Genomic DNA, 112,788 nt, shown 5'->3' with positions numbered 1-112,788 from the left:
CTCGAACGGCAGATGCACGAGGCCGCCGAGGAGATGGAGTACGAGAAGGCCGCCCGGCTGCGCGACGACATAGGGGCCCTGCGCCGGGCCATGGAGAAGAACGCCGTCGTCCTCGCCGACGCCACCGACGCCGACCTGATCGCGGTCGCCGAGGACGAGCTGGAAGCGGCGGTGCAGATCTTCCACGTACGCGGCGGCCGGGTCCGCGGCCAGCGCGGCTGGGTCACCGACAAGGTCGAGGCCGTGGACACCGCCGGGCTCGTCGAGCACGCCCTCCAGCAGCTCTACGGAGAGGAGAAGGGCGAGGCCGTCCCCAAGGAGGTGCTGGTCCCGGCACTGCCGGAGGACACCCCGGCGCTGAGCGAGTGGCTGGCCGCCCGCCGCGGGTCGGGCGTGAGCCTGCGCATCCCGCAGCGCGGGGACAAGAAGTCCCTCATGGAGACCGTGCACCGCAACGCGCAGCAGTCCCTCGCCCTGCACAAGACCAAGCGCGCCAGCGACCTCACCACCCGCTCCCGGGCCCTGGAGGAGATCGCCGAGGCCCTGGAGCTGGACGGCGCACCGCTGCGCATCGAGTGCTTCGACATCTCCCACCTCCAGGGCGACGACGTGGTCGCCTCGATGGTGGTCTTCGAGGACGGCCTCGCCCGCAAGAGCGAGTACCGGCGCTTCCAGATCAAGACCTTCGAGGGCCAGGACGACGTCCGCTCCATGCACGAGGTGGTGTCCCGGCGCTTCCGCCGCTACCTCCAGGAGAAGCTCAAGACGGGGGAGTGGTCCCCCGAGGACGGCGACCCGCTGCCCGAGGAGGACGACGGCCGCCCCCGCCGGTTCGCGTACCCGCCCCAGCTCGTCGTCGTCGACGGCGGGCAGCCCCAGGTGGCCGCCGCGAAGCGGGCCCTGGAGGAGCTCGGGATCGACGACGTGGCGGTCTGCGGTCTGGCCAAGCGGCTGGAGGAGGTCTGGCTGCCCGGTGAGGACGACCCCGTCGTGCTGCCCCGCACCAGCGAGGGGCTCTACCTGCTCCAGCGGGTGCGTGACGAAGCCCACCGGTTCGCCATCCAGTACCAGCGCAACAAGCGCGGCAAGCGCTTGAAATCGGGCCCCCTCGACGAGGTTCCCGGCCTCGGCGAGAGCCGCCGGCAGGCCCTCATCAAGCACTTCGGTTCGGTGAAGAAGCTGAGACAGGCGACAATCGACCAGATCTGCGAGGTCCCGGGCATAGGACGCAAGACGGCCGAGACCGTGGCCGCGGCACTCGCCCAGGCTCCCCCGGCCGGTCCTGCCGTCAATACGGCGACAGGAGAGATCATGGAGGACGAGACACCCGCGCCTGCGGGAGCAGCGTCCGAACGGGGGACCGAGCAATGACCGAGCACGAGACCGCGCAGACCACGCCTGACCACGCGAACGACAACACGCACGACAACACGCACGACAACACGCAAGAGAACGCGCACGACGGAGACGGAGCACAGGTGAGTACGGGCACGACAGTGGAGCCCGGCGACAACGCCGAGGCGGCCATCCCGGAACTGGTGATCATTTCCGGGATGTCCGGGGCCGGCCGCAGTACCGCGGCCAAGTGTCTGGAGGACCTCGGCTGGTTCGTCGTCGACAACCTCCCGCCGGCGCTGATCCCCACCATGGTGGAGCTCGGCGCCCGCTCGCAGGGCAACGTGGCGCGCATCGCCGTCGTCGTCGACGTCCGGGGCCGCCAGTTCTTCGACGCCCTGCGCGAGTCCCTGGCCGACCTGGAGTCCCGCGGGGTCACCCGGCGCATCGTCTTCCTGGAGTCCTCCGACGACGCGCTGGTCCGCCGCTTCGAGTCGGTCCGCCGCCCGCACCCCCTCCAGGGCGACGGCCGCATCGTCGACGGCATCGCCGCCGAGCGGGACCTGCTGCGCGAGCTGCGCGGCGACGCCGACCTGGTCATCGACACCTCCAGCCTCAACGTCCACGAGCTGCGCGCGAAGATGGACGCCCAGTTCGCCGGGGACGAGGAGCCCGAGCTGCGGGCCACCGTCATGTCCTTCGGCTACAAGTACGGCCTCCCCGTCGACGCCGACCTCGTCGTCGACTGCCGCTTCATCCCCAACCCGCACTGGGTCCCGGAGCTGCGCCCCTTCACCGGGCTCAACGAGGAGGTGTCCGGCTACGTCTTCAGCCAGCCCGGCGCCAAGGAGTTCCTCGACCGCTACACCGAGCTGCTCCAGCTCATCGCCACCGGCTACCGCCGCGAGGGCAAGCGGTACGTGACCATCGCGGTCGGCTGCACCGGCGGCAAGCACCGCAGCGTGGCCATGTCCGAGAAGGTCGCCGCCCGCCTCGCCTCCGAGGGAGTCGAGACCGTCGTCGTCCACCGGGACATGGGGCGCGAGTGACCGGACGGACCCTGCGGCTGCGCCGGCTGCGCCGCCTCACCCCCACCCGGGGCGAGGACGGCGTGGCCGTGCGCACCGGCCGCCGCGGCGCGGCGGCCGACAAGGTCGCCGCGCCCAAGGTCGTCGCCCTCGGCGGCGGCATGGGCCTGTCGGCCTCCCTCGCGGCCCTGCGCCGGATCACCGGCGAGCTCACCGCGGTGGTCACCGTCGCCGACGACGGCGGCTCCAGCGGCCGGCTCCGCGAGGAGCTCGGCGTGCTGCCCCCCGGCGACCTGCGCAAGGCGCTGGCCGCGCTGTGCGGGGACGACGACTGGGGGCAGACCTGGGCCCGCGTCATCCAGCACCGCTTCCAGTCGCGCGGCGACCTGCACGAGCACGCCGTCGGCAACCTGCTGATCGTCGCCCTGTGGGAGCAGCTCGGCGACCCCGTCCAGGCCCTCGACCTGGTCGGGAGGCTGCTGGGCGCGCAGGGCCGGGTCCTGCCGATGTCGGCGGTGCCGCTGGAACTCCAGGCCCTGGTCAAGGGGCACGATCCGGCCCGCCCGGACGACGTGGACACCGTACGGGGCCAGGCCACGGTGGCCCTCACCCCCGGCGAGGTGCTCTCCGTCCAGGTCGTGCCCCGCGACCCGCCGGCGGTGCCCGAGGCCGTCGCCGCCGTGCTCGACGCCGACTGGGTGGTGCTCGGTCCGGGCTCCTGGTTCTCCTCCGTGATCCCGCACCTGCTGGTGCCGGAACTGCTCGACGCGCTGATCGCGACGAAGGCCCGGCGGGTCCTCTCGTTGAACCTCGCGCCGCAGCCCGGCGAAACAGAGGGCTTCTCTCCGCAGCGTCATTTGGAGGTTTTGGCCCGACACGCCCCTAAACTCGCCCTGGACGTGGTGCTGGCCGACGAGGCCGCCGTACCCGACCGCGAGTCCCTCGCCGATGCCGCGAAACGGTTCGGTGCCGCGGTCGAGCTGGCCCCCGTGGCCAGACGGGACGGCTCTCCGAAGCACGATCCGGAGCTGCTGGCCGCCGCGTACGACCGTATTTTTCGGATGCATGGAAGGATCGGCCCATGGCGATGACGCCCGCGGTGAAGGATGAGATTTCCCGGCTCCCCGTCACCCGGACCTGCTGCAGAAAAGCGGAGGTCTCGGCGATCCTTCGGTTCGCGGGCGGGCTGCACCTGGTGAGCGGCCGCATCGTCATCGAGGCGGAGCTGGACACCGGGGTCGCCGCGCGGCGCCTGCGCAAGGACATCCTGGAGATCTTCGGCCACTCCTCCGACCTGGTGGTGATGGCCCCGGGCGGACTGCGCCGGGGCAGCCGCTTCGTCGTACGGGTCGTCGCGGGCGGGGACCAGCTCGCACGGCAGACGGGCCTCGTGGACGGCCGCGGGCGCCCGATCCGGGGTCTGCCCCCGCAGGTGGTCTCCGGGGCCACCTGCGACGCCGAGGCGGCCTGGCGCGGTGCCTTCCTGGCCCACGGCTCCCTCACCGAGCCGGGCAGGTCCTCCTCGCTGGAGGTCACCTGCCCCGGTCCCGAGGCAGCCCTGGCCCTGGTGGGTGCCGCCCGCAGGCTCTCCATCGCCGCGAAGGCGCGCGAGGTGCGCGGCGTGGACCGGGTCGTCGTGCGCGACGGCGACGCGATCGGCGCGCTGCTGACCCGCCTCGGCGCCCACGACTCGGTGCTCGCCTGGGAGGAACGGCGGATGCGGCGCGAGGTGCGCGCCACCGCCAACCGCCTGGCCAACTTCGACGACGCCAACCTGCGCCGCTCGGCGCGGGCCGCGGTGGCCGCCGGCGCCCGCGTCCAGCGCGCCCTGGAGATCCTCGCCGAGGAGGTTCCCGAGCACCTCGCCGCGGCCGGCCGGCTGCGCATGGAGCACAAGCAGGCCTCCCTGGAGGAGCTGGGCGCGCTCGCCGACCCGCCGCTGACCAAGGACGCGGTCGCCGGCCGGATCCGCCGCCTGCTGGCGATGGCCGACAAGCGGGCGCAGGACCTGGGCATCCCGGGCACCGAGTCCAACCTGGACCTCAGCGAGGAACTGGCCGACAACATGGCGGGCTGACCCGCCCGTCCGTCCGCACCTGCTCCGAAGGGGCCCGCACGCTCACCCGTGCGGGTCCCTTCTCGGTACGCCCCATTGACATGAGCACGGGCCGGTCGTGAGCCTTGCGTCCGCACGCTTTCGTGGCAGACGACGCCCAGGGGGGCACATGAGGCACCGCGCGAGATCGATCCTCGCCGCAAGCGCACTCGTCTTGGCAACCACACTCGCCGCGCTACCCGCGACGGCCCAGGCCCGGCCCGCGTCCGCCGCACCCGGCGCCGACGAAGTCCGCGTCTACGACGCCGACATCACGAAGGAACAGGTCCCGCTCGTCCTCGCCGCCGGCCAGGACGCCCACGAACTCGCCGAACGCGCCCCGCAGACCGGGACCGCCAAGGTCGAGCTGTTCCTCACCGGGGACCAGGCCGCCGCCCTCGCCGCCCGGGGCGTCAAGATCGCCGAGCGCAAGGTCACCGCTCCGGGCCTCGCCCGCGCCAAGGCCGCCGGGGACGGGGTCTTCCGCCCGTACAGCGGCAAGGGCGGGCTCCAGGAGGAGATCCTCGCCACCGCCCGGCAGAACCCCGGCCTCACCAAGGTCGTCTCCATCGGCAAGACCGTCCAGGGCAAGGACATCCTCGCCCTGAAGGTCACCAAGGACGCCAAGAAGTCGAAGGACGGCGACAAGCCGTCCGTGCTCTACATGTCCAACCAGCACGCCCGTGAGTGGATCACCCCCGAGATGACCCGGCGGCTGATGCACCACACCCTGGACAACTACGGCAAGGACCCGCGGATCACCCGGCTCGTGGACTCCACCGAGATGTGGTTCCTGCTCTCGGCCAACCCCGACGGCTACGACTACACCTTCACCGCCGACAGCGCCCGGCTGTGGCGCAAGAACCTGCGCGACAACAACGGCGACGGCAAGACCACCGCCGTGGACGGCGTCGACCTCAACCGGAACTTCGACTACAAGTGGGGTTACGACAACGAGGGTTCCTCGCCGAACCAGTCCAGCGAGACCTACCGCGGCCCCAAGGCCTCCTCCGAGCCCGAGACCAGGGCCCTGGACGCCTTCGAGAAGCGCATCGGCTTCCGGTACGCCATCAACTACCACTCCGCCTCCGAGCTGCTGCTCTACGGTGTGGGCTGGCAGGTGGCCACCCCGACCCCGGACGACGTCGCCTACAAGGCCCTCGCCGGCACCCCCGACAACCCCGCCGTCCCCGGCTACTACCCGCAGCTGTCCTCCGAGCTCTACACCACCAACGGCGAGGCCGACGGCCAGGCGGGCAACGCCAACGGCGTCATGATGTTCACGCCGGAGATGACCACCTGCCAGACGGCCTCCGCGATCGACCCGGACGACGCGTGGAAGCCCGAGGACTGCCCCTCCGGATTCAACTTCCCCGACGACGAGAACCTGATCCAGCAGGAGTTCGCGAAGAACGTGCCCTTCGCGCTGGCCGTCGGCGAGAGCGCCGCGCACCCGGACCGGCCCTCCTCCCCGGTCGGCCTGAGCGCCGCCGACTTCACCGTGGACCCCTTCACCACCTCCTACGTGGAGCGCGGCGAGGACCAGACGGTCTCCGTCACGGCCCGCAAGGCGCTGGCGGACAAGGCCCTCAATTTCCGCGTCAACGGCGGCCGCACGCACGACGACGCCCTCAAGGCCTGGAAGGGCGGTGACGTCTACGGCGGCGAGGACAACAACTGGTTCGACGAGTACCGCGCCAAGGTCGACGGCGCCAAGCCCGGCGACAAGGTCGAGGTCTGGTTCACCGGCCGCGACCGCTCCTCGGGCAAGCAGGTCTCCAGCGAGCACTTCACCTACACGGTGGCGCAGCGCCCGCACGCGGACGTCCTGGTGATCGCCGAGGAGGGTGCCAAGGCCCAGTACGCCCAGACCTACGTGGACGCGCTGCGCGCCAACGGAAGGTCCGCGGCCGTCTGGGACGTGGCCACCCAGGGCGCCCCGCACCACCTCGGGGTGCTCTCGCACTTCCGCACCGCCGTCCACTACACCGGGGCCAAGGCCCCCGGCGGCGACACCCAGCTGGCGGTGCGCGACTTCCTCAACGAGGGCGGCAAGCTCATCGAGGCCGGTGAGCTGGCGGGCGGCAACGCCAAGGTCGGCCGCGCCCTGACGGACGACTTCAGCCAGTACTACCTGGGTGCCTACGGGCGGGCGAGCGTCCCCGGCCCGACCGGCTTCACCGGAGCCGGCGCCCTCGCCGGGGCCCAGGGCGCCCTCGGCGGTGCGGCCGGCAACCCGCTGGACGCCCCCGGGGCCTACACCGTCACCTCCGACACCCTGGCGCCGGCGCAGTTCCCGCAGTTCAAGAGCGCGCAGGCGGGCCAGTACGCCGGAGTCGTCAACCCGTACGCCCCCTTCGCGGGCACCGGGATGGCGGCGGCCACCCATGACGACGACGACTGGAAGCGCCTCACGCGCACCGTGGACCTGACCCACGTCACCGCCGCGGACGCGCCGAAGCTCAAGACGGCCCTCAACTGGAACACCGAGGAGGGCTACGACCACGCCGTCCTGGAGGCCCGTACGGCCGGCGGCGAGGACTGGACCACACTTCCGGACTTGGGCGGGCTGAGCTCCAGCACAGTCCCGGCGGAGTGCGAGGCCGGATTCTTCGTCAACGACCACCCGTTCCTGCGCCACTACCTCACGCTCGACGGCGGCGGCTGCTCACCGAGCGGCACCAGCGGGAGCTGGAACAGCTTCACCGGCTCCTCCGGCGGCTGGAAGCAGGTCTCCTTCGACCTGAGCGCCTACGCGGGCAAGACCGTGGAGGTCTCCCTCTCCTACGTGACCGACCCGGGCTCGGGCGGCCGCGGCGTCTTCGCGGACGAGGCGCGGGTGTCGCTGGGCGGCGCCGACCAGGCCGTCGAGGGATTCGAGAGCTCGCTCGGCGCGTGGACCGCGCAGGCCGCACCTGCCGGAAGTCCCGATGTTCCGGGCGATTGGTCCAGGGCCGGCGAGCTGTTCAAGTCCTACGCGTCGGTGACTACGCGTGACACCGTCCTGCTCGGCTTCGGGCTGGAGCACCTGCCCACGGCGAAGGACCGCTCCGTACTCGTCGGTAAGGCGCTCCGGTCCCTGAGCCACTGACCTGCCGCCCCACCCCCGATCACGCTGGGTGACCGGGGCCAAGGTCCCGAGGTCCCGTGCCAGGGCGCCTGGTACAGGGCCTCGGGGCGTGTCCGGCCCCTGTCGATGTCACTCGCAAGCTCACGGAGAGGTAGGGTCGTAAGCGGTCGGGGACATCCCATACAGCTCGCCGGCGGACAGGCCGGCGCACCAACGAGGAGATCGGTTCGTGACGATCCGCGTAGGCATCAACGGTTTTGGCCGAATTGGCCGCAACTACTTCCGGGCGCTCCTGGAGCAGGGAGCGGACATCGAGATCGTCGGTGTCAACGACCTGACTGACAACGCCACCCTGGTGCACCTGCTCAAGTACGACACCATCCTGGGCCGCCTCAAGGCCGAGGTCTCCCACACCGCCGACACCATCACGGTGGGCGGCAACACCTTCAAGACCTTCGCCGAGCGCGACCCCGCGAACCTCCCCTGGGGCGAGCTGGGCGCCGACATCGTCATCGAGTCGACCGGCATCTTCACGAAGAAGGCCGACGCCGCGAAGCACATCGCCGCGGGCGCGAAGAAGGTCCTCATCTCGGCTCCGGCCAAGGACGAGGACATCACGATCGTGATGGGCGTCAACCAGGACAAGTACGACGCGGCCAACCACCACGTCATCTCCAACGCCTCCTGCACCACCAACTGCGTGGCGCCGATGGCCAAGGTTCTCCTGGAGAACTTCGGCATCGTCAAGGGCATGATGACCACGGTCCACGCGTACACGAACGACCAGCGCATCCTGGACTTCCCGCACTCGGACCTGCGCCGCGCCCGCGCCGCCGCCGAGAACATCATCCCGACGACCACCGGTGCCGCGAAGGCCACCGCCCTGGTCATCCCGGAGCTCGCGGGCAAGCTCGACGGCATCGCGATGCGCGTCCCGGTCCCCACCGGCTCCGTGACCGACCTGGTCATCGAGCTGGAGCGCGAGGTGACCAAGGACGAGGTCAACACCGCTTTCCAGAAGGCCGCCGAGGGCCAGCTCAAGGGCATCCTCGACTACACCGAGGACGCGATCGTCTCTTCCGACATCGTGAACTGGCCGGCGTCCTGCACCTTCGACTCCTCCCTGACCATGGTCCAGGGCAAGAGCGTCAAGGTCATCGGCTGGTACGACAACGAGTGGGGCTACTCCAACCGTCTCGTCGACCTCACCGTCTTCGTCGGCGGTCAGCTCTAAAAACGTAGGGCAAGGCACCATCATGTGAGCACAGGGTCCGGCAGCGCAACGATGCGCCGCACGGGCCCTGTCGCTTGCCTCGCCCTCCCTCCTCGCCCTTCGGGTGAAGCGCTCAAAGGAGTAGAAACACATGAAGACGATCGACGGACTTCTCGCTGAAGGCGTCCAGGGCAAGCGGGTCTTCGTCCGCGCCGACCTCAACGTGCCGCTGGACGGGGGCCGGATCACCGACGACGGCCGCATCCGTGCCGTCCAGCCCACCATCGCGAAGCTCGCCGAAGCGGGTGCCCGCGTGATCGTGGCCTCGCACCTGGGCCGCCCCAAGGGCGCCCCGGACCCGGCGTTCTCGCTCGCCCCGGCCGCCGCGCGGCTCGGCGAGCTGCTCGGCACGGAGGTGGCGTTCGCCACCGACACCGTCGGGACCTCCGCCAAGGAGACCGTCGCCGCCCTCGCCGACGGACAGGTCGCCGTCCTGGAGAACCTGCGCTTCAACGCCGGTGAGACCGCGAAGGACGACGCCGAGCGCGGCGCGTTCGCCGACCGGCTCGCCGAGCTCGCCGACGTCTACGTGGGCGACGGCTTCGGCGCCGTCCACCGCAAGCACGCCTCGGTCTTCGACCTCCCCGCGCGCCTCCCGCACGCGGCCGGCTACCTCATCGCCACCGAGGTCGGCGTCCTGAAGAAGCTCACCGCCGAGGTCAAGCGCCCGTACGTGGTCGTCCTGGGCGGCGCCAAGGTCTCCGACAAGCTCGCCGTCATCGACGAGCTCCTCGGCAAGGCCGACCGGCTGCTCATCGGCGGCGGCATGGCGTACACCTTCCTCAAGGCCAAGGGCTACGAGGTCGGCATCTCCCTGCTCCAGGAAGACCAGCTGGACAAGGTCACGGAGTACATGGAGCGCGCCGAGAAGAACGGCGTCGAGCTGGTCCTGCCGGTCGACGTCCTCGTCTCCGGTGACTTCCCCGACCTGAAGACCAAGGCTCCGGCCGACTTCGAGACCGTCGACGCGGACAAGATCCCCGCCGACCAGGAGGGCCTGGACATCGGCCCCCGTACGCGCGAGCTCTACGCTTCGAAGATCGCCGATGCCGAGACCGTCTTCTGGAACGGCCCGGTCGGAGTCTTCGAACACCCCGACTACGCGAACGGCACCAAGGCCGTCGCGCAGGCCCTCGTCGACAGCAGCGCCTTCACCGTCGTCGGCGGTGGCGACAGCGCGGCCGCGGTCCGCATCCTGGGCTTCGACGAGAACGCCTTCGGTCACATTTCCACCGGTGGTGGCGCCAGCCTCGAATACCTCGAGGGCAAGACGCTCCCCGGCCTCGCCGCCCTGGAGGGCTGAACCCTTATGTCTGCTGCTGCCAACGGCCGCACCCCGCTGATGGCGGGCAACTGGAAGATGAACCTCAACCACCTGGAGGCCATCGCCCACACCCAGAAGATCGCCTTCTCGCTCGCCGACAAGGACTACGACGCCGTCGACGTGACGGTGCTCCCGCCCTTCGTCGACCTGCGCTCGGTCCAGACCCTGGTCGACGCCGACAAGCTGAAGATCAAGTACGGCGCCCAGGACATCTCCGCGCACGACTCCGGCGCCTACACCGGCGAGATCTCCGGCCCGATGCTCGCCAAGCTCGGCTGCACGTTCGTGGCCGTCGGCCACAGCGAGCGCCGCCAGTACCACGGCGAGGACGACGCGGTCTGCAACGCCAAGGTCAAGGCGGCGTACAAGCACGGGATCACCCCGATCCTCTGCGTCGGCGAGGGCCTCGACGTCCGCAAGGCCGGCGAGCAGGTCGGGTACACGCTCAAGCAGGTCGACGGCGGCCTGGAAGGCGTTCCGGCCGAGCAGGCCGAGTCCATCGTGATCGCGTACGAGCCCGTCTGGGCGATCGGGACCGGCGAGGTCGCCACCCCCGAGGACGCGCAGGAGGTCTGCGGTGCGATCCGCGGCCGCCTCGCCGAGCTGTACTCGCAGGAGCTGGCCGACAAGGTCCGCATCCAGTACGGCGGCTCCGTCAAGTCCGGCAACATCGCCGCGATCATGGCGCAGCCCGACGTCGACGGCGCCCTGATCGGCGGCGCGGCGCTGGACGTGGACGAGTTCGTCAAGATCGTCCGCTTCCGCGACCAGTGACGCGACCAGTGAGTATGCGGTAGGGCGGATCCGTCGTACCCTTGCGGGGGCCAGGGGGCTGCGATCGGCAGCCGCTGGCCCCCGTGCGCGTTGGCGGCACCGGTCGCAGCACCGGGGGAAGCCCTGGAAAACCCGAATGCACTGAATGCCCAGAAAGTAGGAATCAGCCGTGATTATGGGGTTCTCGATCGCCCTGGTCGTCTTCAGCGCCCTGATGATGCTGCTCGTGCTGATGCACAAGGGCAAGGGCGGCGGCCTGTCCGACATGTTCGGCGGCGGCATGCAGTCCTCGGTCGGCGGTTCCTCCGTGGCAGAGCGCAACCTCGACCGCATCACCGTCGTGATCGGGCTCCTGTGGTTCGCCTGCATCGTGGTGCTCGGCCTGCTCACGAAGTCGGCGAGCTGACCGTTTCGGCCATTGTGCCGGTCCCGGCGGCTCCGCCCGGCCTATCATGAGGTCCGGCGTCCACGCCCGGAGCGAGTAACTCCGGTTACTGGACGTGCGTTGGGCCTTACGTAGACTGGGGCGCCCGCAGCGGACATCCCCCTCACGCTCCGCGGCACCATCACGCAGGGAGTTACGACCGTGGCAAGTGGCAACGCGATTCGTGGAAGTCGGGTCGGAGCCGGGCCGATGGGCGAGGCCGAACGCGGTGAATCCGCGCCCCGCCTGCGCATCTCCTTCTGGTGCTCGAACGGGCACGAGACGCAGCCGAGCTTCGCCAGCGACGCGACCGTGCCGGACACCTGGGACTGCCCGCGCTGCGGGTTCCCGGCCGGCCAGGACCGGGACAACCCGCCCGCGCCGCCGCGCACCGAGCCCTACAAGACGCACCTCGCCTACGTCCGCGAACGCCGCACCGACGCCGACGGCGAGGCGATCCTCGCCGAGGCCCTCGCCAAGCTGCGCGGCGAGATCTGAGACTCGGCGCCGGTCGGGGCCACCCTCAAGAGTGACTCGGGGCCCGGCCCGCGGGATGGCGAATCCCGCGGGCCGGGCCCCTTTTTGTCCGTTGTTCCCCCTCCGATCCCTTAGGTTTGGAGGCGGCGGGGCACGACAGGACGGAAGAAGTGGGTTGATGTCCGAGATGAACGCAGACAGCCGTACGAGGCTCAACCGGACGCCGCAGTGGAACGCGCTCGGCAAGCACCGCGAAGAGCTGGGGCAGACGCATCTGCGGGAGCTGTTCGAGGCGGACCCGGACCGCGGCACCGGGTACACCCTGCGGGTCGGGGACCTGCACATCGACTACGCGAAGCACCTCGTCACCGACGAGACGCTGACGCTGCTGCGCGAACTGGCCGCGGCGACCGGCGTGGCCGAACTGCGCGAGGCCATGTTCCGCGGCGAGAAGATCAACACGACGGAGGACCGGGCGGTCCTGCACACCGCGCTGCGCGCCCCGAAGGACGCGGTCGTCGAGGTCGACGGCGAGGACGTCGTCCCCGGGGTGCACGCGGTCCTCGACAAGATGGCCGCCTTCTCCGACCGCATCAGGTCGGGGGAGTGGACCGGCTCCACCGGCAAGCGGATCAAGAACGTCGTCAACATCGGCATCGGCGGCTCCGACCTGGGCCCGGCGATGGCGTACGACGCGCTGCGGGCCTTCTCCGACCGCGAACTGACGGTCCGTTTCGTATCCAACGTCGACGGCGCCGACCTGCACGAGGCCGTGCGCGACCTGGACGCGGCCGAGACGCTGTTCATCATCGCCTCGAAGACCTTCACCACCGTCGAGACCATCACCAACGCCACCTCGGCGCGCAACTGGCTGCTCGCGGAACTGAATGCCGGTCAAGAGGCGGTCGCCCGGCACTTCGTGGCACTGTCCACCAACGAGGAGAAGGTCTCCGACTTCGGCATCGACACGGCCAACATGTTCGAGTTCTGGGACTGGGTCGGCGGGCGCTACTCCTTCGACTCGGCCATCGGGCTCTCGCTGATGATCGCCATCGGCCCGGACGCCTTCCGCGAACTGCTGAGCGGCTTCCACCTGGTCGACGAGCACTTCCGCACGGCTCCGCCCGAGGAGAACGCACCGCTGCTGCTGGGCCTGTTGGGCGTCTGGTACGGGGCCTTCTTCGACGCGCAGTCGCACGCGGTGCTCCCGTACAGCCACTACCTCTCCCGCTTCACCGCCTACTTGCAGCAGCTGGACATGGAGTCCAACGGCAAGTCCGTGGACCGGCACGGAGACCCGGTGGACTGGCAGACCGGGCCGGTGGTGTGGGGCACGCCCGGCACCAACGGCCAGCACGCCTACTACCAGCTGATCCACCAGGGCACCAAGGTGATCCCGGCGGACTTCATCGGCTTCGCCCGGCCCGTCGCGGACCTGCTGCCGGGGCTGGTGCCCCAGCACGACCTGCTGATGGCCAACTTCTTCGCCCAGACGCAGGCCCTGGCCTTCGGCAAGACCGCCGACGAGGTCCGGGCGGAGGGCGTCGCCGAGGAGCTCGTCCCGCACAAGACCTTCCGGGGCAACCACCCGACGACGACGATCCTCGCCCGCGACCTGACCCCGTCGGTGCTGGGGCAGCTCATCGCCCTCTACGAGCACAAGGTGTTCGTCCAGGGCGCCGTGTGGAACATCGACTCCTTCGACCAGTGGGGCGTCGAGCTCGGCAAGGTCCTCGCCAAGCGGCTGGAGCCGGCCCTGACCGAGGGGGCGGCCGTGGCGGACCTCGACCCCTCGACGCGGGCGCTGGTGGCCACGTACCGGGAACTGCGCGGCCGCTGAGGCCGCCACCCGCGCGGCCCGGCTCCACCGCCGGACGCCCGAGGGCCCCGCACCGGCCGGTGCGGGGCCCTCGGGCCTTGCGGTGCGGTCAGGACCCCGGGGGGTACAGCCCGGCCGGCAGCTTGGCCGCGGCCGCGCGGTCCAGCAGCCACAGGGTGCGGCTGCGGCCGTGGACGGCCGCCGCCGGGGCCTGTACGCCGCCCGCGCCGCCGAGGGCCACGGCCACCGCGGCGGCCTTGTCCTCGCCCGCGGCCAGCAGCCACACCTCACGGGCCGCGCAGATCGCGGGGAGCGTCAGGGAAACGCGGGTCGGCGGCGGCTTCGGCGCGCCGTGCACCCCGACGACCGTGCGGTCGCTCTCGCGGGTCGCCGGATGCTCCGGGAACAGCGACGCCACGTGGGTGTCGGGGCCCACGCCCAGCATCAGCACGTCGAAGGTGGGGACCGGACCGTGGTCCTCGGGGCCCGCGGCCCGGGCCAGCTCGGCGGCGTAGGCGGCCGCGGCGGCGTCCACGTCCGCGCCGTACGGGCCGTCGGAGGCGGGCATCACGTGCACGCGCGCGGGATCCACCGGGACGGAGTCCAGCAGCGCCTCGCGGGCCTGTACGTGGTTGCGCTCGGGGTCGTCGGCGGGGACGTAGCGCTCGTCGCCCCACCACAGGTCGATGCGGGACCAGTCGACCGCGTCCCGGGCGGGGGCGGTGGCGAGGGCCGCGAGCAGCCCGTTGCCGTTGCGGCCGCCGGTCAGGACCACGGAGGCGCCGCCGCGGGCGGCCTGCGCGTCCACGATCTTCGTGATGAGCCGGGCAGCGGTGGCCTGGGCCATCAGCTCCTTGTCCCGGTGGACGACGACCTGGGGAGTCGTCATACCCATGTGCTGCCGCCTTCTTGGTAGTTCGGGGGAGTACGGTGCCGGCGGCCCGGTCCCGGGCACCACCGCGCGGAGCCGTTCCCCCTCGCCGGGGGCGGCTCCGCGCGATGGACCGCCGGTTACTTGGCCGCAGCCTTCTTCGCCGCCGGCTTGGCGGCCGGCTTCGGGGTCTGGTCCCCGTCCCCGGCGGAGGCCGGGGCTTCCTTGGCCGCGGTCGCCTTGGAAGGGGCGCCCTTGGCCGGGGCGGACGTGCCGCCCGGGGCCGGCGGGCCGGCTTCCAGGCGGGCCACGCCGAACTTCAGCGAGGCCTCGTAGGTGCTGTCCGGGTCCAGCCGGCGCAGCTCCTCCGCCAGCAGCTCGGCCGTGTCGCGGCGCTTGAGCGCCACCGCACGGTCGGGCTGGCCCGGCATGCACAGCGTCGCCAGCGCGCCGTCCGCCCGGTCCAGGACGATCGAGCCGTCCTTGGTCTCCAGCCGTACGGCGGTCAGCCCCGGACCGCCGGAGAGGGCGCGGTGGACCGGGACCCCGAGACGGTCCGCCAGCCACATGGCCAGCAGCTCGCAGCTCGGGTTCTCGTCCTCGCCCTCGACGGTCGCCGAGTCGACCGACAGGCTCTGCTGGTCCAGCGCGGCGGCCAGCATGGAGCGCCACGGGGTGATCCGGGTCCAGGACAGGTCCGTGTCGCCCGGGGCGTACGCCTGCGCCCGGCCGCCGAGCGCCTCGATCGGGTGCTCGGAGGAGTAGGTGTCCGTGATCCGGCGCTGTCCCAGCGCGCCCAGCGGGTCGCCCGCCAGGTCGGCGGGAGCGCCTTCCGGCCACCAGACGACCACGGGGGCGTCGGGCAGGAGGAGGGGGAGCACCACCGACTGGGCGTGGTCGACCAGTTCGCCGTGCAGGCGGAGCACGACCGTCTCACCGCTGCCGGCGTCCGCCCCGACGCGGACTTCCGCGTCGAGCCGGGCTTCACGGCGGCTGCGGGGGGAACGGCTGACCCGCTTGACCACGACGACGATCCGCGAGGGGTGTTCGTGGGAGGCGTCGTTCGCCGACTTGAGCGCGTCGTACGCGTTCTCCTCGTCGGTCACGATCACCAGCGTGAGGACCATGCCGATGGCCGGCGTGCCGATGTCCCGGCGCGCCTGCACCAACGCGGCGTTGATCTTGCTGGAGGTGGTCTCCGTGAGGTCGATCTTCATGGCCGGCGCCAGCTCCGTCCGTCTCGTGCGAGCATCTCGTCCGCCTCGACCGGTCCCCAGGTGCCCGCCGGGTACTGCGCGGGCTTGCCGTGCTTGTCCCAGTACTGCTCGATCGGGTCGAGGATGTTCCAGGAGAGCTCGACCTCCTGGTGGCGCGGGAAGAGGTTCGCGTCACCCAGCAGGACGTCGAGGATCAGCCGCTCGTAGGCCTCGGGGCTGGACTCGGTGAAGGACTCGCCGTAGGCGAAGTCCATCGTCACGTCCCGCACCTCCATGGAGGTGCCCGGCACCTTGGAGCCGAAGCGGACCGTGATGCCCTCGTCCGGCTGCACCCGGATGACCAGGGCGTTCTGCCCCAGCTCCTCGGTCGCGCCCGATTCGAACGGCAGGTACGGCGCCCGCTTGAAGACCACCGCGATCTCGGTCACCCGGCGGCCCAGGCGCTTGCCCGTGCGCAGGTAGAACGGGACGCCCGCCCAGCGGCGGTTGTTGATCTCCAGCCGGATGGCCGCGTAGGTGTCGGTCTTCGACTTGGGGTCGATGCCGTCCTCTTCGAGGTACCCGACGACCTTCTCGCCGCCCTGCCAGGCCGCCGAGTACTGGCCGCGCACCGTGTGCTTGCCCAGGTCCTCGGGCAGCTCCACGGCGGTCAGCACCTTGAGCTTCTCGGCCACCAGCGCCTTGGGGTGGAAGGAGCCGGGCTCCTCCATCGCGGTCAGCGCCAGCAGCTGGAGCAGGTGGTTCTGGATCACGTCACGGGCCGCGCCGATGCCGTCGTAGTAACCGGCCCGGCCGCCGATGCCGATGTCCTCCGCCATGGTGATCTGCACGTGGTCGACGTACGACCGGTTCCAGATCGGCTCGAACATGGTGTTGGCGAAGCGGAGCGCCAGGATGTTCTGGACGGTCTCCTTGCCGAGGTAGTGGTCGATCCGGAAGACCTCGTCACGGGGGAAGACCTCGTGGACGACCTTGTTGAGCTCTTCCGCGCTCTTGAGGTCGTGGCCGAAGGGCTTCTCGATGACGGCGCGCCGCCAGGAGCCCTCCTTCTGGGCCAGACCGTGGTCCTTGAGCTGCTGGACCACCTTGGGGAAGAACTTCGGCGGGACCGACAGGTAGAAGGCGAAGTTGCCGCCCGTGCCCTGGGCCTTGTCGAGTTCCTCGATCGTCGCCTTGAGCGTCTCGAAGGCGGCGTCGTCGTCGAAGTCGCCCTGGACGAAGCGGCAGCCCTGCACCAGCTGCTGCCAGACCTCTTCGCGGAAGGGGGTGCGCGAGTGCTGCTGGACGGCGTCGTGCACCTCCTGGGCGAAGTCCTCGTCCTGCCACTCGCGGCGGGCGAAGCCGATCAGGGAGAAGCCCGGCGGCAGCAGACCGCGGTTCGCCAGGTCGTAGATGGCGGGCATGAGCTTCTTGCGGGACAGGTCACCCGTAACGCCGAAAATGACCAGGCCGGACGGCCCCGCGATGCGCGGGAGCCGTCGGTCCTGTGCGTCACGAAGCGGGTTCGCTCCGTTTGCTGACAAAATACTCAGTCCTCCGCGGGGGCGAGGCGCTTGAGCTCCGCCTCGGTCGACTTCAGCAGGTCGTTCCAAGAGGCCTCGAACTTCTCGACCCCTTCGTCTTCGAGCAGCTGCACCACATCGTCGTACGAGATGCCCAGCTTCGCGACCGCGTCGAGCTCGGCGCGGGCCTGCTCGTACGTGCCGCGGATGGTGTCCCCGGTGACCTCGCCGTGGTCGGCGGTGGCCTCCAGGGTGGCCTCGGGCATGGTGTTGACGGTGCCGGGGGCGACCAGGTCCACCACGTACAGGGTGTCCTTGTACGCCGGGTCCTTCACGCCGGTCGAGGCCCACAGCGGGCGCTGCTTGTTGGCCTGCGCCTTGTCCAGGGCGGACCAGCGCTCGCCGCCGAAGACCTCTTCGAAGGCCTCGTAGGCCAGACGGGCGTTGGCGAGGGCCGCCTTGCCCTTCAGGGCCTTCGCCTCGTCGGTCCCGATGCCGTCGAGGCGCTTGTCGATCTCGCTGTCCACGCGGGACACGAAGAAGGAGGCGACCGAGTGGATCTTGGAGAGGTCCAGGCCGGCGGCCTTCGCCTTCTCCAGGCCCGCCAGGTACGCGTCCATGACCGCGCGGTAGCGCTCCAGCGAGAAGATCAGCGTCACGTTGACGCTGATGCCCTTGCCGATGACCTCGGTGATCGCCGGCAGGCCGGCCTCGGTCGCCGGGATCTTGATCAGGGTGTTCGGGCGGTCCACGAGCCAGGCCAGCTGCTTGGCCTCGGCGATGGTCGCCGTCGTCTCGTGGGCCAGACGCGGGTCGACCTCGATCGACACGCGGCCGTCCTGGCCCTCGGTCGAGTCGTAGACCGGGCGCAGGATGTCGGCGGCGTCCCGGACGTCCGCCGTGGTGATCATGCGGATCGCCTCGTCGACGGTGACCTTGCGGGCGGCGAGGTCGGTGAGCTGCTGCTCGTAGCCGTCGCCGCTGCTGATCGCCTTCTGGAAGATCGACGGGTTGGTGGTGACGCCGACCACGTGCTGCTGGTCGATGAGCTCGGCGAGGTTGCCCGACGTGATGCGCTTGCGGGACAGGTCGTCCAGCCAGATCGCCACGCCCTCGTCGGAGAGGCGCTTGAGTGCGTCTGTCATGGGAATTGCATCTCCTACTGGTTCTGGTACCGGTCTCAGCGCGCGGCGGCGGTGATGGAGGCCTTGGCGGCTGCGGTCACGGCTTCGGCGGTGAGGCCGAACTCGCGGAACAGGACGGCGCCGTCGGCGGAGGCACCGAAGTGCTCCAGCGAGACGATCTTGCCCGCGTCCCCGACGTAACGGTGCCAGGTCAGGCCGATGCCGGCCTCGACCGCGACTCGCGCCCGGACGGAGGGGGGCAGCACGCTGTCCTTGTACTCCTGGTCCTGCTCCTCGAACCACTCGACGCACGGCATCGAGACCACGCGGGCCGGGACGCCCTCGGCCTGCAGCGCCTCGCGCGCGGCGACGGCGAGCTGGACCTCGGAACCGGTGCCGATGAGCACGACCTGCGCGGGGCCGCCCTCGGCCTCGAAGAGCACGTACCCGCCCTTGGCGGCGTCCTCGTTGCGGTCGTACGTCGGCACGCCCTGGCGGGTGAGCGCCATGCCGTGCGGGGCGCCCTTGCCGAACACCTTGGTGTGGCGGCGCAGCACCTCGCGCCAGGCGATGGCGGTCTCGTTGGCGTCGGCCGGACGGATCACGTTCAGACCCGGGATGGCGCGCAGCGAGGCGACGTGCTCGACGGGCTGGTGGGTCGGACCGTCCTCGCCCAGGCCGATGGAGTCGTGCGTCCACACGTACGTCACCGGCAGGTGCATCAGGGAGGACAGGCGCACGGCGTTGCGCATGTAGTCGGAGAACACCAGGAAGGTGCCGCCGTAGATGCGCGTGTGGCCGTGCAGCGCGATGCCGTTCATGGCGGCGGCCATGGCGTGCTCGCGGATGCCGAAGTGGATGGTGCGGCCGTACGGGTCGGCCTCCGGCAGCGGGTTGCCCACCGGCAGGAACGAGGAGTTCTTGTCGATGGTGGTGTTGTTGGAGCCGGCCAGGTCGGCCGAGCCGCCCCACAGCTCCGGGATGATCGCGCCGAGCGCTTCGAGGACCTTGCCGGAGGCGGCGCGGGTGGCGACGCCCTTGCCGGTCTCGAAGACGGGGAGCGCGTCCTCCCAGCCCGCGGGCAGCTCGTTGGCGTTGATGCGGTCGAAGGAGGCCGCGCGCTCGGGGTTGGCGGTGCGCCAGGCGGAGAAGTCCTTCTCCCAGGCGGCACGGGCCTCGCGGCCGCGGTCCACGGCCCGGCGGGTGTGGGCGACGACCTCGTCGGAGACCTCGAAGGTCTGCTCCGGGTCGAAGCCGAGCACGCGCTTGGTCGCGGCGACCTCGTCCTTGCCGAGCGCCGAGCCGTGGGCGGCCTCGGTGCCCTGGGCGTGCGGGGCCGGCCAGGCGATGATCGAGCGGGTGGCGATGAAGGAGGGGCGCTCCGTCTCGGCCTTGGCGGCCTCGAAGGCGGCGTAGAGCGCCTTCGGGTCGAGGTCGCCGTTGGCCTGCGGGGCCACGCGCTGGACGTGCCAGCCGTACGCCTCGTAGCGCTTGAGGGTGTCCTCGGAGACGGCCGTCTCGGTGTCGCCCTCGATGGAGATGTGGTTGTCGTCCCACAGCAGCACGAGGTTGCCGAGCTTCTGGTGGCCGGCCAGCGCGGACGCCTCGTGGGAGATGCCCTCCTGGAGGCAGCCGTCGCCCGCGATCGCGTAGACCATGTGGTCGAACGGGGAGGTGCCGGTGGCCGCCTCCGGGTCGAACAGGCCGCGCTCGTAGCGGGAGGCCATGGCCATGCCCACCGCGTTGGCCACGCCCTGGCCCAGCGGGCCGGTGGTGGTCTCGACGCCGGTGGTGTGGCCGTACTCCGGGTGTCCGGGAGTCTTGGAACCCCAGGTGCGGAAGGCCTTGAGGTCGTCCAGCTCCAGGCCGAAGCCGGCCAGGTAGAGCTGGGTGTAGAGGGTCAGGGACGAGTGCCCCGCGGAGAGCACGAAGCGGTCACGGCCGACCCACTCGGGGTCGGACGGGTCGTGCCGCATGACCTTCTGGAAAAGGGTGTACGCGGCGGGGGCCAGGCTCATCGCCGTACCGGGGTGGCCGTTCCCGACCTTCTGGACCGCGTCGGCGGCCAGGATGCGGGCGGTGTCGACGGCCCGCTGGTCCAGTTCGGTCCACTCGAGCTCTGTGGTGGTCGGCTTGGTGCTCACCGTTGGTCAGGGCTCCTCTCCACATGTTGTATTCCCGGTGACGAACGACGCACCGGCGCGATTCCGAGCCTACCCCCGCCGGGGCGTGCGGCTATTCGAGTGCCGGTGGTGCGTCGCCGGGTCGCCGCCGGGTGTTCATCCGGTGTCCGCGCCCGGTGTCCGGTCCGGCGCCCCCCCGTCCGGCGCCCCGCCGTCCGGTCCGATCGGCCCAACACGAGACGACCCCCGCGCGGGGCGACGGAAGTGCAACGTCTAGAGTGGCGTGGTACGCGCAAGCCTTTACCGGGCCTTCATGTCCTGAAGGGTCCGAGTCGGAGCTTGCTGGATTCTCTCTCAGGGGTGTGCGTGACGGCCGTCGAATCCCGTCCAGCGGGGGTGCTCGGGACGAGCCCCGGTCACCGGCCGTTCGGGGCCCGGGTCATGGCTTTCGTGGCATTGACCAAGCCGCGGATCATCGAACTTCTGCTGATCACCACAGTGCCGGTGATGTTCCTGGCCGAGCAGGGGGTGCCCTCGCTGTGGCTGGTGCTCGCCACCTGCTTCGGCGGGTACCTGTCAGCGGGCGGCGCCAACGCGCTGAACATGTACATCGACCGCGACATCGACGCGCTGATGGACCGGACGGCCCAGCGGCCGCTCGTGACCGGCATGGTCAGCCCGCGCGAATGCCTGGTCTTCGGCATCACCCTCGGGGTGGCCTCCACCCTGTTCTTCGGGCTGCTGATCAACTGGCTGTCGGCCGCGCTCGCGCTGGGCGCGCTCCTCTTCTACGTCGTCGTCTACACGATGCTGCTGAAGCGGCGCACGGCGCAGAACATCGTCTGGGGCGGGATCGCCGGCTGCATGCCCGTCCTGATCGGCTGGTCGGCCGTCAAGAACGAGGTCTCCTGGGCCGCGGTCATCCTCTTCCTCGTCATCTTCTTCTGGACGCCGCCGCACTACTGGCCGCTGTCCATGAAGGTGAAGGACGACTACGCGCGCGTCGGCGTGCCGATGCTGCCGGTCGTGGCGGGCAACAAGGCCGTCGCCAAGCAGATCGTCCTCTACAGCTGGGTGATGGTCGCCGTCTCGCTGCTGCTCACCCCGCTGGGGTACACCGGCTGGTTCTACACCTCGGTGGCGCTGCTGGCCGGTGGCTGGTGGCTGTGGGAGGCGCACGCGCTGAACGCCCGGGCCAAGTCCGGGGTGACCGGCGCGAAGCTGAAGGAGATGCGGCTGTTCCACTGGTCCATCACCTACGTCTCGCTCCTCTTCGTGGCCGTCGCCGTGGATCCCTTCCTCCGCTGATTACTCGCCGGTAGCATGCTCTGCATGGGAGAGACCACGCAGAGCACGCAGGCCGCGGACAGCGCGGACAGGAAGCAGAGCCGCACGGCGGCGAAGCTGGCCCGGCAGATCGGTGCCTTCGCCAAGCTGCACGGCGGCGCCGAGGGCCACCTCGCCCACATCGGCCAGGCCGGCACGCGCATCGTGCTGGTCGGCGGCGACGGCGGCTGGGGCGACCTGGTGGCCCCGACCCACGCCGTCGCGCGGCTCGCGGCCGAGAAGGCCGGGCTGACCCTCCAGGATGAGTTCGACGGAGAGTTCGCCGCCCGCGTCCGCACCGGCCCGTACGAGTGGACGCGGATGGCCGGCATCCAGCTCGGCGGCCCCGCCAACCCGGCGGCCTGAGCCCGCGCGGTTCCCCGGGCACTCGGTCAACAGCGCGAGCAACACTTCATACCCCGCTCACCCGTTAGGACGTGTGGAAGCCCCTTCCTCACGTCCGCAAACGGGATGCCCGGATGATCGAAACGCCGCCCCTGGTGGACCAGCACTGCCACGGAGTGCTCCGCACGGAGCTGGGCCTCGCCACCTTCGAGGCCCAGCTGACCGACTCGGCCGGCCCGCCCGCCGCCGGCACCACCTTCTTCGACACCCAGACCGGCTTCGCCGTGCGCCGCTGGTGTCCGCCCCTGCTCGGGCTGGAGCCGCACTGCGCGCCCGCCCGCTACCTGGCCCGGCGCCGCGAGCTCGGGGTCGCGGAGACCGGGCGGCTGCTGCTGGGGGGCTCGGGAGTGGGCGCGTACCTCGTCGACACGGGCGTGGGCGCCGGAGCCGGCACGGCCGGCGCGGCCGCCGGGGACCGGGGCGCGGGGGACCTGGGCGGCCCCGAGGAGCTGGGCCGGGCCGGGAGTGCCCGGGCCTACGAGGTGGCCCGGCTGGAGCTGCTCGCCGAGCAGGCCGCCGACACCTCCGGGACGGTCGCCGCCTTCCTGGCCAACCTCGGCGGAGCCGTCCACCACGCCGCCGCCTGCGCCGTCGCCTTCGGCTGCGGGGCCGCCACCGGGTACGCCCGGGCCCTGGAGGGCGATGCCGGGCCGCCGGGGCCCGGAGAGGTGCGCGGGGCGGCCGGGCGCTGGCTCGCCGGGCGGGGCAGGGGGGAGCCCTTGCGGGATCCGGTGCTCCTGCGGCACCTGCTGTGGAGCGCGGTGACCACCGGGCTGCCGCTCCAGCTGCACACCGCCGCCCGCGAGCCGGGGCCGCTCGCCGGGTTCGTCCGGGCCACCGCCGGGCTCGGGGCGCCGCTGGTGCTGCTCGGCGGCTACCCGCACCACCGGCACACGGCCCGGCTGGCGGCGGCGTACCCGCACGTCCACGCCGATCTGGGCCCCGCGCTCGCGGCGACGGGGGCCCGGGCGGCCGCCGTCCTGGCCGAACTGCTGGAACTCGCGCCCTTCGGGAAGCTGCTGTTCTCCAGTGGCGGCGGGCGCCTGCCGGAGCTGCACGCCGTCGGCGCCCTGGTGTTCCGGGAGGCGCTCGGCCGGGTGCTGGGCGGCTGGGTCAACGACGGGGCCTGGTCCTGGCGGGACGCGGACCGGGTCGCGGCGATGCTCGCGGCCGGCAACGCCCGGCGCGTCTACCGCCTGGACGAACGGGGCTGAGCGGTGCCGGGGGCCGCAGGGCCGCCCGGACCGTGCCCGTCAGACCGTCGAGAGCTGCGGGTCGCCCTGGACCGGGGCGGTCCGCTCGACGGGACGCTCGCGCAGGCTCAGCACCACGCGGAGCACCGAGATCCACACCAGGCAGGAGCCCAGCATGTGCGCGGCGACCAGCGCCTCGGGCAGGTCCGTGAAGAACTGGACGTAGCCGACGGCGCCCTGGGCGAGCAGGACGAGGAGCAGGTCACGGGCGCGCGCCCGGGTGTCGGCGGGGGAGTCCGCCACGCGCAGCAGCAGCCACATCGCGACGGCCAGCGCGCAGACCAGCCAGGCGGCGACGGCGTGCACGTGGGCGGTGGTGGCCCAGTCGAACGGCATGCGCCTGATCTCGCTGCTGTCACCGGCGTGCGGGCCGGAGCCGGTGACGACCGTGCCGGCCGCGATCAGCACCAGGGTGGTCGCGACCAGGGCCCGCGAGAGCCCCCGCACCGGGCCGGGAGCGCGCGGGCGGGGGTCCGTGTCGCCCTCGCCGGTACGGTGCCAGGTGATGGTGGTGACGGTGATCAGGCTGGTGGCGAGCAGGAAGTGGCCGGCCACGCTGTACGGGTTGAGCCCCGTCAGGACGGTGATGCCGCCGAGGACCGCGTTGCCCATCACGAGGGCGAACTGGAGCCAGCCGAGCTTCGTCAGCGAGTGCCGCCAGGGCGTCGCCGAGCGGGCCGCGAGGATGATGGCGCCGACCGCCGCGCAGAGCACGTAGGTCAGCATGCGGTTGCCGAACTCGATGACTCCGTGGAAGCCCTGGGCCTGCGTCACGATCAGGCTGTCGTCGGTGCACTTGGGCCAGGTGTCGCAGCCGAGACCGGATCCGGTCAGCCGCACCGCGCCGCCCGTGACGACGATGACCACGCTCATGACGAGCGCGGCGAGCGCGGCGCGCCGGACGGTCCGGGGTGACGGGGTCCAGCGGCTGGCGATGTACGCGAAGGGGTTCAACACGGCCCCTATCGTAAAGGCCGCCTTGTGCAAACTTTCACGAGGGGGTGGGGGCGGGTGAGTCGGGGCCGATGACCAGGCGGAACCTGGCTCCGGCCGGGTCGCCCTCGGCGTGCCACCAGACCCGGACCCGCCACAGCGCGCCGTCGCCCGGATAGGCGGGCGCCTCCATGAACCCCCGTACCAATTCGGACGCTACGTCCTCTGCTGTCCGGTTCCTCACCTCGGCGGAGCCCTGCCACGGCGTGGGCGGAGCCGCCCACAGCCCGTCGGCGCCGCGCACCTCGATCCGCCACACCGCGCGCCAGGGGGTGACCTCCAGCATCGTGCTCACCTGCTCGGCGTCCAGCCCCAGCCGGGCGGCGATCTCCGCCTCGGCCACGCCCTGGATCCGGGCGGCCACCACCGCCTGGGGGAGCAGCCGTTCGGGCAGCAGCCCGTCGGCGCGCAGGGCCGCCAGCGACTCGAACGCCAGGAAGCGCAGCCGCAGTTCCAGCTGCCGGCCGATGTGGTCCAGAGCCTCTTCGGCCTCCTGGGCCTCCTCGGCCCCGGGGGCGGCGAGCAGCAGCCGGCGGAACCCGGCCTCGGCGTCCACCGCCCAGGCGACCGCGTCCGCGGCGGAGCCCAGCTCGGCGAGGCGGTCGCCCAGGAACACCTCGGCCTGGGCGAGCCCGCGCCGGTTGACGGGGTCGTCCTGGTCCAGGGCGGCCCACACCTCGACGGCGGTCCGGGTCAGGTCGCGGGCGCGTTCGCCGGCGGCCCGCTCCATGGGGCTCGGCCGCCCCTCCCCGCCCTCGCCGAGCGGGTACCGGGGGAGCCGGTCCGCGTCGCTCAGCGGCCAGGCCAGCCAGACCCCCTGGTTGATCAGACCCCGGGCGTACCACCGGGCGTACTCCGGCGCGTGCCCGGCGGCCTGCCGCGCGTGGTGCAGGCCCTCCTCGATGGCGGCCAGCGCCCCGGCCCGGTCGCCGCCCGCGAACCGGCGGGCCGCGAGGTCGCCCAGCCGCAGCCCCAGCCGGGCCGCGCACTCGGCGTCGGTGCGGGCGGGCTCGCGCAGCGCACCGATCAGCTCACCGAGCAGCCGCTCCTCCTCGCCGGGATCCGCCTGCGCGGCCCCGGAGCGGATCCGCGCCCACTGCTCGTCCAGCCGCAGAACGGCCTCCCGCTGAGACATGTCCGCCCCCCGGCGTCCGGTCGTGCGTCGCTGATGTGGAGGCGGTCATCCTCCCGCCTGCCCAACGCCCGGCGGAGGGGATTCGCTCCCGCTTCACTCCCAGCGGAACAGTTTCGCCGCGGCGCCCAGGCCCAGAACCGCCCAGACCGCCAGGATCGCCGCGGCGCCCCAGGGCAGCGGGGCCCCGTCGCGGAGCACGTCGCGCAGGCCCTCGGAGAGCGCCGAGATCGGCAGCAGCTCCAGCACCGACCGCACGGCGCCGGGGAACTTCTCCAGCGGGACGATCACCCCGCCGCCGACCAGCAGCAGCAGGAAGACCAGGTTGGCGGCGGCCAGGGTGACCTCGGCCTTGAGGGTGCCCGCCATCAGCAGCCCGAGCCCGGAGAACGCCGCGGTGCCCAGCAGGATCAGGGCGGCGACGGACAGCGGGTCGCCGTGCGGGGACCAGCCCAGCGCGAGGGCGATCACCGTCAGCAGGGCGATCTGGAGGACCTCGGTGACCAGCACCGACAGGGTCTTGGCGGCCATCAGGGCGCGGCGCGGCAGTGGGGAGGCGCCGAGCCGCTTGAGGACCCCGTAGCGGCGGTCGAAGCCGGTGGCGATGGCCTGGCCGGTGAAGGCGGTGGACATCACGGCGAGGGCGAGGACGCCGGGCGCGAGGAAGTCCACCGGCTTCCCGGCCCCCGTGTCGACGATGTCCACGGCGGAGAAGAGGGTCAGCAGCAGCGCCGGGATGATGACGGTCAGCAGCAGCTGCTCCCCGTTGCGCAGCAGCATCCGGGTCTCCAGGGCCGTCTGCGCGACGATCATGCGGGACACGGGCGCTGCCCCCGGGCGGGGGGTGAACGTACCGGCGCTCATGCGCGCAGCTCCTTACCGGTGAGCTCCAGGAACACGTCTTCGAGGGTGTGCCGCTCCACCGAGAGGCTGCTGGGCAGCACTCCGTGCTGGGCGCACCAGGAGGTGACGGTGGCCAGCAGCTGCGGGTCCACGGCGCCGGTGACGCGGTAGGCGCCGGAGGTGAGCTCGGCGGCCTGGGTGCCGTCGGGCAGGGCCTTGAGCAGCGAGGCGAGGTCGAGGGCGGGGCGGCCGGTGAAGCGCAGGGTGTTCTCGGCGCCGCCGCGGCACAGCTGCTCGGGGCTGCCGTGGGCGATGACCCGGCCGGCGTCCACGATGGCGACCTCGTCGGCCAGCTGCTCGGCCTCGTCCATGTGGTGGGTGGTGAGGACGACGGTGACCCCGTCGGCGCGCAGTTCGCGCACGAGGTCCCAGGTCGCGCGGCGGGCCTGCGGGTCGAGGCCGGCGGTGGGCTCGTCCAGGAAGACCAGCTCCGGGCGGCCCACCACGGCCATGGCGAGGGCGAGCCGCTGCTGCTGGCCGCCGGAGAGGCGGCGGTAGGGGGTGCGGCCGCAGCCGCCGAGGCCGAGGCGTTCCACGAGGGCGCAGACGTCCAGGGGGTCCGCGTAGAGCTTCGCCATGTGCCGGAGCATCTCGACGGCGCGGGCGCCGGAGTAGACCCCGCCGGACTGGAGCATGACGCCGATCCGGGGGCGCAGGGCGGCGGCCCCGGCCACCGGGTCGAGGCCGAGGACGCGGACGGTGCCCGCGTCGGGGCGGACGTAGCCCTCGCAGGTCTCCACGGTGGTGGTCTTGCCCGCGCCGTTGGGGCCGAGGACGGCGGTGACGGAGGCGGCCGGGACGGTGAGGTCCAGGCCGTCCACCGCGGTCTTGGCTCCGTACCGTTTCACCAGTCCGCGGATCTCCACCGCGGGGTCGTTGCTCATGGGGGGTGAGTCTACGGAGCCCGCGGGAGGGTCCTTGGTCCTGGGGGTGGCGGGGTCGGCGGCCCCCGCGGTGGTGACCTTCACCGGCTGCCACGGGGCCCCGGGCGCCCCTAGCGTTGAATGGTGAACAGCATCGCTCAGAACGTAGAAGCCACCTCGGGGCAGGCCGCGCACAAGGCCCACGACCTCGGGCACCCCCCGCGCTACTTCGTCTCGGCGATGCTCGCGGGCGCGTACATCGGCATCGGCGAGGTGCTGCTGCTGGTGGCGGTCTCGCCGTTCGTGGCCCAGGGCTCGGCGGCGGTGAAGCTGCTGGAGGGTGCGGTCTTCCCGATCGCGCTGACCATCGTGATGTTCGCCGGGGCCCAGCTCTTCACGAGCAACGTGATGGTGATGCTGGTCGGCGCGCTGTCCGGGCGCACCGGGGCGCGGGACCTGCTCGTCTCCTGGGGGCTGTCGCTGGCGGGCAACCTGGCCGGGGCCTTCGCCTTCGGCGCGATGGTGCACGCCTCCGGGGTGACCTCCTCGCCGTCGGCGCGGGCGATGCTCGGGGAGATGGTGCACGGCAAGACCGCGCTCGGCGGCGGTCAGCTGTTCTGGCGGGCGGTGCTGTGCAACATGCTGGTCTGTCTGGCGATCTGGATGTTCACCCGGGCCCGCGGGGACGCGGCCAAGATTTTCGTCCTCTGGCTGCCCGTGGCGGTTTTCGTGGCCGTCGGATTCGAACATTGCGTCGCGAACATGGCTCTTTTCAGCTTGGCGATCCTGGATGGCTCAGTCGGTTTCCGTGATCTTTTCCGGAATCTCATGTTCACCGTGCCCGGCAACATCATCGGTGGAGGATTGCTGGTGGGGGCCGTGTACTGGTTCACCGGAGGGGCGCGCCGCGAGTGCGGAGTGAGGGCCTCCGGTTAACTCTGCGTCGATAAATTAGGTAACCCTTAGTGATGGAGGCCACCAGGCGTGGCCTCCATCACGGCTTGTCGCGGCTCGGTTAATTACGCAACAATGGCGTTGTGAAATACGGCGAACGGATGAGCGAGGCCCCCCAGGGGGAGCTCGCGACCGGGGAGCGGTCAACCCGCAACCGGGTCGCGCGGTCCATCCTGGACCACGGTCCCTCGACCGTCGCCGACCTCGCGCAGCGTCTCGGCCTGACCCAGGCCGCCGTCCGCCGCCACCTCGACACGCTCGTCACCGACGACGTGGTCGCACCCCGTGAGCAGCGTGTGTACGGCGCACGCACCCGGGGCCGGCCCGCCAAGGTGTTCGCGCTCACCGACTGCGGCCGTGACGCCTTCGACCAGTCCTACGACACGCTCGCCGCGGACGCGCTGCGCTGGATCGCGCAGGGTGCCGGCGGGGGCGATCAGGGGGAGGCGGCCGTGGCCGCCTTCGCCAGGGCCCGCATGGAGGCGCAGGCGAAGGCCTACCGGGAGTCCGTCGAGGCGGCCGCCCCCGCGGACCGCACCGAGGCCCTGGCCAAGGCGTTGACCGCGGACGGGTACGCTGCTACGGCGAAGAGCGCTCCCGGTCCGCACAGCGGCGAACAGCTCTGTCAGCACCACTGCCCGGTCGCGCACGTCGCCGAGCAGTTCCCGCAGCTCTGCGAGGCGGAGACCGAGGTCTTCTCCCGCCTGCTCGGGACGCACGTGCAGCGCCTCGCCACGATCGCCCACGGCGACGGAGTGTGCACCACGTTCATTCCGCGAAGCGCCACACAGACCGACACACCAGCATCTGCAAGTACGGCCGGGAGGAACCCCGCATGACCACGGAGACTGCTCACCCTGAGCTCGATGGCCTGGGCACCTACGAATACGGCTGGGCCGACTCCGACGCGGCCGGCGCCGCTGCCAAGCGGGGTCTGTCCGAGGAAGTCGTCCGCGACATCTCGGCGAAGAAGTCCGAGCCGGAGTGGATGCTGAACCTCCGCCTCAAGGGCCTCAAGCTGTTCGGCAAGAAGCCCATGCCCAACTGGGGTTCCGACCTCTCGGGCATCGACTTCGACAACATCAAGTACTTCGTGCGCTCCACCGAGAAGCAGGCCGCTTCGTGGGAGGACCTGCCGGAGGACATCAAGAACACGTACGACAAGCTCGGCATCCCCGAGGCGGAGAAGCAGCGCCTCGTCGCCGGTGTCGCGGCCCAGTACGAGTCCGAGGTCGTCTACCACCAGATCCGCGAGGACCTGGAGGAGCAGGGCGTCATCTTCCTCGACACGGACACCGCGCTCAAGGAGTACCCGGAGCTCTTCCAGGAGTACTTCGGCACGGTCATCCCGGTCGGCGACAACAAGTTCGCCTCGCTGAACACCGCCGTGTGGTCGGGCGGCTCGTTCATCTACGTCCCCAAGGGCGTCAAGGTCGACATCCCGCTCCAGGCCTACTTCCGCATCAACACGGAGAACATGGGCCAGTTCGAGCGGACGCTGATCATCGTCGACGAGGACGCCTACGTCCACTACGTCGAGGGCTGCACCGCCCCGATCTACTCCTCGGACTCGCTGCACAGCGCCGTGGTCGAGATCATCGTGAAGAAGGGCGGCCGCTGCCGCTACACGACCATCCAGAACTGGTCGAACAACGTCTACAACCTGGTCACCAAGCGCGCCGTGGCGTACGAGGGCGCGACCATGGAGTGGATCGACGGCAACATCGGTTCCAAGGTCACCATGAAGTACCCGGCCGTCTACCTGATGGGCGAGCACGCCAAGGGCGAGACCCTCTCCATCGCCTTCGCGGGCGAGGGCCAGCACCAGGACGCCGGCTCCAAGATGGTCCACATGGCGCCGAACACCTCCTCGAACATCGTCTCCAAGTCGGTGGCGCGCGGCGGCGGCCGGACCTCCTACCGCGGCCTCGTCGAGATCGGCGAGGGCGCCCACGGCGCCAAGTCCAACGTGCTGTGCGACGCGCTCCTGGTCGACACGATCTCCCGCTCGGACACGTACCCCTACGTGGACGTCCGCGAGGACGACGTCTCCATGGGCCACGAGGCGACCGTCTCCAAGGTCTCCGACGACCAGCTCTTCTACCTGATGAGCCGCGGTCTGACGGAGTTCGAGGCCATGGCCATGATCGTGCGCGGCTTCGTCGAGCCCATCGCGCGCGAGCTGCCCATGGAGTACGCGCTGGAGCTGAACCGGCTGATCGAGCTGCAGATGGAGGGTTCGGTCGGTTAGTACCGACCGGCCGCCCGTCCCGCAGCACATTCTTTAGGAAGAGAGCAAGACGACAGCCATGGCAGAGGCTCAGAACATTCCGGCGGGTTCCACCACCGCCGGCGCGATCGCGGTGGCCGCCGAGTCCACCGTCGCCACCCGGATGAGTGCCCCCCCGTCCTTCGACGTGGCGGACTTCCCCGTGCCCAGCGGCCGCGAGGAGGAGTGGCGCTTCACGCCGCTCGCGCGCCTCAAGGGTCTGCACGACGGCACCGCGGTCGCCGACGGCACCATGAAGGCCCAGATCGACGCGCCCGACGTCGTCACGATCGAGTCCGTGGAGCGCGGCGACGCGCGCATCGGCAAGGCCGGCACCCCGGTGGACCGGATCGCCGCGCAGGCCTTCTCGTCCTTCGCCAAGGCCACGGTCGTGACCGTGCCCAAGGAGGCCGTCCTGGCCGAGCCCGTGCGCGTCACGCTGCACGGCGAGGGCGGCACGACCTTCGGTCACACCGTCTTCGACGTGCAGGCCTTCGCCGAGGCGGTCATCGTCATCGACCACACCGGTGACGGCGTGCGCGCCGCCAACGTCGACTTCCTCGTCGGCGACGGCGCCAAGCTGACCGTGGTCTCCGTGCAGGACTGGGACGACACCGCCGTCCACGTCTCCCAGCACAACGCGCTGATCGGCCGGGACGCGAGCTTCAAGTCGATCGTGGTCACCTTCGGCGGCGACCTCGTACGCCTGCACCCCCGCGTGAACTACGCGGGTCCCGGCGGCGAGGCCGAGCTGTTCGGCCTGTACTTCACGGACGCCGGCCAGCACCAGGAGCACCGCCTCCTGGTCGACCACAAGGCCCCGCACTGCAAGTCGAACGTGGTCTACAAGGGCGCGCTCCAGGGCCAGGACGCGCACGCCGTCTGGATCGGTGACGTCCTCATCGAGAAGACCGCCGAGGGCACCGACACCTACGAGATGAACCGCAACCTCGTCCTCACGGACGGCGCGCGGGTCGACTCGGTGCCGAACCTGGAGATCGAGACCGGCGAGATCGTCGGCGCCGGCCACGCCTCCGCGACCGGCCGCTTCGACGACGAGCAGCTCTTCTACCTCCAGTCCCGCGGCATCCCGGCCGACACGGCCCGCCGTCTGGTCGTGCGCGGCTTCTTCGGCGAGCTCGTCCAGCAGATCGGTGTCCCGGACATCGAGGAGCGGCTCCTCGCGAAGATCGAAACCGAGCTGCAGGCGTCCGTCTGATGACCTACGTCAAGGCCTGTGCGCTGAGCGAGCTGGAAGAGGACGCCCCCAAGCGGGTCGAACTCGACGGCACGCCGGTGTCCATCGTCTCCACCGGGGGCGAGGTGTTCGCGATCAACGACATCTGCTCGCACGCGAACGTCTCGCTCTCGGAGGGCGAGGTCGAGGACTGCATGATCGAGTGCTGGCTGCACGGCTCGGCCTTCGACCTGCGCACCGGCAAGCCGTCCGGTCTGCCCGCGACGCGCCCCGTACCCGTATACCCCGTAAAGATCGAAGGGGGCAACGTCCTTGTCGACGTACGCGCCTCCCTCACCCAGGAGTCCTGAGGTATCCATGGCAACGCTTGAAATCCACGACCTGCACGTCTCCGTCGAGGCCGAGAACGCCGCCCGCGAGATCCTCAAGGGCGTCAACCTCACCATCAAGCAGGGTGAGACGCACGCCATCATGGGTCCCAACGGCTCCGGCAAGTCCACCCTCGCGTACGCGCTCGCCGGTCACCCGAAGTACACGATCACCAGCGGCACCGTGACCCTCGACGGCGAAGACGTCCTGGAGATGTCCGTCGACGAGCGCGCCCGCGCCGGCGTCTTCCTCGCCATGCAGTACCCGGTCGAGATCCCCGGCGTCTCGGTCTCCAACTTCCTGCGCACCTCGGCCACCGCCATCCGCGGCGAGGCCCCCAAGCTGCGCACCTGGGTGAAGGAGGTCAAGTCCGCGATGGAGCAGCTCCAGATGGACCCGGCCTTCGCCGAGCGCAACGTCAACGAGGGCTTCTCCGGCGGTGAGAAGAAGCGCCACGAGATCCTGCAGCTGGAGCTCCTGAAGCCGAAGATCGCGATCCTCGACGAGACCGACTCCGGCCTCGACGTCGACGCCCTGCGCCAGGTCTCCGAGGGCGTCAACCGCGTCCGCGACACGGGCGAGGTTGGCACCCTGCTGATCACGCACTACACGCGGATCCTCCGCTACATCAAGCCCGACTTCGTCCACGTCTTCTCCGAGGGCCGCATCGTCGAGTCCGGCGGCGCCGAGCTCGCCGACAAGCTGGAGGCCGAAGGCTACGAGTCGTACAGCACGAAGGGTGGCGCGACCGCGTGACACAGCTGCCTGGCCTCCTCGACATCGAGGCGATCCGCAAGGACTTCCCCCTTCTGGATCGTGTGGTCCACGACGGGAAGAAGATCGTTTATCTGGACAACGCGGCGACTTCGCAGAAGCCGCGCCAGGTGCTCGACGCGCTCAACGAGTACTACGAGCGGCACAACGCCAACGTCCACCGCGGCGTGCACGTGCTCGCCGAGGAGGCCACGGCGCTGTACGAGGGCGCTCGCGACAAGGTCGCCGCCTTCATCAACGCCCCGAGCCGCGACGAGGTGATCTTCACCAAGAACGCCTCGGAGTCGCTCAACCTGGTCGCCAACATGCTCGGCTGGGCCGACGAGCCCTACCGGGTCGACCGCGAGACCGAGATCGCCATCACGGAGATGGAGCACCACTCCAACATCGTGCCGTGGCAGCTGCTCTCGCAGCGCACCGGCGCGAAGCTGAAGTGGTTCGGCCTGACCGACGACGGCCGGCTCGACCTGTCCAACATCGAAGAGGTCATCACGGAGAAGACGAAGATCGTCTCCTTCACGCTGGTCTCCAACATCCTGGGCACGGTCAACCCCGTCGAGGCCATCGTCCGGCGCGCGCAGGAGGTCGGCGCGCTGGTGCTGATCGACGCCTCGCAGGCCGCTCCGCACATGCCCCTGGACGTCCAGGCCCTCGGCGCCGACTTCGTGGCCTTCACCGGCCACAAGATGTGCGGCCCGACCGGCATCGGCGTCCTGTGGGGCCGCCAGGAGCTCTTGGAGGACCTCCCGCCGTTCCTCGGCGGCGGCGAGATGATCGAGACCGTGTCGATGCACTCGTCGACGTACGCCCCCGCGCCCCACAAGTTCGAGGCCGGTACGCCCCCGATCGCCCAGGCCGTCGGCCTCGGCGCGGCCGTGGACTACCTGACCTCGATCGGCATGGAGAAGATCGCCGCCCACGAGCACGCGATCACCGAGTACGCGGTCAAGCGCCTCCTGGAGGTCCCCGACCTGCGGATCATCGGCCCCACCACGGCCGAGGACCGCGGCGCCGCGATCTCCTTCACGCTCGGGGACATCCACCCGCACGACGTCGGCCAGGTGCTGGACGAACAGGGCATCGCGGTCCGCGTGGGACACCACTGCGCGCGCCCCGTCTGCCTGCGGTACGGAATTCCCGCGACCACGCGGGCGTCTTTCTACCTGTACTCCTCTCCCGCCGAGGTCGACGCGCTGATCGACGGGCTGGAGCACGTACGGAACTTCTTCGGATGACGAGGGACGAGACGAAGGCGTTGGGGCCGCAGTGAAGCTGGATTCGATGTACCAGGACCTGATCCTGGACCACTACAAGCACCCGCACGGTCGCGGCCTGCGCGACGGTGACGCCGAGGTGCACCACGTCAACCCCACGTGCGGGGACGAGATCACGCTGCGCGTGAAGTACGACGGGGAGACGCTCACCGACGTCTCCTACGAGGGCCAGGGCTGTTCCATCAGCCAGGCCAGCGCGTCCGTACTGAACGAGCTGCTCGTCGGCAAGTCGCTGGCCGAGGCGCAGAAGATCCAGGCCACCTTCCTGGAGCTGATGCAGTCCAAGGGCAAGCTGGAGCCCGACGAGGCCATGGAGGAGGTGCTGGAGGACGCCATCGCCTTCTCCGGCGTCTCCAAGTATCCGGCGCGCGTGAAGTGTGCTCTGCTGAGCTGGATGGCGTGGAAGGACGCGACCGCCCAGGCTCTGGGCGACGCGGAGAGGAAGACGGCATGACCGACAACGCGACGCCCGAGGCGTCGATCAAGCCGGCCACCGAGGAAGAGGTCCGCGAGGCCCTCTACGACGTGGTCGACCCCGAGCTGGGCATCGACGTCGTCAACCTGGGCCTGATCTACGGCATCCACGTCGACGACGCGAACATCGCCACCCTCGACATGACCCTGACCTCGGCGGCCTGCCCGCTGACCGACGTCATCGAGGACCAGGCGAAGTCGGCGACGGACGGCATCGTCAACGAACTCCGCATCAACTGGGTCTGGATGCCCCCGTGGGGCCCGGACAAGATCACGGACGACGGTCGTGAACAGCTGCGCGCGCTCGGCTTCAACGTCTGAGCGAGGCGACTGCGAGAGGGCCCCCGGCACGGTCGTGCCGGGGGCCCTCCCTGTTTTCCGGGCCGACAGGTGACGTGCACCGGGAGTTGGCCACGGTGGCCGAATCTTCTCGACGGCCGCCTTGAAAAAGGGCGGCGCACACGAGAGGACCCTCTGTGACCGTTCGCCTTTCACCGGCGCGCCGCTGCGGCGCCGTCGGCGCCGCCGGGGCCGCGGCGCTGCTCCTCGCGGGGCTGACCGGACCCGCGTACGCGGCTTCCGGCTACGCCGCCCCGACGATCGCGCTGTCCGCCACCCACCTCAGCGGCGCCGTGGGAGCCTCCGGTGACCCCGCCGTCACGGTGGACGTGGAGCAGGCGGGCGTTCCGGCCGGGTTCCTGCGGCTCCAGGTGGTCTCCTCCAGCAACCCGGCGGTCGCCGGCGCGGGCGACGTACGCCAGGAACGCACCCCGGGCGGCGACCGGACGCTGACCGTCCGGGCCCGCGCCCAGGGGTACACCGACCTCACCCTGCGCGTCACCGGACGCGGCGGGAAGACCGCCACCGCGGTCCTCTCCTACGCGGCCTCGGCCCGCACCGGGGCCCCCTCCTCGACCCGCTACCTGACCGGGTCCTCCGACGCCTCCGCCGCCGTGGACGTCGGCGGAGGCCACGTACTGGTGGCCGACGACGAGTCCAACGTGCTGCGGCTGTACGACCGTTCCCGCTCCGGCGGGCCCGTCAAGACCTGGGACCTCGGCCCCGCCCTCGGCCTGAAGAAGGAGGCCGACATCGAGGCCGCCGCCCGGGTCGGTGACACCGTCTACTGGACGGGCTCGCTCGGCAACAACAAGGACGGCAAGTACAAGGCGGAGCGCAACACCGTCTTCACCACCCGCGTCACCGGCTCCGGAGCCGCCACCGAGGTCACCGTCGGCCCCGCCTACCGCAGCCTGCGCGAGGACCTGATCGCCTGGGACACCGCGCACGGCAACCGCTACGGCTTCGCCGCGGGCACCGCGGCCGGCCAGGTCCCCAAGCGGATCGACGGGTTCAACGTGGAGGGGCTGGAGTTCGCCCCGGGCTCCACCACCACCGCCTACCTGGGCTTCCGCGCCCCGCTCGCCCCCGCCGTACCCGGCGGCAAGGCGCTGCTCGTGCCCGTCACCAACATCGACCGGGTCGTCGCCGCAGGGGAGAAGCCCGTCTTCGGCGAGCCCGTCGAGCTGGACCTGGGCGGCCTCTCCGTACGCGACCTGCGCAAGAACGCGGCCGGCCAGTACCTGATCCTGGCCGGCTCCTTCGCCGCCGACGACAACAGCGACCCGTACGCCCTCTACCAGTGGGACGGGGTCCCCGGCCACGCCCCGCGCAAGCGCGCCGACCTGCCCACCGCCGACCCCGGCGGCTGGGAGGCCATCGTGAACGTGCCCGACCTGCGGGTGCCCGGCGCCCGCGTACAGCTCATCACCGACAACGGAGCCGCCGACCTGTACGGCGACGGCACCGAAGCCAAGGACCTGGCGGCCCCGGAGTGGAAGAAGTCCCGCTCCGCGTGGTTCACGCTCGGCCCGACCCGTGGGGGACACCGATGAAGAACAAGCACCTGGGTACGGCCGCGCTCGCGGCGGTCCTGCTCGCCGGGCTGAACGCCCCGGCGCAGGCGGCGGGCTACGGCACGCCGACCATCTCCTTCTCCGCCTCCTACCTGTCCGGCGCCGTCGGCGGGGTCGACGACCAGACCGTGGACGTGACGGTGGGGCAGAGCGGGGCCGACGCCTCCGCGCTCACCGTCAGCGCGACCGCCTCCAGCAAGTCCTCGGTCGCGGGCACCGGCGACGTCACCGTCACCGGGACCGGAGCCGTGCGCAGGCTGGCCGTCACCGCGCACGCCCGCGGTTACACCAACCTCACCGTCAAGGTGAGCGGCCTCGGCGGCAAGAGCGCCACCAAGACCCTCTCCTACGCCGCCTCGGCCGCAGTCCAGAACCCGGCCGACGCCCGCTACTTCAGCGGCGCCTCGGACAGCTCGGCCGCCGTCGACGTCGGCGGCGGCTTCACCGTCGTGGCCGACGACGAGAGCAACGTCCTGCGCCTGTACGACCGTTCCCACTCCGCCGCCCCGGTGCGGACCTGGGACTTCAGCTCGCAGCTCGGCGTCTCCAAGGAGGTGGACATCGAGGGCGCGACCCGGATCGGGAACACCATCTACTGGACGGGCTCGCTCGGCAACAACAAGGACGGCGAGTACAAGGCCCCCCGCAACACGGTGTTCACCACCACGGTGAACGGCACCGGCTCCGCCACCCAGCTCGCCTACGGGCGCTCGTACAAGAAGCTCCGCGACGACCTCGTCGCCTGGGACAAGGCGAACGGCAACCGCTACGGGTTCGCGGCGGGCACCGCCGACGGCGAGGCGCCCAAGCAGATCGACGGGTTCAACGTGGAGGGGCTGGAGTTCGCCCCGGGCTCCACCACCACCGCCTACCTGGGCTTCCGGGCCCCGCTCGCCCCCGCCGTACCCGGCGGCAAGGCGCTGCTGGTGCCCGTCACCAACTTCGACACGGTCCTCTCCAGCGGCTCCAAGGCCGTCTTCGGGGCCGGCATCGAACTGGACCTCGGCGGCCTCGCCGTCCGCGACCTGCGCAAGAACGCCGCCGGGCAGTACCTGATCCTGGCCGGTTCCTGGGCCGCCGACGACAATTCCGACCCGTACGCCCTCTACCAGTGGGACGGCGTCCCCGGCCACGCCCCCGTCAAGCGGGCCGACCTGCCGACCAGCGACCCCGGCGGCTGGGAGGCCATCGTCGAGGTGCCCGACCTGAGCGTCCCCGGGGCGCGGGTGCAGCTGGTCACCGACAGCGGCTCCGCCGACCTGTACGGCGACGGCACCGAGGCCAAGGACCTCACCCACCCGGAGTGGAAGAAGGCCCGGGCCGCCTGGTTCACCCTGGGATGACCGGATCCGGCTCCGGCTCCGGATCCGCCGCGAGGGCCTCGGCCAGCTGCTCGCGGCGGATCCGCCGGTCCACGTAGAGGAGTCCGGCGGGCAGCTGCGGGAACGCCGGCAGCACGACCAGCGCCACCAGCGCGCCCGGCAGCCCGGCCCCCACCAGCAGCGCCCACCCGGCCCCCGCGGTGAGGGCCACGGCCGGAGCGGTCCAGCCGAAGGTCCGCCACCAGGCGCCGCGCACCAGGCGGACCGAACGGCGCAGCGCCGCCACCGGTCCGAGCCCCTCGTACCCGGCGGCGGTGGGCGCCAGCGCGAACTGCACCCCGAGCCACAGCGCGACCGGGGCCAGCGGGACCAGCACCAGCGGGGGCAGCCCCGCCGCCAGGACCACCGCCCCCGGACCCGCCGCCGCGAGCAGGGCCAGCAGCTGGGCGCCCAGCACCCGCGGGGTGCGGGGCAGCGCGGCCAGCAGCAGGCCCGGCACGGTCACGGCGCGGCCGAGGACCGCCGGGCGCAGCAGGGCGGCGATCAGGGCGGTGGCCAGCGCGCAGGTGAAGAGCAGGAACAGGGCCGCGGCCGGGAAGAGCACCCAGACGAAGGCCCGTTCGCCGGCGTGCGGGCTCAGGGAGGCCAGGGCCGCCGCCCCCGCCGCCGCGATGACCAGCACCCCCGCCGCGAGCTGGCCGAGCAGCAGTGCGCCGCACACCCGGCCGCCGTAGCGGCGGAAGGCGGCGACGGCGCCCCCGAGGATGTCGCCGGGCCCCAGCGGGCGCAGCGGCACCACGCCCGGCCGGGGCCGCTGTGGGGGCAGCCAGCCGCCGCCCCGGTGGGTCCATTGCTGCGCCATGCGGAGCCCCCTGTCGGATGAGGGGGGACACCGTAACCCCGGAGCCTGTGAGTGTCCTGAGACGTGCGTGTGTACATGTGTACGCATCGATGCGTACAGTTGTCCGCATGCCCTACGTACTGCTTGCCGCGGCCATAGCCGCCGAGGTGGCCGGGACCACCGCCATGAAGTTCAGCGACGGCTTCACCCGGCTGTGGCCCTCGCTCGGCACGCTGGTGGGGTACGCGATCGCCTTCACCCTGCTCGCCCAGACCCTGAAGTCCCTGTCGGTCGGCACGGCGTACGCGATATGGGCCGGGGTCGGCACCGCCGCCATCGCCGCCATCGGCATGGTGTTCATGGGGGAGGCCGCCACCGCGGCGAAGCTCGCCGGGATCGCGCTGATCATCGCCGGCGTGGTCCTGCTGAACCTGGGCGGAGCGGCCCACTGATGGCGGCGAGGGCGCGCCGCCACGATCCGGAGCGCCGGCAGCGCATCATCGACGCGGCGATCCGGGTGGTGGGCGCCAAGGGGATCGCGGGCCTCAGCCACCGCAGCGTCGCGGCGGAGGCGGACGTGCCGCTGGGCTCGACGACGTACCACTTCACGACCCTGGACGAGCTGCTCGTGGCCGCCCTGCGCCAGGCCAACGAGGGCCACGCCCGCGGGTGGGCGCCGGACCCGGGCGAGGACCTCGCGGACGCGCTGGCCCGGCTGCTGGGACGGCTCCTGGGGGCCGACCGCGGGCGGGCCGAGCTGGAGTACGAGCTCTACCTGGCCGCCCTGCGCCGGCCCGCGCTGCGGCCGGTCGCGGCCGAGTGGCTGGAATCGGTGGCGACGGCCCTCGCGGAGCACACCGATCCGGTGACCGCGCGGGCGCTGGTGGCCGTGATGGACGGCATCAGCCTCCAGGTCCTGCTGACCGGCCGCCCGTACGAGGAGCCGTACGCGCGCGCCGTCCTGGGCCGGGTCCTGGGGCCCGCCGCCTGACCGGGAGACCCGCGGCGGGCGCGCGACGGCCTCCGCGGGCCCGCCGGCCGGCCGTGCCGCCGGGCGGCCCGGCGACACGCGGTGCGCCCGGCACCTGAGACCGGTTCGCGGGCGCGGGCCGTCGCCGGTTAGGTTTCGGGCATGACTGCTACGCGTACCACCGGCGCCGTCGCCGCCGGACTTGCCACCCTCGCCTCCGACGGCACCGTCCTCGACACCTGGTTCCCCGCCCCCGAGCTGGTCGCCGAGCCCGGCCCGGCCGGCACCGAGCGCCTCACCGCCGAGCGGGCCGTGGAGCTCCTGGGCGCGGCCGCGGCCAAGGCGATCCGCACGGACGCGGTCCGCGGTGTCGAGGTCGTGGCCGTCCGTACGGTGATCTCCTCCCTGGAGGACAAGCCGCTGGACGCGCACGACGCGTACCTGCGGCTGCACCTGCTCAGCCACCGCCTGGTCAAGCCGCACGGCCAGAACCTGGACGGCGTCTTCGGCCTGCTCGCCAACGTCGCCTGGACCTCGCTCGGCCCGGTCGCCGTCGACCAGGTGGAGACCGTCCGCCTCAACGCCCGCGCCGAGGGCCTGCACCTCCAGGTCACCTCGATCGACAAGTTCCCCCGCATGACCGACTACGTCGCCCCCAAGGGCGTGCGCATCGCCGACGCCGACCGGGTCCGCCTCGGCGCGCACCTCGCCGAGGGCACCACGGTCATGCACGAGGGCTTCGTCAACTTCAACGCGGGCACCCTGGGCACCTCCATGGTCGAGGGCCGCATCTCGGCGGGCGTCGTGGTCGGCGACGGCTCCGACATCGGCGGCGGCGCGTCCACGATGGGCACCCTCTCGGGCGGCGGCAAGCAGATCATCTCGATCGGACAGCGCACCCTGATCGGCGCCGAGGCGGGCGTCGGCATCGCCCTGGGCGACGAGTGCGTCGTCGAGGCCGGTCTCTACGTGACCGCGGGCACCCGCGTCACCCTGCCGGACGGCCAGATCGTCAAGGCCCTGGAGCTCTCCGGCGCCAACAACATCCTCTTCCGCCGCAACTCGGTCACCGGCGCCGTCGAGGCCCGCCCCTACAAGGCGGCCTGGGGCGGCCTGAACGAGGTCCTGCACAGCCACAACTGACCCGTACGGGCCACGGGCGGCGGAGCCCCTCACCCCGGCCGGGGCGAGGGGCTCCGCCGTGTGCGCGAGGGCCGTGCCGGCGGGCGGCTCGGCGGCCGGGCGTCAGCGCGGGGGGAAGGTGCGGATCAAGCCCGCGAAGGCCGCTTCCTCCGCCTCCGTCAGCTCCACCGACTCCATCGGGTGCCCGGCGGCGGAACGCTGGGACGGGATGACCGGCAGGCCGTCGTAGGCGCCCGGCTCGGGGTGGTGGAACCGGCTGTCCCACAGCATGTGGCCCAGGCCGAGGACCCAGACGAGGGCGGCCACGAACAGGACGGCGAGGCCGATTTCCTGGACGGGAGAGATGGAGGGGAACACGCGGTCCTCCGGTGAGTGCGAACCGTACGAGCCCGGACGAAACCGGGACGGATGATCGGGCGTGCAGACACTCAACACCACAACCGGACGATTTCGGCAGGGGTGTGGCGAGTGTCACGCCAGGGCCGAAAGTCCCCGCCCGGCCGTGGCGAAGGGCCCGCCCGGGCGTGGCGAAGTCCCCCGTCCGCGCATGGCGAAGGGCCCGGCCGGGACGGCGGCCGGGCCCTTCGCGGACCGGAGGTCACGCAGCGTCATGCCGCGTGACGTGCCCTCACGGGCGGAAGCGCAGCACCTGCGGGTCGTGGTCGCTGTTCTGCGCGGAGAACTCGGCGTTGATGTGCACGCTGTCGTACGTGTAGTTCTTCACGGCCGGGCTGGTCAGGATCTGGTCCAGCACCTGGGCGTTGCCCTGGTACACGTAGGAGTAACGTTCCGCCTTCGGCAGCGACTTGATCGCCGAGTAGAGCGCCCCGCCGTCCTCCAGCGCCTGCGCCGTCCCGGAGAACTCGAAGTCGTTGATGTCACCGACGGCGAGCACGGCCGCGTTCTTGTCCACCGCCAGCAGCTGCTTCACGAAGCCGTTCACGGCCTGCGCCTGGAGCAGCCGCTTGGCCTCCGAGGAACGCACCGGCGGCTGGTGGACCGAGGTCAGGCCCTCGTCGCCGCCCTTGGAGCCGAAGTGGTTGGCGATGACGAAGACCGTCTTGCCCTTGAAGACGAACTCGCCGGCCAGCGGCTTGCGGCTGTCGGCCCACGCCGCGTTCGCCGGGTCGATCCGGCCGGGGGAGTGGGTCAGGGCGGCCTTGCCGTTCTCCGTCGTCACGCCGGTCGCCGTCACGGCGTCGCCGGGAGCGCGCTCGGTGAAGGAGACCCGCGCCGGGTTGAACAGGAACACCTGGCGGATGTTGCCGCCGGGCTCGCCGCCGTCCTTGTTGTTCTCCGGGTTGACCGTCCGCCACTGGTAGGACGGGCCGCCGGCGGCCGCGATGGCCGCCGTGAACTTCGTCAGGGTCTGCTCGGCCGACACGGTGCCGTCGTTCTTGGCGCCGTTGTCGTCCTGGATCTCCTCCAGCGCCAGGACGTCGGGCGAGGCGAGGTTCTCCACGACCGCCTTGGCGAGGTTGTCGAACTTCGACTGCGGGTCCGTCGGGTCGAGGTTCTCGACGTTGTACGTGGCCACCGCGAGCTCGTTGGCCGCCTGCGCCTTCGTCTTCTCGGGGGCCAGGGTGCCCGCCTTGACGGTGCCCAGGGTGCGGGCCACGAGGGTGTAGCCGCCGAACTGGTTGTAGTCGAGGGGACCCTCGGTGGTGCCGGTCAGCTTGTCGCCGACGTTCGCCACCGGGAAGGGCTGCTGCGCGATCGGCGCGAGCTGCTGGACCTGGAGACGGCCGGTGTTCTGGGACTCGTAGGAGCCGTAGAGCGTGCCGCCGCGCTTGGCGGTGTTCTCCCAGCCCTTCACCGTGACCCACAGCTCGCTGTACGGGTCGGTGGCGCCGACCACGCGGGAGGTGCCGATCTTGACGTTCATGCCCTCCAGGGACTCGTAGTAGTCCAGGGCGTAGCGCGAGGGCTCCAGCGTCAGGGCGTTGATGCTGCCCGCCGCGGCCGGGTCGCCCGCCGGGGCGTAGGCGGCCGGCACCGAGTACTCGTTGACGGCGACGGCCGCGGGCAGGGCGTTGCCCGAGGAGACCACCGTCACGGTGGGCTTGGCGATCTGGGTGATCGACTGGTTGCCGGAGCCGAGCCCGCCGGGAACGTACTCGCCGACCGTGCCCGAGACCTTGACCGCGTCGCCGACGGCCACCGTCGGGACGGAGTTGGTGAAGACGAAGACGCCCTCGCTGGTGGCCGGGTCGTCGTCGGCGTCCGGGTCCTGGAGCCAGAAGCCGCGGGAGCCGTAGGTGCGCACGCCGGTCACGATGCCGGCGACGTCGGCGACGGCCTTGCCGTTGAGCGGGGACACCCGGGTGGTGCCCTGGATGTCGTGGATGCGTATCGGATCGGCGGACACGGCGCCTTCGGCCGCGTCGGCGGAACCCGCGAGCAGGCCGGTGGCCAGGGCGGTGGCGACGAGGGCCGCGACGGCGGCGGAACGGGGATGCGAGGAGCGCATGGGCGGGAACTCCGGTGTGTGGAGGGGGGTGGGACGAGTGGACCCTGATACATCTACGCGCGTCAATTTCCAGTGTGACCAGCGACGTTGTCAAGGCCTCCAGGGAAGACGGGAGTTGACTGTGGGATGAACCGAGGGCGATGGCTCCTCGGGGCTGCCCGAAATGCGTCTACCCTGGGACGCCGCAACGGGCCTGACACCCCGTCCGCGAACCCGCGCCACCGTCCCCCACCGCCCCTCACCGTGCCCCGTCGTCCGTCGTCCGCCACGCCCGCCGCCGCGCGTCCCGTCCGAGGAGAACCACCCCATGTCCGCAGAGCCGCACCCCACGCTGCCGCCGGTACGGCTGCACTCCGATGCGGAGCTGGCCCGCGACGCCCTCGTCGCCCCGCTGTTCGCCCGCGCCGTACGCCTCGCCCGCTGGGCCGGCCCCGACACCCGCGTCGACGTCGGCGGGGAGCTGGTCCCCGAGCAGCTGGCCGAGGCCGTGACCGTGCTCGGCCTCGACGCCGGCGACGAGGACAGCCCCGTGTACGCGGGCCAGGCCTGGCGGGTGGCCGTGGACACCGGCCTGGTCGACGTGACGGAACCGGAGGAGGACGGCGACGGCGCGGGCGACGGGCCCGAATTCGGCACGGCCACCCCCGGGGAGGACCTCGCGCTGGTGGCGGGCGGCGCCCCCGGCGACGTCCTCGACCTGTGGCTCGCGGCCCTGGACACCGTCCTCGCCGACGCGGCCGTCCCCGACCTGGACGACCTCGTCGACGCCATGGACGCGGGCGGCGAGATCGACTTCGACCGCCTCGACTGGAACCCCCAGCGCGAGGCGGACTTCCTCGACGGGGTGCTCGCCAACCTCTACCTGCTCACCGTCGCCGAGGGCGGCGGGGGCGAGGGCCCCGTGCCGCTGCCCGTGCTCGCCGCCTCGATGATCGTCCCCGACGACATGGGGGAGCCGACCGACGCGGTCCTGGAGCAGGTCTCCGACGCGATGATGCGCCTCGACGACCAGTTCCGGCAGCTGGAGCCGATCGGCCTGGTCGAGTTCCGCCCCGTCGACGAGGAACTGATGGCGGAGGCCGACGACACCGCCGGGCCGTTCCCCGAGGACGACGGCGACGACGAGGACGTCTCCCGGTACGGGATGGTGCGGCTGACCCCGCTCGGCCTCTACGGGGTCCGCGCCCGGATGCTCGAAGCCGGCGTCGAGGCCCCCGCCCTCGGCGAGCTGGCGGACAAGGGCGCCGACGCCCTGCTCGACGCGGTCTCCTGCTACCCCGAGGGCGCCGCGCAGGCCGAGATCGAAGCGTGGCTGGCCGGCCGCGACCTGCCGGACGCCGTCGCCGAACTGCTCGCCGCGGCCCGCGGGGACGACGAGGGCGCCCCGCTGCGCCGGCTGCGCTGCCAGCAGGCCCTGACCCCCGCCGGGCGGGAGGCCGAGCCGGCGGTGCGGGCCGTGCTGGACGATCCGGAGCTCGGCGGGCTGGCCCGCGTCTGGCTGGCGGAGCACGGGGTGGGCGACGTACCGGCCCCGGACGCTGAGATGGTGCTGTGGCTGACGGTCGACACCATCGCCGCGCAGCTCGCGGCGGACGGCGAGACCGAGGAACTGCCGCTGCTGATGAGTTCGCTGACCGGGCACCACGCGGAGTTCTTCGAGCAGGTGTGGCGGGTCGAGCACCCCGCGACGGCCTACGTCCTGGAGGCGATGGGGCGGCTGCACCCCGACAAGAAGGCCTCGAAGGAGGCCCGGAAGGCGGCGTTCAAAGCCCGCTCCCGGCAGCCCTGACGGGCGGGCCGTGGACGCGTCCGGCGCGGCGGGCGGGGGTGCGCCGCCCGTGCGGAGGCAGGGGGCGCGCCCGTGCGGCCGGAGGGGGCGCTCGGCGCGGCCGGAGGGGGCGCCCCGGCGCGGCCGGAAGGGTGCGCGATCAGCCGTTCGAGTGGCCGGACTACGCCATTGCGGCCACCGGCAAGGGATCGGGCCCCATTCGCGGGTAGTTCAGCCGCCGTTCACGTACGGGCGGGAGCGTGTGCGCCGACGACCGTACGTCAGGCGCACCACCTCCCCACCCCTGGAGACCCGATGCCCCTCAGCCGCAGAGACTTCACCGCCCGTACCGTCATCGCCGGCGCGGGCGTCGCCCTCACCGGAACGGTCGCCGCCCTCGCCACCGCCCCCGGGGCGCTGGCGGCCGACGACGGCCCCCACCAGGACGGCGCCGACGCGCAGGGCCGCCCGCACGGCCCCGGCTACGGACCGCTGCTCCCCGACCCGGCCGGACTGCTCGCCCTGCCCGCCGGGTTCACCTACCGGGTGATCACCCACAGCGGTGTGACCAGCCTGGACTCCGGCGAGAGCACCCCCTCCAACCACGACGGGACCGCCGCGTTCGAGGGGCGGCGCGGAGTCACCCTCCTCGTCAACAACCACGAGCTGAAGGGGCCGCGTGCGAACTGGGCGCACCCCGTCCCGCTCGCCGGGGACCTCGTCTACGACCCGGCCGCGGCCGGCGGCTGCACCGTCGTCGAGGTCCGGCGCGGCGGCGAGGTGGCCGAATGGGTGGGCATCGCCGGTACGTCGACCAACTGCGCGGGCGGCGCCACCCCCTGGGGCACCTGGCTGACCTGCGAGGAGACCGAGGACCTGGCCGGCAAGAACGGCATGACCAAGGACCACGGCTACGTCTTCGAGGTCGACCCCCACGACCGCCGGGCCAACCGCGACCCCCGGCCGGTCAAGGCCTTCGGCCGGTACGCGCACGAGGCCGTCGTCATCGACCCGCGCCAGGGCCACGCGTACCTGACGGAGGACGCCTCCGGCCCCAACGGGCTGCTCTACCGCTGGACCCCGCCGCACGGCTTCCGGCACGGGCGCGGCAAGCTGCGCACGCTCGCCGCCGATGCCGGGGTCCTCGCGGCCGCCAAGTGCTTCGACAGCTCCGGCCGGTTCGTGGACGACCTCTCGCGCGCGACGAAGACCGGCACGGTCTACGGCGTCGACTGGGCGCCGGTGGCCGACCGCGACGCGCGGAGCGTGCCGGTACGGGGGCAGTTCGCGGCGGGCGCCGTGACCCGGGCGCGCAAGCTGGAGGGCATGTGGTGGGCCGACGGGGGCGCCTACTTCGTCTCCTCCTACGCCCGCGGGGAGAGCCCGGGCGCCGCGCACGACGGCCAGGTGTGGTTCTACGACCCGAAGCGGCGCACCGTCCGCCTCGTCGTCCTGATCGGGGTCAACGCAGATCCGGCGGCGGACGGCGGTTACGACGGCCCCGACAACATCACGGTGTCCCCGTACGGGGGACTGGTCATCGCCGAGGACGGCAGCGGCCTCCAGCACCTGCTCGGGGCCACCGAATCGGGCCGGGTCTACCCGCTGGCGCGCAACGAGCTCAACATCGGAACCCCCGGGGAGCCCGAGTACTCGGAGTTCACGGGGGTCTGCTTCTCGCCGGACGGCCGGACCCTGTACGCCAACATCCAGGAACCCGGCATCATGCTGGCCGTCACCGGCCCCTGGCGGCGCGGGCACTGACGGGGCGGACGCACGGAGCCCCGCCCCAAGGGGGCGGGGCTCACCTGTCTGCGGCGGCCGGTGACGGCCCGCCGGGGCCGCTCACCAGTCCGCGCGGACGTCCTTGCGCGAGGCGGCGGCCCACTCCTCCAGCAGGAACTCGTACGCCTGCGCAGGCCACTCGCCGTCCACCCGGGTCTCGACGAGGAGCCGGATCGCCTCGTTCGCCTCGGCGGCGGACGGGCGCGCGGGTCCCGCGGACTGGAGTGTGTTCTGCGTGGGCATGCGTTCAAGGCTACGGGCGGGCACTGACAGCCACCTCCGGATTACGGGTGGCATCCATCACCCGGCCGCCCCGGCCGTCCGCGCCGGGGCCGCCGCGTACCCGCCGACCTGCTCAGAGTGCCTGCGAGGCGGGCTTGACCATGCCACGCACTGTGCGGGACTTCACAAAGTCGCCCATGGCCGTCATCTCCCATTCGCCGGAAAACTGCTTGATCAGCTTGGCCATCATGACGCCGGTCTGCGGTTCGGCGCCCGTGAGGTCGAAGCGGACCAGCTCCTCGCCGCTCGCCGCGTCGACGAGCCGGCAGTAGGCCTTGGCGACGTCGGTGAACTTCTGCCCGGAGAAGGAGTTCACCGTGAAGACCAGGCCGGTGGCCTCGGCGGGGATCCGGCCGAGGTCCACGACGATCACCTCGTCGTCCCCGGCGCCCTCGCCGGTGAGGTTGTCGCCCGAGTGCTTGATCGCGCCGCCCAGGATGGACAGCTTGCCGAAGTAGCAGCTGTCGATGTGGTTGCGCTGCGGGCCGTAGGCGATGACGGAGGCGTCGAGGTCGATGTCGGCGCCGCGGAAGGCGGGCTCCCAGCCCAGACCCATCTTGACCTGGGAGAGCAGCGGGCGGCCGCCCTTGACCAGGGACACCGTCTGGTTCTTCTGGAGGCTGACCCGGCCCTTGTCGAGGTTGACCTTCCCGGCGCCGAGGGGGGCGGCGGGCGGCGCGGCGGGCGCGGCCTGGGCGGGCGCGGGGCCGCCGAGCCAGGGGGAGACGGGGTGGGAGACCGGCGGGGCGGGCGGTGCCGGGGGCACCGGCGGGGCGGCGGGGGCCGCGGCCGGCTCCTCGTCCACGGAGACCCCGAAGTCGGTGGCGATGCCGGCGAGGCCGTTGGCGTACCCCTGACCGACCGCGCGGACCTTCCACACGCCGCCGCGCTGGTAGACCTCGACGACCACCAGCGCCGTCTCCGCGCCCAGCCGGGGCGGGGTGAAGCTGGCGATCACGGCTCCGGTGGCCGCGTCCCGCACGGTGGCGGTGGGCTCGATGCCCTGGAAGGTCTGCCCGGCGGCGTCCGGGCTGGCCGTGACCACGATCCGCTCGATGCCGGGCGGCAGCGCGCCGGTGTCCACGGTGATCGAGTCGGGCGCCGACCCGCCGCCGGACCGGTGGCTCACGCCGGGCCCGGAGGGCTGGTTGTAGAAGATGAAGTCGGCGTCGGAACGCACCTTGCCGTCCGCGGCGAGGAGGAGACCCGAGACGTCGAGACGCACCGGGGCAGCCACGTCGACCGTCACGCTGACGGCATTGAGCGGCAGGTTGGAACCAGGGGTCATAGCGGTCATGCCCGGAGAACGACCGGAGTGGCTTTGCCGTTCCCTTACCCTCGCGGGATATTTCAGCGGCGGTTGCGCGGGTGGTTGCGGGCCGTGCGCTCGTTGCCGAACTTGTAGGAGCCGGTCCAGCGGGCCATCACCAGCTGGGCGTCGCCGTTCTCCACCTCGGCGAGGAAGGCGGCGGCGCGCCCGGCTCGCAGGGTGGCGGCGGCACGGCCCTGGTGGGTGATGTGGACACTGGTGTCGTTGCGGATCTCGTACGAGAACCCGTGGGGTCTGGGCATGGGCGCAGCCTGCCCCCGCCGGAGCGGGGCGGGCAACGGGTTTACCGGTCTCCGGTCACCCGGCGGGGCACCCCCAGCGGATTGGCCTCGCGCAGTTCGGGAGGGAGCAGCGCGTCGGGCACCGACTGGTACGCCACCGGGCGCAGCCAGCGTTCGACCGCCGTGGCGCCGACGGAGGTGGAGTGGGAGGTGGCGGCCGGGTAGGGGCCGCCGTGGTGCTGGGCCGGGGCGACCGCGACGCCGGTCGGCCAGCCGTTCACCACGACCCGTCCGGCCAGCGCCGTGACCAGCCCGATCAGCTCGGCGGCCGAGGGGGCGTCGGCGGCGTCGGGGACGTCGGGGCCGTCCGGCCCGGCGGGGGCGTCCGCCGTCGTGGCGTCCGCCGGCGCGGTCCCCGCAGCCTCGGCGGCGGAGAGCTGGAGGGTCGCCGTCAGGTTCCCTTCGAGCAGGCCCAGCACCCCGGCGGCCTCGCGGCGGCCGGCGTAGCGGACGAGGACGGTCACCGGACCGAAGCACTCCGCCAGGAGCAGCTCGTGGCCGCCGCCCAGCAGGCCGGCGGCGGGCACGCTCAAGTACCCCGGGCCGACGGCGTGTTCCCCGGCGGGCCCGGGCGCGACGGGTGCGGTGACCGCGGGCAGGGCGGACCGCTCGGCCACCCCGGCGAGGAAGTCCTCCCGCATCCGGCGGTCGAGGAGGACCCCGGGACCGGCCTGCGCGAGGGAGGCGGCGAGCGCGTCCGCGAGCCGGTCGCCGTCCGGGCCCTCGGGGACCAGGACCAGGCCGGGCTTCACGCAGAACTGGCCCGCGCCGAGGGTGACGGAACCCGCGAGTCCGCCGCCGATCTCCACCGCGCGTTCGGCGGCGGCCGCCGGGGTGACCACGACCGGGTTGAGGGAGCCGAGCTCGCCGTGGAAGGGGATGGGGACGGGCCGGGCGGTGGCCGCGTCGAACAGGGCCCGCCCGCCCCGTACGGAACCGGTGAATCCGGCGGCCGTGACGAGGGGGTGGCGGATCAGCTCCAGGCCCGCGTCGAAGCCGTGGACGACGCGGACCACCGCGGCGGGCAGGCCGGCCGTCTCCGCGGCCCGGCTCAGCAGGGAGGCGCAGAGCTCGGAGGTGGCGGGGTGGTCGGGATGGGCCTTGACGACCACGGGGCAGCCGGCGGCGAGGGCGCTGGCGGTGTCCCCGCCGGGGACGGAGAAGGCGAGCGGGAAGTTGGAGGCGGCGTAGACGGCGACCACTCCCAGCGGCACCTTGTAGCGGCGCAGTTCGGGGCGCGGCGGGGTGAGCGCGGGGTCGGCGCGGTCGATGCGGACGTCGAGGTGGGAGCCCTCCTCGACGAGGTCGGCGAAGGCCCGCAGCTGGCCGGTGGTGCGGGCGAGCTCGCCCGTGAGCCGGACCGGGCCCAGCGCGGTCTCGGCGTCGGCGGTCTCGACGATCCGTTCGCCGGCGCCGTCCAGCAGTCCGGCGGCGGCCCGCAGGAAGGCGGCGCGGGCCGGGGCGTCGGCCAAGGCGGCGCGGGCGCCGTGCGCGGCGCGCACGGCGACGTCGACGTCCCGGGGCGAGGCTTCGGCGGTGACTTGTCCGTGCCGCTTCCCGGTGCGGGGGTCCACACTCCAGACTGGTGTCGCTGCCATCGCCCGCTGCCTCCTGGATCGTTCAGTATTCTGAACGGCGTTCCGGTGGATGAATGATCACTGCCGCTGCGGACTCTATTTCCGCGCCCACCGCGTGACAAGGGGAGAGCCCGGCCCCGAACGGGGGCCGGAGCCGGACAGAGGGGAAGCAGGCGCATGACGACAGCGGAGACGGCGGCGACGGCCGATGGCCCGGAGGGGGCCCACGGTCCGGGGACGGCCCACGGTCCGGGGACGGCCGACGGTCCGGAGGGGCACACCGCGGCGCCGGTGAAGTCGGCGGTGCGCACGGTCCTGCTGCTGGAGCACTTCGCGGCGCGGCCCGGCCTGCACAGCCTGGCCGACATCCAGCACGACCTCGCCCTGCCCAAGTCCAGCCTCTACATGCTGCTGCGCACCCTGGTGAACCTGGGCTGGGTGGAGACGGACGCCACCGGCACCCGCTACGGCATCGGCGTACGGGCCCTGCTGGTCGGCAGTTCCTACATCGACGGGGACGAGGTGGTGGCGGCCGCCCGGCCCACCCTGGACCGGCTCTCCGACGACACCACCGAGACCATCCACCTGGCCCGGATGGACGGGACGAGCGTGGTCTACCTCGCCACCCGGCAGTCCCAGCACCACCTGCGGCCCTTCACCCGGGTCGGCCGGCGGCTGCCGGTGCACTCGACGGCGCTCGGGAAGGCCCTGCTGGCCACTCACACCGACGACGAGGTGCGCGCGCTGCTGCCGCGCCGCCTGGAGTCGGTCACGCAGCACACCATCACGGACCGGGAGCAGCTGGTGGAGGAGCTGGCGCTGGTGCGGGAGCAGGGGTACGCGCTGGACCGGGAGGAGAACACCCTCGGGCTGTGCTGCTTCGGGGTGGCGGTGCCGTACCGGACCCCGGCGCGGGACGCGGTGAGCTGTTCGGTGCCGGTGGCGCGGCTGACGCCGGGGCACGAACAGCTGATCAAGTCGGCCCTGTTCGAGGCCCGGGACCGGCTCTCGGTGGTGACGCGCCGGATGTGAGCCGGGGCGGGGTTCCGGTGGTCCTCCCCCAATTGGGGGAGAGGGATCCCCTTGGTGGGGGAGGTGGCGGCGGGCGGCGCACGGGACCGTGGGGACATGACCACACGAACGCTGCCCACGACGCCCGCGACGGCCCTGCCCGCGACGGCCGCGCTGCCCACGACGCCCGCGCCGCCCACGACCCGGCCGGGGCGCGGATCGCTGTTCCTGCGCGCCGCGGCCATGGCCGCCACCCTGCCGTACCTCACCCTCAAGGGGGCCTGGCTGGCCGGGAGTCACCTCGGGATACCCCCGGGGAGCGTGTTGCTGGATCCCGGGCCGTTCTTCATGGCGGTCAACGCCGTGTCGATGGCGATGGACGCGACGGTGGTCCTGCTCGTCCTGCTCCTCACCCGTCCCTGGGGCCTGCGCGTCCCCTCCTGGGCGCTGACCGTCCCGGTGTTCGCCGCGACCGGCCTGCTCACCCCGATCGTCCTGGGCTATCCGGGCCAGCTCCTGGTGCAGGCCGCCGGGCTGGGCGCGGACGGGGCGGCCCGGGCCGCCGCGGGGCCCTTCCTCGATCCGTGGGTGTTCGGCGTCGTCTACGGCGGGTTCATCGTCCAGGGGATCGCCCTGGCCGGCCTGTTCGTGCCGTACGCGCGCCGGCGCTGGGGTCGCCTCTGGCAGGGCGCGCCGGGCCGGCGGCTCCCGTCTCCCACGGGGGTGGTGGCGGGAGCCGCGGCGGTGGCGGGCGCGGTGACGGCCACGGCGTACCTGTACTGGACCTGCGGCGGAGGCGCCGGGCTGTCCGCCCGGCGGGCCGCGGAGTACTCCGCGGAGACGGGTGTGGTGTCGGCGGTGCACGCGCTGTGCGCGCTCGCGGCCGCCGCGGGGGCGGTGCTGCTGGCCCGGGGCGGCCCGTGGCGGGCGGCGGGGCCGCTGGCGCTCACCTGGGTCGGCGCGGCCGCCGCGCTGAGCTGGGGGACGTGGCTGCTGTTCGCGGCCCTGGCGCCCGAGACCGGTCCCGCGGACTCGCCCGGCGGGGGGATGGTCGCGGCCTACGCTGGCCAGATGCTCACCGGTCTGCTCGCGGCCGCCGTCCTCATACGCTTCCTGCGCTCCCGCCGGACGGTGTGAGCGCAGGAGGCGGGAACGGCGGGGCGCCCGGGGCCGGAGCCGGACCGGGCGGCACGGGACAGGCGGGTGGGCGGGCAGGCACGGGGCGGGGGCCCGGGGCGCGGGTGTCCCGGGTGCGGACGAACGGGGGAGTCGTGAAGGGGTTCGGGGCGCTGCGGGGCCGGGCGCGGTGGGTTTGGGGGGCGGGGGCGCGGCTGCGCTGGGTGCACCTGATAGGCGGGGGTGCCCTGCTGATGCCGTACCTGCTGCTCACCCAGGTCGGGGTGGGGATGGCGGCCGGCGGGGTCAATGCCATGGCCTCCCTCCCGCTGACGCTGGTCTCCTACGCCGCCGCGCTACCGCTGGCCGCCGTCACCGGGCTGCTGGGGCCCGTCCGGCCGCTGTCGGTGGCCGCGGCGCGGGCCCTGGCCGGAGTGCCGGGGGAGCTGCTGGCCCAGGGGCCCGGCCGGTCCTGGGCCGCCCGGTGGCGGGCCGCCGTCTGGTGGACCCTGCACCTGGGGGTCGGCGCGCTGGTCGGCGGGGTGAGCCTCGCGGCGCCGCCCCTGGGGGTGGTGCTGATCGCGCTGCCGCTGTCGGACACCCTGCGCGCGTCCCCGCTCGGCGGGGGCCGGCTCGGCTCCGGGGGCGGGCCGCTGGTGGCTCCGCTGCTCGGGGCGGGGCTGCTGGCCGCCGTCGTGCTGTGTTCCGCCGGGGCGGGGGCCCTGCTGGCCCGGCTCGCGCCCGTGCTCCTCGGACCGACCGCGGCGGACCGGCTGGTGGCCGCCGAGGAGCGGGCCGCCGACCTGGCCGTGCGCAACCGGCTGGCGCGCGAGCTGCACGACGCGGTGGGCCACGCCCTGAGCGCCGTCACCCTCCAGGCGGTGGCGGCCCGCCGGGTCTTCGAGGAGGACCCGGAGTTCGTACGGGAGGCGCTCGCCGCGATCGAGGACACGACCCGGCGCACCGTGGGGGAGCTGGACGCGGTGCTCGGCCTGCTGCGGGACGGCGGCCCGGCCGGGGCGGCGGCCGCGCCCGCCCCGACCCTGGCCGGCGACCTCGACGGGCTGCTGGACCGGACCAGGGCGAGCGGTACCGCCGTCACGGCCGACCTGGGGCCCGGACCGGCCGGGGGCTGGGCGCGGCTCCCGGCGACGGCCTCCCGCGAGGCGTACCGGATCGTCCAGGAGGGCTTGAGCAACGCCCTGCGCCACGGCGGGGGCCCGGTCGCCCTCCGCGTCCGGGTCCACGGGGACGCCGGCCACCGCGAACTGGAGATCACAGTGACGAACCCGCCCGCGCAGACCTCGCTCGGCCGCGCGGACCGCGCACCGCGCACCACCGGGGGCCGGGGGCTGCGCGGCGCCGCCGAGCGGGCCGCGCTCCTCGGCGGCTCCCTCGCGGCCGGCCCCGGGCCGGACGGCTGGCAGCTGCGGGCCGCCCTCCCGCTGGGACCGGCCGACCCGCAGGTCCCCACGGCCCGGGGGGAGGAGCGATGAGCGGGGCGCGGCTGCGGCTGGTCGTCGTCGACGACGAGCGGATGGTCCGCACCGCGCTGCGGGTCATCCTCGACGCCGAGGACGATCTGGAGGTGGTGGGGGAGGCCGCCACCGGCGCCGAGGCCGTGGCACTGGTCCGCTCCCTGGAGCCCGACGTGGTGCTGATGGACGTCCGGATGCCGCAGATCGACGGCATCCGGGCCACCGAGCAGATCCTCGCGACCATGCCCGACCCGCCCCGCATCGTGGTCGTCACCACCTTCGAGAACGACGCCCACGTCTACGACGCCCTGCGGGCGGGGGCCAGCGGGTTCCTCCTCAAGCGGGCCGAGCCCGGGGAACTGATCGGCGCGGTCCGTCTCGTCGCCCGCGGCGACTCGCTGCTCTTCCCGGCGGCGGTCCGCTCCCTGGCCGCCGCGCACGCGGCCCGGACCGCGCCCGCCGCCCCGCCGTGGGCGGCCCGGCTCACCGAACGCGAGGCCGACGTGCTGCGCCTCATGGCCACCGGGTTCTCCAACCAGGAGATGAGCGGACGCCTGGGGGTCGGCCCGCAGACCGTCAAGACGCACGTGGCGGCCGTCCTCGCCAAGACCGGCTCCCGCGACCGCACGCAGGCGGTCATCGCGGCCTACGAGGGGGGCTTCATCATGAGGAAAGGCTGAGAACCCCGCCACAATCGGGGCAGAGCGGAACGCCTGGGGCCGCTCGCGCGTCTTTCCGGGGGATGAACAAGACGATCAGGCGTGCGTCGGTCTTCTGTCTGCTTCTGGTGCTGGCCCTTTTGGTGCGGGTCACCTGGGTGCAGGCATACCAAGGCCAGGCCCTCGCAGACGACAAGAACAACCGGCGCAACCTCATCGGGCAGTACGAGAACCCGCTGGGGAACATCATCGTGGGCGGGGAGGCGGTCACCGGTTCCACGAAGACGGGCGGCAAGGACTTCGGCTACAAGAGGACGTACCTGGACGGCCCGCTGTACGCGCCGATCACCGGCTACAGCTCCCAGGCCTACGGCACGACGATGCTGGAGGGTGTCTACAAGAACATCCTCAACGGCTCCGACACCCGACTCAAGACGATGATGGACGTCCTCACCAACAAGCGGGCCGACCCCGGCAACGTCCTGACGACCATCGACAAGGGCGTCCAGAAGGCCGCCTACGACGCCCTCCAGGGCAAGCAGGGCGCTGCCGTCGCCATCGACCCGGCGACCGGCGAGATCCTCGCCGTGGTGAACAACCCCTCGTACGACCCGGGCCGCATCACGGGCGCCACCGACCAGGCCGCCTGGAACGAGCTGTCGGCCGATCAGGGCAAGGCCATGGAGAACGTGGCCCTGCGCAAGCCGCAGGCCCCCGGCTCCACCTTCAAGCTGGTCACCCTGACGTCCGCGATCGAGAACGGGCTGATCACCAACATCGACACGCCCACCGGCGTGGCCGCCCCGTACACGATCCCGGGCACCCGGACGAACCTGCCCAGCGAGGCCGGCGACGCGGCCTGCAACAACGTCTCGGCCCGTACCGCGCTCAAGCTGTCCTGCAACAACGTCTTCGCGGACCTGGCCTCCAAGCTCGGCCAGGACAAGATGCGCGCGACCGCCGAGAAGCTCGGCTTCAACACGCAGATCGACACCCCGATCCGTACCAACCCGTCCAGCAAGTACCCGTCGAAGAAGATGTCCGTCGACCAGGTCGCGCAGACCGGTATCGGCCAGTTCGACGTGCAGGCGACCCCGCTCCAGATCGCCATGGTGACCGCCGCGATCGAGAACGGCGGCAAGCTGGTCGCCCCGCACATGGTCTCCGAAGTCACCGATGCGGACGGCAACGTCCTGGAGAGCTTCAAGGACCCCAAGTCGGACGAGGTCATGAGCGCGAAGACCGCCTCGATGCTCCAGGACGCCATGCGCACGGTCGCCACCGAAGGCGGCGGCAAGCCCGCCCAGGTGGCGGGCGCCGAGGTGGGCGGCAAGACCGGTACCGCCCAGCGCGGCGTGAACAACAACATCCCGCCGCTCGCCTGGTTCACCTCGTACGGCAAGGCGGGCGGCAAGCAGATCGCCGTCGCCGTCATGATCGAGAACTCGGACACCGACCGCTCCGAGATCGGCGGCGGCAAGCTGGCCGCCCCGATCGCCCAGAAGATGATGGCCGCCTGGCTGAAGAAGTAGCCCCCGCCCCGGCGGAGGTCGCGCGCCGGGAACCGATCCGGGTTCCCGGCGCGTTCTCACTCCCATGATCAGGACCGCGCTCCCCGCCGACGTGCCCGCCATCGCCGCCCTGCACACCCGGGCGCGCGCCACCTACTACCGGGGCCGGGTTCCCGAGGAGGCTTACGCGGGCGAGGCGGAACTGCTCCGGTCCCGCGAGGGCTGGGCGCGGGCCGTCGGCCGGGAGGAGGGCCGGGGCCGGGTGTTCTGCGCGGAGCGGGACGGCGAGGTCACCGGAGTGGCCGCCTTCCTCACCGACGACGGCGTGACCACCCTGACCCAGCTGCACGTCGACCCCGGACACTGGCGCCGCGGCACCGGGGCCGCCCTGCACGACGCCTGCCTGGCCGCCTGGCGCCGGGCCGGGATCGAGCGGGTCCGGCTGGAGGTCTACGCCCACAACCTGCGCGCCCAGGCCTTCTACGCCGCCCACGGCTGGCGCCCCGCCCCCGCCCCCACCGACTCCGCCCCCGCCTCCGGCACCCACCGCACACTCTGGCTGGCAGTCCCCCGCGAAGACCCCCGGGTGTCCGGGGAATGAGACGGGGGCGCGGATGGTTGAAGGGGTAACCGTTTTATCGCCCCACCCCCGTGAGAACCCGGAGAGAAGAAGGATCATGCGCGTCGAGATCTGGAGCGACATCGCCTGCCCCTGGTGCTACATCGGCAAGGCCCGGTTCACCAAGGGCCTGGCCGCCTTCGCGCACCGGGACGAGGTGGAGGTCGTCTTCCGGTCCTTCGAGCTCGACCCGGACGGCGCCAAGGGCGTCACCGCCCCCGTCCTGGAGATGCTGGCCCGCAAGTACGGCCGGACCCTCGACGAGGCGCGCGGCATGGAGGAGCACGTCGCCGCCAGTGCCCGCGCCGAAGGGCTGGAGTACCGCACCGACGGCCGGGACCACGGCAACACCTTCGACATCCACCGCCTGCTGCACCTGGCCGCCGCCCGCGGCCGTCAGGAGGAGCTGCTCGACCTCGCCTACCGGGCCAACTTCGCCGAGGAGCGGTCGGTCTTCGACTCCGAGGTGCTCGTCTCGCTCGCCGTGGAGGCCGGGCTGGCGGAGGCGGAGGCCCGCGAGGTCCTCGCCGACGACTCGGCGTACGCCGCCGAGGTGCGCGGCGACGAGCGCGAGGCGGCCGAACTGGGTGCGAGCGCCGTGCCGTTCTTCGTCTTCGACCGCCGCTACGGTCTGTCCGGCGGCCAGCCCGCCGAGGTGTTCACCCAGGCGCTGGAGCAGGCCTGGGCCGGCCGCGAGCCGGCCGGGCACGACGCGGTCGCCGAGGCCTGCGAGCCGGACGGCACCTGCGCCGTCCCCCAGAGCTGACCGCCTCCCCCGCCTCGGCGGACTGCTCGCCGTGGACGTCCCGCGCACAGTTTCAGACCCCGAGGGCCCGGACCGCGCTCGGCCCGGGCCCTCGGCGCCTGCTTCTGCAGGGGTGTCAGCCGAGGCGGCCGACGTGGATGACCACGATGGTGACATGACGCGGTAGCGCCCGATCTGCCTCCGGCGCAGGTCCGGAGAGCCGTACGGGGTGCTGCCCTCGGGCCGGGGCCGGTCGGCGAGCAGGTCGACAGCGTCCATTGGCTGCCGCAGCCCGTCGGCGTCGTCCTTGCGGAAACCGGGCGGCGGCGTCGATGGCGGACTCGTCCCAGCGATCGAGTAGGTCACCCGCGCTCCAGGCCGAGACGGCCACGGGCCAGCCTCGTGTGGAGTATCCGTAACTCGGGTGCAGCGGGGGACAGGGGAGCGGAGAATCCGGCGGCATGACCACGGAACAGCGCTTCGGCCCCCTGTTCGTCGCCGAGCAGCGGCGCCGCTACGGCAAGCGTCCGCCGGAGAACCGGATGCTCTCGTACGACCTGGCGGTGCTGGACGAGTACGAGCCCTGGCGGATCTGGCTGGACGAGCAGCTCGATCTGCTGCCGGAGCCGGCCGCGGAGGCCTTCGCTGCGAATCTGTGGCGCGACCAGAACTTCTGGCCCGACGTCATCGAGCTCGCCACCGGGGCCGCGCTTCGGCAGCTGGGCTTCGGCGTGGAGTTCGAGCGGAGATGGGGGCACCTGACGCCGGACTGGACCGTCATCGGTGAGGACGGTGATCCGGTCGCGCTGGTCGAGGTGCTCACTCACAGCCCGCAACGGGGAGCCTTCGCCAAGATGAAGGCCTGGCACGCCCTGGTCGAGCGGATCAAACAGATCCCGGTCCCCGTAGTGCTGACGGTGGCAGGCGATCCGGCGCGGCCGGTCGACGCCCCCGATCCGCGCACCGCGAAGAAGATCGCCCAGGATCTGCGTCGGGCCCTGCTTTCCCCACTGAACCTGACCGCTTTCCGTACCGAGGGCTACACCTTCGTGCTCCGGGCCGACCCGCGGACGGGGCAGGCCATGCGGCCCACCGGGATGGGCGCGGTCCTCGTTCCGCCGAGTGGCCGGGCCGGCATCGTCTCCGCCCGGTCGGTGTGCGCGGGGATCGACCGGAAGGTCAGCAAGTACCGCGAGATCGCCCAGGAGGCCGGGCTCCCACTGGTCGTGGCGGCCGGCGCGCACCGGTTCACCGGCCTTGAGGTCCAGCACCTCGACGACCTCCTCGCGGGGCTCCCCACGCTGAGCGTCCAGTTCGACTTCGGCGACTCGTTCATCCACGACCCCGTCGAGATCGACCCGAACAGTCCGCCACGCTGGACCATGTCCCGGGACCTGGCCGGAGTGCTCTGGGTGAACAACGACTTCCCCTTCACCACGGCCTGGCGCCCCAACCCCGACAAGGAGCTGAGCCTGCGCCAGTGCGGCCTTGGGTTGGACCGGAGCGTGCTCTCCGGTCCGGCCCACCTTCCTGACCCGCGGAAATGATGGACTGTGCTCCCAACCGGTACGGGGCGGACCTGTGTCCCGAGCGGGGGTGGTGGGTGCGGCGCGGGCCGTACCCACCACCGGGACCGGGAGCGGGTCTGATCTAGCGTCTGGGGGACGGCTGGTGCAGCCACATCTGCGTCAACCGACCCTTCGTTGAGAAGGCTGCCGGGCTTCCCTGCCTACAGGTCCGCCCCGGGGTGCGCCGCCGAAGTCCGGCCCCGAGGGCTTTCCATAAGGGAACCTTGGGGGCGGCATGCACAATAAGGCAATGGACTTTGAGTAGCTCCTGGCGCAGAGTGGACGCCATGGATCTCCCGCTGCTCCCCGACCTGTGCCGCGCCGAGTTCGCGCACTCCACCACCTACCTGAACACGGCCACGAGCGGGATCCTGCCGCGCGCCGCCGTCGCCGAGGTGCGCGCCCTGGCCGAGGCGGCCGGTGCCGGACTCCCCGCCGGATTCGGCGACTTCGAGCGCGTGAACCGGGTCCGGGCCGCCTTCGGCCGGCTGGTCGGGGTCGACGCCGGGCGCGTGGCCGTCGGCTCGTCCGTCGCCGTCCACGTCGGCCTGGTGTCGGCCTCGCTGCCGGCCGGCGCCGAAGTCCTGCTCCCCGAGGACGACTTCGCCTCCGTCATCAACCCCTTCGTGCTGCGCGGCGACCTCAAGGTCCGCTTCGCACCGCTGGAGACCCTGGCCGAAGCGGTGGGGGCGGACACCGCGCTGGTCGCGCTGAGCGCCGTACAGTCCGCGGACGGGCGCACCGCCGATCTGGCCGCCGTCCGCGCGGCCACGGCCGCGCACGGGGCGCGGATGCTCGTCGACGCCACGCACGCCGCCGGATGGCTGCCCTTCGACGCCTCGCCGTACGACTACACGGTCACCGCCGGGTACAAGTGGCTGCTCGGTGGCCGCGGAGCCTCGTACCTCACCGTCTCCGAGGAGGCCCAGGGCGGTCTGGCTCCGCTGCACGCCGGATGGGTGGCGGCGGAGTCGATGTGGGACGCCACCTACGGGCCCATGCGTCAACTCGCCTCGGACGCACGCCGGTTCGACGAATCCCCGGCCTTCCTGCCCTACCACGCGGCGGAGCCCTCGCTCGCGCTGCTGGAGCGGATCGGCATCGCGGCGGTGCACGCCCACGACACCGCCCTCGCCGCCCGCTACCGGGCCGGACTCGCCCGCCTCGGCCACGAAGCCGTGCCCGGCACGACGCCCATCGTCTCCGTGCCCGGCCTCGGCGGCCGCCAGGGCGCGCTGCTCGAAGCCGGAGTGTCCACGGCGGCCCGCGCCGGCGCGCTGCGGGCCTCGTTCCACCTGTACAACACGGAGGCCGACGTCGACCGCCTGCTGGACGTACTGGCCGGCTGACCGGTCGACCGGGCCGAGCCGGGCCACCCGGCCCGGCCACCGCGCGTCCTACCGCCAGGCCGCCGACGCGGCCGCGAGGGCCGGGTCCGGGTCGGCGGACAGGGCCGAGGCCAGGGCGCGCAGCGCGGTCGCGACCGCCTCCGGGGAGGCCGCCGGGCCGTAGTGGTTGACCCGGACCATCTCCCCGGCCAGCGCTCCGCCGCCCGCCGCGAGCGCGGCCAGGGGCTGCGCCGACAGGGCCTTCGCCACCACCGCGGAGGCCTCCGCGACGCGCAGCGTGGTCGCCACCGGCGCCGCCTGAGCCGCGTCCCCGACCCACGGGGCCACGCCCAGCGCGGCCGCGCCCGCCCGGGTGGCCCGGGCGGCGCGGGCGTGCCGTTCGAGCACGGCCGCCGGGCCCTCGGCCGCGATCCGGTCCAGGCAGGCCTCCAGCCCCAGCATCTCCAGCTGCGCGGGCGCGTGCGGCAGGGCGGTGCGTCCGCCGTCGATCCAGCGCTCCTTCCAGTCCAGCAGGGAGAGGTACGAGCGGCGCGGGGCCGCCGGGTTGCGCGCGAACCGCTCCCACGCCCGGTCCGAGACCGACACGGCCGAGACCCCGGCCGGGCCGCCCATCGCCTTCTGGGCGCCGATCACGCACAGGTCCACGCCCCACGCGTCCGGCAGCAGAGGCTCGGCGCCCACCGACGCCACCGCGTCCAGCATGAACAGCGCCCCGTGGGCCCGTACCGCCTCGCCGATCTCCGCGACCGGGTTGGTGTTGCCGGTGGCGGCCTCGGCGTGCACCAGGGAGACGAAGTCGGTCTCCGGGTGCGCGGCCAGCGCCCGGGCGACCTGGTCACCGTCGACCGCCGTGTCGAAGGGCACCGCCAGGTCCACCACGTGTGCCCCGGCGTCGCGCAGCCAGTTGCCGAAGGTGGTCCCGTACGGGCCGGTCACGATGTTCAGCGCCGTCGAACCGGGCCGGGCCCCGGAGCGGATGCAGCCCTCCAGCGGGAGCAGCGCCTCGCCCTGGGTGATCACCACGTCGTGCCGGGTGTCGAGGAGCCGTGCGACCCCCCGCTCGATCGACGCGAAGTGCTCGGCGGTGAGCGGCGGAAGGTCCAGGAGGGGGTGGGTCACGGCGGGGCTCTCTTCGTCCGGGGTTACCGGGTGAGCGTACCCAGCACGCGCGTAGGGTGCCGACATGAGTGATCAGAGCGGTGTGCTCCATGTGAAGGGGCGGGTGCTCGTCGGGCCCCACGAGGTGCGCGACGAGCTGTGGATCGTCGGCGGGCGGGTCTCCTACGAGCGGCCGCGCGCCGCCCGCGAGGTCACCACCGTCGCCGGCTGGGCGCTGCCCGGGCTGGTCGACGCGCACTGTCACGTGGGGCTGGACGCCCACGGCCCGGTCGACGCGGGGACCGCCGAACAGCAGGCCCTCACCGACCGGGACGCGGGCACCCTCCTCATCCGCGACGCGGGCTCCCCCTCCGACACCCGCTGGATCGACGGCCGTCCGGATCTGCCGAAGATCATCCGCGCGGGCCGGCACATCGCCAGGACCCGGCGCTACATCCGCAACTACGCCCACGAGATCGAGCCCGCCGACCTGGTCGCCCACGTCGGCCGGGAGGCGCGGCGCGGCGACGGCTGGGTCAAGCTGGTCGGCGACTGGATCGACCGCGAGGCCGGTGACCTGACGGCCTGCTGGCCGCGCGCCGAGGTGGAGGCGGCCATCGCCGAGGCGCACCGGCTCGGCGCCCGCGTCACCGCGCACTGCTTCGCCGAGGACGCGCTGCGCGACCTCGTCGAGGCGGGCATCGACTGCATCGAGCACGCGACGGGGCTCACCGAGGACACCATCCCGCTCTTCGCGGAGCGCGGGGTGGCGATCGTGCCGACCCTGGTCAACATCGCGACGTTCCCGAAGCTGGCGGCGGGCGGCGACGCCAAGTTCCCCCGCTGGTCGGCGCACATGCGGCGGCTGCACGAGCGTCGGTACGACACCGTCCGGGCGGCCTGGGACGCGGGCGTGCCCGTGTACGTCGGCACCGACGCGGGAGGTTCCCTGCCGCACGGCCTGGTGGCCGCCGAGGTCGCGGAGCTGGTCAAGGCCGGCATCCCGGCGCTGGACGCCCTCTCGGCGACGGCCTGGGCGGCGCGCGAGTGGCTCGGCAGGCCCGGCCTGACCGAGGGGGCGCCGGCCGACCTCGTCGTGTACGCCGCCGACCCGCGGGCCGACGTACGGGCGCTGGCGGCGCCGGACCGGGTGATCGTGAACGGCGAGATCCGCGCCTGAGCGACGGCCCCGACGGCGACGGCCCCGACCGCCCCGACCGCCCCGACCGCGACGGCGGCCGGTTGACCGGGCGTGACGTCCGCACCCCGTCCGTCGTTGAGAACGCCCGGTCAGGGGCCCGGCCCGCTTCCGGGCCGGGGCGGGGGAGAACTGGCGTGCCGCGTGATGCCGGGCAAATCGAATATGTGCATGGAAACCACCCGTTGGGGTGAATTCACCTCAGGTCGCCGCCCGTTCACTCACAGTGCGTAAAGATTCCGAGGGTCGAAGCCGTCGGCGCCCGCGATGTCCCCCATTGGCGGCGCGACGGCACCCATCTCCCCGGGGGTTCCACCACCTTGAACAGCAATACCTTCCGCCTGCCCGCGGCCGTTCTGCTCGCCACGGGAGCGGTGGCCCTGCTCACCGCGTCGCCCGCCCTCGCCACCGGCGGCGGCGCGCAGGGCGGCGGCGCGCGCGGGGGCAGCTCCGGCGCCGTCGTCCTGCGCGCCGGACTGGACGTGGGCCTGCTCAACAAGTCCGTGCACGTCCCCCTGAAGACCACCCTCAACGAGGTCAGCGCCCCCGCGACCGCCGACAAGACCGCCCTCACCGTCACCCTGGACGGCGCCGAGCAGGGCCGCCCGGTCAACGTCCTGCGGGCGGACGTCGCCACCGCCAAGGCCACCGCCGACGCCCGGAGCGCCGAGGCGCGGGTCAGCCTCGCGCACGCCAAGGTGCACGTGCCCGGACTTCCGGCGCTCTCCCTCATCGAGGTGGAGAAGGTCACCTCCGAGGCCGTCTGCGAGGCGGGCGCCAAGCCGGTCGCCCGGGCGAACGTCCTCGGGTCCGTCACCGCGCTCGGCAAGAAGGTCACCCTGACGGCGGGCGGCCCCACCAAGCTGGAGGTCCCGGGCGTCGGCCTCGTCAGCCTGGAGCTGTCCGGTACGCAGACCACCTCCACCGCCGCCGCCGCCGCGCTGCGCCTGAAGGTGTCGGTGAACCCGCTGAACCTGAACGTGGCCGAGGTCGACGGCGAGGTCGTGCTCGCCGAGGCCCACTGCGAGGCCCCCGCCCCCTCGACGGCCCCCTCCGCCGCCCCCGACGTCAAACCGCAGACCGCCACCGGCACCGGAACGGCCGTCACCCACGCCGGCCTGGCCGAGACCGGGGCCGGTTCGGTGACCCCGTACGTGGCGGGTGGCGCGCTGCTCCTGCTCGGCATCGGCGCGGGCGCGCTCGTCGTGACCCGGCGCGGCAGGACCTCGTAGGGCGCGGGGGCGCGGGCGCGACCGCTCAGCGGGTGGCGCGCTCCAGGCCCTGGGCGGCCGCGCCCCGCGAGTTGACGGCCGCGGTGACCTCGCGGTCGGCCCGGGCGTACGCGGCGCCGGCCGCCGACCCCGGGGCGGCGTCCCCGTCCGCGCAGGAGGTGCAGACCACGCGGAACGGCGGCCCCATGTCCGCGTACTGGGTCAGGTACTCGGCCTTCACCACCGACCAGCGGCCCGGGTGCGCGGGATCCGGGGCGAAGGTGAAGCGGGGGATGGAGGACATGTTCCCGCGGGCCTTGTCGGCCTCGTAGAAGCTGGCCATCTGGTCGCCCATGCCGAACACCACCCAGGTGCCGTTGATCTTCTCGTAGGGCTGCGGCACGTGGTTGTGGGTGCCGAGGACCAGGTCGATGTCGGGCAGGCCGTCGGCCGCGCGGGAGGCGGTGAGCGCCCCGGCCAGTTCGCGCTGCTGTTCGTCGGGGGCCGTCTGCCACTCGGTGCCCCAGTGGATGCTGAGGACGACGACGTGCGCGCCGGCGGCGCGGGCCGCCCGGGCGTCGGCCACGATCCGGTCCCGGTCGATCAGGTTCACGGCCCAGGGCTTGCCGGCCGGGAGCGGTATCCCGTTCGTCCCGTACGTGTAGTCCAGCTGGGCGACCTTCGCGCCGCCCGCGGTCAGGACGGCGGGGGCCTTCGCCTCCTCGGCTCCGCGCGCCGACCCGACGTGCTTGACGCCGACGCGGTCGAGGTGGTCGAGGGTCCGGACGAGGCCGTCCCAGCCGTCGTCGAGGGTGTGGTTCGAGGCGGTGGAGCAGCTGTCGTACCCGGTGTCGCGCAGGGCGTCGGCCAGCTGGTGCGGGGCCTTGAACAGGGGGTAGCCGGTGTAGCTCCCGCCGGGCCGCCCGTACGGTATCTCGTGGTGGCATATCGCCAGGTCGGCGGCGGACACGATCGGTTTCACGCCGGCGAGTATCCGCCGGAAGTCGTACGCCCCGGGGCCGCCGCCCGCGTCGTCCGCCGCGCGGCGGACGATCGAGGGGTACGGGATGACGTCCCCGGTCGCCACCAGCGTGAACGGCCGGCCCGGGGGAGCGGTGGGCGCGGCCGAGGTGCCCGAGGGAGCCGGCCCGAGCCGCTGCCGCGCGGCGTCCGGCCCGCCGTTCGCCGGCAGCCGGGGAACGGCGAGGACCGCGCCCCCGGCGACCGCCAGTCCGGCGGCCACCGCACCCGCCCGCACCGCTGCCCTCATCTGCCGCCCCCGTCGCCGTACCGCCGGTGCCGAATGCTCCGCGCGGTCATCGTAGGGTCCGCCCCGGCGGCCCCGCCCCCGGAACGGTTGCGGGGGCCGGGCGCGGGTCCACCCGGCGGGTTACCGCGCGGCCAGCGCCAGGGCGTGGTCGAGGGCCTGGAGCAGGCGGCCCGTCGTCGCGCGGTCACGGACCGCCAGGCGCAGCCACGAGGAGTCCAGGCCCGGGAAGGTGTCCCCGCGGCGGACCGCGAAGCCGAGCGCGCGCAGCCTGGTCCGGACCTCCATCGCCCCCGCGACGCGGATCAGCACGAACGGCCCCTCCGCGACCCCCGCCACCGAGATCTCCTCGAACTCGGCGAGACCCGCGAGCAGGTGCTCCCGGTCCACCGCGATCCGCCGGGCCGCCTCCTCGGCCTCCGCCAGCGCCGCCGGAGCCACGCAGGCCTCCGCCGCCACCAGTGCCGGGGTCGAAACCGGCCACAGCGGCTGCGCGGCGGCCAGCTTCGCGATGACGTCCGGTCCGGCCAGGACGTAGCCGATCCGCAGCCCCGCCAGCCCCCAGGTCTTCGTCAGGCTCCGGAGCACCACCAGCCCCGGTACGTCCATCCGCCCGGCCAGCGCCTCCCGTTCGCCCGGGACGGCGTCCATGAACGCCTCGTCGACCACCAGGATGCGTCCCGGCCGGGCCAGCGCCGCCAGCACCCCCGCCGGGTGCAGCACCGAGGTGGGGTTGGTCGGGTTGCCGACGACGACCAGGTCGGCGTCCTCGGGCACGGCCGCCGGGTCCAGCCGGAACCCGTCCGCCGCCCGCAGCACCACCCGCTCCACGCGGTGCCCGGCATCGCGCAGGGCCGCCTCCGGCTCGGTGAACTGCGGATGCACCACGACCGGCCGTTCGGCGCCCAGCGCCCGCGCGATCAGCACGAACGCCTCCGCCGCCCCCGCCGTCAGCAGCACGCGCTCGGGCGGCAGCCCGTGCCGCGCCGCCACCGCCGCCCGGGCGGCCCGGCCGTCCGGGTAGGCGGCCAGCGAGCCGAGGCTGTCCGCGATCCGGCGCTCCAGCCACTGCGGCGGGGTGCCCGCCCGTACGTTGACCGCCAGGTCCACCAGCGAGTCGGCCGCGTCCACCACCTCCGCGTCCCCGTGGTGGCGCAGGTCGTGCTCCTGTGCGGTGGCCACCGCACAGGTCGCCGCCACCGAACGCCGCTTGGGCACGAGGAGTTCCCCGCCCGCGGCCAGCGCCGCGGCCTCCGCCACCGACGCCGTCCCGGCGGCCTCGCGCACGGCCCCCGACGGATGCGGCACGGAGATCCGTGCCAGCTCTTCCGCGGGATAGCCGACCAGCGGGACGCCGAAACGTTCCGCCGCCCCCGCGATCCCCGCCTCCAGGGTCTTCGCCTCCACCGTCGCCAGCGCCGTCACGGCACCGGCGGTCAGTCCGGCCCCCCGCAGCGTCTCTTCCACCAGCGCGCAGACCTCCGCGACGGAAACACCCGCCCGTCCGCCGACGCCGACCACCAGCCGCGTCACGTACTCGCCCACCGGGGCCCTCCCTCCGTAGTCACTTGCGTCAGTCTGCCGCCGTCGTCAACACGGTGTCCCCCGCCACCCGCGCGCGGAAGTGCGCGCGCGGCCGCCAGTCGGTATTCAGGGGCACATGGCGGTGATCGTGGCGTTGGGCGCGTTCCTGATGACGCTGGCGGGCGGATGGACGGCGCAACGCGTCACCGACCGCCGCCACCTCGTGCTGGGCCTGGCCGGCGGGCTGATGCTCGGCGTCGTGGGCCTGGACCTGCTCCCCGAGGCGATGCACGCCGCCGGGGACGAGGTCTTCGGCGTCCCCCTGGCCCTGCTGCTCTTCGTGGGCGGCTTCCTCGTCGCCCACGTCGTGGAACGCCTGCTCGCCGTGCGCCAGGCCGCCCACGGCGCCGAGGAGGGCCACGGGCACGGCGGCCGCGTCCCCGAGGTCGGGCTCACCGCGGCCGCCGCGATGGTCGGCCACAGCCTCGCCGACGGGGTGGCGCTGGGCGCCGCCTTCCAGGTCGGCGGGGGCATGGGGGTCGCCGTCGCGCTGGCCGTGGTCACCCACGACTTCGCCGACGGCTTCAACACCTACACCCTCACGACCCTCTACGGGAACGAGCGCCGCAAGGCCGTCAAGATGCTCTTCGCCGACGCGGTGGCACCCGTCGTGGGCGCCGCGTCCACCCTGCTGTTCACCCTTCCGGAGGAACCGCTCGGGGCCTACCTCGGCTTCTTCGGCGGGGTCCTGCTGTACCTGGCCGCCGCCGAGATCCTGCCCGAGGCGCACCACGAACACCCCGCCCTGTCCACGCTGATGTGCACGGTGGGCGGGGTGGCCGGCATCTGGCTGGTGGTCGGGCTCGCGGACTGACCTCACCCGGCCGCCCGCGCCGCCCGCTCGGCCCGGTCCGTCCCGCCCGCGGGCACCGTGACGGCGGCCCCGCCGCATACGCCGGTCCCGTCCGTCGCGCCGGTGCCGCCCGTCCCGCCCGTCCCGGCGGCCCGCGCCGAGCGGACGAACCGGGCCGCCACCGACGGCCGCGCCGCCCAGTGCGTGTGCAGGTAGCTGGCGTGCACCCCGCCCCGTACGAAGCCCTCCACGCGCCGCTCCGGATGCGTGAACCCCCAGGCCGGGGCCGATCCGGCGCCCGGCTCGATCACCGTGCGGTGGAACTCGTGGCCGCGCAGCCGGGTCCCGGCCGCGGCCAGCGCGCTGTCCGACACCGCCACCGCCTCCCGGTAGCCGAGCGTGAGCCGCTCCGACATCCGCGCGTCGGCGTCGAGCACCCCGCACATCGGCTTCCCGTCCAGCGACCGGGCCAGGTACAGCAGCCCCGCGCACTCCGCCGCCACCGGGGAGCCGGCCGCGGCGAAGGCGGCCACCGCCGCCCGCAGCGGCTCGTTCGCCGACAGCTCGGGCGCGTACACCTCGGGGAACCCGCCCCCGATCACCAGCCCGGCCGTACCGGCGGGCAGCGCCTCGTCCCGCAGCGGGTCGAAGGTGACGACCTCCGCCCCCGCGGCCGTGAGCAGCTCCGTGTGCTCGGCGTAGGAGAAGGTGAAGGCCGGCCCGCCCGCGACGGCGACGACCGGCCGCGGCCCGGGCGGCGCGGCCGGCTCCCCGGCCAGGGCCTCCCGCGGCGACCACGTCGCGCAGTCCAGCGGCGGCGCCGTGCGGGCCAGCGCCAGCAGGGCCTCCAGGTCGCAGCCGGCCCGGACCTGTGCGGCCAGGGCGGCGACGGCGGCCAGCGCGTCGGCGCGCCGCTCCGCCACCGGGACCAGCCCCAGGTGGCGCGACGGCGTCGCCACCTGCGGGGCCCGCCGCAGCACGCCGAGGACCGGCATCCCGGCCTCCTCCAGCGCCTCCCGCAGCATCACCTCGTGCCGGTCGGAGCCCACCTTGTTGAGGATCACCCCGCCGAGGCGCACCTGGGGGTCGAAGGAGGCGAAGCCGTGCACCAGCGCGGCCACCGACCGGGACTGCGACGAGGCGTCCACGACCAGCACCACCGGCGCCCGCAGCAGCTTCGCGACCTGCGCCGTCGACGCCAGCTCACCGCGCCCGGCGGCCCCGTCGTAGAGCCCCATCACCCCTTCGACGACGGCCAGGTCGCAGCCGGCGGACCCGTGCGCGAACAGCGGAGCCACCAGCTCCGGCCCGCACATGAAGGCGTCCAGGTTCCGGCCGGGCCGCCCGGTGGCGAGCGCGTGGTAACCGGGGTCGATGTAGTCGGGCCCGGCCTTGTGCGGGGACACGGCGAGGCCGCGCTCCGCGAAGGCGGCCATCAGGCCCGTCGCCACGGTGGTCTTGCCGCTGCCTGAGGACGGCGCGGCCATCACCAGCCGGGGCACGTGGACGGACGTCACCACTCGATGCCCCTCTGGCCCTTCTGACCGGCGTCCATCGGGTGCTTGATCTTGGTCATCTCGGTGACCAGGTCCGCGTACTCCACCAGCTCCTGCGGCGCGTTGCGGCCCGTGATGACCACGTGCTGGGTGCCGGGACGCCCGCGCAGCACCTCGATCACCTCGGCCACGTCTATCCAGCCCCAGTGCAGGGGGTAGGCGAACTCGTCGAGCACGTACAGCTTGTGCGTCTCGGCGGCCAGGTCGCGCTTGACCTGCTCCCAGCCCTCCTTGGCCGCCTGCTCGTTGTCGAGCTGCGCGTCGCGCTGCACCCAGGACCAGCCCTCGCCCATCTTGTGCCAGACGACGCTGCCGCCCTCGCCGGAGGCGCCGAGCACCTTCAGCGCGTTCTCCTCGCCGACCTTCCACTTCGCCGACTTCACGAACTGGAACACCCCGATCGGCCACCCCTGGTTCCAGGCGCGCAGCGCCAGCCCGAAGGCGGCCGTCGACTTGCCCTTGCCCGGGCCGGTGTGGACGAAGACGAGCGGACGGTTGCGGCGCTGACGCGTCGTGAGCCCGTCGTCCGGAACGACGGACGGCTGTCCCTGCGGCATTACGCGGCCCTCCTGGAGGTTTCGTGTGCGGTACGTACGTTCTGCACGAGCCCGGCGAGCGAGTCCGCCCGCAGCCCGTCGAGGGTCACGGCGGGCGCGCCCAGATCGGCGGCGAGCGCTCCGGCCAGCCCCAGCCGGACCGGCCCGGACTCGCAGTCCACCACCACCGAGGTGATCCCCTCGGCGGCCAGCAGGCGGGCGCTGCGCCCCGACAGCTCGCGCGGATCGCCGCCCAGGCTCCCGGCCGAGGTGGCCCGCCCGTCGGTGACGACCACGAGCAGCGGGCGCCGCGAGGGATCCCGCAGCCGCTCCAGGCGCAGCACCTCGCGGGCCTTGAGCAGCCCGGCGGCCAGCGGCGTGCGGCCCCCGGTCGGCAGCTGCTCCAGCCGGGCCGCGGCCGTGTCCACCGAGGAGGTGGGCGGCAGCGCCAGTTCGGCCCCGGCACCCCGGAAGGTGATCAGGCCGACCTTGTCGCGGCGCTGGTAGGCGTCCAGGAGCAGCGAGACGACGGCGCCCTTGACGGCGCTCATGCGCCGGCGGGCCGCCATGGAACCGGAGGCGTCGACGACGAAGAGCACGAGGTTGCCCTCGCGGCCCTCGCGGGTGGCCTGGCGCAGGTCGTCCCCGCGGATGACCAGCCCGCGCCCGGCGCGGCCGCGCGCCTTCTGGTGCGGGGCGGCCGCGTGGACGGTCGCGGCCAGGTGCAGCTTCGTCAGGTGGCCCCGGGGGCGCTGGGACCCGGTGGTGCGGCCGTGCGCGGTGCGGGCGCGCGAGCGGCGCCCGGCCGCGCCCTCGCCGAGCCCCGGCACGGTGAGGGCCTTGGTGCGGAACGGCTCGGCGGCCGCCACGGCGGGCTGCTCGGGTGCCGCGGCGCCTTGGGCGGCGGGCTGCGGAGCATCCTCGCGGGTGGTGTCGGGGGCCTCCGCGCCGTCGGGGGCCTCGGGGGCGTCCTGTGCCGGGGGCCCGTCGTGCTGCGGGGGGAGCCCGCCGCCGTCCCCGCCCGGGCCGCCGTCGCCGCCGTCGTCCGGGCCGTCGCCGTCGCCGTCGCCGCCGTCGTCCGGGCCCAGGGGCTGCGGGTCGGGCTCCGGCTCGGGCTCGTCGTCCGGGAACCCGTCCAGGATCCGGTCCAGCTGCTCCTCGTCCAGGCCCGGCGCGTCGAAGGGGTTGCGGCGACGGCGGTGGGGGAGCGCCAGCAGGGCGGCCTGCCGGACGTCCTCCTTGCGGACCTCGGTCCGTCCCGCCCAGGCCGCCAGGGCCGTCGCGGTCCGGGCCATCACGATGTCGGCGCGCATCCCGTCGACCTCGAACCCGGCGCAGGCGGCCGCGATCCACAGCAGCGCGGTGTCCCCGAGCGACACCTGCGGCAGCAGGGCGCGCGCCGCCACGACGCGGGCGCGCACCTCGTGCTCGTCCCCCGCCCAGCGGGCCGCGAAGGCCTGCGGGTCGTCCTCGTACGACAGCCGGCGCCGCACCACCTCGACGCGCTGGGCCGGCTCGCGGGAGGCCGCCACTTCGACGGTCAGCCCGAACCGGTCGAGGAGCTGCGGACGCAGCTCACCCTCCTCGGGGTTCATGGTGCCGACGAGCAGGAAGCGGGCGGCGTGGCGTACGGAGACGCCCTCGCGCTCCACGTAGGAGGCGCCCATGGCGGCGGCGTCGAGGAGCACGTCCACCAAGTGGTCGTGCAGGAGGTTGACTTCGTCGACGTACAGGATCCCGCGGTGCGCGTCGGCGAGCAGGCCGGGCTCGAAGGCCTTCACGCCCTCGGCGAGGGCCCGCTCGATGTCCAGGGCGCCGACCAGCCGGTCCTCGGAGGCGCCGACGGGCAGTTCGACCATGCGGGCCGGCCGCAGGGAGCCGGGGCCGGCCTCGTGCGGGCCGTCCGGGCACGAGGGGTCGGGAGCGGCCGGCGCACAGGAGAACCGGCAGCCGGGCACGACGTCCACCTGCGGCAGCAGCACGGACAGCGCGCGCACGGCGGTGGACTTGGCGGTCCCCTTCTCACCGCGCACGAGCACCCCGCCGACCGCGGGGCTCACGGCGTTGAGCAGCAGGGCCAGCCGCAGGTCGTCCTGCCCGACGACGGCCGAGAACGGAAAGTGGGCGCTGCTCATGAGACGGTCACTCCTTCGAGTGGCTTGCGGGGGACATCGGTGCCGCCGTGCCGGCGGCCCGCCGTGCCGGACGCGCCGGCCGCGCCGGACGCGCCCGTCACGGCGCGCCCGGGGGGAGGAACGGGAGGCCCGCCGGGGCGCCCCCCTCGATCAGACGGAGCAGGGCGTCGGTGTCGGCGTGCTCGGCGATCAGGTCGCCCAGCAGGTCCAGCTGCTCCTCGCGCAGCGCCGCGAACGAGGTGTCCGGCGCGGGCACGAACCGGCGCCCCGCCGCCGAGGCCACCTCGCGCAGGAACGCCCGCCGGAAGCCGTCCGACTCCAGCGAGCCGTGCCAGTGCGTGCCCCACACGGACCCGACCCGGCACCCGTCCAGGAAGGGTTCCCCGCCCAGCACCTCGGCCACGCCGTGGTGGATCTCGTACCCCTCGACCGGCTCGCCGAGGGCCGTGCCCACCGGCCGGGCCAGGGTCTTCTCCCGCGCGAAGCGCACGCGCACCGGGAGCAGCCCCAGGCCCGCGACCGCCCCGGCCTTCGACTCGACCTCGTCCTCGATGTGCTCCCCGAGCAGCTGGAAGCCGCCGCAGACGCCCAGCACCGGGCGGCCCTCCGCGGCCCGCCGGACCAGGGCGTCCGCCAGTCCGCGCGCGCGCAGCCACTCCAGGGCCTTCACGGTGCCCCGGGTGCCCGGTACGACGACCAGGTCCGCGTCGGTCAGTTCCTCGGCCCGGTCCACGAACCGCACGACCACGCCCGGCTCCGCGGCCAACGCGTCGACGTCGGTGAAGTTCGACATCAGCGGCACCGCGCACACCGCGACCCGCAGCACGTCCTCGCCCACCGGCGGCGCCACCGCGGACTCGCGCACCGCGCCCCGCAGGGACACGCGCAGGCCGTCCTCCTCGTCGATGCCGAGGCCGTGCCGGAACGGCAGCACCCCGTACGTGGACCGGCCGGTCAGCCCGCGCAGCATCTCCATGCCGGGCTCCAGCAGGGACACGTCGCCCCGGAACTTGTTGACCAGGTAGCCCGCGATCAGCGACTGGTCCTCGGGGGAGAGCAGCGCCGTCGTCCCGAAGAAGGAGGCGAACACCCCGCCCCGGTCGATGTCGCCGACCACGACCACCGGGAACCGCGCGGCCCGCGCGATGCCCATGTTCACGATGTCGGTCCGGCGCAGGTTGATCTCCGCCGGACTGCCCGCCCCCTCGCAGATCACGGCGTCATACGTGCCCCGCAGCTGCTCCAGGCAGTCCGTGACGATGCCGAGCAACTGCTCCTGGCGCCCGCCGTGGTAGCCGCGGGCGCTCATCTCGCCCACCGGCTTGCCGAGCAGCACCACCTGGCTGCTGCGGTCGCTGCCCGGCTTGAGCAGCACGGGGTTCATCAGGGCCGTCGGCTCCACCCGCGCGGCCTGCGCCTGCATGGCCTGGGCGCGGCCGATCTCGGCGCCCTCGCGGGTCACGAAGGAGTTGAGGGACATGTTCTGGGCCTTGAACGGGGCCACCTTCACGCCCTGCCGCGACAGCCAGCGGCAGATGCCCGCCGTGACGACGCTCTTGCCCGCGTCCGAGGTCGTACCGGCGACCAGCAGTCCGCCGACGCGCCGCGCGCCGTTCATGCGCGTCCCTTCCGTGTCGAGGTGAGGCGGGAGGCCAGCGCCCGGCCCGCCACGCAGGTGCCCAGGGCCAGCCAGGTCACCCGCCGCGAGAGGCGTACCGCCCGGTCGATGTCGGCGACCTCCACGGGCCGCCCGGCCGCGCCGTTGAGGACCGCACGGTGCTCGACCCGTCCGCCGTAGGACAGGGTCCCGCCGAGGCGGACCCCCAGGGCCCCGGCGAAGGAGGCCTCCACCGGGCCCGCGTTGGGGCTCGGGTGGGCGGCGGCGTCCACTCGCCAGGCCCGTACGGCTCCCCGCCGGTCGGGACCCGCGGCCACGGCGGCGAGCGCCGTCAGCCGGGCCCCGGGCCAGCCGGCCAGGTCGTCGAGCCGGGCGGAGGCCCAGCCGTAGCGCAGGTGACGGGGGGACTTGTGGCCCACCATCGCGTCGAGGGTGTTCACGGCGCGGAAGGCGAGCAGGCCGGGGACCCCGGCGAGGGCGCCCCACACCAGTGCGCCGACCACCGCGTCGGAGGTGTTCTCCGCGACGGACTCCACGACGGCCCGCGCCATCTGCGGCCCGTCCAGGGCCTGCGGGTCGCGCCCGCACAGGTGGGGCAGGCGTTCACGGGCGACGTCGGTGTCGCCGACGGCGAGCGCTCCGCCGATCGCGCGGGCCTCCCGCCCCAGCGAGGTGCCGCCGACGACGGCCCAGGTGGCGGCGGCGGTCAGGGCGATCCGGGCGGCCGCGGGCCGGGAGCGCACGGCGCGGGCGCCGAGCGCGCCGACTGCGGCCGCGCCCCCGGCGCAGATCAGGGTGTGCAGGACGCCCCGGGCGCGGTCGTCGCGCCACAGGGCGCTCTCGACGGCGGCGGCGGCTCGTCCGAAGGCGGCCACGGGGTGCCCTCGGCGCGGATCCCCGAGGATCCGGTCGCCGATCAGGCCCGCCGTGGCGCCGTACGCGAAGACGCGGTCGGCACGCATGGTGGCAGGTAGGTCCTCACTCAGGGTCCGCGCCCTGGTTCGACGTGTCCGGCGGCGAGAGTTCCTGGCTCCCGGGGCCCCGCACGCGCCGCGTGCGCTCCCCGGTGACAGTGGCGGGACCGCGCCGGATTCGCACCGGACTTCCTCTCCATGCCGCCGTATTGGCTCGGGCAGTCCACCACGCCCCGCGAACGCCCGTCAACTTGCTGTTGACCTGCGGCGGGACGGGAGACGAAGGGGAGGCGCGGGTACGCGAAAGCTCCCCCCGGGATTCCGGGGGGAGCCCTCGCGCGCTCGGGTGCGGGCCGGGTCAGCTGACGATCAGGTAGATCCCGTAGCCGACGGCCACCGCGCAGAGCGCGAAGCAGGCGTAGGCGCCGCTGCGGGCCAGGGTGGCTGCCCCGCCCCGCTCGGTGGCGGCTTCGTGCTTGGACAGGCCCACCAGGCCCAGGGTGAACAGGGCCACGAGGGCGACGGTGGCGGAGAGGCTGACCCCGAAGACGGAGCCGAGTGCTGCCCAGTCGATCTTCATACTGCCGTTTCCTCTGTCGTTCTCGGGGTCAGACCGCCGCGGCCGGGGCCGCGGGGGCCGCCGTCGCGGCCGGGATGGTGGCCTTGAGGGCTTCGTCGGTGACCTCGGCCGTGGTCGCGGCCGCGGTGGCGCCCGCGGTCGGCGGGACGGCCACGGCCGCGATGGCGGTGGTGACCACGCCGGGCTGTTCGGCGCCGGACGCGGCGGGAGCGGCGTCGGCCCCGTTGACGTTGGTGTGGTCGACGACCTGGCGGCGGGAGATCACCCAGATGGCGAAGCAGGAGGCGACCAGGAAGAGCGCGACAGCGGCGACGCCGACGTCACCGGTGCGCATGACCAGTTCGGCGCCCGAGGCGACCAGGGCCGCGGCCGGCAGGGTCAGGCCCCACGCGATGAACATGCGGGTGGCGGTGGACCAGCGGACCACACCGCCCTTGCGGCCCAGGCCCGCGCCCATGACCGCGCCCGAGCAGGCGTGGGTCGTGGAGAGGGAGAAGCCGAGGCTGGAGGAGGCCAGGATGACGCTGGCGGCCGAGGTCTGGGCGGCGAAGCCCTGCTGCGGCTGGAGGTCGGTCAGGCCGCTGCCCATGGTGCGGATGATGCGCCAGCCGCCCAGGTAGGTGCCCATCGCGATCGCCATGCCGGCGGAGACGATGACCCAGACCGGCGGGTTGGAGCCGGGCGCGAGCGCGCCGCCGGCGACCAGGGCCAGGGTGATGATGCCCATCGTCTTCTGCGCGTCGTTGGTGCCGTGCGCGAGGGAGACGAGTCCGGCGGAGGCGATCTGACCGGCCTTGTAGCCCTTGGCCGAGGTCTTCTCGCCGATGTTCCCGCCGAGCTTGTACGTCAGCTTGGACGCCAGCATCGCGGCCGCACCGGCCACGATCGGCGCGGCGACCGCGGGGAGCAGCACCTTGGTGACGAGCGTGCCGCCGTTGACGGCACCGAGGCCGGCGGAGGCGACGGCCGCGCCGACCAGGCCGCCCATCAGGGCGTGCGAGGAGCTCGACGGCAGTCCGACCAGCCAGGTCACCAGGTTCCAGAGGATCGCGCCGACGAGGGCGGCGAAGATCACTTCCGGCTGGATGCCTTCTTCGTTGACGAGGCCCTTGGAGATCGTCTTGGCGACCTCCACGGACATGAACGCGCCGACCAGGTTGAGCACGGCGGACATGGCCACCGCCGTCTTGGGCTTGAGGGCGCCGGTCGAGATGGTGGTGGCCATCGCGTTGGCCGTGTCGTGGAAACCGTTCGTGAAGTCGAACACGAGAGCGGTGATGATCACGATCCCGAGGAGAAGCGTTATGTGCTCCATTTACCCAGGCTTCTGTTTGACGTCAGTGGCTCGGCGACCGTAGGCAACCTGAGTGAACGGAAGGTGAACTGACGCGGGACGGATGGTGTCCCGGCCAACGGCGCGATCGGGTCGTTGGTCCCGATTCTGTCGTAGATATGCGGATTCACCCATGTCAGGGCCGGGTGACGGGAGCCGGCCCCCGGGCTGCGCGGCCGGTCCGTACGCCCCCGCGCGCCGGGGAAAGAGAGGTAGATCACCCTGCTTCCCGCGCGGCGGTGCCAGCCCCCTTGATCACCTTCCGGATCGGGTTCCGGATCGCCTTCCGGAACGTCTTCCGGTGGCCCGCCCGCCCCCGCGCGCCGACACTGGAGCCGTGCGTACCGCCACAGCGACGGCAGCGGCCGTCACCACCAGCCTGATCGGTGCCGGAGCGGCCGCCGTCGCGGCCGCCCGGTACGCCGCCGACTCCGCACTGCGCGTGGAACCGGGCCGCCCGCTGCCCGGCAGCCCCCGGCTCAGCGTCCACTCCACCGCCGCCGGACGCGTCGTGCTCACCCGCTCCCTGGCCTCCCTGCGCCCGGGCACCTACGGACTGACCGCGCCCGGGGTGCACGCCGTGGTGGGCCCGGTGCTCGACGGGGTCCCGCCCCGCCCCGACACCGTCGTGCGCCGCCTGGTCGCCGTCACCCACGGCAGCCTCGACCCCGGTACCCGGGTCACCCTCACCCCCGAGGTCCACCTCGGGAACCCGCGCACCGCCCTCGGCCTCGACCACGCCGACGTGGACGTCCCCGGGGAGCTCGGGCCGCTGCCCGCCTGGTTCGTGCCCGCGGCCCGGGACACCTGGGTGATCACCGTGCACGGACTGGGAGCCGGCCGGGAGCACCCCATGGTGGTCATGCCCTTCCTGCACCGCCTGCGGCTGCCCGTACTGGACCTCTCCTACCGCGGCGACCTCGGCGCGCCCGCCTGCCCCGACGGCGTCGGCCACCTCGGCGAATCGGAGTGGCGGGACCTGGACGCCGCCATCCGCTACGCCGTGCGCTACGGAGCCCGGCGGGTGATCCTGCACGGCTGGTCCACCGGGGCGGCCATGGCCCTGCACGCCGTCGAGCGCTCGGCCCTGGCCGGCCGGATCTCGGGACTCGTGCTGGACTCGCCCGTCCTGGACTGGCACGCCACCCTGCGCGCCCTCGTCGCCGCCCGCCGCACCCCCGCCCCGCTGGTCCCGCTCGCCGTGCGCGCCGCCGAGGGCCGGGCGGGGCTGCGCGTCGACCGCCGCCCGCCGGGCTCGGACCCCGCCGCCCTGCGCGTCCCCGTCCTGCTCTTCCACGGCCCCGACGACACCCTGGCCTCCTGGGAACCCTCCCGCCGGCTCGCCGCCGCCCGGCCCGACCTGGTCGTGCTGCAGACCGTCCGGGAGGCGGCGCACGGGGCGATGTGGAACGCCGACCCCGCCCGGTACGAGGAGGCGCTGCGCCGCTTCCTCGTGCCGCTCATGTGATCACTTGTGTGAAGGGGCTGTGGCGGACGGGGCGGGGTGGGCGTATTGCCCCGGTTCGTTCCCTCGCTGACCTGTGGAAACGACTGGTTCCGTTTGGGCTTTCGGCCAGTGACGGGCGAGACTGCTTCCGTGACGTCCCGAAAGCCTGATGAGCAGTTGGCTCGCGACTCCAGACTCCGACTCGTCTCCCCGCGCTCCGTCGCCACGGCGCGCAAGGCGGTGACCGACCGGCGAACCCGGACGGCCCCCCGTCCTCCGGCGGGCACCCCCGCCACGGCGGACCTGGCGAACCGGGCCCGCGCCTCCCTCGCGGACGCGGTACGGCTGGCCCGCTGGGCCGAGCAGAACCTCGGAGCCGGCGACGGCGGACGGCCCGCCCCGGCGGCCGCGCTGCCCGCCGCCGACGTCGAACGCGCCGCCGCGCAACTGTCCCTGACGCACGGCCAGATCCGGGTCGGCTGGGACCGCGCCCGGCTCTCCGGCCTCGTCGAGGTGCACGGCGGCCACGCCCGGCCCGGCTGGCGGCTGCGCGCCTGGGACCGCGACGACACCGCCGTGCTGCGCGGCTGGGTCGCCCTCTTCGACGCCTGGTCGCTCGTCCACCCGGCCCCCGCCGACATCGCCCCCTCGGCCGTCGCCGAAGTGGTCGAGGCGATGCCCCAGCTCCTGTCGCTGCTCCAGCTCTCGGCCGGTCCCGTGACCGTCCCGGACCTGCTGGACCTCCTCGGGCAGCGGGTCACCGAACTGCGGGGCGAGCGCTGCGAGGTCCCCTACGGTCCGCAGCCGGCCCCCGGCTCCGCCGCCGCGCTCGCCGAGAGCCGCCCGGTCCCGCTCGCCCGGCTGCTGCGCTGGGCGCTGGGCGGACTCGCCGCCGTGGACGCCGTCATCCTCGGCCCCGCCCGGGCCACCCTGACCCCGCTCGGCAGCTGGGCCGTCTGGGTCAAGCTGGAGCAGATCTGCGTCGCCGCGCAGAGCCCGGCCGGCAACATCGAGCAGTCCGCCGCCGCGATGCTGCACGGCTGCGCCCGGCTCACCCCCGGTCCGGCCCGCGCCGAGTACCAGGCCTGGCTGGCCGCCCGCCCCGTCGGCCACGCCGTCAGCGAGCTGCTGCACGCGGCCCGCGGTGAGGACGCCCTCCTGCGCGGCCTGGCCTTCGAGGCCCTGCGCGTGGTCGGCGCCCCCGCCGAACCCGAGGTCCGCGCGGCCGTCCGGGACCCCGCGCTGCGCCCCTACGCCCTGCTCTGGCTCGCCGTGCACGACGGGGTCGATCCCGACGAGGCCCAGGACGTGCTGACCCGGGAGGAGTCGACCTGGCTCTGGGTCGACACGGCCGCCGCCATCGCCGACCACGGGGAGGCCGACCTGCTGGCCCGCCACCTCGACTCGGCCGTCCGCACCACCGTGCCCCGCCTGCTGGACGAGGTCCGCGCCGTCGGCCACCCCCGCACCGTGCAGGTGCTGGTCGCCCTGGCCGCCGCCCACCCCGACCCGGCCCTGGCCAAGGCCGTCCGGCGGGCCGCCTTCCAGGTCCACACCGGCGGCGCGTAGCCGCGTACGGGCGCACGCGCCGCGGGATCACACCTGCGGCGCGTACGTCCCGAAGCTCCAGACGTTGCCCTCGCCGTCCCGGGCCATGTAGTCCCGCGAGCCGTACTCCTGGTCGGTGGGCTCCATCAGGATCTCCACGCCGTGCTCCACGGCCCGCCGGTGGTGGGCGTCCACGTCGTCCACCACCACGTAGACCCCCGCGGGCCCGGCGTCCGCCATGACGGTGTCGAAGGCCCCGCCCCGCCCCTTGCTGCCGAGCATCACCGCCCCGCTTCCGTACGAGAGCTCCGCGTGCATCACCGAGCCGTCGTCACCCTCGTACACCGCGACCTGGGTGAATCCGAAGGCCTCGGTCAGCAGCCGGATCGCCGCCTTGGCGTCGCGGTAGAGCAGGGTCGGAAAGACGGTCGGAACGCCTGCCATGACGATCACTCCCTCTCGTGAGCGTGCGCGTGTGACTCACGCCACAGCATGGCAGGGAGCGGCGGCGGTCAGCGGAAGGTGTTGCACTGGGCCATGTCGCCCGTGCGGTAGCCCTGGTAGAACCACTGCTGGCGCTGCTCGGCCGAGCCGTGGGTCCAGGACTCCGGGGTGACCCGGCCCTGGAACTTCTCCTGGATCCGGTCGTCGCCCACCGCGGCCGCCGCGTCCAGACCGTCGCGGATGTCCTGCTCGGTGAGACTGGTGATCAGCGGCCGTCCCGTGGTCTTGTCCGGGGTCTTCGTCGCGTTGTGCGCCCAGACCCCCGCGTAGCAGTCGGCCTGGAGCTCCACCTTCACCGCGTTGCTGTTGGCGCCCTGCTGCCCGTCCTGGGCCCGCCGGAGCGTCCCGGTCAGGTTCTGGATGTGGTGGCCGTACTCGTGGGCGACGACGTACGCCTGGGCGAAGGGGCCGCCGCTGGCGCCGAACTTCGTCCGCAGCTCGTCGAAGAAGCCCAGGTCCAGGTAGACCTGCCGGTCGGCGGGGCAGTAGAAGGGGCCGACCGCCGCGGTGGCCGCGCCGCACGCGGTGTTCACCCGTCCGGTGAAGAAGACCGTGGAGGCCGGGCTGTACTGCCCGCCCCGCCGCTGGAACTCCTGTTTCCAGAAGTCCTGGGTGCTGTTGATCACCGCGACCAGCCGGCAGTCCTCCCGCGTGTTGGCGTCCTGCCCGGTCCGGCAGGCCTGCTGCACCTGGGCGGCCGAGGAGGAGGTCGCCACCGGCTGCGGGGAGCCGTCCGACAGCCCCAGCTGCTCCGGACCCACCCCGAAGAGCAGGCCCATGACCAGGGCGATCAGGCCGACGATGCCGCCGCCGACCGTGGCCCTCCCGCCCGGGATGCGGCTCCCGCGCACGTCCTTGACCTCGGAGGTGTCCAGATTGGCGTCGTCGTCGAACTGCATACCGCACCGCCTCGTGTCCCGTGGCCGCCCCTGCGGCGAGTATCAACCCCTTCATCCTCATACGCGTCCCGGCGCCCCGGGAGGGCCCCTGGGCCGAACGGGCGACGGGAGGGCCCGAAAAGTTGTTGCGCACCCCCGGTAGAATGAATCCATGGCAAATCTCCTCGCGGATTAGCGGCGTCGAAGCAACGCGCGTCCTGCCCCCCTTCCGCCGTCCCCACCGCCCTGGAGTATTTCCGTGATCACCGCCACCGGCGTCGAGCTGCGCGCCGGCGCCCGCATCCTCATCGAGTCCGCCTCCTTCCGCGTCGCCAAGGGCGACCGCATCGGCCTCGTCGGCCGCAACGGAGCGGGCAAGACCACCCTCACCAAGTGCCTCGCGGGCGAGGGCCAGCCCGCCGCCGGCGCCATCGCCCGCTCCGGCGAGGTCGGCTACCTGCCGCAGGACCCCCGGACCGGCGACCTCGACGTGCTCGCCCGCGACCGGATCCTCTCCGCCCGCGGACTCGACGTACTGATCAAGAAGATGCGCATGAACGAGGAGCGCATCGCCACCGGCACCGGCGGCACCCGTGACAAGGCGATGAAGCAGTACGAGCGCCAGGAGACGGAGTTCCTGACCAAGGGCGGGTACGCCGCCGAGGCGGAGGCCGCCACCATCTCGGCCGCCCTCGGCCTGCCCGACCGGGTCCTCGGCCAGCCCCTGCACACCCTCTCCGGCGGTCAGCGCCGCCGCGTCGAGCTCGCCCGGATCCTCTTCTCGGACGCCGACACCCTGCTCCTCGACGAGCCGACGAACCACCTCGACGCCGACTCGATCGTCTGGCTGCGCGACTACCTGAAGAACTACCGCGGCGGCTTCATCGTGATCTCCCACGACGTCGACCTGGTCGAGACGGTCGTCAACAAGGTGTTCTACCTGGACGCCAACCGCGCGCAGATCGACGTCTACAACATGGGCTGGAAGCTCTACCAGCAGCAGCGCGAGGCGGACGAGAAGCGCCGCAAGCGCGAGCGCCAGAACGCCGAGAAGAAGGCCGCGGCCCTGAACTCGCAGGCCGACAAGATGCGCGCCAAGGCGACCAAGACCGTCGCCGCGCAGAACATGGCCAAGCGCGCCGACCGTCTGCTCGCCGGTCTGGACGCCGTCCGCGTCTCCGACAAGGTCGCCAAGCTGCGCTTCCCCGACCCGGCCCCCTGCGGCAAGACCCCGCTGACCGCCGAGGGCCTGTCGAAGTCGTACGGCTCGCTGGAGATCTTCACGGACGTCGACCTGGCCATCGACAAGGGCTCCCGCGTGGTCATCCTCGGCCTCAACGGCGCGGGCAAGACCACCCTGCTACGGCTGCTCTCGGGCACCGAAAAGCCCGACACCGGCACGGTCGTGCCCGGCCACGGCCTCAAGCTCGGGTACTACGCACAGGAGCACGAGACCCTCGACCCCGAGCGCACGGTCCTGGAGAACATGCGCTCCTCGGCGCCCGACCTGGACCTGGTCTCCGTGCGCAAGACGCTGGGCTCGTTCCTCTTCTCCGGCGACGACGTCGACAAGCCCGCGGGCGTGCTCTCCGGCGGTGAGAAGACCCGGCTGGCCCTGGCCACGCTCGTCGTCTCCTCCGCCAACGTGCTGCTCCTCGACGAGCCCACCAACAACCTCGACCCGGCCAGCCGCGAGGAGATCCTCGGGGCCCTGCGCACCTACAAGGGCGCGGTCATCCTCGTCACCCACGACGAGGGCGCCGTCGAGGCCCTGGAGCCGGAGCGGATCATCCTGCTCCCGGACGGGGTCGAGGACCTGTGGGGCCCGGACTACCGGGACCTCGTCGCCCTCGCCTGACGGAGCCCCGCGAGGGCCCGTCCGGCGGGCCCGGGGCCGCTGATCCAATTCCTTATGGATCATTCGGCTCAGACGTGATCCATCATCTGAGTGAGACGGTCTCGTACCGTCGCGCCCTGTACGACGGCCTCCGCCGCCTTCTTTCCGGATGTGCGCCGGGGGTCGCTCCCTTTCTGCGCCCGGCCGCTGACCAGGCGATTCCTCTTGACCGTGGGGAAGTGTGACGCAGGTCATGCGGCGGAAGAGAAGATTCCGTTCTGCTGAGGTGTCCAGCGTCCGGGAAATGCCGTCGCACCGACCTTGCTGAATGGGTGGCCAGGAAGCCGGGGAGGGGTGATCATGAGAAGTCCAGAGCGCACTTCCCACGAGGAGGCACGGGTGGCCGAGACTCTGAAGAAGGGCAGCCGGGTAACCGGCGCCGCGCGCGACAAGCTCGCGGCAGACCTGAAGAAGAAGTACGACTCCGGTGCGAGTATCCGGGCGCTGGCCGAAGAGACCGGCCGGTCCTACGGATTCGTCCACCGGATGCTCAGCGAGTCCGGAGTCACGCTGCGTGGTCGCGGTGGCGCGACGCGCGGCAAGAAGGCGGCTGCGGCCTGACCCCGGCCGTCAGGCCGGGGCCGGCGCCGGAGGCGCGCGACACGCTCCGTTCGGATCCGCCGTGCGGTTCCACGGGTGCGTCCACGGTTCTTTTCCACGCACGGTTCCTTCGGTGACCCCCGGTCGGCCAGCTGGCCGACCGGGTGGTTACTGTGCAGTCACTTAGGCCGAGCACGCGGCCGCGACTGCACACCGGAGGCACCAGATGGCTCTGCTCGACAAGGACGGCGTACGGCTCACCATCGACGACACGGTCGCGACGGTGACCCTGACCAATCCGGCCAAGCGAAACGCTCAATCCCCCGCGCTCTGGCGGGCGTTGGCGGAGGCCGGACGGTCACTGCCGGGCACCGTCCGGGTCGTCGTGCTGCGCGGCGAGGGCACGTCCTTCTCCGCAGGGCTCGACCGGCAGGCGTTCACCCCCGAAGGCTTCGAGGGCGAGCCGTCCTTCCTCGACCTGGCCCGCGGATCCGACGCGGACCTCGACTCCACCATCGCCGAGTACCAGGAGGCGTTCACCTGGTGGCGGCGCAACGACATCGTCTCCATCGCCGCCGTGCAGGGGCACGCGATCGGCGCCGGCTTCCAGCTCGCGCTCGCGTGCGACCTGCGGGTGGTCGCGGACGACGTGCAGTTCGCCATGCGCGAGACCAGCCTGGGCCTGGTCCCCGACCTGGGCGGCACCCAGCCGCTGACCGCCCTGGTCGGCTACGCCCGCGCGCTCGAAATCTGTGCGACGGGCCGCTACGTGCACGCCGAAGAGGCCGAGCGGGTGGGCCTCGCCAACCTGGTCGTCCCGGCCGGCGAACTCGACGCCGCCGTCCAGGACCTCGCCTCCGCCCTCGTGGCCCCGCCGCGCGACGCCGTCATCGAGACCAAGGCGCTGCTGCGCGACGCGGGCTCCCGCACCTACGAAGACCAGCGCGCCGCCGAGCGCGCCGCCCAGGCGCGCCGGCTGCGCGACCTGGCGGGCCTCTCCGACTGACCCGACCGACCCGTACCGCCCCCGCGCACGCCCCGTACGCCGCCGCCCCGGCCGGCCGGATCCGGAAGATCCGGACCGGCCGGCCGGTGTCGTCCCGGGGCGCGCACGGGGGCGGGCGCTTACGGTGGACGGGAGTCCACAGTCCGTACGGCGCGAAAGGACCACCAGCGATGACCGAATCCGCACCAGGGGGTTTTGCCAAGGACCCCGCAGAGCGCGGCCGCACCTCCATCGCCGACGGGGTGGTCGAGAAGATCGCCGGGCTGGCCGCCCGCGAGGTGGCCGGAGTCCATGCCATGGGCAGCGGCAGCGGTCTCTCCCGTACCTTCGGCGCCGTCCGGGACCGGGTGCCCGGCGGCTCGAAATCCGCCGTCAGCCGCGGGGTCAAGGCCGAGGTCGGCGAGGTCCAGACGGCCCTCGACCTGGAAATCGTCGTCGATTACGGCGTGTCGATCCGGGACGTGGCCCGGGCGGTCCGTGAGAACGTGATCTCGGCGGTCGAGAGGATGACGGGCCTGGAGGTCGTCGAGGTCAACATCGCGGTCAGCGACGTCAAGCTGCCCGACGAGGAGGACGAAGAACCCGAGTCCCGGCTCCAGTAGCCGAGAGGAGCCACGCACATGAGCATGGCGGTCGCCGGCCTGCTGGCCGGCATGGCACTCGGCTTCGCCGGATACTTCGGCGGCTTCGGGGCCTTCCTTCTGGTGGCGGCGCTCGGCGCCGTCGGATTCGTCGTCGGCAGGTTCCTCGACGGGGACCTCGATCCCGGCGACCTGCTGCGCCCGCGGGGCCGTGACGACCGGCGCGGGCCCCGATGAGCGGCACCGCCCCGCGGGCCACACCACCCCTGGTGCCGGCCGCCGACCGCGGGGCCACCCGGATCGCCGACCGGGTCGTGGCCAAGATCGCCTCCCGGGCCGCCCGGGAGGCCCTCGACGCCCCGCCCGGCAACGGCCCGCACGCGGTCGTCACCGTCCACCACGACATCGCACGCGTACGGGTGAGCCTGGAGCTCGCCTACCCCTCGGACCTCGCCGCGCAGTGCGCGGCCGTCCGCCGCCTCGTCGCGCTCCGCATCGAGGAATGCGCGCAGCTGACGGTCCCCGAGGTCGGCATCGACATCGAACACCTGCGCCCCGCCACCCCCTTCCGGCCGGCCCCCGCCGGGCGGGACCGGCGGCTGCGGTGACGGCCGCGCCGCGGCTGCGCTCCGCCCGGCGGATCCCGGCCGCGCTCACGGCGCTGGCCGTCCTCGCCGTGGCGGGGCTGTTCCTCTACGACCTGGCCGCCGTACGGGCCCACCGGCCCGGGATGCGCTGGCGCCGCGAACTCGCCGCCCAGCTGGAGCGGCACACCCCGGCCGACACCGAAGTGCTGGTGGCGGGCGGAGTCCTGGCCCTGGCCGGGGCGCTGCTCCTGCTGCTGGCCTGCGCCCCCGGGCTGCGCGGACTGCTGACGATGCGCGCCGAGCCGGGGGTCCGGGCCGGGATCCGGCGCAAGGCGGCGGCCCTGGTGCTGCGGGACCGGGCCATGGAGGTCTCCGGGGTCCGGTCGGTGCGGGTGCGGATGGGCCGTGGCCGCGTCGGCGTCCGGGCGACCTCGCACTTCCGCGAACTGGACGACGTACGGGCCGACCTGGACGCCGTCCTCGCCGTCGGCATCGAGGAACTGGGCCTCGCGCACCCGCCGCGGCCCCGCGTCCGGGTCAGGAGGTAGCGGCATGCTCGGGGTGGTGAACCGGATCCTGCTGGCGCTCGCCGGGCTGGTCCTGCTGGCGGCCGGAGTCTGCCTGCTGACCGCGGCCCGGCCCCTCGGCGGTCGCCACGCCCCGCTGCTCACGGCCGCGACGCGGCACCGGTACGGGCGGGCCGAGGGCTGGCCGTGGTGGGCACTGCTCGCCGGGCTCGCGCTGTGCGTGCTGCTCGCGCTGTGGTGGCTGCTGGCGCAGCTGCGCCGCTCGCGCCTCGCCGAGCTGCCCGTGGACACCGGCGACGGGTCCTTCGCCGTGCTGCGCGGCCGCGCCCTGGAGTCGGCGGTGGCCGCCGAGGCGGGGGCGCTGGCCGGGGTGGCCGGCTGCCGGGTCGCGCTGCGCGGCCGGCGCGGCTCCCCGACCCTGCGCGTGGCGCTCGAACTCGAACCCCACGCCGTGCCCGCCGACGCGCTGGCGGGGCTCGCCGGCCCCATACTCACCCACGCCCGCACCTCGGCGGGCCTGCCCGGACTTCCGGCCGAGGCCCGCCTGAAGGTCACGGGCCACCAGGCGCGGCGGGTCAGTTAGGCGGCGCCCCCCGTACGGGCGTCAGAAGCCGTGGCGGGCGCCGCCGTCGACCGGGAGCATCACGCCCGTGAGGTACGAGGCCGCCGGGGACAGCAGGAAGGCGGCCGTGCGGCCGAACTCCCGGTCCGTGCCGTACCGGCGCAGCGGGATGCGGGACTCGTTGCCCGCCCGGGCCGCGTCCGCGTCGCCGGACAGCGCGTCCAGCTCCCGCACCCGGTCGGTGTCGATCCGGGCCGGCAGCAGCCCGACCACGCGGATCCCGCGCGGGCCCAGCTCCACCGACAGGGACTTCGCGAAGCCCGCGAGCCCCGGCCGCAGGCCGTTGGAGATGGTCAGGCCGGGGATCGGTTCGTGGACGGAGCCGGACAGCACGAAGCCGATGACCCCGCCCTCGCCGAGTTCGGCCGCCGCCGCCCGGGCCAGGCGGACCGCGCCCAGGAACACCGTCTCGAAGGCGGCCGCCCACTGCGCGTCGGTGTTGTCCGCGGCCCCGCCGGGCGGCGGGCCGCCGACGCTGATGAGGATGCCGTCGAAACGGCCGAAGCGCTCCCTGGCGGTGGTCACCAGCCGGGCCGCCGCCTCCGGGTCGGAGTTGTCCGCCGCCACGCCGAGCGCGTCCGGGCCGAGCTCGGCGGCCGCGTCGGCGGCCCGCTTCGCGTCCCGGCCGGTCAGTACGACCTTCGCCCCGTCGGCGGTCAGTTCCCGGGCGGTGGCGAAGCCGAGCCCCCGGGTGGCTCCGGTGACGACGTAGACGCGGTCCTTCAGTCCAAGATCCATGCGGCCCACGCTACGCCGGAGCGGGCTCCAGCGGCACGGCCTTCGCGGCGGCTTCCTCACGGTCGCGCTTCTCCCGGCGGACCATGACCACCCATCCCACCGGCACCGCCGCGGCGAACAGCCACCACTGCACGGCGTAGGCCATGTGCGGGCCGATCGAATCGTGGTCGGGTTCCGCGACCGCCTGCGGGCTGCCGTCCGGCGGGAGCGGGGCGGTCAGTTCCAGGTACCCGCCGAGGACGGTACGTCCCGTCGCGGCGGCCTGCTGCTCGCTGTTGATGAGCATCACCTGGCGGTCCGGGAGGCCCTTGCGGTCCTTGATCCCGCTGTCGCCGCTGGTCTCGTCGGCCTTCAGCCGGCCGGTCACGGTGACCTCGCCCGCGGGCGCGGCCGGCACCGGCGGGTAGGCCCGGGGGTCGTCGCCGCCCGCCACCCAGCCGCGGTTGACCAGGACCGTCCGGCCGTCGCCCAGCACCAGCGGGGTCACGACCTGGAAGCCGACCTTGCCGTCGTTCGAGGTGCGCATCCGCACGACGACCTCGTGCGCGGTGTCGTAGGTGCCGGTGGCGGTGACGGCGCGCCAGAAGTCGGCCCTCGGCACGGTGTGGCCGGGCGAGGTGGCCTCGGTCATCGGCACGGGCTTCGCGTACAGGTTCTTCGCGATCAGCTCGTTCTGCGCGACCCGGTGCTCATGGCGGTGGAACTGCCAGAACCCCAGCTTGATCATCGCGGGGATGAGGACCAGGGCGATGAGGGTGAGGCACACCCACTGCCGGGTCAGGACGAAGCGGTACACACCCACGACGGTACCCGGAACGAGGAGGACCCCGGCGGCCGGGTGGCCCTCCGGGGTCGGGGCGGAACGCGGGTGCGGGGCGGGGACGCCGGCGCGGCGGCGCGGGAGGGGAACTCAGACGCGGTCGGTGATGCCCACCTTCCCCTCCGCGCGGGCGCAGTGCGCGCCGCAGAACCACTGGCCCTCGACCTCGACGCCCTGCCCGATGATCTGGACCCGGCAGTGCTCGCAGATGGGCGCCATGCGGTGGATGGCGCAGGAGAAGCAGTCGAAGACGTGCACGGCGCCCTGCGCGTGCACTTCGAAGGACATCCCGTAATCGTTTCCGCAGACCTCACAACGTGCCATGCGCCGCATGCTGCGCACGGCGGCCCACCGGAACAAGATCCACCGGGGTGAGTCGCCGCCCCTGCACCCGGCCGGAGCAACGCGCGCCGCTCCTACTCCTCCCGCGCGGGAGCCACGTCCCGCAGCAGCTGGGTGAAGGCCGCCTCGTCCACCACCGGGGTGCCGAAGGCCTTCGCCTTGACGGTCTTCGAGGTCGAGGAGCCGGGGTCGTTGGTCACCAGCAGGCTGGTGAGCCGCGACACGCTCGTCGCGACGTGCAGCCCCGCCTCCACCGCGCGGTCCTCCAGCAGCTCCCGGTCCACCGAGGTGTCGCCGGAGAACGCCACGCGCATGCCCTGCTTGAGCGGAGCGCCGTCCTCGAAGCGGCCCGGGTTGGGGTGCGGGCACGGCGGCCGCTTGCGCGAGGCCCGCCAGCTGCCCGAGCCGCCGTACGAGGCCTGGTGGCCGATCCGGGGCGTGACGGGGGAGTCGGACCACTCCGTCAGCGGCCGGCACTCCAGCAGGGGCAGCCGTACGCCGTCCCGCGCGGCCGCGTGCAGTGACGGACGGAACGCCTCCGCGAGCACCCGGGCGTCGTCGAGGGCGTGGTGGGCGCGCTGCTGGACCACGCCGAAGTGCGCGGCCAGCGACTCCAGCTTGTGGTTGGGCAGCGGGAGGTCCAGTTCCTTCGACAGGGCGATGGTGCACAGGCGCTGACGCACCGGTGCGGTCGCGGCGGCCCGCGCGTACTCGCGGGCGATCATCTGCCAGTCGAAGATCGCGTTGTGCGCGACGAGCACCCGGTCGGCGAGCCGGCCCGCGAACTCCTCGGCGATGTCCTCGAAGAGGGGCGCGTCGGCGAGCATCTCGCTGGTGAGCCCGTGGATCCAGACGGGACCGGGGTCCCGGCGCGGGTTGACCAGGGTGTACCAGTGGTCCTCCACGTTGCCCCGGGCGTCGAGCCGGTAGACGGCCGCGGACACGATCCGGTCGTCACGAGCGAGCCCGGTGGTCTCCACGTCGACGACCGCGTACCCCTGGGGATACGCGGTCGGCCACGTCGTGTCTGCGGTCGTACGGTCGTCGAGCATGGTCACAGAGGATATCGGCCCGGACCGACAGCCGTGTCCCCGCGGCCGTGCGGCCCGGGTCCGACCGCCGTGCGGTCCGGGTCACGGCGGCGTCAGCAGGGCCCGTACGAGGGCCCGTACCGACAGCAGGAACAGCCGTTCCGGATCGGCCGGGCGGGACAGGGCGCGGGCGAGGGCCGGGTCGTCGGGTGCCGCGGCGGGATCCCACAGCTCCTCCTCGGCCGGGGACTGCGCGGGGGAGCGCTCGCGGTTGCGCTCGACCAGCAGGAAGCCGACGATCTGGAACTGGACGGCGCGCACGGCGTCGGCGGCCCGCGCCCCGCGCAGCCCGGCGGCGTGCACCTCGTGGACCAGGGCCTGCTGGGCGGGCAGGAACATCCGCTCGGTGAGCCCTCGTTCGTGGACCATCGCGATCAGGTGCGGGCGCCCGCGCAGTTCGCGGCGCAGGATCCGGGCCACCGACTCGATCCGGGCGGCGGGCGTGCGGCCGACGGGACGGACGGCCCCCATCTCCTGGACGGTGCGTTCCACGAGGGCGTCGAGGAGCGACTCCCGGTTGCCGACGTGCCAGTAGATGGAGGTCACCGCGGTGCCCAGCTCGGCGGCCAGCCCCCGCATGGTCAGGGCGGCCGGGCCGTGCCGCCTGACCAGCGAGGCGGCCGCCGCCAGCACCTCCTCGCGGGTCAGCGCGTTCCTCGTCATCGGCCGCTCACCAATCTGTCGGTCCGTCAGTTCTGGTGTGTGCACGGGTCTTTACCCTTCATCGGCGGCGGTGTAACTGTGTTACAGACCGACCGAAGGAGGGTGCGATACATGGCACGCGTACGGTACGGAGCGCGCACCGAGGCCGAGATGGCGGCGTCGCGCGAGAAGAGTTCGAAGCTCCCCGACATCTGGTCCACCGGGGTCGTGGCCGTCTGGGAGAGCGACCCGGACGTGGTGGCGGCGGTCCTGCCGCCGCCGCTGAAGCCCGCCGAGCGGCCCCTGGTACGGGCCAACATCAGCAAGGTCGACCTGCCCGGATACCCGCTCGGCGCCGGCTCGGTGGCCGTCGCCGCCCGGCACGGCGGGGTCGAGGGCTGGTACCCGCTGGTCATGCCGATGACGCACGAGCGGGCCCTGACCGGCGGCCGCGAGGTGTTCGGCGAGCCGAAGAAGCTCGGGGAGGTGACCGTCGAGCGCGAGGGGCTCGTCGTACGGGCCGCGCTCGCCCGGCACGGCATCGCCTTCGTCGAGGTGCGCGGGGCCGTGGACCGGGCCCTGCCGCTGCCCGAACCGGTCCGCAAGACCGACTTCTACTTCAAGTTCCTCCCGGCCGTCGACGGTTCGGGCTTCGAGGCCGACCCGGTGCTGGTGCACTGCACGCGCAACGAGAAGGTCCGCAAGCTGGAGCACATCACCGGTGACGTGGTCCTGCGCGAGTCGATGTACGACCCCGTCGCCGACCTCCCCGTCCGCCGCGTCGTCGAGATCACCATCGGTGAGAAGACGAGCGACCAGCAGGGCCGGGCCGTCGAGCGGGTCAGCGCCCAGGCCCTGCTCCCGTACATCCACCAGCGCTACGACGACCCCATGCAGATCCTCGACGGACCGCCCGAGGGGAGCGTCTGACATGCGGCTCGAACCCGGACAGGTGGCCGTCGTCACCGGCGCCGCCGGCGGCATCGGCCTCGCCATGGCCCGCCGCTTCGCCGCCGAGGGCCTGAGGGTGGTCCTCGCCGACGTGGAGGAGGCGGCCCTGCGCGAGGCCGCCGGCGAACTCGCCGCGGAGGGGGCCGAGGTCCTGGCCCGGGTCGTCGACGTCAGCGACCGCGACTCGGTGCTCTCCCTCGCCGACGCGGCCTACGACGCCTTCGGCGCGGTCCACGTGCTCTGCAACAACGCGGGCGTCGGCTCCGGCGCCGAGGGGCGGATGTGGGAGCACGAGCCCAACGACTGGAAGTGGGCCTTCTCCGTCAACGTCTGGGGCGTCTTCCACGGCATCCAGGCCTTCGTCCCCCGGATGATCGCGTCCGGCGTCCCCGGGCACGTCGTCAACACCTCCTCCGGCGACGGCGGCATCGCCCCCCTGCCCACCGCGTCCGTCTACGCCGTCACCAAGGCCGCCGTGGTCACGATGACCGAATCCCTCTACGCCCACCTGCGGGCGGAGGGCGCCTCCGTCGGCGCCTCCGTCCTCTTCCCCGGACCGCACATGCTGCGCACCGGGCTGTGGGAGTCCCACCGCAACCGGCCCGAGCGCTACGCGAAGGAGCGGCCGCGCAGGTCCCCCTACCGCAGCCTCGACCAGTACGAGGCCGCCATGAAGCAGGCCGGCCACGAGGTGCACTTCACCCCGGTCGAGGACGTCGCCGCGCACGTCGTCGACGGCATCCGCGCGGACCGCTTCTGGATGCTCCCCGCGAGCGAGCACAGCGACCGGCAGATCCGCGCCCGGTCGCGGTCCATGCTCGACCGTGCGAACCCCGCCTATCTGGAGAGCTTCATCCTCGACTGAGGAGCGTTGGAACGTGAGTGACACCCCGTACGAAGACCCGTACCTGATCATCTCCTCCGACTGCCACGCGGGCCTGCCCACCGAGCGGTACCGCCCCTACCTCGACTCCCGCTTCCACCCCCAGTTCGACGAGTTCCTCGGCCAGCGCGACGCCCGCCGCGAGGAGGCCACCCGGCTCGGCGTGCGCAACGAGGCCTTCGCCGAGAAGTGGTTCCACGACCACGAGGAGGGCCTCAAGGGCGGCTGGGACGCAGCCCAGCGGCTCAAGGAACTCGACGGGGACGGAGTGGCCGCCGAGGTCGTCTTCCCCGACGCGGACGCCGTCGACAGCCAGACCGCCGCCCCCTTCGGCGTGGGCCTCGGCCTGTCCGGGGACCAGGATCCCGAGCTGGGCCTGGCGGGCGCGCAGGCGCACAACCGCTGGCTGGCCGAGTTCGTCGGGCAGAACCCCGAACGCCACTGCGGGGTCGCGCTGCTGCCGATCACGGCCGAGCCCGCGAAGGTGGTCGCGGAGATCCACCGCGCCAAGGAGTCCGGACTGGGCGCCCTGATGATCCCCTCGATGTGGGTGGACAAGGCCCCGTACCACGACCGCCGCTACGACCCCGTCTGGGCGGCCGCCGCCGAGACGGCCATGCCGGTCGTCACGCACTCGGGGGCCGCGCCCCGCCACGAGTACGGGGACCACCTCGGCATCTACGTCTCCGAGGTCACCTGGTGGCCGGCCCGCCCCCTGTGGTTCCTGCTCTGGTCCGGGGTCTTCGAGCGCCACCCGGGCCTGAAGTTCGGGGTGGCGGAGTCGGGCTGCTGGTGGCTGCCGAACCAGCTCTGGTTCATGGACCGGCTCTACCTCGGGGCGCACGGCGGCAAGAAGCTGTCCCCGTTCGCCGAGCTGAAGCGCCCGCCGAGCGAGTACCTGGACCGGCAGGTCTTCGTCTGCGCGACCAACACCAAGCGGCGCGAACTCGCGCAGCGCTACGAGATCGGCGTGGACAACATCCTGTGGGGCTCGGACTTCCCGCACCCCGAGGGTACCTGGCCCGACACCCGCAACTGGCTGCGCAAGACCTTCCACGACATCCCGGTCGCCGAGACCCGCCGGATGCTGGGACTGGCCGCCGCGGAGGTCTTCGGCTTCGACACCGAACGGCTCGCCCCGCTCGCCCGCCGGATCGGCCCCACCCCGGCGGAGCTCGGGCAGTCCCCGGACCAGGCGGCGGTGGAGGCCTCCTGGGCCCGCTCCCGCGAGACCGGCCGCCACTGGCTCACCGGCCAGGACTTCCCGGTCCTGGGACAGGAGGGCCCGGCATGACGGAGGACCGCTACACCGTCATCTCGGCGGACTGCCACGCGGGCGCCGACCTCCTCGACTACCGGCCCTACCTGGAGGCGCGCCACCACGAGGCGTTCGACGCCTGGGCCGCCGCCTACGTCAACCCCTACGAGGACCTCCTCGCCGACACCGCCGACCGCAACTGGAACTCGGCCCGGCGGCTGGCCGAACTCGAAGCCGACGGGATCGTCGCGGAGGTCCTCTTCCCCAACACCATCCCGCCGTTCTTCCCCAAGGCCTCGCTGATGGCCCAGCCGCCCACGGCCTCCGAGTACGCACTGCGCTGGGCGGGGCTGCAGGCGCACAACCGCTGGCTGGCCGACTTCTGCGCGGACGCCCCGGGCCGGCGGGCCGGGGTGGCGCAGATCCTGCTCAACGACGTGGACGCGGCGGTGCGGGAGATCCGCCGCACGAAGGAGGCGGGCCTCACGGGCGGCATCCTGCTGCCCGGCGTCCCGCCCGGCTCGCCCGTGCCGGAGCTGTACTCGGCCGCGTACGACCCGATCTGGGCGGTCTGCGCGGAGCTCGACGTCCCGGTCAACCACCACGGCGGCTCGGCGTCGCCGCCGCTCGGCGACGAACCGGCGGCCCGGGCGGTGTTCATGGTGGAGACGACCTGGTTCTCGCACCGCGCCCTGTGGCACCTGATCTTCGGCGGCGCCTTCCGCCGCCACCCGGGCCTCAAGCTGGTCCTGACGGAGCAGGGCTCCGGCTGGATCCCGGGCGTGCTGGACATGCTGGACTACTACCACGGCCGGCTGGTCGCGGCCGCGTCCACGGCGGAGGCCAAGTTCGGCGCGGGCCTGGCCGACTCGATGGGCCGCGGCCCGAGCGAGGTCTGGCGGGAGAACTGCTTCGTCGGGGCCAGCTTCATGCGCCCCCACGAAGTCCCGCTGCGGGACCGGATCGGCCTCGACAAGATCATGTGGGGCAGCGACTACCCCCACGACGAGGGCACCACCCCCTACTCCCGCGAAGGCCTCCGCATCGCCTACGCGGGCCTGCCCCGGGCGGAGGTGGCCGCCATGGTCGGCGGCAACGCCGCCCGCGTCTACGGCTTCGACCTCCCCCTCCTGGACGCGGTGGCCGCCAAGCACGGCCCCCTCGTCACGGAGATCGCCGAACCCCTGACCCACATCCCGCCGGGCGCCACCAGCCCGGCCTTCGCCCGCGGCGCCTCGGTCCGCGTCTGGTAGCGCCCGTGCCCCGCGACGGCGGCCCCGGCCCGTGGGGGACCGGGGCCGCCCGGGGTGGGTCAGGAGAGCCGCCTGATCCGCTCCGGGGGGAGGGAGTCGGCGCCGTGCAGGCGTACGTTCGCGCCCACGACGACGGTCAGCCCGGGCAGCCGGGCCAGGGGCGCGAGGTCGTACTCACCCGCGTTGAGGAGGGTCAGCCGGGTCAGCTCCGGCAGCTCCCGCAGCGCGGACAGCCCCTGGGGCAGGGTGCAGTCGCTCAGGGCCAGCATCTCCAGGCCCGGACAGCGCAGCAGCACCTCGGAGCCGACCTCCGCGTCCAGGATCTGCAGCCCCTTGAGGCCGGACGGATCGGGCAGCGCCAGGAAGTCGGCCGTCCGCTCGGGGCCGTGGAAGGTGAGCCACGTCAGCTCCGGCCAGCGGCCGATGTCGTCCAGGGCCAGGTGCGCGGCCCGCGCGTGCAGGTGCAGGTGCTTCAGCCCCGCGGGCGCCGGGAGGTCGGAGACCCGGTCGGTACCGGGCACCGGGTAGTTCAGGAACAGGTACGCAAGCGCCTCCATGCGGGCCAGCGGCGCGAGGCCCAGCCGGTCCGGGGCGCCCACGAGCGTCAGGCTCTCCAGGGACGGCAGCGCGGTCAGCGGGTCGAGGAACGCGATCCGCTGGCAGTCGTACAGGCCCAGGTACTTCAGCCCCTCGAACACCGTGAGGCCGGAGAGGTCCGTCAGGGGGCTCTGGAGGAGCGCGAGGTGCTCCAGGTCCCGCAGGGCCCGGACCTCCGGCGGCAGACCCCGGCCGCCGGTCAGGGCGATCCGCCGCAGCCCGTCCAGCCGGGGCAGCGCCGCGAGCTGCGCCGGGGTGCGCACCCACAGCTGGACGTCGTCCAGCCGGGTCCGCGCCAGCACGGCGTCCGCGTACTCCTGCACCTGCTCGAAGCGGTCCCAGCCGTCGGCCAGCTCCCAGCGCACCTTGAACCGGTCGTCGGGGCGGAAGCGGGCCAGCAGGTCCACCGCCTGGTCCCCGCCGATGAGGGTGGCCGTCCGTACCGTGGCCGCGGCCGCGTCCTCCTCCAGGAACAGCGGCTCCGTCAGCAGCTCCAGCACCAGCGGACCCGCCTTCGCGAGCTCCTCCGCCTGCGCGGCGTTGCGCGGCGGCAGCAGTTCGGCCGTGCGGCGCTCGACCTCGTGGCGCACCGCCGGGTCCAGCTCCGGCGCGTGCTCCAGGCAGGCGGCGGCCAGCAGGACCAGCCGGCCCCGGTACTTGCGCACCTTGTCCGCCCGGCCCAGGATCCGGCGCAGCAATGTCGCCCGCTCGTCGGGACGCGCGTGCCCCACGGCCATCCGCACCACGTCGTCCCAGGTGTCGTCGTGGGCGTTGCGCACCAGCACGCCCAGGTCGCGGGCCTCCACGGCGGCCTTCGCCCCGAGGTAGTCCTGGAAGGTGCGGTGGACGAAGTGGACCGTGCCCGGGACGGGTTCGCGCAGCAGGCCGCTGCGGATCAGGAGGTGGCTGAAGACCTCGGCCGCGGTGCCCTGGGCCCGGACCTGGACCATGGAGTCCAGCCACTCCTCCACCAGCTCCACGGCCTCGTCGCAGTCGGCCTCGGTCTGCCCGTTGCGGATGAGCCAGTACGCCAGCCGCTGGAGCAGCAGGGTCTGTTCGTCGCGGGTGAGCCGCACCCCCTCCACGCCCGTGATCTCCCGCTCGGCGTCCCGCCGTACGAGCAGCATCTCCAGGGCGGCGTCGTACAGCTCCTTGCGGGCCCGGGGCAGCTGCATGCGTCGGTCCCGGTTGAGCGCGCAGAGCAGCGCGCACATCAGCGGGTTGGCGGCCAGCTTGCCGAGGTCGCGGCGGGTGCCCACGGCCTCGCGCAGGGAGGCCTCGTACGCATCGACGTCCGCGCGCTGGGCGTCGTCGGCGCATTCGGCGCGGGCGGCGGCGTGCCAGTGCCCGATGAAGGAGCCGATGTCCTCCCGTTCCATGGGCAGCAGGGAGTGGGCGGTGAAGGCCTGGCCCGCCAGCCAGTCCTCGGGAACCGCCGAGGGGCGGGTGGTCACCACGTAACGGGCCTTGGGGAAGGCGGAGATCAGGCCGCGCAGCCACACCTGGGTGCGTCCGCGCAGGCGCAGCGGGACCTCGTCCACCCCGTCGACCAGGACCAGGGCGCGTCCCTCGCGCATCAGGTCCTCGGCCCAGCCCGCCGGAGCCGTCAGCGGCACCCCGGATTCGGGCAGGAACTCCGCCGGCAGCGGCAGGCGTTCGGTGGTGGTGAAGGAGCGCAGCCGCAGGACGAACGGCACGCAGGTGTTCCACGGGGCGAGGCCGCCGGTGAAGGAGCGCCGGGCTGCGTTGACGGCCAGCCACTGCACGAGGGTGCTCTTGCCGGAACCGGCGGGGCCGCGCAGCAGGGTGCGTTCGGCGGAGGCCAGCGCCTCATCGGCCCTGCGGACCGTCCGGTGGGAGGCGGGGTTCCCGGGCAGCAGCTGTTCCCCGCTCACCGTGAGGCCGATGTAGGCCACGTCCAGGGGCCATTCCTGCGGAGAGCGGCTGAGGGTGATGCCGAAGAGCTGGAGCCGGCCGTGGGCGCCGGCGATGTACCGGGCGTAGCGTTCCTCGAAGGCGTGGGCGGCGCCGTCCCGGGCTTCGCCCAGCTCGTGCACCGCGCGGGCCAGGGCGCCGCTGCGGCGCAGGAGTTCGACGCCGGCCCGCGGGGCGAAGGCGGGCAGGGAGGTCATGTGCTCCACCGCGTGCGCGCAGCTCTGGGCGACCAGTTCCCGGTACAGGGCCTGCGCGGCGTCGCTCAGGCCGGCCGGCGGGGTGTGGGCCAGCACGTGGTCGGCGAGGGCGCCGGGGGAGAGGTCCAGGTCGAGCAGGGTGTCCATGTCGAGGGCGCCCAGGGCGGCGAAGGCGTCCCCGACGGCGTCCACCGCGGCGAGCCGCTCGTGCTCCGGCAGCGCCGCCGAGGCGGCGCCGAGCCGGCCGGCGAGGGTCTCGGTGAGCCGGCGCACCTCGGGGTCGCGCAGTTCCGCCGGAGGCGTGAGCCAGCGCCGGCCGGGCCGGACCGGATCGGGTGCCAGCCCCGCGCCCGGGGTCCGGGTCAGGAAGGACTTGACCACGGCGCCCGCCGCCGTGCCCGCCACCCGTAAGAGAACCGTCTCGAACCCCGTCACATCGCCTCCCCGCCCGAGCCGCCCAGTATCCCGGGTACCGGGGGTAACTTCGTCGGATACTGATCGGTAACAACCTCTAGCGGAGCCCCCCGGGGCGCCTCTATGGTGCGGGGCATGCCGAACCTGCCCGATGTCGTGCTGTGGTCCATACCTGCCTTCGTGCTGCTCACCGTCATCGAGGTGGTGAGCTACCGGCTGCATCCCGACGAGGACGCGGCCGGGTACGACACCAGGGACGCCGTCACGAGCGTCACCATGGGGCTCGGCAGCATCGGGTTCGACCTGCTCTGGAAGATCCCGGTCGTCGCCGTCTTCACCGCGGTCTACGAACTGACCCCGCTGCGCGTGCCGTTCCTGTGGTGGACCGCCCTGCTGATGCTGCTCGTGCAGGACTTCCTCTACTACTGGCAGCACCGGCTGCACCACGTCATCCGCATCCTGTGGGCCTGCCACGTCGTGCACCACAGCAGCAAGCGGTTCAACCTCACCACCGCCCTGCGCCAGCCCTGGACCAGCGCCACCACCTGGTGGTTCTACCTGCCGATGGTCGCCCTCGGCGTGCACCCGGCCGCGATCCCCTTCTGCTACGGCATCAACCTGCTGTACCAGTTCTGGGTGCACACCGAGCGGATCGGGAAGCTGCCGCGCGCCTACGAGTACGTGTTCAACACCCCCTCGCACCACCGGGTCCACCACGCCTCCCAGGGCGGCTACCTGGACCGCAACTTCGGCGGGATCCTGATCGTCTGGGACCGGATGTTCGGCTCCTGGGTGGGGGAGACGGAGCGGCCCGTCTACGGGCTCACCAAGAACATCGCCACCCACAACCCGCTGCGCGTGGCCACCCACGAGTACGCCGCCATCGCGCGCGACGTCCGGGCCGCGGGCAGCTGGCGCGAGCGCGCCGGGCGGGTCTTCGCGGGCCCCGGCTGGCAGCCCGCCGCCCCGGCGCCGGCCGCGCCCGCGCCCGCCCCCGACGCGCCCGCCGTCCCGGCGCCGGCCGCCCAGGAGCCCGCCGCCCCGCAGCCCGTGCCCGCGCCGGAGCGGGCCGCGTGAGCGTCGTCGGGTCCCGTACGCCGGCCGGACCGGCCGGTCCGGCCCGCCCCGCGGCCTCCCGGGCCGGCCGGCTGCTGCTCGGCGCCTTCGCCGTGGCCGCCGCCGCCGACCTCGGCGCGCTGCTGGCCGGCTGGCACCTCGGGCACGTGATCGCCAAGCCGCTGCTGATGCCGCTGCTGGTGGCACACGTCCTCACCCGCGGCGCGCCCCGGCTCCTGGTCGCCGCCCTGCTGTTCGGCTGGGGCGGGGACCTCGCCCTGCTCTTCGACGCCGACCCCGCCTTCCTCGTCGGCATGGGCTCCTTCGCCGCCGGGCACGTCTGCTACCTCGTGCTCTTCGGCCGGGGCCGGACCGGCCCCCTGCTCGCGGCCGCGTACGCCCTCGCGCTCACCGGGACCGTCGCCCTGCTCTGGGACGGTCTGCCGTCCGACCTGCGCGTCCCGGTCGCCGGGTACAGCCTGCTGCTGACCGCGATGGCCTACCGGGCCGGCGCGCTCGGCCGCACCGCCGCCGTCGGCGGGGCGCTGTTCCTGCTCTCCGACACCCTGATCGCCACCGGGGTCGCCGACTGGCCCCAGCTCCCCCGGCCCGACTTCTGGATCATGGCCACCTACCTGGCGGCCCAGTACCTGCTGGCCATGGGCGCGCTCGCTCCGGCGCAGGCGTACCGTAGGGAAGTCATACAAGACTGAATCAATCTGCTCCGGAGGGCTGCACCACCATGCGCGCCACCGTCATCCACGCCCCGAACGACATCCGCGTGGAGGAGGTGCCCGACGCTGCGATCCAGCGCCCCGAGGACGCCGTCGTCCGCGTGCTGCGCTCCTGCATCTGCGGCAGCGACCTGTGGGCCTACCGCGGCGAAGCCGCGCGCAAGCCCGGGCAGCGCATCGGGCACGAGTTCCTCGGCGTCGTCGAGGAGACCGGCTCCGCCGTCTCCGGGCTGCGCGCCGGCGACCTCGTCGTGGCCCCCTTCATGTGGTCCGACGGCACCTGCGACTACTGCTCCGAGGGCCTGTACACCTCCTGCGTGCACGGCGGCTTCTGGGGCTCGGTCGGCCACGACGGCGGCCAGGGCGAGGCCGTCCGCGTCCCGCACGCCGACGGCACCCTGGTCAGGCTCCCGGCGGAGGCCGTCTCCGACGACCACCTGCTGACCGGGCTGCTGGCCCTCTCCGACGTCATGGGCACCGGCCACCACGCCGCCCTCGGCGCGGGTGTCCGCAAGGGCTCCACCGTCGCCGTCGTCGGTGACGGGGCGGTCGGGCTGTGCGGCGTACTGGCCGCCAAGCGGCTCGGCGCCGACCGGATCATCGCCCTGGGCCGGCACACCGTCCGCACCGACATCGCCAAGCTGTTCGGTGCCACCGACGTGGTCGCCGAGCGCGGCGAGGCGGCCGAGGCGGCCGTCCGCGAACTGACCGGCGGCCAGGGCGCGCACGCCGTCATCGAGGCCGTCGGCACCGAGCAGTCCATGCGCACCGCCGTGAACATCACCCGCGACGGCGGGGCCATCGGCTACGTCGGGGTCCCGCACGGCAGCGGCACCGGCCTCGACCTCGGCGTGATGTTCGACCGCAACATCACCCTGCGCGGCGGGGTGGCACCGGTCCGCGCGTACATCCCGGAGCTGCTGGAGGACGTGCTGAGCGGGGCCATCGACCCCTCGCCCGTCTTCGACCGCGCCGTGTCCCTGGACGAGGTCCCGGAGGGCTACCGGGCGATGGACGACCGCAGCGCCCTCAAGGTCCTGATCAAGCCCTGAGCCCCGGCGGACGCGGACGGGCCGGGCGGGGGACTTCCCGTCCGGCCCGTCCGGCCCGTCCGGCCCGTCCGGCGTCACCGTCCGGCGCGGCCGTCCGTCACTTGACGGCCTTGAGCGCGTCGACCACGCCCGCGCCGTAGTAGCCGGTCTGGCCCCACTTGGCCTTGCAGGTGGCGGCGTCGACCAGGTTGCCGGCGTCGTCGTAGATCTTGTCCGGGCAGGCCGTCTTCGTGGCCTGGGCCTTGAGCATCGCCTGGACCTGCGAGGGCGTGGCCCACGGGTGGGCGCTCTTGATCAGTGCCGCGACGCCCGCGACGTGCGGGGTGGCCATCGAGGTGCCCTGCTTGTAGCCGTAGCCGCCGCCCGGCAGGGTGGAGAGCACCCGGCCGTTGGCGTCGGGCGTGGCCGGGACCTGCCACTTGTCGCCGCCGGGGGCGGCCACGTCGACGACGCCCAGCCCGAAGCTGGAGTAGTACGAGCGCAGGCCCTTGTCGCCGGTCGCGCTGACGGTGACCACACCGGGCAGTTGCGCCGGCAGGTCCAGGCAGGTCTTCGGGTCGATGGTGCGCGGGACGGGGGTGGCGTCGTCCGGGCTGGTCGTGTCGACGAGGGAGTCGGCGGCCAGGTCGAACTCCTCGTTGCCCGCGGCGGCCACGTTCAGGACGCCCTTGCGCTCCGCGTACTTGGTGGCCCGGGCGAGGGACTCCACCAGCGCCTTCTGGTCGTCGTCCGACTTGCAGTTGAACATCCACGGGTCGACGTAGTAGCTGTTGTTCGTCACCTCGATCCCCTTCTCGGCGGCGAACATGAAGCCGCAGACGACCGCCTCGGTGAAGAACAGGCTCGTCCCGGGCTCGCTCACCTTGATGCCCGCGACCTTCACCCCCGGCGCCACACCGCTGACGCCGATGCCGTTGCGCGGCGCGGCGATCGTGCCCGCCACGTGCGTGCCGTGGTCGGAGCCGTCCGGGTACGGGCGCCAAGCCCCGTCGGTGGTGTCGGCGACGCCCCCCACGCAGTTGGCGGACTGTCCCTTGGAGAAGTTGGCGGCCAGGTCGGGGTGGGTGTCGTCGACGCCCGTGTCGATGACGCCCACGGTGACGTCCGGGCTGCCGTCGTTGATCTTGTGCGCCTGGTCGGCCCTGATCGCCCGCAGGTCCCACTGGTTCGCCTCCAGCGGCTCCTGCCCCGGCGCCGCCTGGGCCGCCGCCTTCGCGGCGTCCGCCGCGCTCAGCTTCTGGGTCGTGCCCTCCTCGGTGGTCTGCACCGTCTGGAGGGGGGCCGTGCGGGTGGCGCCCACCGACACGAAGAGGCTGCGCTGGGCCCGCAGCAGCTTCGCGAAGTCCGGATTCTGGGAGTGGGCGACGACGACTCCGATCTGCTCGTAGGACGTCACCACCGTTCCGCCGGCCCGCTCGACGGCCTTCTTGGCCTGCTTGACGGTCCCGTACGCGGTCAGGTTCGCCACGTACGACAGCTTCGGCCCCGCGGGGGCGGCCTGCGCGGCCGTCGCCGGGCCCGCCGTGTTGCCGAGCGGTGCGGCCGAAGCCGCCACCGGGGGCAGGAAGGCGAGCGAGGCCGTCAGCGCGAGGCCGGCCGGAACGGCGAGGGCCCGCCGGCGGCCGTGTCCCAGATGAGCCATGGGTTCTCCACATCATCGTGAAAAAGCCGTCCGCACGCGGTCGCGTCGGACGGGTGCATGACACGTGAACCTAGCGCTGACGTTCTCTTCCGCGCCATCCGTTCGAGAAATCAGCCGTTCGAAAAGAGAACCAGTCAAAGAAACAGCGGGCGTTGAACCGTCCCGACACGCCGACCGTGCCGTTGTCAGGGGGGATCAGCATCACTCTCCCCCCACACACGGAGGTCGCTTTGCCGTCCGTCCCCACCGCACCCGCGTCACAAGGAGAACCCCCCGTGACCACCGAAGCAGCGCCCCCGCAGGGCGGCGCGGAACCGTCACCGGCGAGCCCCACGGCCGAGCAGTTCGCGGCCGCTCAGCAGAGCCCCGAGTTCGCGGAACTGCGCGGCTCCTTCCGCTCCTTCGCCTTCCCGCTCACCGTGGCCTTCATCGTCTGGTACCTGCTTTACGTCCTGCTGTGCAACTACGCGGGCGGCTTCATGGGGACCAAGCTCTTCGGCAACATCAACGTCGCCCTCGTGCTCGGCCTCGCCCAGTTCGCGACGACCTTCCTCATCGCGTGGTGGTACTCGCGCCACGCCGCCAGCCGCCTCGACCCCAAGGCCGAGGCCATCAAGGCGCGCCTGGAGGCCGGAGCATGAGCGCCCTCACGCACCTGACGGTCGCCGCCGGAGCGAGCGAACACCGCCCGATCATCCTCACCCTCTTCGGGCTGTTCGTCGTGGCCACCCTGGTCATCACCGTCTGGGCCGGCCGCCAGACCAAGGACGCCGCCGACTTCTACGCGGGCGGACGCCAGTTCACCGGATTCCAGAACGGCCTGGCCATCTCCGGCGACTACATGTCCGCCGCCTCCTTCCTCGGCATCGCCGGAGTCATCGCCCTCAAGGGCTACGACGGCTTCCTCTACTCCATCGGCTTCCTGGTCGCCTGGCTGGTGGCCCTGCTGCTCGTCGCCGAGCCGCTGCGCAACTCCGGCCGCTACACGATGGGCGACGTCCTCGCGTACCGGATGCGCCAGCGGCCCGTCCGGACCGCCGCCGGCACCTCCACCATCGTCGTCTCGATCTTCTACCTGCTCGCGCAGATGGCCGGCGCGGGCGTACTGGTCTCCCTGCTGCTCGGCATCACCAGCGACGGCGGCCAGATCGGGATCGTCGCCCTGGTCGGCGTGCTGATGATCGTCTACGTGACCATCGGCGGCATGAAGGGCACCACCTGGGTCCAGATGGTCAAGGCCGTCCTGCTCATCGCGGGCGCCCTGCTCATCACCTTCCTGGTGATGTGGAAGTTCAACTTCAACGTCTCCGCCCTGCTCGGCAAGGCCGCCGAGAACAGCGGCAAGGGCGCCTCCTTCCTGGAACCGGGGCTCAAATACGGGGTCACCGGCACCTCGAAGCTGGACTTCATCTCCCTCGGCCTCGCCCTGGTCCTCGGCACCGCCGGCCTGCCGCACATCCTGATCCGCTTCTACACCGTGCCCACTGCGAAGGCCGCCCGGAAGTCCGTGAACTGGGCCATCGGCATCATCGGGGCCTTCTACCTGATGACGATCGCGCTCGGCTTCGGCGCCGCCGCCCTGCTCAGCCCCAAGGAGATCACCGACTCCAACCCGTCCGGCAACACCGCCGCCCCGCTGCTGGCCCAGGCCGTCGGCGGCGGCGCCGACTCCACGGGCGGCGCGGTCCTGCTCGCCGTGATCTCCGCGGTGGCCTTCGCGACGATCCTCGCCGTGGTCGCCGGCCTCACCCTCGCCTCCTCCTCGTCCTTCGCGCACGACATCTACGTGAACGTGATCCGCAAGGGCCAGGCCACCGAGAAGGAAGAGGTACGGGCGGCCCGCTGGTCCACCGTCGTGATCGGCGCCGTCGCCATCGTCCTCGGCGCGCTCGCCCGGGACATCAACATCGCCGGCCTGGTGGCCCTCGCCTTCGCCGTCGCGGCCTCGGCGAACCTGCCGACGATCCTCTACAGCCTCTTCTGGAAGCGCTTCACCACCCGGGGCGCCCTCTGGTCCATCTACGGAGGCCTCGTCTCCTCCGTGGTCCTCGTCCTGTTCTCGCCCGTGGTCTCCGGCAACGAGAAGACCTCGATGTTCAAGGGCGTCGACTTCCACTGGTTCCCCCTGGAGAACCCGGGGATCATCTCCATCCCCCTCGGCTTCCTCCTGGGGTGGCTGGGAACCGTACTGTCCAAGGAGAAGGCCGACCCCCAGAAGTTCGCCGAGCTGGAGGTCCGATCCCTCACCGGAACAGGGGCTCACTGAGATCCACCGAACACCCAGCGTGGCCGCGTCGTACTTCTCTACGACGCGGCCGCGCCGCCTCTCGTTCCTTTGGGCCCCCCTGAGTGCGACGCCCGTCGCGTAGGCTCGAAAGGAGCGCTCCCGCGTACCCGCGACAGCGCCAAGCTCTACGGATCCGGACAGGGAGGGGGCCCACAGTGCTTCTCGACACCTACGGCCGCGTGGCCACTGACCTGCGCGTCTCACTCACCGACCGGTGCAATCTGCGCTGCACCTACTGCATGCCCGAGGAGGGCCTGCAGTGGCTCGGCAAGTCCGACCTGCTGAGTGACGACGAGATCGTCCGGCTGGTCCGCATCGCCGTCACCCGGCTCGGCATCACCGAGGTGCGCTTCACCGGCGGCGAGCCGCTGCTGCGGCCCGGCCTGGTCGGCATCGTGGAGCAGTGCGCGGCCCTGGAGCCGCGCCCCCGGATGTCCCTGACCACCAACGGCATCGGTCTCAAGCGCACCGCACAGGCGCTCAAGGCCGCCGGCCTGGACCGGGTGAACGTTTCGCTGGACACGCTGCGCCCCGAGGTCTTCAAGACCCTCACCCGCCGCGACCGCCACCGCGACGTCATCGACGGTATGGCCGCCGCCCGCGAAGCCGGCCTGACCCCGGTCAAGGTCAACGCCGTGCTGATGCCCGGACTCAACGCCGACGAGGCCCCCGACCTGCTCGCCTGGGCCGTGGAGAACGAGTACGAGCTCCGCTTCATCGAGCAGATGCCCCTGGACGCCCAGCACGGCTGGAAGCGCGACGGCATGATCACCGCCGGGGACATCCTGCAGTCCCTGCGCACCCGCTTCACCCTCACCGAGGAGGGCTCCGAGGAGCGCGGCTCCGCCCCCGCGGAGCGCTGGGTGGTCGACGGCGGTCCGGCCACCGTCGGAGTCATCGCCTCCGTCACCCGCCCCTTCTGCGGGGCCTGCGACCGCACCCGCCTCACGGCCGACGGCCAGGTCCGTACGTGCCTGTTCGCCACCGAGGAGTCGGACCTGCGCGCCGCCCTGCGTTCGGGCGCCCCGGACGAGGAGATCGCCCGGCTGTGGAAGGTCGCGATGTGGGGCAAGAAGGCCGGGTCCGGTCTCGACGACCCGTCCTTCCTCCAGCCCGACCGCCCCATGTCGGCGATCGGCGGCTGACCGGCCCGGCCGAACGCCCGGCCCGGCCGAACGACCGGCCGAGCCGCGCGCTCGGCCGGGCCGCGCGCTCAGCCGCGTTCCGAGCCCTCCGGCTGGACCCACTCGTCGAGCTTCACGACGTCCTTGAGGAACCCGCGCACGCCCAGGAACTGGGACAGGTGCTCGCGGTGTTCCTCGCACGCCAGCCACGTCTTGCGCCGCTCCGGCGCGTGCAGCTTCGGGTTGTTCCACGCCAGGACCCAGTCCGCGGCAGCGCGGCAGCCCTTGGCGGAGCAGGTGGGGGTGTCGATCTCGGAGCCGGGCCCGGAGAAGAAGTCAGGGGAGTTCACGGCCTCAACCCTACAAACGGAAGGGCGACGCCGGGCAGCCACGGGGGGAGCTGCCCGGCGTCGGTCCGTCGCTCCGACGGGGGATGCGGAGCGCGTAGGCAGTATGTCACGCAGGACCCGCCGGGGTGCACCGGAACTTCATGATTGATCTGAGCTTTTACTGAGGTTCCCCGCGTCCAGTGCCGGGCGCACAGGGGCCGCCGTGAAGTGCGAGGGCAGCGAGGGCGTGGACTCGCGGCCGGCGTTGGCGATGACCACCGCGATGTAGGGCAGCAGCAGACCGGCGGCCAGCGTCACCATCGCCACATGGCGTTCCACGTTCCACAGCACGACCGTGGCGACGACGGACAGGGTGCGGATCGCCATCGAGATCACGTACCGGCGCTGCCGTCCGCGCACGTCCTCGGCGAGGCTCATCCGCGCCCCGGTGATCCGGAAGACCTCGGCCCCGTTCCGCTTCGACCGCTCCATGCTCCACCACCCGATCCACCCGCCGGGCACGCCCCGGCCCGCAACCCTCCCACCGTACGCCGCCCCCGCGCCGCCGAGGAGTAGGGGGGTGTCCCTCCGACGGGCCGTCCGAGGTGCGCGCGGGGCCGGACGGGTCGAGACTTGGCCCACACGCGCACAACGCGCCACGAGGAGGCTCGACATGCAATGGTTGTGGGCGATCATCGTCGGTTTCGTGCTGGGCCTCATCGCCCGGGCCATCCTGCCGGGCAAGCAGCACCAGCCCCTGTGGCTGACCACCCTCTTCGGCATCGCCGGAGCCCTCCTCGGCAACGCCGTCTCGCGGTGGATCGGCGTCGAGGACACACGGGGCATCGACTGGATCAGGCACCTGCTGCAGCTGGTCGGCGCGGTCGTGATCGTCGGGCTCGGCGACATGGCCTACATCGCGCTGCGGGGCGACAAGCGCCGCACCGTGTAGCACCGGGCACGCGAAGGGCCGCCGCGGACGTCGTGTCCGCGGCGGCCCTCCGTCGTGCCGGCCGCCGGGCGGCGGCCGTCCTCCCGAGCCGTCAGGCGCCGGTGACCTCCACCGCGGCCAGGTTCTTCTTGCCGCGCCGCAGCACGAGCCAGCGGCCGTGCAGCAGTTCCTCCGCGGCGGGGACCGCGTCCTCGGCGGTGACCTTCACGTTGTTCACGTAGGCACCGCCCTCCTTCACGGTCCGGCGGGCGGCGGACTTGCTGGCGACCAGGCCGGTCTCCGCGAGCAGGTCCACGACCAGGCCCGGCTCGGCGACCCGCGCCCGCGGCAGCTCGGAGAGGGCCGCGGCCAGCGTGGCCTCGTCCAGCTCCGCCAGCTCGCCCTGACCGAACAGCGCCTTCGACGCGGCGATCACGGCGGCGCACTGGCCGGCGCCGTGCACCAGCGTGGTCAGCTCCTCCGCGAGCGCCCGCTGCGCGGCACGCGCCTGCGGCCGCTCGGCGGTCTGCGCCTCCAGCTCCTCCAGGTCCGCGCGGGACTTGAAGGACAGGATCCGCATGTAGGTGGAGATGTCCCGGTCGTCCACGTTCAGCCAGAACTGGTAGAACGCGTACGGGCTCGTCATCTCCGGGTCCAGCCAGACGGCGCCGCTCTCGGACTTGCCGAACTTGGTGCCGTCCGCCTTGACCATCAGCGGGGTGGCCATCGCGTGGACGTGCGCGTCCGGCTCCACCCGGTGGATCAGGTCGAGCCCGGCCGTCAGGTTGCCCCACTGGTCCGAGCCGCCCTGCTGGAGGACGCAGCCGTAGCGGCGGTACAGCTCCAGGAAGTCCATGCCCTGGAGCAGCTGGTAGCTGAACTCGGTGTAGCTGATGCCCTGGTCGGACTCCAGCCGCTTGGCGACCGAGTCCTTCGTCAGCATCTTGTTGACCCGGAAGTGCTTGCCGATGTCCCGCAGGAACTCGATGGCGGACATGCCCGCCGTCCAGTCCAGGTTGTTCACCATGAGCGCGGCGTTCTCGCCCTCGAAGGACAGGAACGGCTCGATCTGCGAGCGCAGCCGGGCGACCCAGTTCGCGATGGTCTCCGGGTCGTTCAGCGTGCGCTCGGCGGTCGGGCGCGGGTCACCGATCTGACCGGTGGCCCCGCCGACCAGCGCCAGCGGCCGGTGACCGGCCTGCTGGAGCCGGCGCACGGTGAGCACCTGCACCAGGTGCCCCACGTGCAGCGAGGCCGCCGTCGGGTCGAAGCCGCAATAGAAGGTGACCGGACCGTCCGCGAACGCCTTGCGCAGCGCTTCTTCGTCGGTGGACTGGGCGAAGAGCCCGCGCCACTTCAGTTCGTCGACGATGTCCGTCACGGTCTCTCGACTCCTTCGATGTCTGAAATTGCCATGGTCAGTCTAGGTGGGTCAGACGCCCTTGCTGACCGAGCTCATGTTGAAGTCCGGGATCCGCAGCGCCGGCATCGCGGCCCGGGTGAACCAGTCCCCCCACTCGCGCGGCAGGGTCTTCTCGGTCCGGCCGGCCTCGGAGGCCCGCGACAGCAGGTCCACCGGGGACTCGTTGAACCGGAAGTTGTTGACCTCGCCCGTGACCTGCCCGTTCTCCACCAGATAGACCCCGTCCCGGGTCAGGCCCGTGAGCAGCAGCGTGGCCGGGTCGACCTCGCGGATGTACCAGAGGCAGGTCAGCAGCAGGCCCCGTTCGGTGCCCGCCACCATCTCCTCCAGCGACTTGTCCCCGCCGCCGTCCAGCACGAGGTTGCCGAAGGCGGGGGAGAGCGGCAGCCCGGTCAGGGCGGCGCTGTGCCGGGTGGTGGTCAGCCGTGACAGCTCGCCGCCGCTGATCCACTCGGTCGCCGGGACCGGCAGGCCGTTGTCGAACACCGAGGCGTCGTCGCCGGAGCTGTGCGCGATCACGAAGGGCGCCGACTCCAGGCCCGGCGCGTGCGGATCGCTGCGCAGGGTCAGCGGCAGCGGGGACAGCCGCTCCCCGACGCGGGTGCCGCCGCCGGGCTTGGAGAAGACCGTGCGGCCCTCCGTCGCGTCCCGGGCCGCCGCCGACCACATCTGGTAGATCAGCAGGTCCGCCACGGCCGTGGGCGGCAGCAGCGTCTCGTACCGCCCGGCCGGCAGCTCGATCCTGCGTTCCGCCCAGCCCAGCCGTACGGCGAGCTCCGCGTCCAGCACGGTCGGGTCCACGTCCTTGAAGTCCCGGGTGGACCGGCCGGCCCAGGCCGAGCGGGAGCGGTCCGGGGACTTCGCGTTCAGCTCCAGGGTGCCGTTGGGCTGGTCGTGGCGCAGCCGCAGCCCGGTCGAGGTGCCGACGTACGTGGAGACCATCTCGTGGTTCGCGAACCCGTACAGCTCCCGGCCGCCGGCCCGGGCCCGGGCGAAGGCTTCGCCGAGGGCGGGGGCGAAGTCCGCGAACACCGCCGAGGAGGTTTCGGCGGGGCCGTCGGTGAAGTCCGGCGAGGTCGGGGTGCCGGTCACCAGCGGCTGGGCGTCCTCGGCGGGGCCGGCCCCGCGAGCGGCCGCCTCGGCGGCCCGGACCAGCGGTTCCAGGTCGGCGGCCGTGACGGCGGAGCGCGAGACGACCCCCGAGGCCGTGCCCTCCTTGCCGTCGACGGTGGCGATGACCGTCAGGGTGCGTCCGCGGGTGACGCCGTTGGTGGTGAGCGCGTTGCCCGCCCAGCGCAGGTTGGCGCTGGACTCCTCGTCCGCGATGACGACGCAGCCGTCGGCGGTGGACAGCTCCAGGGCGCGCTCGACGATCTCGTGCGGCGTGGTTCGGGTCGACATCAGCGTCCGGCCTCCTGCGTGGTGTTCAAGATGTTCACGTCGCGGAACAGGGCGGACGGGCAGCCGTGGGAGACCGCCGCGACCTGGCCCGGCTGGGCCTTCCCGCAGTTGAAGGCGCCGCCCAGGACGTAGGTCTGCGGGCCGCCGACCTTCTCCATCGAGCCCCAGAAGTCGGTCGTCGTGGCCTGGTAGGCGACGTCGCGCAGCTGACCGGCCAGCCGGCCGTTCTCGATGCGGAAGAAGCGCTGCCCGGTGAACTGGAAGTTGTAGCGCTGCATGTCGATCGACCAGGAGCGGTCGCCGACCACGTAGATCCCGCGCTCCACCCCGCCGATCAGGTCCTCGGTGGACAGGCCGCCCGGATCGGGCTGGAGGGAGACGTTCGCCATCCGCTGGACGGGCACGTGGCCGGGGGAGTCGGCGTACGCGCATCCGTTGGAGCGCCCCAGACCGGTGAGCTTCGCGATCCGCCGGTCCAGCTGGTAGCCGGTCAGGGTGCCGTCCTTGACGAGGTCCCAGCTCTGCGCCTCGACGCCCTCGTCGTCGTAGCCGATCGTGGCCAGGCCGTGCGCGGCCGTGCGGTCACCGGTCACGTTCATGACCGGGGAGCCGTACTTGAGCTTGCCCAGCTGGTCGAAGGTGGCGAAGGAGGTCCCGGCGTACGCCGCCTCGTAGCCCAGCGCCCGGTCGAGCTCGGTGGCGTGGCCGATGGACTCGTGGATGGTCAGCCACAGGTTGGACGGGTGCACGACGAGGTCGTAGCGCCCCGCCTCGACGCTCGGCGCCCGCATCTTCTCGGCGAGCAGGCCGGGGATGTCCTCCAGCTCGGAGTTCCAGTCCCAGCCGGTGCCCGTCAGGTACTCCCAGCCGCGTCCGGCGGGCGGGGCGATGGTGCGCATCGAGTCGAACTCGCCGGTGGTGGCGTTCACGGCGACGGCGGTGAGCTGCGGGTGGATCCGCACCCGCTGCTGCGTGGTGGAGGTGCCCGCGGTGTCGGCGTAGAACTTGTTCTCGTGGACGGCGAGCAGCGAGGCGTCGACGTGCGCGACGCCCTCGGCGGCCAGCAGCCGGGAGCTCCAGTCGGCGAGCAGGGCCGCCTTCTCGGTGTCCGGCACCGAGAAGGGGTCCACGTCGTAGGCGGAGATCCAGGTCTTGTCGGCGTGCACCGGCTCGTCGGCCAGCTCGACCCGCTCGTCCGAGCCCGCGGCCTTGATCACCTGGGCCGACAGCTTCGCCATGGCCACGGCCTGCGAGGCCACCTTGGCGGCGGCGTCCATGGTCAGGTCGACGCCGGAGGCGAAGCCCCAGCTGCCCCCGTGCACCACGCGGACCGCGTACCCGAGGTCCGTCGTGTCGGAGCCGCCGGAGGGCTTGGCGTCGCGCAGGCGCCAGGAGGCGCTGCGGATCCGCTCGAGCCGGAAGTCGGCATGGTCGGCGCCCAGCGCGCGGGCCCGGGCGAGCGCCGCGTCGGCGAGCGCCCGCAGGGGCAGCGCGGTGAAGGCCGCGTCGATGGAATGGGCCACGGAAATCCTCCGGGGGTCGGGGCAGGTCGGCTCGATCATGTCGCGATCGGCCCCCCGGTGCATACCCGTTTCTGTAGGTACTCGACAGCGCGCGTCGCGAGGCCCTGTCGGAGCCCGATTCTCCGGATGTGCGGCCGGACCTATAGGTTTTTGCTATTCAGACAGCTAGCGAAAGGGTGATCCGTTGAGCCGCTCGGTTCTCGTCACCGGAGGTAACCGGGGCATCGGCCTCGCCATCGCCCGAGCCTTCGCGCAGGCCGGCGACAAGGTCGCGATCACGTACCGCTCGGGGGAGCCGCCGCAGGAGCTCACCGAGCTGGGCGTGCTGGCCGTGCGCTGCGACATCACCGACTCCGAGCAGGTGGAGCAGGCCTACAAGGAGGTCGAGGCCAAGCACGGCAACGTCGAGGTGCTGGTGGCCAACGCCGGCGTCACCAAGGACACGCTGCTGATGCGCATGTCCGAGGAGGACTTCGCCTCGGTCGTCGACACCAACCTCACGGGCACCTTCCGCGTGGTCAAGCGGGCCAACCGCGGCATGCTCCGGGCGAAGAAGGGCCGCGTCGTCCTGATCTCCTCGGTCGTGGGTCTGATGGGCTCGGCCGGCCAGGCCAACTACGCCGCCTCCAAGGCCGCGCTGGTCGGCTTCGCCCGCTCGCTCGCCCGCGAGCTGGGCTCCCGCAACATCACCTTCAACGTGGTCGCCCCCGGTTTCGTGGACACCGACATGACGAAGGTGCTCACCGACGAGCAGCGCGCCGCCATCGTGGACCAGGTGCCGCTCGCCCGCTACGCGCAGCCCGAGGAGATCGCGGCGGCCGTCAGCTTCCTGGCGTCCGACGACGCCGCGTACATCACAGGAGCCGTCATTCCCGTTGACGGCGGATTGGGCATGGGTCACTGATCACCATGAGCGGAATTCTCGACGGCAAGCGCATCCTCATCACCGGGGTGCTGATGGAGTCCTCCATCGCCTTCCACACCGCCCGGCTGGCCCAGGAGCAGGGGGCCGAGGTCATCCTCACCGCCTTCCCGCGGCCGACGCTGACCGAGCGCATCGCGCGCAAGCTCCCCAAGCCCGCGAAGGTCATCGAGCTCGACGTCACCAACGACGAGCACCTGGCCCGCCTGGAGGGTCTCGTCCGCGACGAGCTGGGCGGCCTCGACGGCGTCGTGCACTCCATCGGCTTCGCGCCGCAGGACGCCCTGGGCGGCAACTTCCTCAACACCCCGTTCGAGTCGGTGGCCACGGCCATGCACGTCTCGGCGTTCTCGCTCAAGTCGCTGACCATGGCCTGCAAGCCGCTGTTCCCGCACGAGGGCGCGGCCGTCGTCGGCCTCACCTTCGACGCGCAGTTCGCCTGGCCGCAGTACGACTGGATGGGCCCGGCCAAGGCCGCGCTGGAGGCCACCAGCCGCTACCTCGCCCGCGACCTGGGCAAGGAGAACATCCGCTGCAACCTGGTCTCGGCCGGTCCGATCGGCTCGATGGCCGCGAAGTCCATCCCCGGCTTCGGCGACCTGGCGGAGGTCTGGAACTCCCGCTCCATGCTGGAGTGGGACATGAGCGACCCGGAGCCGGCGGGCCGGGGCGTGGTCGCGCTGCTGTCGGACTGGTTCCCGAAGACCACGGGCGAGATCGTGCACGTCGACGGCGGCCTGCACGCGATGGGCGCCTGAGCGGTACCCGCATCCGTACGGCGGTGGCCGCGCCTTCCCCCGGGGGGGCGCGGCCCCCCCCGGTTTACCGCGACCGGTGACGGGGGGCGGGGTGTACGTGGATAAGTTTTTAGGAGTCATCGCCGATCATACCGACTGGAA

105 protein-coding genes and 1 riboswitch (1 of these 106 only partly in view) are annotated in these 112,788 nt (G+C 73.0%); of the genes, 65 read left to right on the top strand and 40 right to left on the bottom strand.

Going from position 1 to position 112,788, the window contains the following annotated elements; all coding sequences use genetic code 11:
• The 11 genes from uvrC to pgi form a co-directional block, all read left to right on the top strand.
• Positions 1-1,371 carry the 3' portion of an excinuclease ABC subunit UvrC gene (gene uvrC / locus ACGFXC_RS20845; RefSeq protein WP_393714825.1) on the top strand. It extends 639 nt beyond the left edge of the window, so only the last 1,371 of its 2,010 coding nucleotides appear in the window; its start codon lies beyond the left edge, outside the window; it ends in the stop codon at positions 1,369-1,371.
• Positions 1,368-2,384, top strand: coding sequence for an RNase adapter RapZ (gene rapZ, locus ACGFXC_RS20840; RefSeq protein WP_393714823.1), 1,017 nt, complete (start codon positions 1,368-1,370; stop codon positions 2,382-2,384). Before uvrC ends, rapZ begins: the two co-directional genes overlap by 4 nt.
• Positions 2,381-3,454 (top strand): uridine diphosphate-N-acetylglucosamine-binding protein YvcK, encoded by a 1,074-nt coding sequence (gene yvcK, locus ACGFXC_RS20835; RefSeq protein WP_393714821.1) that lies wholly within the window; start codon positions 2,381-2,383, stop codon positions 3,452-3,454. The genes rapZ and yvcK overlap by 4 nt, the downstream gene beginning before the upstream one ends.
• Positions 3,445-4,440, top strand: coding sequence for a DNA-binding protein WhiA (gene whiA, locus ACGFXC_RS20830; protein ID WP_393714819.1), 996 nt, complete (start codon positions 3,445-3,447; stop codon positions 4,438-4,440). The genes yvcK and whiA overlap by 10 nt, the downstream gene beginning before the upstream one ends.
• Positions 4,441-4,588: 148 nt before the next feature.
• On the top strand, positions 4,589-7,549 hold the full coding sequence (locus tag ACGFXC_RS20825; protein ID WP_393714817.1) for a M14 family zinc carboxypeptidase: 2,961 nt from the start codon (positions 4,589-4,591) through the stop codon (positions 7,547-7,549).
• A gap of 208 nt (positions 7,550-7,757) precedes the next feature.
• Positions 7,758-8,762: a type I glyceraldehyde-3-phosphate dehydrogenase gene (gene gap, locus ACGFXC_RS20820; RefSeq protein ID WP_351816461.1), complete on the top strand. Its 1,005-nt coding sequence runs from the start codon at positions 7,758-7,760 to the stop codon at positions 8,760-8,762.
• Positions 8,763-8,892: 130 nt separating this feature from the next.
• Positions 8,893-10,104 (top strand): phosphoglycerate kinase, encoded by a 1,212-nt coding sequence (locus ACGFXC_RS20815; RefSeq protein ID WP_393714815.1) that lies wholly within the window; start codon positions 8,893-8,895, stop codon positions 10,102-10,104.
• 6 nt (positions 10,105-10,110) lie between these two features.
• Positions 10,111-10,899 (top strand): triose-phosphate isomerase, encoded by a 789-nt coding sequence (gene tpiA / locus ACGFXC_RS20810; RefSeq protein WP_393714813.1) that lies wholly within the window; start codon positions 10,111-10,113, stop codon positions 10,897-10,899.
• A 175-nt stretch (positions 10,900-11,074) separates the two neighbouring features.
• Entirely contained in the window at positions 11,075-11,305 is a 231-nt protein-coding gene (gene secG, locus ACGFXC_RS20805) for a preprotein translocase subunit SecG (protein WP_393715345.1), read from the top strand.
• 180 nt (positions 11,306-11,485) lie between these two features.
• The gene (locus ACGFXC_RS20800; protein WP_078950560.1) at positions 11,486-11,821 is read left to right on the top strand and encodes an RNA polymerase-binding protein RbpA; all 336 of its coding nucleotides are present in this window, start codon (positions 11,486-11,488) and stop codon (positions 11,819-11,821) included.
• Between the two features lie 166 nt (positions 11,822-11,987).
• Entirely contained in the window at positions 11,988-13,640 is a 1,653-nt protein-coding gene (gene pgi / locus ACGFXC_RS20795) for a glucose-6-phosphate isomerase (RefSeq protein WP_393715343.1), read from the top strand.
• An 88-nt stretch (positions 13,641-13,728) separates the two neighbouring features.
• Here pgi and pgl read toward each other — a convergent pair whose 3' ends face one another.
• The 5 genes from pgl to tkt form a co-directional block, all read right to left on the bottom strand.
• Entirely contained in the window at positions 13,729-14,508 is a 780-nt protein-coding gene (pgl, locus tag ACGFXC_RS20790; RefSeq protein WP_393714811.1) for a 6-phosphogluconolactonase, read from the bottom strand.
• Positions 14,509-14,630: 122 nt separating this feature from the next.
• Positions 14,631-15,707: a glucose-6-phosphate dehydrogenase assembly protein OpcA gene (gene opcA / locus ACGFXC_RS20785; protein WP_393714809.1), complete on the bottom strand. Its 1,077-nt coding sequence runs from the start codon at positions 15,705-15,707 to the stop codon at positions 14,631-14,633.
• Positions 15,704-17,233 carry a glucose-6-phosphate dehydrogenase gene (gene zwf / locus ACGFXC_RS20780; protein WP_362131325.1) on the bottom strand — a complete coding sequence of 510 codons (1,530 nt, stop codon included), beginning with the start codon at positions 17,231-17,233 and terminating at the stop codon, positions 15,704-15,706. The genes opcA and zwf overlap by 4 nt, the downstream gene beginning before the upstream one ends.
• Positions 17,234-17,235: 2 nt before the next feature.
• On the bottom strand, positions 17,236-18,354 hold the full coding sequence (gene tal / locus ACGFXC_RS20775) for a transaldolase (protein WP_393714807.1): 1,119 nt from the start codon (positions 18,352-18,354) through the stop codon (positions 17,236-17,238).
• A gap of 35 nt (positions 18,355-18,389) precedes the next feature.
• Positions 18,390-20,477 (bottom strand): transketolase, encoded by a 2,088-nt coding sequence (gene tkt, locus ACGFXC_RS20770; RefSeq protein ID WP_393714805.1) that lies wholly within the window; start codon positions 20,475-20,477, stop codon positions 18,390-18,392.
• Between the two features lie 345 nt (positions 20,478-20,822).
• On the opposite strand from tkt, the gene ACGFXC_RS20765 reads away from it, so the two are divergent.
• From ACGFXC_RS20765 to ACGFXC_RS20755, 3 genes are all read left to right on the top strand, one after another.
• Complete coding sequence (locus ACGFXC_RS20765; RefSeq protein ID WP_393714803.1) at positions 20,823-21,764, top strand: heme o synthase; 942 nt, start codon at positions 20,823-20,825, stop codon at positions 21,762-21,764.
• Between the two features lie 24 nt (positions 21,765-21,788).
• Complete coding sequence (locus ACGFXC_RS20760) at positions 21,789-22,148, top strand: hypothetical protein (protein WP_393714801.1); 360 nt, start codon at positions 21,789-21,791, stop codon at positions 22,146-22,148.
• Positions 22,149-22,261: 113 nt separating this feature from the next.
• Positions 22,262-23,401: an amidohydrolase family protein gene (locus tag ACGFXC_RS20755; protein WP_393714800.1), complete on the top strand. Its 1,140-nt coding sequence runs from the start codon at positions 22,262-22,264 to the stop codon at positions 23,399-23,401.
• A gap of 39 nt (positions 23,402-23,440) precedes the next feature.
• Here ACGFXC_RS20755 and ACGFXC_RS20750 read toward each other — a convergent pair whose 3' ends face one another.
• The 4 genes from ACGFXC_RS20750 to ACGFXC_RS20735 all read right to left on the bottom strand — a co-directional run bounded on the left by ACGFXC_RS20750 (position 23,441) and on the right by ACGFXC_RS20735 (position 27,352).
• Positions 23,441-24,427 (bottom strand): heme A synthase, encoded by a 987-nt coding sequence (locus ACGFXC_RS20750; protein WP_393714798.1) that lies wholly within the window; start codon positions 24,425-24,427, stop codon positions 23,441-23,443.
• 4 nt (positions 24,428-24,431) lie between these two features.
• A complete protein-coding gene (locus ACGFXC_RS20745; protein WP_393714796.1) occupies positions 24,432-25,568 on the bottom strand; it encodes a hypothetical protein in 1,137 nt (378 codons plus the stop codon).
• A 93-nt stretch (positions 25,569-25,661) separates the two neighbouring features.
• Positions 25,662-26,429, bottom strand: a complete 768-nt coding sequence (locus ACGFXC_RS20740; RefSeq protein WP_393714795.1) for an ABC transporter permease — start codon at positions 26,427-26,429, stop codon at positions 25,662-25,664.
• Positions 26,426-27,352: an ABC transporter ATP-binding protein gene (locus ACGFXC_RS20735; protein ID WP_393714794.1), complete on the bottom strand. Its 927-nt coding sequence runs from the start codon at positions 27,350-27,352 to the stop codon at positions 26,426-26,428. Before ACGFXC_RS20735 ends, ACGFXC_RS20740 begins: the two co-directional genes overlap by 4 nt.
• A 123-nt stretch (positions 27,353-27,475) precedes the next feature.
• On the opposite strand from ACGFXC_RS20735, the gene ACGFXC_RS20730 reads away from it, so the two are divergent.
• The 11 genes from ACGFXC_RS20730 to ACGFXC_RS20680 all read left to right on the top strand — a co-directional run bounded on the left by ACGFXC_RS20730 (position 27,476) and on the right by ACGFXC_RS20680 (position 37,902).
• Positions 27,476-28,267 carry a formate/nitrite transporter family protein gene (locus tag ACGFXC_RS20730; protein ID WP_393714792.1) on the top strand — a complete coding sequence of 264 codons (792 nt, stop codon included), beginning with the start codon at positions 27,476-27,478 and terminating at the stop codon, positions 28,265-28,267.
• Positions 28,268-28,386: 119 nt separating this feature from the next.
• On the top strand, positions 28,387-29,124 hold the full coding sequence (locus ACGFXC_RS20725; RefSeq protein ID WP_393714791.1) for a helix-turn-helix transcriptional regulator: 738 nt from the start codon (positions 28,387-28,389) through the stop codon (positions 29,122-29,124).
• A complete protein-coding gene (sufB, locus tag ACGFXC_RS20720; protein WP_393714789.1) occupies positions 29,121-30,536 on the top strand; it encodes a Fe-S cluster assembly protein SufB in 1,416 nt (471 codons plus the stop codon). The genes ACGFXC_RS20725 and sufB overlap by 4 nt, the downstream gene beginning before the upstream one ends.
• A 58-nt stretch (positions 30,537-30,594) precedes the next feature.
• Positions 30,595-31,773: a Fe-S cluster assembly protein SufD gene (gene sufD, locus ACGFXC_RS20715; RefSeq protein WP_393714787.1), complete on the top strand. Its 1,179-nt coding sequence runs from the start codon at positions 30,595-30,597 to the stop codon at positions 31,771-31,773.
• Positions 31,773-32,102 carry a bifunctional 3-phenylpropionate/cinnamic acid dioxygenase ferredoxin subunit gene (locus ACGFXC_RS20710; RefSeq protein ID WP_362878162.1) on the top strand — a complete coding sequence of 110 codons (330 nt, stop codon included), beginning with the start codon at positions 31,773-31,775 and terminating at the stop codon, positions 32,100-32,102. Before sufD ends, ACGFXC_RS20710 begins: the two co-directional genes overlap by 1 nt.
• 7 nt (positions 32,103-32,109) lie before the next feature.
• Positions 32,110-32,877 (top strand): Fe-S cluster assembly ATPase SufC, encoded by a 768-nt coding sequence (sufC, locus tag ACGFXC_RS20705; RefSeq protein ID WP_362878160.1) that lies wholly within the window; start codon positions 32,110-32,112, stop codon positions 32,875-32,877.
• Positions 32,874-34,130 (top strand): cysteine desulfurase, encoded by a 1,257-nt coding sequence (locus ACGFXC_RS20700; RefSeq protein WP_393714785.1) that lies wholly within the window; start codon positions 32,874-32,876, stop codon positions 34,128-34,130. Before sufC ends, ACGFXC_RS20700 begins: the two co-directional genes overlap by 4 nt.
• Before the next feature lie 31 nt (positions 34,131-34,161).
• Positions 34,162-34,623 carry a Fe-S cluster assembly sulfur transfer protein SufU gene (gene sufU, locus ACGFXC_RS20695; RefSeq protein ID WP_393714783.1) on the top strand — a complete coding sequence of 154 codons (462 nt, stop codon included), beginning with the start codon at positions 34,162-34,164 and terminating at the stop codon, positions 34,621-34,623.
• Positions 34,620-34,964, top strand: a complete 345-nt coding sequence (locus ACGFXC_RS20690; RefSeq protein WP_008741046.1) for a metal-sulfur cluster assembly factor — start codon at positions 34,620-34,622, stop codon at positions 34,962-34,964. The genes sufU and ACGFXC_RS20690 overlap by 4 nt, the downstream gene beginning before the upstream one ends.
• A gap of 155 nt (positions 34,965-35,119) precedes the next feature.
• Positions 35,120-36,538: a hypothetical protein gene (locus tag ACGFXC_RS20685; protein WP_393714781.1), complete on the top strand. Its 1,419-nt coding sequence runs from the start codon at positions 35,120-35,122 to the stop codon at positions 36,536-36,538.
• Entirely contained in the window at positions 36,535-37,902 is a 1,368-nt protein-coding gene (locus ACGFXC_RS20680) for a hypothetical protein (RefSeq protein WP_393714780.1), read from the top strand. The genes ACGFXC_RS20685 and ACGFXC_RS20680 overlap by 4 nt, the downstream gene beginning before the upstream one ends.
• On the opposite strand, the gene ACGFXC_RS20675 is transcribed toward ACGFXC_RS20680, so the two are convergent.
• A complete protein-coding gene (locus ACGFXC_RS20675; RefSeq protein WP_393714778.1) occupies positions 37,889-38,743 on the bottom strand; it encodes a hypothetical protein in 855 nt (284 codons plus the stop codon). The two genes, ACGFXC_RS20680 and ACGFXC_RS20675, sit on opposite strands and share 14 nt — an antisense overlap.
• A gap of 107 nt (positions 38,744-38,850) precedes the next feature.
• Here ACGFXC_RS20675 and ACGFXC_RS20670 point away from each other — a divergent pair, with 107 nt between their 5' ends.
• The 3 genes from ACGFXC_RS20670 to dapD all read left to right on the top strand — a co-directional run bounded on the left by ACGFXC_RS20670 (position 38,851) and on the right by dapD (position 40,835).
• Entirely contained in the window at positions 38,851-39,174 is a 324-nt protein-coding gene (locus ACGFXC_RS20670) for a DMT family transporter (RefSeq protein WP_393714776.1), read from the top strand.
• Positions 39,174-39,713 (top strand): TetR/AcrR family transcriptional regulator, encoded by a 540-nt coding sequence (locus ACGFXC_RS20665; RefSeq protein WP_393714774.1) that lies wholly within the window; start codon positions 39,174-39,176, stop codon positions 39,711-39,713. The genes ACGFXC_RS20670 and ACGFXC_RS20665 overlap by 1 nt, the downstream gene beginning before the upstream one ends.
• A 141-nt stretch (positions 39,714-39,854) precedes the next feature.
• On the top strand, positions 39,855-40,835 hold the full coding sequence (dapD, locus tag ACGFXC_RS20660; protein WP_393714772.1) for a 2,3,4,5-tetrahydropyridine-2,6-dicarboxylate N-succinyltransferase: 981 nt from the start codon (positions 39,855-39,857) through the stop codon (positions 40,833-40,835).
• A gap of 102 nt (positions 40,836-40,937) precedes the next feature.
• Here dapD and ACGFXC_RS20655 read toward each other — a convergent pair whose 3' ends face one another.
• The gene (locus ACGFXC_RS20655) at positions 40,938-41,192 is read right to left on the bottom strand and encodes a hypothetical protein (protein WP_393714771.1); all 255 of its coding nucleotides are present in this window, start codon (positions 41,190-41,192) and stop codon (positions 40,938-40,940) included.
• A 271-nt stretch (positions 41,193-41,463) separates the two neighbouring features.
• Entirely contained in the window at positions 41,464-43,305 is a 1,842-nt protein-coding gene (locus ACGFXC_RS20650) for an endonuclease/exonuclease/phosphatase family protein (RefSeq protein ID WP_393714769.1), read from the bottom strand.
• Positions 43,306-43,612: 307 nt separating this feature from the next.
• On the opposite strand from ACGFXC_RS20650, the gene ACGFXC_RS20645 reads away from it, so the two are divergent.
• On the top strand, positions 43,613-45,094 hold the full coding sequence (locus tag ACGFXC_RS20645) for a hypothetical protein (protein WP_393714767.1): 1,482 nt from the start codon (positions 43,613-43,615) through the stop codon (positions 45,092-45,094).
• A gap of 294 nt (positions 45,095-45,388) precedes the next feature.
• On the top strand, positions 45,389-46,837 hold the full coding sequence (locus ACGFXC_RS20640; protein WP_393714766.1) for an alkaline phosphatase PhoX: 1,449 nt from the start codon (positions 45,389-45,391) through the stop codon (positions 46,835-46,837).
• Between the two features lie 81 nt (positions 46,838-46,918).
• Here the strand turns inward: ACGFXC_RS20640 and ACGFXC_RS20635 are convergent, their stop codons facing one another.
• From ACGFXC_RS20635 to ACGFXC_RS20620, 4 genes are all read right to left on the bottom strand, one after another.
• Positions 46,919-47,101 carry a hypothetical protein gene (locus ACGFXC_RS20635; protein ID WP_393714764.1) on the bottom strand — a complete coding sequence of 61 codons (183 nt, stop codon included), beginning with the start codon at positions 47,099-47,101 and terminating at the stop codon, positions 46,919-46,921.
• A gap of 112 nt (positions 47,102-47,213) precedes the next feature.
• Complete coding sequence (locus tag ACGFXC_RS20630; RefSeq protein WP_393714763.1) at positions 47,214-48,437, bottom strand: TerD family protein; 1,224 nt, start codon at positions 48,435-48,437, stop codon at positions 47,214-47,216.
• A 53-nt stretch (positions 48,438-48,490) separates the two neighbouring features.
• Positions 48,491-48,712 carry a hypothetical protein gene (locus ACGFXC_RS20625; RefSeq protein WP_393714761.1) on the bottom strand — a complete coding sequence of 74 codons (222 nt, stop codon included), beginning with the start codon at positions 48,710-48,712 and terminating at the stop codon, positions 48,491-48,493.
• A 41-nt stretch (positions 48,713-48,753) separates the two neighbouring features.
• Positions 48,754-50,349 carry an aldehyde dehydrogenase family protein gene (locus ACGFXC_RS20620; protein WP_393714760.1) on the bottom strand — a complete coding sequence of 532 codons (1,596 nt, stop codon included), beginning with the start codon at positions 50,347-50,349 and terminating at the stop codon, positions 48,754-48,756.
• A 156-nt stretch (positions 50,350-50,505) separates the two neighbouring features.
• Between ACGFXC_RS20620 and ACGFXC_RS20615 the strand changes: the two genes are divergently transcribed.
• From ACGFXC_RS20615 to ACGFXC_RS20575, 9 genes are all read left to right on the top strand, one after another.
• On the top strand, positions 50,506-51,360 hold the full coding sequence (locus ACGFXC_RS20615) for an IclR family transcriptional regulator (protein ID WP_393714759.1): 855 nt from the start codon (positions 50,506-50,508) through the stop codon (positions 51,358-51,360).
• Between the two features lie 96 nt (positions 51,361-51,456).
• Positions 51,457-52,476: a hypothetical protein gene (locus ACGFXC_RS20610; protein WP_393714757.1), complete on the top strand. Its 1,020-nt coding sequence runs from the start codon at positions 51,457-51,459 to the stop codon at positions 52,474-52,476.
• Between the two features lie 233 nt (positions 52,477-52,709).
• Positions 52,710-53,951 carry a sensor histidine kinase gene (locus ACGFXC_RS20605; RefSeq protein ID WP_393714755.1) on the top strand — a complete coding sequence of 414 codons (1,242 nt, stop codon included), beginning with the start codon at positions 52,710-52,712 and terminating at the stop codon, positions 53,949-53,951.
• Positions 53,948-54,613, top strand: a complete 666-nt coding sequence (locus tag ACGFXC_RS20600) for a response regulator (RefSeq protein WP_393714753.1) — start codon at positions 53,948-53,950, stop codon at positions 54,611-54,613. The genes ACGFXC_RS20605 and ACGFXC_RS20600 overlap by 4 nt, the downstream gene beginning before the upstream one ends.
• Positions 54,614-54,675: 62 nt before the next feature.
• Entirely contained in the window at positions 54,676-56,124 is a 1,449-nt protein-coding gene (locus ACGFXC_RS20595; RefSeq protein WP_393714751.1) for a penicillin-binding transpeptidase domain-containing protein, read from the top strand.
• 64 nt (positions 56,125-56,188) lie between these two features.
• Positions 56,189-56,704 (top strand): GNAT family N-acetyltransferase, encoded by a 516-nt coding sequence (locus tag ACGFXC_RS20590; RefSeq protein WP_393714749.1) that lies wholly within the window; start codon positions 56,189-56,191, stop codon positions 56,702-56,704.
• A gap of 76 nt (positions 56,705-56,780) precedes the next feature.
• Positions 56,781-57,488: a DsbA family oxidoreductase gene (locus tag ACGFXC_RS20585; RefSeq protein ID WP_393714747.1), complete on the top strand. Its 708-nt coding sequence runs from the start codon at positions 56,781-56,783 to the stop codon at positions 57,486-57,488.
• Positions 57,489-57,928: 440 nt separating this feature from the next.
• On the top strand, positions 57,929-59,014 hold the full coding sequence (locus ACGFXC_RS20580; RefSeq protein ID WP_393714746.1) for a hypothetical protein: 1,086 nt from the start codon (positions 57,929-57,931) through the stop codon (positions 59,012-59,014).
• A 308-nt stretch (positions 59,015-59,322) separates the two neighbouring features.
• Positions 59,323-60,384, top strand: a complete 1,062-nt coding sequence (locus ACGFXC_RS20575) for an aminotransferase class V-fold PLP-dependent enzyme (RefSeq protein WP_393714744.1) — start codon at positions 59,323-59,325, stop codon at positions 60,382-60,384.
• A 48-nt stretch (positions 60,385-60,432) separates the two neighbouring features.
• Here the strand turns inward: ACGFXC_RS20575 and ACGFXC_RS20570 are convergent, their stop codons facing one another.
• Positions 60,433-61,503: a pyridoxal-phosphate-dependent aminotransferase family protein gene (locus ACGFXC_RS20570; protein ID WP_393714742.1), complete on the bottom strand. Its 1,071-nt coding sequence runs from the start codon at positions 61,501-61,503 to the stop codon at positions 60,433-60,435.
• Between the two features lie 64 nt (positions 61,504-61,567).
• On the opposite strand from ACGFXC_RS20570, the gene ACGFXC_RS20565 reads away from it, so the two are divergent.
• Both ACGFXC_RS20565 and ACGFXC_RS20560 read left to right on the top strand, forming a co-directional pair.
• Positions 61,568-62,662: an amidohydrolase family protein gene (locus tag ACGFXC_RS20565; protein ID WP_393714741.1), complete on the top strand. Its 1,095-nt coding sequence runs from the start codon at positions 61,568-61,570 to the stop codon at positions 62,660-62,662.
• Between the two features lie 338 nt (positions 62,663-63,000).
• Positions 63,001-63,912: an SCO1860 family LAETG-anchored protein gene (locus tag ACGFXC_RS20560; RefSeq protein ID WP_393714739.1), complete on the top strand. Its 912-nt coding sequence runs from the start codon at positions 63,001-63,003 to the stop codon at positions 63,910-63,912.
• Positions 63,913-63,937: 25 nt separating this feature from the next.
• Here the strand turns inward: ACGFXC_RS20560 and ACGFXC_RS20555 are convergent, their stop codons facing one another.
• Both ACGFXC_RS20555 and cobC read right to left on the bottom strand, forming a co-directional pair.
• Positions 63,938-65,161, bottom strand: coding sequence for a CapA family protein (locus ACGFXC_RS20555; protein WP_393714738.1), 1,224 nt, complete (start codon positions 65,159-65,161; stop codon positions 63,938-63,940).
• A gap of 120 nt (positions 65,162-65,281) precedes the next feature.
• Positions 65,282-66,703: an Rv2231c family pyridoxal phosphate-dependent protein CobC gene (gene cobC / locus ACGFXC_RS20550; RefSeq protein ID WP_393714736.1), complete on the bottom strand. Its 1,422-nt coding sequence runs from the start codon at positions 66,701-66,703 to the stop codon at positions 65,282-65,284.
• A 115-nt stretch (positions 66,704-66,818) separates the two neighbouring features.
• Here cobC and ACGFXC_RS20545 point away from each other — a divergent pair, with 115 nt between their 5' ends.
• The gene (locus ACGFXC_RS20545) at positions 66,819-67,556 is read left to right on the top strand and encodes a ZIP family metal transporter (protein WP_393714734.1); all 738 of its coding nucleotides are present in this window, start codon (positions 66,819-66,821) and stop codon (positions 67,554-67,556) included.
• A gap of 2 nt (positions 67,557-67,558) precedes the next feature.
• Here the strand turns inward: ACGFXC_RS20545 and ACGFXC_RS20540 are convergent, their stop codons facing one another.
• From ACGFXC_RS20540 to ACGFXC_RS20510, 7 genes are all read right to left on the bottom strand, one after another.
• Positions 67,559-69,022 carry a cobyrinate a,c-diamide synthase gene (locus ACGFXC_RS20540; protein ID WP_393715342.1) on the bottom strand — a complete coding sequence of 488 codons (1,464 nt, stop codon included), beginning with the start codon at positions 69,020-69,022 and terminating at the stop codon, positions 67,559-67,561.
• Positions 69,023-69,048: 26 nt separating this feature from the next.
• A complete protein-coding gene (gene cobO, locus ACGFXC_RS20535; protein ID WP_393714732.1) occupies positions 69,049-69,648 on the bottom strand; it encodes a cob(I)yrinic acid a,c-diamide adenosyltransferase in 600 nt (199 codons plus the stop codon).
• Entirely contained in the window at positions 69,648-71,762 is a 2,115-nt protein-coding gene (locus ACGFXC_RS20530) for a putative cobaltochelatase (protein ID WP_393714730.1), read from the bottom strand. Before ACGFXC_RS20530 ends, cobO begins: the two co-directional genes overlap by 1 nt.
• A 97-nt stretch (positions 71,763-71,859) precedes the next feature.
• On the bottom strand, positions 71,860-73,380 hold the full coding sequence (locus ACGFXC_RS20525; RefSeq protein WP_393714728.1) for a cobyric acid synthase: 1,521 nt from the start codon (positions 73,378-73,380) through the stop codon (positions 71,860-71,862).
• Positions 73,377-74,342 carry a cobalamin biosynthesis protein gene (locus ACGFXC_RS20520; RefSeq protein WP_393714726.1) on the bottom strand — a complete coding sequence of 322 codons (966 nt, stop codon included), beginning with the start codon at positions 74,340-74,342 and terminating at the stop codon, positions 73,377-73,379. Before ACGFXC_RS20520 ends, ACGFXC_RS20525 begins: the two co-directional genes overlap by 4 nt.
• 58 nt (positions 74,343-74,400) lie before the next feature.
• Positions 74,401-74,490, bottom strand: a riboswitch (cobalamin riboswitch).
• 162 nt (positions 74,491-74,652) lie between these two features.
• Entirely contained in the window at positions 74,653-74,874 is a 222-nt protein-coding gene (locus ACGFXC_RS20515) for a hypothetical protein (protein ID WP_393714725.1), read from the bottom strand.
• A 28-nt stretch (positions 74,875-74,902) separates the two neighbouring features.
• Complete coding sequence (locus tag ACGFXC_RS20510) at positions 74,903-76,189, bottom strand: anion permease (protein ID WP_393714723.1); 1,287 nt, start codon at positions 76,187-76,189, stop codon at positions 74,903-74,905.
• Between the two features lie 355 nt (positions 76,190-76,544).
• On the opposite strand from ACGFXC_RS20510, the gene ACGFXC_RS20505 reads away from it, so the two are divergent.
• Positions 76,545-77,675 carry an alpha/beta hydrolase gene (locus ACGFXC_RS20505; protein WP_393714721.1) on the top strand — a complete coding sequence of 377 codons (1,131 nt, stop codon included), beginning with the start codon at positions 76,545-76,547 and terminating at the stop codon, positions 77,673-77,675.
• Between the two features lie 129 nt (positions 77,676-77,804).
• Positions 77,805-79,223 carry a hypothetical protein gene (locus ACGFXC_RS20500; protein ID WP_393714719.1) on the top strand — a complete coding sequence of 473 codons (1,419 nt, stop codon included), beginning with the start codon at positions 77,805-77,807 and terminating at the stop codon, positions 79,221-79,223.
• Positions 79,224-79,250: 27 nt separating this feature from the next.
• Here ACGFXC_RS20500 and ACGFXC_RS20495 read toward each other — a convergent pair whose 3' ends face one another.
• Positions 79,251-79,646: a VOC family protein gene (locus tag ACGFXC_RS20495; RefSeq protein ID WP_393714717.1), complete on the bottom strand. Its 396-nt coding sequence runs from the start codon at positions 79,644-79,646 to the stop codon at positions 79,251-79,253.
• A 68-nt stretch (positions 79,647-79,714) separates the two neighbouring features.
• Entirely contained in the window at positions 79,715-80,605 is an 891-nt protein-coding gene (locus ACGFXC_RS20490; RefSeq protein ID WP_393714715.1) for a neutral zinc metallopeptidase, read from the bottom strand.
• A 238-nt stretch (positions 80,606-80,843) separates the two neighbouring features.
• Here ACGFXC_RS20490 and ACGFXC_RS20485 point away from each other — a divergent pair, with 238 nt between their 5' ends.
• The 8 genes from ACGFXC_RS20485 to amaP all read left to right on the top strand — a co-directional run bounded on the left by ACGFXC_RS20485 (position 80,844) and on the right by amaP (position 86,305).
• Complete coding sequence (locus tag ACGFXC_RS20485; protein ID WP_351816297.1) at positions 80,844-82,442, top strand: ABC-F family ATP-binding cassette domain-containing protein; 1,599 nt, start codon at positions 80,844-80,846, stop codon at positions 82,440-82,442.
• Between the two features lie 378 nt (positions 82,443-82,820).
• Positions 82,821-83,042, top strand: coding sequence for a helix-turn-helix domain-containing protein (locus tag ACGFXC_RS20480; RefSeq protein WP_007263382.1), 222 nt, complete (start codon positions 82,821-82,823; stop codon positions 83,040-83,042).
• A 205-nt stretch (positions 83,043-83,247) separates the two neighbouring features.
• A complete protein-coding gene (locus ACGFXC_RS20475; protein WP_393714713.1) occupies positions 83,248-84,027 on the top strand; it encodes an enoyl-CoA hydratase/isomerase family protein in 780 nt (259 codons plus the stop codon).
• 170 nt (positions 84,028-84,197) lie between these two features.
• The gene (locus tag ACGFXC_RS20470) at positions 84,198-84,629 is read left to right on the top strand and encodes an Asp23/Gls24 family envelope stress response protein (RefSeq protein ID WP_393714711.1); all 432 of its coding nucleotides are present in this window, start codon (positions 84,198-84,200) and stop codon (positions 84,627-84,629) included.
• A gap of 18 nt (positions 84,630-84,647) precedes the next feature.
• On the top strand, positions 84,648-84,845 hold the full coding sequence (locus ACGFXC_RS20465) for a hypothetical protein (RefSeq protein ID WP_393714710.1): 198 nt from the start codon (positions 84,648-84,650) through the stop codon (positions 84,843-84,845).
• Positions 84,842-85,216: a hypothetical protein gene (locus tag ACGFXC_RS20460; RefSeq protein ID WP_393714708.1), complete on the top strand. Its 375-nt coding sequence runs from the start codon at positions 84,842-84,844 to the stop codon at positions 85,214-85,216. The genes ACGFXC_RS20465 and ACGFXC_RS20460 overlap by 4 nt, the downstream gene beginning before the upstream one ends.
• On the top strand, positions 85,111-85,743 hold the full coding sequence (locus ACGFXC_RS20455; RefSeq protein ID WP_393714706.1) for a DUF6286 domain-containing protein: 633 nt from the start codon (positions 85,111-85,113) through the stop codon (positions 85,741-85,743). Before ACGFXC_RS20460 ends, ACGFXC_RS20455 begins: the two co-directional genes overlap by 106 nt.
• A 4-nt stretch (positions 85,744-85,747) precedes the next feature.
• Positions 85,748-86,305, top strand: coding sequence for an alkaline shock response membrane anchor protein AmaP (amaP, locus tag ACGFXC_RS20450; protein WP_393714704.1), 558 nt, complete (start codon positions 85,748-85,750; stop codon positions 86,303-86,305).
• Between the two features lie 21 nt (positions 86,306-86,326).
• Here amaP and ACGFXC_RS20445 read toward each other — a convergent pair whose 3' ends face one another.
• The 5 genes from ACGFXC_RS20445 to ACGFXC_RS20425 all read right to left on the bottom strand — a co-directional run bounded on the left by ACGFXC_RS20445 (position 86,327) and on the right by ACGFXC_RS20425 (position 89,998).
• Entirely contained in the window at positions 86,327-87,082 is a 756-nt protein-coding gene (locus ACGFXC_RS20445; RefSeq protein WP_393714703.1) for an SDR family oxidoreductase, read from the bottom strand.
• A 10-nt stretch (positions 87,083-87,092) separates the two neighbouring features.
• The gene (locus ACGFXC_RS20440; RefSeq protein WP_393714701.1) at positions 87,093-87,878 is read right to left on the bottom strand and encodes an SURF1 family protein; all 786 of its coding nucleotides are present in this window, start codon (positions 87,876-87,878) and stop codon (positions 87,093-87,095) included.
• A 114-nt stretch (positions 87,879-87,992) separates the two neighbouring features.
• Positions 87,993-88,226: a hypothetical protein gene (locus tag ACGFXC_RS20435; RefSeq protein WP_215031936.1), complete on the bottom strand. Its 234-nt coding sequence runs from the start codon at positions 88,224-88,226 to the stop codon at positions 87,993-87,995.
• A 92-nt stretch (positions 88,227-88,318) separates the two neighbouring features.
• A complete protein-coding gene (locus ACGFXC_RS20430; protein WP_393714699.1) occupies positions 88,319-89,296 on the bottom strand; it encodes a DEDDh family exonuclease in 978 nt (325 codons plus the stop codon).
• Positions 89,297-89,377: 81 nt separating this feature from the next.
• Positions 89,378-89,998 (bottom strand): TetR/AcrR family transcriptional regulator, encoded by a 621-nt coding sequence (locus tag ACGFXC_RS20425; protein ID WP_393714697.1) that lies wholly within the window; start codon positions 89,996-89,998, stop codon positions 89,378-89,380.
• A gap of 111 nt (positions 89,999-90,109) precedes the next feature.
• Here ACGFXC_RS20425 and ACGFXC_RS20420 point away from each other — a divergent pair, with 111 nt between their 5' ends.
• From ACGFXC_RS20420 to ACGFXC_RS20405, 4 genes are read left to right on the top strand one after another with little or no spacing between them, the layout of a single operon-like run.
• The gene (locus tag ACGFXC_RS20420; RefSeq protein WP_393714695.1) at positions 90,110-90,907 is read left to right on the top strand and encodes an acetoacetate decarboxylase family protein; all 798 of its coding nucleotides are present in this window, start codon (positions 90,110-90,112) and stop codon (positions 90,905-90,907) included.
• 1 nt (position 90,908) lies between these two features.
• Positions 90,909-91,793 carry an SDR family NAD(P)-dependent oxidoreductase gene (locus ACGFXC_RS20415; RefSeq protein WP_393714693.1) on the top strand — a complete coding sequence of 295 codons (885 nt, stop codon included), beginning with the start codon at positions 90,909-90,911 and terminating at the stop codon, positions 91,791-91,793.
• A 13-nt stretch (positions 91,794-91,806) separates the two neighbouring features.
• Positions 91,807-93,105: an amidohydrolase family protein gene (locus tag ACGFXC_RS20410; protein WP_393714691.1), complete on the top strand. Its 1,299-nt coding sequence runs from the start codon at positions 91,807-91,809 to the stop codon at positions 93,103-93,105.
• Positions 93,102-94,322, top strand: a complete 1,221-nt coding sequence (locus ACGFXC_RS20405) for an amidohydrolase family protein (RefSeq protein ID WP_393714689.1) — start codon at positions 93,102-93,104, stop codon at positions 94,320-94,322. Before ACGFXC_RS20410 ends, ACGFXC_RS20405 begins: the two co-directional genes overlap by 4 nt.
• Before the next feature lie 59 nt (positions 94,323-94,381).
• Here the strand turns inward: ACGFXC_RS20405 and ACGFXC_RS20400 are convergent, their stop codons facing one another.
• Positions 94,382-97,486 (bottom strand): NACHT domain-containing protein, encoded by a 3,105-nt coding sequence (locus tag ACGFXC_RS20400; protein ID WP_393714687.1) that lies wholly within the window; start codon positions 97,484-97,486, stop codon positions 94,382-94,384.
• A gap of 114 nt (positions 97,487-97,600) precedes the next feature.
• On the opposite strand from ACGFXC_RS20400, the gene ACGFXC_RS20395 reads away from it, so the two are divergent.
• From ACGFXC_RS20395 to ACGFXC_RS20385, 3 genes are read left to right on the top strand one after another with little or no spacing between them, the layout of a single operon-like run.
• Positions 97,601-98,542, top strand: coding sequence for a sterol desaturase family protein (locus ACGFXC_RS20395; protein WP_393714685.1), 942 nt, complete (start codon positions 97,601-97,603; stop codon positions 98,540-98,542).
• A complete protein-coding gene (locus tag ACGFXC_RS20390) occupies positions 98,539-99,234 on the top strand; it encodes a lysoplasmalogenase (protein ID WP_393714683.1) in 696 nt (231 codons plus the stop codon). Before ACGFXC_RS20395 ends, ACGFXC_RS20390 begins: the two co-directional genes overlap by 4 nt.
• Positions 99,235-99,263: 29 nt before the next feature.
• A complete protein-coding gene (locus ACGFXC_RS20385; protein ID WP_393714681.1) occupies positions 99,264-100,307 on the top strand; it encodes a zinc-dependent alcohol dehydrogenase family protein in 1,044 nt (347 codons plus the stop codon).
• A gap of 97 nt (positions 100,308-100,404) precedes the next feature.
• Here the strand turns inward: ACGFXC_RS20385 and ACGFXC_RS20380 are convergent, their stop codons facing one another.
• Complete coding sequence (locus tag ACGFXC_RS20380) at positions 100,405-101,949, bottom strand: S8 family serine peptidase (RefSeq protein WP_393714679.1); 1,545 nt, start codon at positions 101,947-101,949, stop codon at positions 100,405-100,407.
• Positions 101,950-102,224: 275 nt separating this feature from the next.
• Here ACGFXC_RS20380 and ACGFXC_RS20375 point away from each other — a divergent pair, with 275 nt between their 5' ends.
• From ACGFXC_RS20375 to moaA, 3 genes are all read left to right on the top strand, one after another.
• A complete protein-coding gene (locus ACGFXC_RS20375; RefSeq protein WP_393714677.1) occupies positions 102,225-102,590 on the top strand; it encodes a DUF485 domain-containing protein in 366 nt (121 codons plus the stop codon).
• Positions 102,587-104,215 (top strand): cation acetate symporter, encoded by a 1,629-nt coding sequence (locus ACGFXC_RS20370; RefSeq protein WP_393714675.1) that lies wholly within the window; start codon positions 102,587-102,589, stop codon positions 104,213-104,215. The genes ACGFXC_RS20375 and ACGFXC_RS20370 overlap by 4 nt, the downstream gene beginning before the upstream one ends.
• Before the next feature lie 176 nt (positions 104,216-104,391).
• Entirely contained in the window at positions 104,392-105,381 is a 990-nt protein-coding gene (moaA, locus tag ACGFXC_RS20365) for a GTP 3',8-cyclase MoaA (protein WP_393714673.1), read from the top strand.
• Positions 105,382-105,449: 68 nt separating this feature from the next.
• On the opposite strand, the gene ACGFXC_RS20360 is transcribed toward moaA, so the two are convergent.
• Both ACGFXC_RS20360 and ACGFXC_RS20355 read right to left on the bottom strand, forming a co-directional pair.
• Positions 105,450-105,710 carry a hypothetical protein gene (locus tag ACGFXC_RS20360; RefSeq protein ID WP_393714671.1) on the bottom strand — a complete coding sequence of 87 codons (261 nt, stop codon included), beginning with the start codon at positions 105,708-105,710 and terminating at the stop codon, positions 105,450-105,452.
• A gap of 138 nt (positions 105,711-105,848) precedes the next feature.
• Positions 105,849-106,181, bottom strand: coding sequence for a DUF3099 domain-containing protein (locus ACGFXC_RS20355; RefSeq protein WP_393714669.1), 333 nt, complete (start codon positions 106,179-106,181; stop codon positions 105,849-105,851).
• 181 nt (positions 106,182-106,362) lie between these two features.
• On the opposite strand from ACGFXC_RS20355, the gene ACGFXC_RS20350 reads away from it, so the two are divergent.
• A complete protein-coding gene (locus tag ACGFXC_RS20350) occupies positions 106,363-106,641 on the top strand; it encodes a GlsB/YeaQ/YmgE family stress response membrane protein (protein WP_393714667.1) in 279 nt (92 codons plus the stop codon).
• 91 nt (positions 106,642-106,732) lie between these two features.
• Here the strand turns inward: ACGFXC_RS20350 and tyrS are convergent, their stop codons facing one another.
• The 3 genes from tyrS to ACGFXC_RS20335 are packed head-to-tail and all read right to left on the bottom strand — an operon-like array spanning position 106,733 to position 111,006.
• Positions 106,733-108,001, bottom strand: coding sequence for a tyrosine--tRNA ligase (gene tyrS / locus ACGFXC_RS20345; protein WP_393714665.1), 1,269 nt, complete (start codon positions 107,999-108,001; stop codon positions 106,733-106,735).
• A gap of 51 nt (positions 108,002-108,052) precedes the next feature.
• Complete coding sequence (locus ACGFXC_RS20340; RefSeq protein ID WP_393714663.1) at positions 108,053-109,444, bottom strand: metallopeptidase TldD-related protein; 1,392 nt, start codon at positions 109,442-109,444, stop codon at positions 108,053-108,055.
• The gene (locus tag ACGFXC_RS20335) at positions 109,444-111,006 is read right to left on the bottom strand and encodes a TldD/PmbA family protein (protein ID WP_393714661.1); all 1,563 of its coding nucleotides are present in this window, start codon (positions 111,004-111,006) and stop codon (positions 109,444-109,446) included. Before ACGFXC_RS20335 ends, ACGFXC_RS20340 begins: the two co-directional genes overlap by 1 nt.
• A gap of 145 nt (positions 111,007-111,151) precedes the next feature.
• Here ACGFXC_RS20335 and fabG point away from each other — a divergent pair, with 145 nt between their 5' ends.
• Both fabG and fabI read left to right on the top strand, forming a co-directional pair.
• Positions 111,152-111,871, top strand: a complete 720-nt coding sequence (fabG, locus tag ACGFXC_RS20330; protein WP_393714659.1) for a 3-oxoacyl-[acyl-carrier-protein] reductase — start codon at positions 111,152-111,154, stop codon at positions 111,869-111,871.
• Positions 111,872-111,876: 5 nt separating this feature from the next.
• A complete protein-coding gene (fabI, locus tag ACGFXC_RS20325; RefSeq protein ID WP_393714657.1) occupies positions 111,877-112,647 on the top strand; it encodes an enoyl-ACP reductase FabI in 771 nt (256 codons plus the stop codon).
• Positions 112,648-112,788 lie beyond the last annotated feature (141 nt).

It is taken from the genome of Streptomyces sp. NPDC048507 (assembly GCF_043199995.1).
Lineage (GTDB): Bacteria > Actinomycetota > Actinomycetes > Streptomycetales > Streptomycetaceae > Streptomyces.
The sequence above is the reverse complement of the archived record's forward strand: the minus strand, read 5'-3'. Positions and strand labels throughout refer to the sequence as shown.

Bases quoted from the DNA above. Each gene is read 5' to 3' on its own strand.
- rapZ (WP_393714823.1), top strand. From the start codon at position 1,368: ATGACCGAGCACGAGACCGCGCAGACCACGCCTGACCACGCGAACGAC.
- whiA (WP_393714819.1), top strand. From the start codon at position 3,445: ATGGCGATGACGCCCGCGGTGAAGGATGAGATTTCCCGGCTCCCCGTC.
- ACGFXC_RS20825 (WP_393714817.1), top strand. From the start codon at position 4,589: ATGAGGCACCGCGCGAGATCGATCCTCGCCGCAAGCGCACTCGTCTTG.
- ACGFXC_RS20815 (WP_393714815.1), top strand. From the start codon at position 8,893: ATGAAGACGATCGACGGACTTCTCGCTGAAGGCGTCCAGGGCAAGCGG.
- tpiA (WP_393714813.1), top strand. From the start codon at position 10,111: ATGTCTGCTGCTGCCAACGGCCGCACCCCGCTGATGGCGGGCAACTGG.
- secG (WP_393715345.1), top strand. From the start codon at position 11,075: ATGGGGTTCTCGATCGCCCTGGTCGTCTTCAGCGCCCTGATGATGCTG.
- pgi (WP_393715343.1), top strand. From the start codon at position 11,988: ATGAACGCAGACAGCCGTACGAGGCTCAACCGGACGCCGCAGTGGAAC.
- pgl (WP_393714811.1), bottom strand. From the start codon at position 14,508: ATGACGACTCCCCAGGTCGTCGTCCACCGGGACAAGGAGCTGATGGCC.
- opcA (WP_393714809.1), bottom strand. From the start codon at position 15,707: ATGAAGATCGACCTCACGGAGACCACCTCCAGCAAGATCAACGCCGCG.
- tal (WP_393714807.1), bottom strand. From the start codon at position 18,354: ATGACAGACGCACTCAAGCGCCTCTCCGACGAGGGCGTGGCGATCTGG.
- ACGFXC_RS20760 (WP_393714801.1), top strand. From the start codon at position 21,789: ATGGGAGAGACCACGCAGAGCACGCAGGCCGCGGACAGCGCGGACAGG.
- ACGFXC_RS20755 (WP_393714800.1), top strand. From the start codon at position 22,262: ATGATCGAAACGCCGCCCCTGGTGGACCAGCACTGCCACGGAGTGCTC.
- ACGFXC_RS20745 (WP_393714796.1), bottom strand. From the start codon at position 25,568: ATGTCTCAGCGGGAGGCCGTTCTGCGGCTGGACGAGCAGTGGGCGCGG.
- ACGFXC_RS20740 (WP_393714795.1), bottom strand. From the start codon at position 26,429: ATGAGCGCCGGTACGTTCACCCCCCGCCCGGGGGCAGCGCCCGTGTCC.
- ACGFXC_RS20735 (WP_393714794.1), bottom strand. From the start codon at position 27,352: ATGAGCAACGACCCCGCGGTGGAGATCCGCGGACTGGTGAAACGGTAC.
- ACGFXC_RS20725 (WP_393714791.1), top strand. From the start codon at position 28,387: ATGAGCGAGGCCCCCCAGGGGGAGCTCGCGACCGGGGAGCGGTCAACC.
- sufB (WP_393714789.1), top strand. From the start codon at position 29,121: ATGACCACGGAGACTGCTCACCCTGAGCTCGATGGCCTGGGCACCTAC.
- sufD (WP_393714787.1), top strand. From the start codon at position 30,595: ATGGCAGAGGCTCAGAACATTCCGGCGGGTTCCACCACCGCCGGCGCG.
- ACGFXC_RS20710 (WP_362878162.1), top strand. From the start codon at position 31,773: ATGACCTACGTCAAGGCCTGTGCGCTGAGCGAGCTGGAAGAGGACGCC.
- sufC (WP_362878160.1), top strand. From the start codon at position 32,110: ATGGCAACGCTTGAAATCCACGACCTGCACGTCTCCGTCGAGGCCGAG.
- ACGFXC_RS20690 (WP_008741046.1), top strand. From the start codon at position 34,620: ATGACCGACAACGCGACGCCCGAGGCGTCGATCAAGCCGGCCACCGAG.
- ACGFXC_RS20680 (WP_393714780.1), top strand. From the start codon at position 36,535: ATGAAGAACAAGCACCTGGGTACGGCCGCGCTCGCGGCGGTCCTGCTC.
- ACGFXC_RS20675 (WP_393714778.1), bottom strand. From the start codon at position 38,743: ATGGCGCAGCAATGGACCCACCGGGGCGGCGGCTGGCTGCCCCCACAG.
- ACGFXC_RS20670 (WP_393714776.1), top strand. From the start codon at position 38,851: ATGCCCTACGTACTGCTTGCCGCGGCCATAGCCGCCGAGGTGGCCGGG.
- ACGFXC_RS20665 (WP_393714774.1), top strand. From the start codon at position 39,174: ATGGCGGCGAGGGCGCGCCGCCACGATCCGGAGCGCCGGCAGCGCATC.
- dapD (WP_393714772.1), top strand. From the start codon at position 39,855: ATGACTGCTACGCGTACCACCGGCGCCGTCGCCGCCGGACTTGCCACC.
- ACGFXC_RS20650 (WP_393714769.1), bottom strand. From the start codon at position 43,305: ATGCGCTCCTCGCATCCCCGTTCCGCCGCCGTCGCGGCCCTCGTCGCC.
- ACGFXC_RS20645 (WP_393714767.1), top strand. From the start codon at position 43,613: ATGTCCGCAGAGCCGCACCCCACGCTGCCGCCGGTACGGCTGCACTCC.
- ACGFXC_RS20640 (WP_393714766.1), top strand. From the start codon at position 45,389: ATGCCCCTCAGCCGCAGAGACTTCACCGCCCGTACCGTCATCGCCGGC.
- ACGFXC_RS20635 (WP_393714764.1), bottom strand. From the start codon at position 47,101: ATGCCCACGCAGAACACACTCCAGTCCGCGGGACCCGCGCGCCCGTCC.
- ACGFXC_RS20630 (WP_393714763.1), bottom strand. From the start codon at position 48,437: ATGACCGCTATGACCCCTGGTTCCAACCTGCCGCTCAATGCCGTCAGC.
- ACGFXC_RS20625 (WP_393714761.1), bottom strand. From the start codon at position 48,712: ATGCCCAGACCCCACGGGTTCTCGTACGAGATCCGCAACGACACCAGT.
- ACGFXC_RS20620 (WP_393714760.1), bottom strand. From the start codon at position 50,349: ATGGCAGCGACACCAGTCTGGAGTGTGGACCCCCGCACCGGGAAGCGG.
- ACGFXC_RS20615 (WP_393714759.1), top strand. From the start codon at position 50,506: ATGACGACAGCGGAGACGGCGGCGACGGCCGATGGCCCGGAGGGGGCC.
- ACGFXC_RS20610 (WP_393714757.1), top strand. From the start codon at position 51,457: ATGACCACACGAACGCTGCCCACGACGCCCGCGACGGCCCTGCCCGCG.
- ACGFXC_RS20605 (WP_393714755.1), top strand. From the start codon at position 52,710: ATGCCGTACCTGCTGCTCACCCAGGTCGGGGTGGGGATGGCGGCCGGC.
- ACGFXC_RS20600 (WP_393714753.1), top strand. From the start codon at position 53,948: ATGAGCGGGGCGCGGCTGCGGCTGGTCGTCGTCGACGACGAGCGGATG.
- ACGFXC_RS20595 (WP_393714751.1), top strand. From the start codon at position 54,676: ATGAACAAGACGATCAGGCGTGCGTCGGTCTTCTGTCTGCTTCTGGTG.
- ACGFXC_RS20590 (WP_393714749.1), top strand. From the start codon at position 56,189: ATGATCAGGACCGCGCTCCCCGCCGACGTGCCCGCCATCGCCGCCCTG.
- ACGFXC_RS20585 (WP_393714747.1), top strand. From the start codon at position 56,781: ATGCGCGTCGAGATCTGGAGCGACATCGCCTGCCCCTGGTGCTACATC.
- ACGFXC_RS20580 (WP_393714746.1), top strand. From the start codon at position 57,929: ATGACCACGGAACAGCGCTTCGGCCCCCTGTTCGTCGCCGAGCAGCGG.
- ACGFXC_RS20575 (WP_393714744.1), top strand. From the start codon at position 59,323: ATGGATCTCCCGCTGCTCCCCGACCTGTGCCGCGCCGAGTTCGCGCAC.
- ACGFXC_RS20565 (WP_393714741.1), top strand. From the start codon at position 61,568: ATGAGTGATCAGAGCGGTGTGCTCCATGTGAAGGGGCGGGTGCTCGTC.
- ACGFXC_RS20555 (WP_393714738.1), bottom strand. From the start codon at position 65,161: ATGAGGGCAGCGGTGCGGGCGGGTGCGGTGGCCGCCGGACTGGCGGTC.
- ACGFXC_RS20545 (WP_393714734.1), top strand. From the start codon at position 66,819: ATGGCGGTGATCGTGGCGTTGGGCGCGTTCCTGATGACGCTGGCGGGC.
- ACGFXC_RS20540 (WP_393715342.1), bottom strand. From the start codon at position 69,022: ATGGCCGCGCCGTCCTCAGGCAGCGGCAAGACCACCGTGGCGACGGGC.
- cobO (WP_393714732.1), bottom strand. From the start codon at position 69,648: ATGCCGCAGGGACAGCCGTCCGTCGTTCCGGACGACGGGCTCACGACG.
- ACGFXC_RS20530 (WP_393714730.1), bottom strand. From the start codon at position 71,762: ATGAGCAGCGCCCACTTTCCGTTCTCGGCCGTCGTCGGGCAGGACGAC.
- ACGFXC_RS20525 (WP_393714728.1), bottom strand. From the start codon at position 73,380: ATGAACGGCGCGCGGCGCGTCGGCGGACTGCTGGTCGCCGGTACGACC.
- ACGFXC_RS20520 (WP_393714726.1), bottom strand. From the start codon at position 74,342: ATGCGTGCCGACCGCGTCTTCGCGTACGGCGCCACGGCGGGCCTGATC.
- ACGFXC_RS20515 (WP_393714725.1), bottom strand. From the start codon at position 74,874: ATGAAGATCGACTGGGCAGCACTCGGCTCCGTCTTCGGGGTCAGCCTC.
- ACGFXC_RS20510 (WP_393714723.1), bottom strand. From the start codon at position 76,189: ATGGAGCACATAACGCTTCTCCTCGGGATCGTGATCATCACCGCTCTC.
- ACGFXC_RS20495 (WP_393714717.1), bottom strand. From the start codon at position 79,646: ATGGCAGGCGTTCCGACCGTCTTTCCGACCCTGCTCTACCGCGACGCC.
- ACGFXC_RS20490 (WP_393714715.1), bottom strand. From the start codon at position 80,605: ATGCAGTTCGACGACGACGCCAATCTGGACACCTCCGAGGTCAAGGAC.
- ACGFXC_RS20475 (WP_393714713.1), top strand. From the start codon at position 83,248: ATGGCTCTGCTCGACAAGGACGGCGTACGGCTCACCATCGACGACACG.
- ACGFXC_RS20470 (WP_393714711.1), top strand. From the start codon at position 84,198: ATGACCGAATCCGCACCAGGGGGTTTTGCCAAGGACCCCGCAGAGCGC.
- ACGFXC_RS20465 (WP_393714710.1), top strand. From the start codon at position 84,648: ATGAGCATGGCGGTCGCCGGCCTGCTGGCCGGCATGGCACTCGGCTTC.
- ACGFXC_RS20460 (WP_393714708.1), top strand. From the start codon at position 84,842: ATGAGCGGCACCGCCCCGCGGGCCACACCACCCCTGGTGCCGGCCGCC.
- ACGFXC_RS20455 (WP_393714706.1), top strand. From the start codon at position 85,111: ATGCGCGCAGCTGACGGTCCCCGAGGTCGGCATCGACATCGAACACCT.
- amaP (WP_393714704.1), top strand. From the start codon at position 85,748: ATGCTCGGGGTGGTGAACCGGATCCTGCTGGCGCTCGCCGGGCTGGTC.
- ACGFXC_RS20445 (WP_393714703.1), bottom strand. From the start codon at position 87,082: ATGGATCTTGGACTGAAGGACCGCGTCTACGTCGTCACCGGAGCCACC.
- ACGFXC_RS20435 (WP_215031936.1), bottom strand. From the start codon at position 88,226: ATGGCACGTTGTGAGGTCTGCGGAAACGATTACGGGATGTCCTTCGAA.
- ACGFXC_RS20430 (WP_393714699.1), bottom strand. From the start codon at position 89,296: ATGCTCGACGACCGTACGACCGCAGACACGACGTGGCCGACCGCGTAT.
- ACGFXC_RS20425 (WP_393714697.1), bottom strand. From the start codon at position 89,998: ATGACGAGGAACGCGCTGACCCGCGAGGAGGTGCTGGCGGCGGCCGCC.
- ACGFXC_RS20420 (WP_393714695.1), top strand. From the start codon at position 90,110: ATGGCACGCGTACGGTACGGAGCGCGCACCGAGGCCGAGATGGCGGCG.
- ACGFXC_RS20415 (WP_393714693.1), top strand. From the start codon at position 90,909: ATGCGGCTCGAACCCGGACAGGTGGCCGTCGTCACCGGCGCCGCCGGC.
- ACGFXC_RS20405 (WP_393714689.1), top strand. From the start codon at position 93,102: ATGACGGAGGACCGCTACACCGTCATCTCGGCGGACTGCCACGCGGGC.
- ACGFXC_RS20395 (WP_393714685.1), top strand. From the start codon at position 97,601: ATGCCGAACCTGCCCGATGTCGTGCTGTGGTCCATACCTGCCTTCGTG.
- ACGFXC_RS20385 (WP_393714681.1), top strand. From the start codon at position 99,264: ATGCGCGCCACCGTCATCCACGCCCCGAACGACATCCGCGTGGAGGAG.
- ACGFXC_RS20380 (WP_393714679.1), bottom strand. From the start codon at position 101,949: ATGGCTCATCTGGGACACGGCCGCCGGCGGGCCCTCGCCGTTCCGGCC.
- ACGFXC_RS20370 (WP_393714675.1), top strand. From the start codon at position 102,587: ATGAGCGCCCTCACGCACCTGACGGTCGCCGCCGGAGCGAGCGAACAC.
- ACGFXC_RS20355 (WP_393714669.1), bottom strand. From the start codon at position 106,181: ATGGAGCGGTCGAAGCGGAACGGGGCCGAGGTCTTCCGGATCACCGGG.
- ACGFXC_RS20350 (WP_393714667.1), top strand. From the start codon at position 106,363: ATGCAATGGTTGTGGGCGATCATCGTCGGTTTCGTGCTGGGCCTCATC.
- ACGFXC_RS20340 (WP_393714663.1), bottom strand. From the start codon at position 109,444: ATGTCGACCCGAACCACGCCGCACGAGATCGTCGAGCGCGCCCTGGAG.
- ACGFXC_RS20335 (WP_393714661.1), bottom strand. From the start codon at position 111,006: ATGATCGAGCCGACCTGCCCCGACCCCCGGAGGATTTCCGTGGCCCAT.
- fabI (WP_393714657.1), top strand. From the start codon at position 111,877: ATGAGCGGAATTCTCGACGGCAAGCGCATCCTCATCACCGGGGTGCTG.